Here is a 114,475-nt window from a genome sequence, read left to right as displayed (position 1 = left end):
CCGCAGCAGCCACTGGTGCGGAGCCCGGCTGCCCGGCTCGCCCGCCGACTCGAACTGCTCGGGGACGACCGGGCCGCCCCGGTCCGCGCCGACCACCGCGCCCACCGGGTACCGGTAGCCCAGCGCCACCGCCAGCACCCCGGCCTGCCGGCCGGCGCCCGGCACCACCGCGTAGCCCGGGTGGCTGTGCTCGGCGGAGCGGGCCGACGCCCGCTCACCCGTCACCCGGGCGACCGGGCGGCGCTCCTGCCCGTACGACTCCAACAGCCGCGGCCCGGCCCAGCCGCACAGCACGGCGGCGATCTTCCAGGCCAGGTTGTGGGCGTCCTGGATCCCGGTGTTGGAACCGAACGCGCCGGTCGGGGACATCTCGTGGGCGGAGTCCCCGGCGAGGAAGACCCGCCCGGCGCCGTACCGGTCCGCCACCCGCTCGGCGGCGTGCCAGGGCGCCCGGCCGGTGACCTCGACGTCCAGCTCCGGCAGCCCGACGGCGGTACGGATGTGCCGCTCGCAGCGCTCGTCGGTGAAGGCCTCCAGCGGCTCGCCGTGCTCGGGGTGCCAGGGCGCGTGGAAGACCCACTCCTCCTGGTTGTCCACCGGCAGCAGCGCGCCGTCCGCCTCCGGGTTGGTCAGGTAGCAGGCGATGAAGTGCCGGTCGCCGACCACCTCGGCCAGCCGTTTGGCCCGGAAGGTGATGCTGACGTTGTGGAACAGCTCGCCCTTGCCGGACTGGCCGATGCCCAGCCGCTCCCGGACCGGGCTGCGCGGGCCGTCCGCGGCGATCAGGAACTCCGAGCGCACCACCCGCTCCTCGCCGCTCTCCCGGCTGCGCAGCACCGAGGTGACGCCGTCCGCGTCCTGCTCGAAGGAGACCAGCTCGGTGCTGAACCGCAGGTCGCCACCGAGCTCGCGGGCCGCGCGCCGCAGCACCGGCTCCAGGTCGTTCTGGCTGCACAGGCACCAGGAGCTGGGGCTGAACCGGGCCAGCCGGCCGCCCGGGTCGATCTCCCGGAACAGCCACTCCTGCTCGGCGCCGGTCAGCGACGGCGCCTGGAGGATGCCGTGGTTGGGGGCGAGGACCGAGGCCGCCTCGCGGATCGCCGGCTCGATCCCGGCCACCCGGTACAGCTCCATGGTGCGGATGTTGTTGCCGCGCCCCCGCGGATGGTGCGAGGTGTCGGCGTGCTTCTCGACCAGCAGGTGTCCAACCCCGAGCCGGCCGAGGAAGAGTGAGGCGGACAGCCCCACCAGCGAGCCGCCCACGATCAGGACCGGCACCCGGTCGTCAACCTTCGGATTCATCAATTGCTCCGCCCTGTCAGGGGATTCCGCGGCCCGGCGGTTGGGCTCGGCGCCGCCCACGACGGGCCCGCTCAGCCGGGGGCCCCGCTCTTCCATCCCCCGCCGGAGCGGGCCCGTGGCGCCCCTTCGCCCGGATGGCCCGCAAATCTCGCGCCGCGCCCGGTGCGCCGCCCACGATCGACCTCAGGCCTGGCGCCGACGCGCCCGGCCGAACCGCCGTCGCACCGCACTCCCAGGCCGGGGAGCACCCGCCGGACCCGACCGACACGGCCCGCAGCGTGCGGCCCAGAGCAGAAAGTGGATCATGACGACTCTGTCAGAACCCCAGCCGAAGCAGCAGGACGAGGCCGACACCCGGCTGCGGGTGGTGCTGATGCTGGAGATCCAGGACGGCGCCCAACAGCGCTTCCTCGACGTGTACGAGCAGCTGCGCCACCAGGTGGCCTCGGTCCCCGGCCACGTCAGCGACCAGCTGTGCCAGTCGATCAACGACCCGCGCCAGTGGCTGATCACCAGCGAGTGGAAGGACCAGGAGACCTTCCTGGAGTGGGTGGACAGCCCGGCCCACCGGGAGATGGTCAAGCCGATGCACGGCTGCGTCAGCGACAACTTCCGCTCGCTGCGCTACGCCGTGCTGCGCGAGACCTCGGCGGCCGGCACGACCGGCACCCGGGCCCCGATGGAGGTGCCGCCCGGGCTGCCGCCCACCACGCACGCCGGGCACGTCGGCCCGCCCAAGGCCGAACCGGGCCCGGACGGCATCGTCCGCCACGCGCTGACGTTCACCGTCAAGCCCGGCAGCGAGCCCGAGGTGGCCCGCATCCTCTCCGGCTACTCCTCCCCCCGGGCCGAGGTGGACCAGCACACCCGGCTGCGCCGCACCTCGCTGTTCATGCTCGGCAACCGGGTCGTGCGCGCCGTCGAGGTGATCGGCAACCTCGGCGACGCGCTGCGCCACGTGGCGATGCAGCCCGAGGTACGGGCCGTCGAGGAGGCGCTCAACCCGCACCTGGAGGAGGCCCGCCAGCTGGGCGACCCGCAGGCCGCCCGGGCGTTCTTCGCCAGGGCCGCGCTGCCCGCCCGGCACCAGGCGATCGCCAGCTCCCCCGCCTCCGCGCGGCTGCACCGGCACGCCGTGCTCTACCCCGTCCGCCCGGGCCGCGGGCGAGCCGTGGCCGAGCTGCTGGCCGAGCACGACAACCTGGCCACCGCCGACCCGACCGGGCCGGTCGCGGCGGCCACCGTCTTCCACCGCGAGGACGTGGTGGTGCGCCTGGTCGACCTGCGGGTGCCGGCCGAGGCCGACCCGGCGGCCGCCCTCGGTGTCGCCGACGACGAGCAGGCCGCCGTGCTCGCCGGGCTGCTCGACCTCGGCCCGCAGGGCGACCTGCGCACCGTGGCCGGACTCGGCGCGTTCCTCGCCGCCCGCGCCATGAACCCGGTCACCGACCGCACCTCCCCCGACCCGATCAACAACTGACGCTCCGACACCTTCACGGGAGATCTCCATGACCACGCAGTCCCCACGGATCGTCAGCGTCCACGAGGCACCGGAAAACCGCCGTCACGGCGCCGAACTGCGCACCATGCTCACCCCGACCACCTGTGGCGCCACCAGCGGCTTCATGGGCCTGGCGATCGTCAGGCCCGGCGAGCGGATCGGCGAGCACTACCACCCGTACTCCGAGGAGTTCGTGTTCGTCGTCTGCGGCGAGCTGGAGGTGGACCTCGACGGGAAGCCCCACCCGCTCAAGCCGGACCAGGGCCTGATGATCCCGATCAACATGCGCCACCGCTTCCGCAACGTCGGCGACACCGAGGCCCGGATGGTCTTCCACCTCGGCCCGCTCGCCCCACGCCCCGATCTCGGCCACGTGAGCACCGAGGGGACCGCGGCGTCCGGCCCGCCGGAACACGCCAAGGTGGTCTCGTGACCCGGCGCGTCGCCGTCACCGGGATCGGCGTGGTCGCACCCGGCGGGGTCGGCGTCCCGGCGTTCTGGGACCTCCTGACGGCCGGCCGCACCGCGACCCGGGGCATCACGCTCTTCGACCCCACCGGGTTCCGCTCCCGGATCGCCGCCGAGGTCGACTTCGACCCGGCGGCCCACGGGCTGGGCCCGGAGGACGTCCAACGGGCCGACCGCTACGTGCAGTTCGCGATGGTCGCGGCCGACGAGGCGATCGCCGACGCCGGCCTGGACCTGGCCGCCGAAAACCCGTGGCGGATCGCCGTCTCGCTCGGCACCGCCGTCGGCGGCACCACCCGGCTGGAGCACGACTACGCCCTGGTGAGCGCGTCCGGCGCCCGCTGGGACGTGGACCACCGGCAGGCCGAGCCGCAGCTGCACCGGGCCTTCGCGCCCAGCACGCTGGCCTCCGCGGTGGCCGAGCGGACCGGCGCGCACGGCCCGGTGCAGACCGTCTCCACCGGCTGCACCTCCGGGCTGGACGCGATCGGCTACGGCTTCCAGACGGTCGAGGAGGGTCGCGCCGACATCTGCGTCGCCGGCGCCTCCGACTCCCCGATCTCGCCGATCACCGTCGCCTGCTTCGACGCCATCAAGGCCACCAGCGAGCGCAACGACGACCCGCAGCACGCCTCCCGCCCCTTCGACGCCGACCGGGACGGCTTCGTGCTCGGCGAGGGCGGCGCCGTCCTGGTCCTGGAGGAGCTGGAACACGCCCGCCGCCGCGGCGCCCGGATCTACGGCGAGATCGGCGGCTTCGCCACCTTCGGCAACGCCTACCACATGACCGGCCTCACCAAGGAGGGGCTGGAGATGTCCCGGGCGATCGACCACGCGCTCGCCCACGCCCGGGTGGACCGCACCGAGGTGGACTACGTCAACGCGCACGGCTCGGGCACCAAGCAGAACGACCGGCACGAGACCGCCGCGGTCAAACGCTCACTGGGCGGGCACGCCTTCGGGACCCCGATGAGCTCGATCAAGTCGATGGTCGGGCACTCGCTCGGCGCGATCGGTGCCATCGAGGTGGTCGCCTGCACCCTGGCGCTCGCCCACGGCGTCGTGCCGCCGACCGCCAACTACGAGACTCCGGACCCGGAGTGCGACCTCGACTACGTGCCGCGCACCGCGCGTGAGCTGCCGCTGAGCCACATCCTCTCGGTCGGCAGCGGATTCGGCGGATTCCAGTCCGCCGTCGTGCTCAACAGAACGGGGTGAGTTCCATGACGTCACGTCAAAAGGGCCGCCGGGCGGTGGTCACCGGCCTCGGCGTGGTGGCGCCGAACGGCGTCGGGGCCGACGCCTTCTGGAAGGCCACCAGGCAGGGCGTGAGCGTCCTGGACCGGATATCCCGCGAGGGTTGCACCGATCTGCCGCTGCGGATCGCGGGCCAGGTGAACGGGTTCGATCCGCAGTCGGCGATCGACAACCGCTTCCTGGTGCAGACCGACCGCTTCACGCACTACGCGATGGCCGCCGCCGACCTGGCGGTGTCGGACGCCGGGTTCCGGCCCGACCCGGAACAGCCCTTCGCCGTCGGTGTGGTGACCGCCGCCGGCTCCGGCGGCGGCGAGTTCGGCCAGCGCGAGCTCCAGCAACTCTGGGGCCAGGGGCCGAAGTTCGTCGGACCGTACCAGTCCATCGCCTGGTTCTACGCGGCCAGCACCGGGCAGATCTCGATCCGCGGCGGCTACAAGGGCCCCTGCGGGGTCGTCGCCAGCGACGAGGCCGGCGGACTGGACGCCGTCGCGCACGCCGCCCGCGCGATCGAACGCGGCACCGACGCGGTGGTGGTCGGCGCCGCCGAGGCCCCGCTGGCGCCGTACTCGATGGTCTGCCAGCTCGGCTACCCCGAGCTCAGCCTGGCCGAGCGGGCCGATCGGGCGTACCTGCCGTTCACCGCGCAGGCCTGCGGCTTCTCCCCCGCCGAGGGCGGCGCGATGCTGCTGCTGGAGGACGAGCAGTCGGCCCGCCTGCGCGGCGCCCGCGTCCGGGCGCAACTGGCCGGCCACGGCGCCACCTTCACCGGGGCCTCCCGCTGGACGGAGTCCCGGGAGGGACTGGCGGCCGCCATCCGGATCGCGCTGGACGACGCCCGCATCGCGCCCGAGGAGATCGACGTGGTCTTCGCGGACGCCCTGGGGCTGCCCGCCGCCGACCGGGCCGAGGCTCTGGCACTGGTCGACGCGCTCGGCCCGGCCGCCGAACAGGTCCCGGTCACCGCGCCCAAGGCCGGTACGGGGCGCGCCTACTGCGGCGCGCCGATGCTCGACGTGACCGCCGCCGTGCTGGCCATGGAGGACGGCGTGCTGCCGCCCACCCCCAACGTCACCGAGGTCTGCCACGACCTCGCCCTGGTGACCGGCCGCGCCCGCCCGGCCGAACTGAACACCGCGCTGGTGCTCAGCCGCGGGCTGATGGGCTCCAACTCCGCGCTGGTGCTCCGGCGCGCGCGGCCCTGAACCACTCCGTCACACCTTCGAAGGGACACCCCGTGAGCAACACCCTCAGCTATCCGGAACTCGCCGAGCTGCTCCAGGCCCGGGCCGGCGTCACCGTCGACCCGGGCGACCTGGCGCAGCCGGGCGCGGAGTTCGACACGTTCGGCATCGACTCGCTCGGCCTGCTCGGCGTCGTCGGCGATCTGGAGAACCGGCATGGCCTCAAGGTCACGTCGGGCGCCGAGTCGGCCAAGACCCCGGCCGAGTTCCTGGAGCTGGTCAACTCCTCCCTCGCCGCGAAGGCTGGTGCCTGAGATGCCCGGACACACCGACAACGAGATCGTCATCGCCGCTCCGCTCGACCTGGTCTGGGAGATGACCAACGACCTGGAGAACTGGCCGCAGCTGTTCAGCGAGTACGCCTCGGTGGAGGTGCTGGACCGGCAGGGCGCCCGGGTCCGGTTCCGGCTCACCATGCACCCGGACGAGAACGGCCAGGTGTGGAGCTGGGTCTCCGAGCGGGAGACCGACCGGGACGCGCTCTCGGTGCGCGCCCGCCGGGTCGAGCCCGGACCGTTCGAGTTCATGGAGATCCGCTGGGAGTACGCGGAGGTGCCGGCCGGCACCAGGATGCGCTGGATCCAGGACTTCGCGATGAAGCCGACCGCCCCCGTCGACGACGAGGGCATGACCGGCCACATCAACCGCAACTCCAAGATCCAGATGCAGCTGATCCGGGAAAAGGTCGAGAAGCGGGCGGCGGAGCTGTGACCGGCGTGCACCGGGCGCTGATCGTCGCCCGGATGAAGCCCGAGGCCGCGCCGGACATCGCCGAGGTGTTCGCCGAGTCCGACCAGGGCGAGCTGCCGCACCTGATCGGCGTCACCGGCCGCAGCCTCTTCCAGTTCGGCGACGTCTACCTGCACCTGATCGAGGCCGACCGCCCGCCGGGCCCGGCCGTCGCCAAGGTCGTCGGGCACCCGGAGTTCCGGACCGTCAGCGACCGCCTGACCGCCTTCGTGCAGGCGTACGACCCCGCCACCTGGCGGGAACCCAAGGACGCGATGGCGCGGGAGTTCTACCGCTGGGACCGCTGACCCCGCGCCCCCGCTGATCCGCGGCTCCCTGATGGGCCCGCCCCCGGCCGTGTGCCGGGGGCGGGCCCACGCGCGTCCGGCGGCCGGGCGGATTCACCCGGATCGACCGGCCAACCGGGTGAACACTCCCGGGACTCCACCCGAAGGGCGCACGCTGCGCACCGGCGCTGCCACGCTCCGGTGGCAGGCGGCCGCACGGTGGATGACGGTGGATCAGGCGCACCCACCGCGAGTCCCCTTGTCCGACACCGTGTCGGACAGTCGCGGCCTGCGCGCCGGAAGGATCATCCTCATGCGTTCTGCACGCACGCTGCTCGCCGGGGCGGCCGTCGCCGCCGCGCTCACCGTCGGCACCCCCATCGCGTTCGCCGACGGAGCCGCCGAGCAGGGCAAGAACCTCACCTGGCAGGAGAAGCAGGACAAGTCCGAGAGGGCCTCCGACAACGAGCGAAGCTCCGACAACTCCAAGGGCAACGACGACAGGAAGGGCGGTGGCTCCGAGGAGCACAAGGGTTCCGACGATCGCAGGGGCGAGGAGCACAAGGGTTCCGACGATCGCAGGGGCGAGGAGCACAAGGGTTCCGACGATCGCAGGGACGAGGACCACAAGAGCCCGCACGGCGGCGTGCACACCGGTGGCGGCGGCCTGGCGCTGTCCGGTGGTGGGCTCGCCTCCGGCGCGATGCTGCTGCTCGGCGGGCTCGGGGCGGGCGCGTTCGCCCTGCGCCGCCGCCGTTCCTCCGGCGCGGTCGCCTGACCCCCGGCAGCCTGCTTCCGCCGCCTCCGGGCGCCCGGCCCGCACGCGGCGGGGCGCGCCGGGGGCGGCGGGCCGTTGCGGAACCGGTCGATCGGAGAACAGGAATGACGGGCGCTCCCGCCTCTGGAATGCCCCGGCTGCTGCGCGCGGGAATGGGCGCGGCGGCGGTCGGACTGCTGCTGATCTACAACTCGGTGGACACCAGGTCGAACGTCGGCGCGCAGGACGGCCGGCCCGCTCCCCCGGCGCTCGGCGCGCCGGCCGTCCCCGGGGCTTCCGGAGCCGCTTCCCCGGCCCCGGCCCCGGCCCCGGCGTCGCAGGCCCCGGCGCTCAACCGCGCCAAGCCGACCCGACTGCGGATCCCGCAGATCGCCGTGGACGCGCCCTTCACCGAACTGGCCCTCAACCCGGCCGGCCAGCTGGACGCGCCGCCGCCGAACGACAAGAACCTGGTCGGCTGGTACCGGGACGGCGCCAGCCCGGGCGAGCGCGGCAGCGCGGTCGTCGCCGGGCACGTGGACACCTCCAAGGGCCCGGCGGTGTTCCTGCTGCTGAGCTTCCTGCTGCCGGGCAACAAGATCGAGGTGAGCCGCGCGGACGGGACGGTCGCGGTGTTCTCGGTGGACTCCGTGGAGACCTTCGCCAAGAACGCCTTCCCCGACGCCAAGGTGTACGGCAAGACCCCCGACGCCCAGCTCCGGCTGATCACCTGCGGCGGCATGTACGACAAGAAGAAGCGGGACTACCTGGACAACGTCGTGGTCTTCGCCCACCTGGAGTCCTCGCACCCGGGGTGACCCGGCCGGCCGCGCGGGCACGACCGCCGGCCCCCTGCCCCCTGGAATCCCAGGGGGCAGGGGGCCGGCGGTCGTGTGGTCGTACGCGCGTGGGGGCGTACGGGCCGGGGCGGCGGTTCAGCCGTTCACGACGGCCTCGAAGGCGTGCAGGTAGGGGTTGACCGGGCAGACCCCGGTGACCGTCAGTCCGGCCTCGGCCATCAGCCCGACCATGCTCTCCTCGGAGTGCTTGGCACCGCCCACGTTGAGCATCAGCATCAGGTCCATGGCGGTGGTGAAGCGCATCGACGGGCTGTTGTCGACCAGGTTCTCCACGACCACGACGCGGGCACCGGAGGCGGCCGCCTTCACCACGTTGGAGAGGGTGCGGCGGGTGCTGTCGTCGTCCCACTCCAGGATGTTCTTGATGATGTAGAGGTCGGCGCGGACCGGGATCTCCACCCGGCAGTCGCCGGGGACCAGCCGGGCCCGGGCGGAGAAGGCGCCGCCGTCCTGGAGCCGGGGATCGGCGCCCGCCACCACCTTGGGCAGGTCGAGCAGGGTGCCGTGCAGCGCCGGGTGCCTCTCCAGCAGGCTGGCCAGCACGTGGCCCTGGCCGCCGCCGATGTCCGCCACCGAGTCGATGCCGGTGAGGTCCAGGTACTCGGCGAAGTCCTCGGCGGACTGCCGGCTGGAGGTGGTCATCGCCTTGTCGAAGACCTTCGCCGAGTCGCCCGCGTCGCTGTGCAGGTACTCGAAGAACTCCTTGCCGAACAGGTCGGGGAAGACGTTGCGGCCGGAGCGGACCGCCTCGTCCAGCTTCGGCCAGGCCTCCCACGTCCACGGCTCGGTGCACCAGAGGGAGATGTAGCGCAGCGAGTTGGGGGCGTCCTCGCGCAGCAGCCGGGACATCTCGGTGTGCTCGAAGCGGTCGTCGCCGCTCTCCGCGAAGATGCCGTAGCAGGCGAGCGCGCGCATCAGACGGCGCAGCTGGCGGGGCTCGGTGTCGAGGGCGACGCCGAGGTCGGTGACGCTGGTCGGGGTGTCGCCGAGCACGTCGGCGACACCGAGCCGGGCGGCCGCGCGGACGGCCGCGGCGCAGGCGGCACCGAAGACGAGCTCGCGCAGGCGCATCGCGGCCTGGGTGGTGGTGTGGGCGGGTGCGGTGGTCATGGCTGGGTTTCCTCGGGTCCTTGGGAGTTCCTGGGCGGCGGGCGGCGAGGGGGTGCCGGGGCTCAGCAGCGGCCGGTCGGCTCGGAGCGCTCACAGGTGTTGTGGGCGAAGGTGTTGTCCGCACCGGAGTCGCGGTCGGCGAGGTCGGCCGGGCCGTTCCCGCTCAGGGTGTTGCCGGTGATCACGGCGCGGGCGTTGGAGACGCCGACGACGCTCCTGAAGAGGACGATGCCGCCGGAGAAGTCCGAGGTGCCCGTGTTGTCGCGGACCTCGTTGTCGGTCACCCGGACGTCCTCGGTGCCGGTGAGCACGATGCCGGCGCCCTGGATGGCGCCCAGGCGCGGGTTGGCCGGGCAGAACTTGTTGTTGGCGACGACCGTGTTACGCCGGATGTCGAGGTCGCCGGCGCGGGGCACACCCTCGTCGCCGACCACGAAGACGCCGGCGCAGTTGCCGCTGATCCCGTTGTCCTGGACGGCCAGCCCGCGCAGCCGGCGGACGGTGACGCCGACCCGGTTGCCGGTCAGCTCGTTGCCCTCGACCACGGTGCCGCCGGTGTCGGGCGAGCCGCCCTCGCGGTAGGCGTAGTTGGCGAGGAAGACGCCGGACTGGCCGTTGTCCGTCGAGCGGTTGTCGCGGATGGCGGCCCGGGTGGACATCTCCTGGCTGATGCCCTGCTGGGCGTTGTCGTGGACGTAGGTGCGGCTGACGGTCAGACCGGTGGTGCCGCTGGCGTCGATGCCGTTCTTGCGGAAGCCGGTGACGGCGAGGCTGTCGATGGTGACGTCGGACAGCGGCTGCTCCTCGGTGCCGACCACGCAGATGCCGTGCCCGGCGGTGGCGCAGGCGTTCTCGGTGCCGTCCCCGGGGGTGATCACGGTGTCGGCGCCGGAGCCGAGCAGGGTGAGGCCGGGGGTGGTGATGCGGACGCTGCCGTGGAAGGTGCCGGGGAGCACCTTGACGGTGTCGCCGGGGCGGGCGGCGTCGACGGCCTGCTGAATCGATTCTCCGGGGCGGACGAAGTGCATCGGGAATCCGCTGTCGGCGTGGGCCGTGGGGGCGGCGGCCAAGGTGGCGAGGGCGGTGGTGAGGACGGTGGTCAGTGCGGTGGCGGCGGCGGTGGCCGCGGCGAGGTGGTGGACCCGTCGCGTGGGCATGAGTGGTGACCTGGTTTCTGTCGGCGCGTTTCTTTCGGCGCGCGCGGTGTTCGTGCGGGTGTGTCGTGGTCTCCCGCACGGTCCGGCGGTGTGGGCTGACGCGCTGTGCGCGGGCGGGGACGACCGGTGGGTGCGGCCGTGTCGACGGTATGGGCGGCCGGGTGGGCCCGCCACCAGGGTGGGCTGCGGGGCTGACGGGGCGTCGACCGGAGGTGGGACGGCCCGGCGTGGCGCGCGGGCGGGCGCCTCGGGCGTGGCGTGCGACGGAGGGTGGGTGACGGGAGGCGCCTTGAGTGGGCGTCGGGTGGGCCTTGGGTGGGGGCGGATGTGGCGACGCGCCCGACCGCGGGAAGCGGTGGGGCGCGTCGGGTGTGTCGCGTGTGGCGGGAAGCGGTGGGGCGCGTCGGGAATGTCGCGTGTGTCAGGTCGCGGCCCGCGGCCCGAGGCGGACGGGCAGCGCGGCGAGGTGCCAGGCGGCCGGGTTCGGTCCGCGCTCGACGGCGTCCGGCCCGACGGCGAGCGCCAGCTCCGGGTACGTCCGCAGCAGCGTGCCGAAGGCGACCACCGCCTCCTGGTGCGCCAGCACCGCGCCCAGGCAGCGGTGGGTGCCGTGGCCGAAACCCAGGTGCGCCTCGTGGTGCCCGGCGCGGTCCGGCGTGCCCGCCCGGCAGACGTCCAGGCGCTCCGGCTCGGCATAGGCCCGCGGGTCGTGGTTGGCCCCCGCCAGGATCGGCATCACCGCCTCGCCCTTGCGCACCAGGGTGCCCGCCAGGGTGAGGTCCTGCGTCGCGTAGCGCGGCACCCCGCCGATCGTCGGGCCGCACCAGCGCATCAGCTCGTCGACGGCGGCGGGCAGCAGGCCCGGGTCGGCCCGGACCAGCTCCAGCTGTTCCGGGTGGGCGAGCAGCGCGGCCGTACCGTTGCCGATCAGGGTGGCGGTGGTCTCGTGGCCGGCCACGATCAGGTTGAGGATCAGCGACACGGTCTCCACCGGGGCGAGGGTGTCGCCCTCGGCGGCGGCCAGCCGGGAGACCAGGCCGTCGGCCGGCTCGGCCCGGCAGCGCTCGACCAGCTCGCGGGCGGCGGCCACCATGGCGCGCAGCGCCTCGTCCAGTCCGGGCCCGGCGCCCCGGCCGAGGTAGGAGCTCCAGCGGCGCCACTGCGGGCGGTCCGCCTCGGGGATGCCGAGCAGCTCGCAGATCACCGTGACGGGCAGCGGGTAGGCGAAGTGCGCGACCAGGTCGACCACGCCGTCCGGGCCGGCGTGCTCGGGCAGCGCCCGCGCGTACTCCTCGGCGAGCCGTTCGATCCCGGGCCGCAGCCGCTCCACGGCGCCGGCCGTGAAGGCGGGGTGCACCAGGCCGCGCATCCGGCGGTGCCGGGCGCCGTCGGCACCGAAGACTCCGGCGCGCAGGTACTGCGCGCACTCGGGCGGCATGCCGCGGGCGCGCCAGACCTGTTCGGTGCGGTGCGCGCGGACGGGTGCGACGGCGGCGTCGGGCAGCAGGCCGTCGGGGGCGGGCCTGTCGGGCAGCAGGTCGTCGGGGGCGAGGCCGTCGACGGCGTTCACGTCGTTGACGAAGCGCGGGTCGGACAGCACGGTGCGGACGTCCTGGTAGCGGACGGCGATCCAGAACGGCTCCACGCCGGGGATGGTGGCGCGGGCCAGCGGGGCGCGCTCGCGCAGGTCGGCGAAGGCGGCGAAGGGGTCGCGGATCAGGTGGTCGGCACGCAGGTCGACGGTCTCGGCCGGCTCGGCGGTGGTCACGGCTGCCTCCTCAGGAGTCGTGAGGTCCATCTGGTCACGGATCGTGACGGAGCCGGGAGACGCGGTTCCCGGTTTCCAGGCCGGATTCACTCGATCGGGGACAGCGGATCGTTTCTCCGGTCGCCGGGAGCCCGGCCGCCGGGCCCCTGACCTGGCCCACCCGACGACCGCGTCCGGGCGCGTGACATGCTCGGGGCCATGACCACCGTGCCCGTGCCGCCCGTACCCTCCGTCGCCGCCCTCCGCAACCCGATCGGCGCCCACGTCCCGGTGGCCGGTCGCGGGCTGGCGGGCACCGGCCTGGCGTACGCGGACCGGGTCGGCGCGGAGACGGTGCAGGTGTTCGTGGCCAACCCGCGCGGCTGGGCCACTCCCCCGGGCAACCCGGCCCAGGACGAGGAGTTCCGCACCACCTGCGCCGAACAGGGCGTCCCGGCCTGGGTGCACGCCCCCTACCTGATCAACTTCGGCTCGGACAACCCGGCCACCCGGGAGCGCTCGGCCGACTCCCTGCGGCACTCGCTGCGCCGCGGCCACGCCATCGGCGCGCTCGGCGTCGTCCTGCACACCGGCTCGGCGGTCGGCACCGCGCCCGGCGGCGGCTCGCGCCGGGCCGAGGCGATGGCACAGGTCCGGGCGGACGTCCGGCCGCTGCTGGAGGAGCTGGACGGGCTCGGCGAGGACGCGCCCTGGCTGCTGCTGGAGCCGACGGCGGGCCAGGGCAGCTCGCTCTGCTCGCGGCTGGAGGAGCTGGCCGAGTACGTGGAGGCGCTGGACCACCACCCGAAGGTGGGAGTTTGCCTGGACACCTGCCACGCCTTCGCCGCCGGGCACGACCTGGCGGAGCCGGGCGGGGTGACGGCCGCGCTGGACGCCCTGGCCGCCGCGGCCGGGCCGGGCCGACTGCGGCTGATCCACGCCAACGACTCCGAGGACGTCGTCGGCGCCCGCAAGGACCGGCACGCCAACATCGGGGCCGGGATGATCGGCGCCGAGCCGTTCCGCGAGCTGTTCGAGCACCCGGAGACGGCCGGGGTCCCGCTGGTGGTGGAGACCCCGGACCGCAAGCACGGCGGGGACGGCACCGGGCACGCGATGGACATCGCGGTGCTGAAGGAGCTGCGGGACCGGGCGGCGGTCCGCGTCTGAGACCGCCGGCCGGGCGGCGGCAGCGGGCCGGCGGAGGCCGCGAGGCCGGGGCCGACGGGGCCGGGGCCGACGGGGCCGAGCGCCCGGCGGGGCCGGGGCCGACGGGGCCGGACAGCCGTGAGCCCGGGGGCCGACGGACGGCCTCCGGGCTCGGGGGGCTGCGGAGATCAGCAGGCGCAGTCGCTCTCGCCGTGCTCGGCGAAGTTGAACCAGGTGGCGTGCGGGCCGAACAGGCCGACGCCCGCGGTGCCGGACTCCAGGCTCTGCCCCTCCGACTGCGTCGGAGCGACGCCCCCCGCCATGGCCGAGGTCGGGACCGCCACGACGGCACCGGCCACGGCAACGATCACGGCGAGCTTGCGGATCTTCCCACGAAGCGACATCTGATGTCCTTTTGGTTCGTCTCTGGTCCTCGGACCCGTGCCCCCGACCGGCCGGACCGGCCGCCCGACGGGCCGGGCGACGCCCCACCGGGGAGGCGCCGGGCCCACGGTTGCACACGAACCCGCACCTCAGGGCGCGCGCCGCAACCGGGCTGAGGCATTCGGGTGAGGCAACTCCCCCGGCCGGGCGAATCCGGGCGTACATCCGTGAATCCGGTCGAACAGCCTGCCGGAGGGCGCCGGACGAGTGCCCGTCCGGGCACCCCGCGACCGCAAGTCTTGCGGTGACAGACCGGGTGAACCGAACAAATCCCGTCGATTTGGTACATGGTCCGACCTCATCCGAGCATGAAAAGTCGCTCCATGGCGCTCCACCGGAGCGAGCAGGACCACGAAAGGCGCACCACCCTCATGCAGACCAGTCCCGCCGCACCCCCGCAGGCGGCCCGACCGAGCGCTCCGGAGACCCCGGGCCCGGTCGGCTCCGCGCCCCCGGGCCCGACGCCCCCGAAGAACAGCCGCCGCTTCGGGCTGACGACCGCCACCGCCCTGGTGATGGGCAACATCATCGGTGGCGGCATCTTCATGATCCCGGCCGCCGTGGCCCCGTTCGGGACGGTCAGCCTGCTCGCCTTCGCGGTGCTCACCGTCGGCGCGATCGCGCTGGCGCTGGTCTTCGGGCAGCTGGCCCGCCGCAGTCCGCGCACCGGCGGGCCGTACGTCTACGCCCGCGAGGCCTTCGGGGACTTCGCCGGCTTCCTGTCCGCCTGGTCGTACTGGATCACCACCTGGGTCAGCAACGCCGCGCTGGCCGTGGCCGCCGTCGGGTACCTGGACGTGCTGCTGCCGCTCCACCACTCCATCCCGCTGGAGATCACCGCCGCGCTGGCCTTCCAGTGGCTGCCCGCGCTGGCCAACCTGGCCGGCACCCGTTACGTCGGGGCGGTCCAACTCGTCTCCACCGTGCTGAAGTTCATCCCGCTGGTGCTGGTCTCGATCGGCGGCCTGTTCTTCTTCGACCCGAAGAACCTCGGCCCCTTCGACGCCACCGGCCACGGCTGGGCGGGCGGCATGTCCGCCGCCGCGGCGATCCTGCTCTTCAGCTACCTGGGCGTGGAGTCGGCCGCGATGAGCGCCGGCCAGGTCCGTGACCCGGAGCGCAACGTCGGCCGGGCCAGCGTGCTCGGCACCACCGGTGCGGCGGTGGTGTACCTGCTCGGCACGGTCGCGGTGTTCGGCACCGTCGCGCACGAGCAACTCGTCCACTCCAGCGCGCCGTTCTCGGACGCCGTGGACGCCATGTTCGGCGGCACCTGGGGCGGCACGGTGATCGCGATCGCCGCGCTGGTCTCGATGGCCGGCGCCCTGAACGGCTGGACCCTGCTCTCCGCCCAGGCCCCGTACGCGGCCGCCAAGGACGGCCTGTTCCCCGCCGCCTTCGGCAAGGAGCGGCGCGGGGTGCCGACCTTCGGCGTGGTGGTCGGCGTCTCCCTGGCCTCGGTGCTGACCGTGATCAACTTCGCCAGCGGCGCGAAGGGCGCCTTCGAGATCCTGGTGCTGGTCACCACCTTCACCGCCACCGTGCCGTACCTGCTCTCCACCGCCGCCCAGCTGTACTGGCTGGTGCGCGGGGCCGGCGAGCGGGTCGACCGCGGACGGCTGGTGCGGGACGCCGTCCTCGGCCTGGGCGCCTTCGGCTTCTCGCTCTGGCTCGTCGCCGGAGCCGGCTACGCCGCCGTCTACCAGGGCGTCCTGTTCCTGTTCGCGGGCGTCCTGGTCTACGTCTGGATGGCGGGCCGCCGCCGCGACTGAACGCCCGGCCGAGCCTTGGCGGCGGCCGGAAAATCGGACACATCCATAGGAACCACCATGACGCGCACCGGACTTGTCCGGTGCGCGTCCAATATGCACGAGGATTTCACTTCCCCGGTCTACCCGCGTAGGTGACGGGATCGCCACACTGGCGCACGCAATTCAGCAGTTCATCCGATCTGATGATGGAGCGTCCGCCATGGCCCCCGCCGCACCCGCGCGCCGGTTCCTGTCCGTCATACCGGCTGCCGCCGCCCTCGCCGCCGTGACCGTGGTCACGGCCGGCACCCCCGCCCAGGCAGCCCTGCCGACCCCGGTCTCCGCCGCCACCGCCCGCGGCTATCTCGCCGCGATGCCCGCCACCGCGGAGACCCACGGGAACACCTACGACCGCACGCTGTTCCCGACCTGGATCACCATCAGCGGCACCTGCGACACCCGCGAGTGGGTCGTCAAGCGGGACGGCAGCAACGTCGCCACCGACACCTCCTGCAAGTCCACCAGCGGCAACTGGTCCTCGCCGTACGACGGCGCGACCACCACCAACGCCTCCTCCTTCGACGTCGACCACCTGGTGCCGCTCTCCGAGGCCTGGGCCTCCGGCGCCTGGGCCTGGAGCACCGCTCAGCGCCAGGCCTTCGCCAACGACGTCACCCGCCCCCAGCTGCTGCTGGTCTCCGCCGGCAGCAACCGCTCCAAGGGCGACCGCGACCCGGCCGAGTGGCTCCCCCAGGCCTCCTACCGCTGCACCTACGCCCGTGCCTGGGTGCAGGTGAAGCAGTACTACGGCCTGAGCGTGGACAGCGCCGAGAAGACCGCGCTCACCGGCATCCTCGACAACTGCTGAACCCGGCAGCCACGGCGGCCCGGCGCTCACCCCGCGCCGGGCCGCCGTGACATGCGCATCGGGCCGCGGTGCCGTGCGCGCCGGGCCGACCGGTCGATTCGGGGGTGGCCGGCCTCGGGCCGGTCGACCGGTTCGCGGGGCAGCCGACCTCGGGCCGGCCGACCGCCGGGTCGGTCAGTCGGTCGAGTCCGGCGGGAAGGCGACCGGGTAGGCCTCGGCGAAGTCGGCCGAGCGGGCCACCTCGCGCCACCTGGTGTCCTCCGCCAGGAGCCGCCGGTCCATGGCGATCGAGCCCTCGGCCGCGTTGACCCCGAGCGGCAGGTGGTGCGGGATGTCGCGGCGCTTGGCCACCCGCACCAGGATCTCGGCGGCGCGCGCCGGGTCACCCGCCGCGCCGGCGCCGCCCTGCCGCATCCGCCGGTTCATGGCGCCGACCCCCGGCTGGCCCACGCCGTCATCGAGGTCGAACCCCGGCTCGCCCGCATCCTCACCGCCACCATCACCGGGCTGGCCACCGGACGAAGCTGACCGCGGCCCGCCCCGTCCACCTGCCCCGTCCACCCGGCCCGGCACCCGTCCCGGGCCGTCGCCGCGTGCACTCGGATGGATCATCTGACGTGCCGCGCAAGGGATTTGACCCTACGGTGCGGTGGAGGGGGGGCATCCGAGCGGAAGGCTGTTTCTGAACATGGCTGGCAAATTCGAGCTGTTCGTGGACGAGGGCGGCATGCACCGGTTCCGACTCAAGGCGAGCAACGGGGCGATCGTGGTGACCGGCGACCCGCAGGAGAGCAAGGACGACTGCCTCAAGAGCATCGAGTCGATCCGCAAGCTCGCGCCGTACGCGGAGCTCAAGGAGACCGCCGGATCGGTGTGACGGGCCGGACTTCCGAGGACGCGGGTCGGTGGTGCAAATCGCCGACCCGCGTTCGCCTCCACGACAGATCCCTTTGGCCGGGCGCACGCCGGACGCGGACAGAACATCGGCATGCGCGTCGTCATCGTCACCGAATCCTTCCCGCCCGAGGTCAACGGAGTCGCCCACAGCGTGCTGCGGACGGCCGAGCACCTGGTCCGCCGGGGCCACCGGCCCCTCGTCGTCACCCCCGCCCCGGCACGGGGCGCCGAGTGCCCGCCGGAGACCTTCGGCGGGCACTCGGCGGGGGAGATTCCCGTGGTGCGCATCCCGTCGGTGCCGCTGCCGGGGTACCCGCAGGTGCGGATCGCGCTGCCCAGCCGGCAGCTGGCGGCCGCGATCGCCGGACACCGGCCCGACGTCGTCCACCTGGCCAGCCCGTTCGTGCTCGGCGCGCGCGGGATGCAGGTCGCGGCACGGCTCGGGGTGCCCGCCGTGGCCGTCTACCAGACCGACCTGGCCGGGTACGCCCACGCCTACCGCGCCGGGCGGGGGCTCGGCGAGGCCGCCGCCTGGCGGCGGATCCGGGCCGTGCACCGCGCCGCGGCCCGCACCCTGGCACCCTCCACCCCCGCCGCCCAGGACCTCACCGCGCACGGGGTGCCGCGGGTGCGGCTGTGGCCGCGCGGGGTGGACTCGGCGCGGTTCCACCCCCGGCACCGGGACGAGGCGCTGCACCGGGCCTTGGCGCCGGGCGGCGAGGTGCTCGTCGGGTACGTCGGACGGCTGGCGCCGGAGAAGCGGGTCGACCTGCTGGCCGCCGCCTCGGCGCTACCAGGCGTCCGGGTGGCGATCGTCGGGGACGGCCCCTCGACGCCCGGCCTGAAGGCCTCGATGCCGGGTGCCGTGTTCCTCGGCCGCCGCACCGGTGACGAACTGGCGCGCTGCTTCGCGACCCTCGACGTCTTCGTGCACACCGGCCCGCTGGAGACCTTCTGCCAGACCATCCAGGAGGCGATGGCCAGCGGCGTGCCGGTGATCGGCCCCGCGGCGGGCGGCCCGCTGGACCTCGTCGCCCACCACCGCACCGGCCTGCTGGTACCGCCCCGGGACGGCGCGGCGGTGGCCCGGGCGGTCGCCGAACTGGCCGCCGACCCGGCGCGGCGGGCCGCGTACGGGCAGGCCGGGCGGGCCGAGGTGACCGCCCGCACCTGGGAGGCGGTCGGGGACCTGCTGCTGCGGCACTACGCCGAGGTGCTGGCGGAGCACCGCGGGCTGCCGCTACCGGCGGCCGCCACCGCGCCGGCCGAGCCGGCGGCGCCCGTCCTGCCGGAGGAGCTGCCGGCATGACCTCCGCATCCGACGACAGGGCCCCGGCCGGTCCCGACGGCGAGGCGTCGGTGGCCGGCGCGGCGCCGAGGGCGGGTGAGGCCCTGACGATCGTCCGGCTCGCCAACTTCGTCACCCCCGTCTCCGGCGGCCTGCGCACCGCGCTGCGCCACCTGGGTGCCGGCTACCGGGCAGCCGGGCACCGCCCGGTACTGATCGTCCCCGGGGAGCGGCGCTCCGAGGAGGAGACCGAGCAGGGCCTGGTGGTCACCCTGCCCGGCCCGGTGCTGCCGGCCAGCGGCGGCTACCGGCTGCTCACCGACCGGCGGGCGGTGGCCGCCGAGCTGACCAGACTCTCCCCCGACCGGCTGGAGGTGTCGGACCGCACCACGCTGCGCTGGACCGGCGCCTGGGCGCGGCGGCACGGGGTGCGCTCGGTGATGGTCTCGCACGAGAGCGCCGCCGGGGTGCTGCGCACCCGGGGCCTGCCCGGCCCGCTGGCGGACACGGCGGCCGACCGGCTCAACGCGGCCACCGCCCGCTCCTACGACTCGGTGCTCTGCACCACCGACTGGGCGGCGGCGGAGTTCCGGCGCATAGGCGCCCCGAACCTGGTCCGGGCCCCGCTGGGAGTGGACCTGGACGCGCTGCGACCGCCGCCACCGGCCGCACGGGCGGCCGAGCGGGCACGGTACGCCGCGCCCGACGAGACCCTGCTGGTGCTCTGCTCACGGCTCTCGGCGGAGAAGCGGCCCGAACGGGCGATCGATGCCCTGGCCGCCCTGCGGGCCGGGCGGCGGCCCGCCGTCCTGGTGGTGGCCGGCACCGGCCCGCTACGGGAGCGCTTGGCGGACCGGGCCGCCCGGCTGCGGCTGCCGGTGCGCTTCCTCGGACACCTCGGCGGACGCGCGGAGCTGGCCCGGCTGCTGGGCTGCGCGGACGTGGTGCTCGCCCCCGGGCCGGTGGAGACCTTCGGGCTGGCCGCGATGGAGGCGCTGGCCTGCGGGACCCCGGTGGCGGTCAGCCGCTCCTCCGCGCTCCCCGGCCTGGTCGGGCTCGCCGGGGTGGCGGCTGTCGACACCGGTAGTGGATTCGCCTCCGCGGTACGGCAGTTGCTGGACCGACCGGAGGAACTGCGGCGGGCCGCAGCCCGGACGCAGGCCGAACGGTACGGCTGGCCGGCGGCGGTGGCGGCGTTCCTTGCGGCGCACGGCGCACGCGGCGACGAAGCGGTGGACGGGGGTCGGGACGAGCATGCTGGAAGCCGGGCGTGACCGGGCGGCGCGGGAGCGCCCCGCGGCGGGCGAGCTGCTGCGCTTCGTCGCACTCGGGGACTCGCTCACGGAGGGGGTCGGCGACCAGGTCGGCGAGGGCTGGCGCGGCTGGGCCGCCGTCCTGGCCGAGTCGCTGGCACCCGAGGGGCGGAGCGTCGAGTTCACCAACCTGGCGTACAGCGGGGCGCTCACCACGGAATTGACGACCCGTCAGCTACCGGGGGCGATCGCGCGACGGCCCCAGCTCGCGGCGGTGGTGGTCGGCGGCAACGACACCCTGCGCACGGGCTTCGACATCCGGCGCGCCACCCTGGAACTGGACGCCACGATGGGTGAACTCTCCGGCCACGGCGCCAGGTTGCTGACCGCCTGCCTCCCCGACCCGGGCAGCCTGCTCCGGCTCCCCGCGCCGCTCGCCCGTCCACTGGCACGGCGGATGAGGGCGGTCAACACCGTGGTGCACGCCCTCGCCGAACGCCACCGGGCGGTGCACCTGCACATCGCCGACCTGCCCTGGCTCGCGGAACGACGGCTGCTGAGCGTGGACCGACTGCACCCCAGCGCCGAGGGCCACCACCTGATCGCCCGACGGTTCCACGACCTGCTCACCGAGTCCGGCCACCCCCTCGGCCCACCCCCGGTCGCCGCACCCGCCGAACCCCCACCGACCCTGGCCGCCGACCTCTGGTGGATGGCCACCCGGGGCACCCGCTGGCTCGCCGCCCGCAGCACCGACCTCCTGCCGGGCCTCCTCGCCCTCGCGGCCGCCGAAGGCACCGCCCGCCTGCGCGGCGGAAGCGGGCGGCACGACGAGCGGATGGCCCGGGCGGCGGCACAGGCGCTGGCCTCCCTGGGATGAGGGGCGCGGCCGGGGCGGGAACTCACCGGCGCCACGGCCCCCACCACTTCGGCGGCAGCGGGTCCGCCGGCGCCGACGTCGGCTGGTCGGGGTGCAGCCCGAGCCGCCGAAGCGCGTCGGCACGGAAGCGAACCGCGACCGTGCCGTGCCAGTGCCCGTCCGGGCCCACACCGCACATCAGGTCGCACCTGACCTCGTCGTCGGCGAACGGGTACCAGTCGGTCCCCCGGTCCCGCAGTCAAACGGCCGTCAGCCGGCCCGGCCGCGGGGAGCCCGCGACGTTCTGGTAGCAGAAGAGAGTCACCCATTCGGAAGCCTGATCGCCCATGCCGGCATGATGCCCCGTCTCGGCAGCCCGCAACTCGGGTTTTCGCGCAGCCGGGGCCCTCGCGACCGATGCGGGTGGCCGGTCCGCCGGGGCCCTCCGGGGAGCCCGGCGGACCGGCAAGCCGGCCGGAGCTGCCGGGCGTTGGACCGACGACTCCGCCGGGACGGCGCCGGTCGCGAAGTCGACGAGTCACCAGGGCCCCGGGCCCGCCGGGTTGACCCAGGGACGGTCACGCCGGGGAGGCCGGCTTCTGCGCCGTTGCCCGGGCCATCCGCTCGCCGCGCCGCCCGCCTCCGCCGAGCGGCCGGGGGTGCCCCGGCTGTGAACCCCGGGTCGCCCGATCGTGGTGGTCGGGGGTGCCGCCGGGTGGGAACCATCGGGGTGGCCCGGGTTGTCGTGTCCGGGGAGGGTGCGGCGGAGGGAGTCAGGGTGGAGAGCGCGGGCGCGGGCGGCCGGGAGGTCATGGCGGCGGCGGGGGTACTGTTCCCGGACGGGGCGGGGCGGGTGCTGGTGGTGCGGCTGCCGTACGACCGGAAGCATCCGGTGGCGATCCCGGGCGGCGGGTGGGAGCCGACCGACCGGTCGCCCCGGGAGACCGCGCTGCGGGAGATCCGCGAGGAGTTGGGTTTCACACCCCGGCTGGGGCCGCTGGCGGGCGTGGACTGGGCGCTGCTGCGGGACGGCGACCGACCGATCGTGGTGTACCTGTACTGGGCCGAGCCGCTGACGTCCGAACAGGTCGCGGCGTTCCGGCCGGACGCGGCGGAGGTCGGCGGCTGGACCTGGCTGACGACGGAGCAGGCCGGGCGCGCGCTGCCGCCGCGGCTGTCGCGCCGGATGACGGCCTGTCTGCGGGCGCCGCGCGAGGCCGGGCCGCTGGAGCTGGAGGACAGCCGGCCGGTCGGGCACACCCTCGGCTGGCTGCCCGCCGACGGGCCGGTGCCCGCGTACGCCGGACTGGCCGCCGCGCCCGGGCTGGCCGCCGCGCCCGGGCTGACGCCGTCGACCGAGGAGCGGCCGGAGCCGCCGATGGACCGGGACACCTACTACGCCACCCGGCCGCGCATCCGGGCGAAGGCGCGGGCGCTGTTCACCGACGACGCCGGCCGGGTGCTGCTGGTGCGGCTGCGGCCGTGGGACGGACCGCGCGGGCGGGTCCCGTACTGGACGCTGCCGGGCGGCGGGGTCGAGGCGGACCGGGAGATGCCCAGGGCGGCGGCCCGGCGGGAGATCCGCGAGGAGCTCGGCTGGGAGGTCGAGCCGGGGCCGCTGCTGGCGCTGGACTGGCAGCCGGGTGCGGCGGCCGACCCGGAGGCGGACCCGGCGACCGGCCGGGACACCGCCGTCCTGGTGTACGTGTTCGACGGGGGCCCGGTGACGGAGCGGATGCTCGGTTCGATCACGCTGCCGGAGGCCGAGCTGGTGGAGTGGCGGCTCTGCGATCCGGCCGAGGCGCGGACCCTGCTGACCGGCCCCTCCTGGGACCGCACGGCCGCCGCGCTGGCCAGCCGGGAGCGGCCGGGCGGGCCGGTGGAACTGGTGCGCGGACGGGCCGTGGAGGCGGACCCGCCCCGGGGGTGAGGCCTGGCGGCAGGAGCCCCGGCGGGGCCTGGGCCGCCGCCGGGGCCAGGGCCTGTCTCCCTGTCTCCTGGATCTTCGCGGACCCGGCAAGGATCCAAGGACAGGCCCTCGTCCGGTCTGGAGGCCGGACCCGCCGGGAGCGGTGCGTCAGACCTCCAGGTCGGCCTCGATCCGGCTCAGCTGGTGGCGGGCCATCGCGAGGTTGGCGCGCGCCTTGTCCAGGGCGAGGTAGAGGAACAGGCCCTTGCCGGTGCGGCCGGTGAGCGGGCGGATCAGGTGGTACTGGCTGGTCAGGGTGATCAGGATGTCCTCGATCCCGTCCTGGAGGCCGAGCATGTCCATGGTGCGCATCTTGGCGCGGACCACGTCGGTGTTCCCGGCGGCGGCGACGTTGAGGTCCAGGCCGCCGGGGCCGTCGAGGGTGGCCAGCGCCATGCCGCTGTTGTAGTCCACCAGGGCCGCGCCGATGGCGCCCTCGATGGTGGTCATGGCCTGCTTGAGCGCGCCGGCTGCGTCGGTCATCTGGGTAACTCCCGTTCAGTGGTGGGTGGTTCGGGTAGGTGATGGCGCGGTGTTCGGCCCCGGTCAGCCCGCTTCGCGCGGATCCTTGGGCACGAGGGCGTCGTTGAGCAGCCCCGCGATGCGCTGCGCGCTGCGGCGGGCCTCCAGGTGCAGCCGGCCGACGTTGACGTCGGGGTGCGCCAGCAGGGTCAGCACGCAGCTGCCGCCGGCCGCGTAGGTGGCGACGTAGCCGTTCTCGCCGCGCACCAGCGACTCGCGGAACTCGCCCTGGCCGGTGGTGTCGGCGAGCCGCTGGGCCAGCGAGAGCGAGGCCGCCGTCATCGCGGCCAGTCCTGAGGGTTCGGTGCCGTGGGTGTCGTGCGCGATCAACAGGCCGTCGACGCTGGCGACCAGCCCACCCGCGAGGTGCGGGACGCGGTGTTTGACGGCGCGCAGTTCGGCGAGCAACTCGGTCTCCAAGGCGATCAGTTGTCTCCTTCCGACACGCTGTTTGAGCGCCCGCCTCATGGCCGGAACGACGGGGTCGCGGGCGGGGAGTGGGTCAAAGTCGGGCCTCCAGAAGGTTTCGGACCCGGGTCAGCAGCGCGATGTCCGGGTCGGGGACGGCCAGCGGGTGGGCCGCTGCCGCGGTGGGCGGGCGTTCGGAGCGTGTGGGGGTGTCGGGTCCGGCGTGGCTCCCGGCGTCGGGCCCGGCTGGGTTCCCGGTGTGGGGCCCCGCTGGGCCCCCGGCGTGGGGTGCGGCGGGTGCGGGCGCGAAGACGGGTGCGGCCGTGACCGGGGCGCCGGGGAGTCCGGCCCCGCGCAGGCTGGCGCCGGGGACCCTTCGGTGCAGCCCTCCGGCCGGTCTGCTCGTGACCGGCGGGCCGACTTCGGCCGCGGGTACGGCTGTCCGCGGCCGCTCGGGCACCGGGGCCGTCTCCGGCACGGCGGCCGGGCGCGCGGCGCCCGCTGGGCACGAGGAACCCGGCGGACGCTGGGCGTCGGACGGCCGCGGCGCGTCCAGCAGTCCGGCGGCGGCCAGTCGGCGGACGTCGGCCGTCACGCCGAACCCGGAGCGGCCGAGCAGCCGGGCCAGGTCCGCCGGGGTCCTGCGGCCGTCGGCGTGGTCCAGCAGCTCGCGGCGCCGGCGGCCGGAGGGGCGGTGGGAGGGTCGGCGGCCGTGCCCGGCCGGCCGGACGGGCGCGGTGTCGAGCTGCCCCCAGGGCCAGATCCCGTCGAGGAGCCGGCGTCGGCGCTCGACCTCACGGCGGATCCGGCCCGGGGCGACCCGGGCGACCGGTCCGAGCCAGTGCCTGGCGTCGGCCTCGAACCGCCAGACGCCGCCGCCCGGGTCGGCGAGGACGAAGAAGGCGGCGTCGAACAGCGTTCCCAGGTGGCCGAGTTCGAGCTCTCCCCGGGTGAGCAGCCGCCGTTCGACGAGCGCGTCGCCGACCGTGGCACGCGGGCCGTGGGCCCGGAGCAGCTCCGTCCAGTCCTCGGGGGTGATCCGGCCGCAGCCGGTGAGCAGGTCGGCCAGGCCGGGTGCCCGGGGGGATTCGGCGGCGGTGACCTGGCCGTCGACCAGGTGGAGGCTCCCGAGCGGCCCGTGGAGGGCGCCGGTGGCGTGGCGGTCGGCGAGCAGGGTGAGCGCCTCGCCCGGGGTCCTCGGGGTGGCGGTTTCCAGCGGGAGCGGCGGCACGGTGCCGGTTGCGGCGGTCACGCGCTCACCCCAGCACCAGTTCCTCGGTGAGTGCCTGGAGCCGGAAGCGGGCGACGGCGAGGTTGCCCTCCGCCCGGTCCAGCCAGAGGTGCAGGACGAGCCTGCTGTCGAAGACGGTGTCGATGAAGCGGATCAGGTGGTAACTGCGGCCGGCGGTGACGATGATGTCCTCCAGCGGGGCCCGAGCGTCCTCCGTGACGGTGAACGTCTGGCTCTCAACGGCCGCCCGTACCAGGTCGGTTGCCTCGGCGGCGGAGGTCTCGTGCTCTCCGGCCGGGCTGTCGCCGAGGCTCCCGAGGGCGAGCCCGCTGCTCCAGTCGACCAGGCTCGCGGCGCGGGCCCCGGGGATCGCCATCGCTCCGGAGAGGCATTCGTCGATACCGGGCACACCGGCTCCTTCGCGGGGTCTGGGCGGCCGGGCGCGGCGCCGACCGATTCACCACCAGCAGTGGCTAGTTCGACACGGAAGGCTACTGCCGGATTCCGTACGACGAACATTCCAATGGCATATTCACATCAGTAGAGACCAGTTCCAGCCAAGAACTGACGTGGCATCAGGACGGGCCGGATGGCCGCGCCACTGGTGGACCGGGACCGTTGGGGCACCGTTCATCGGCCACCTGGCACGGCACCTTGGCCGACATCGAGCCCCGAGGGAGGGTTTCGAGGCTGAAAGTGCGATAAGAGGACACGGCCTTGGCGTGCGGACACGACGAAGGGGCCCGTTCCGCTGGACGGAACGAGCCCCTTCGATGGGAGCGCCAGGCCCGGATCGCACGGACTCTCCCTACTGAAAGTAGGGCGTGCTCTGGTAGCACCGCTGACGCCTGTTCGAGATCCGTTTCCCGGAAGGTCACTTCCTCTCGACGGGAAGAACACTAGCAGGCCGTCACGCCTGGTCAGAAATCCCGGCCGGGGCGCCCGGGCCAGCCGGAAGCGGTCGACCCAGCAGCGCCCGGTAGCCCTCGACCAGTGCGGTGAGCCCGAGCTCGAAGGCCCGGTCGGCGCGCTCGCGCCCGGCGGGGACGGCGTCCAGGGCCCCGGCCAGCCGCGGGGAGGCGGCGCGGTCGACGGCGTCGACCATGACGTCCGGGGCGACGAGGTCCAGCGCCGAGCCCAGGACGAAGCTCTCCAGGGCGGTGATCAGGCCCATCACGTCCCGGGCGGCGAAGCCCGCGTCCTCCAGGGTGGCGACGGCCCGCTCGTACAGCTCGTGCATGAACGGTTCGGCAAGCGGCGCCGTGGCCAGCAGCCGGACGATCCCGGGGTGTTCGGCGAAGGCGTCCCGGTAGGCGTGCGCCCAGGTGCGCAGCGCGGCGTCCCAGGACTGGTCCCACATCGACTGCTCGCCGATCGTGCGCACCAGCTCGGCGCGCATCAGGGCGACGATCTCGGCCCGGCCGGCCACGTGGTGGTAGAGCGCGGACGGGCTTACCTTGAGCGCACCGGCCAGCGCGGGGATGGTGAGGTCCCCCGCCTCGTCGACCAGCCGGAGCGCGGCGTCCACGATGCGCTGCCGGTCCAGCAGGGGTGTGCGCGGCCTGGGCATGCCCGGTTCCTCACCTTCGGGGCCGCCGAGCCGCCCGTCGGCCCCGGCAGACCAAGATCGTCGTTATCCAAGCGTTACTGAACGGCTTTCAGTAAAACCCTTCCGCACCCGCCGGTGCCGCGCCTACGGTAACCGAACCCCATTCGGTTAGGCAGGCCGCGCACCCGTCGGCCCGCCCTGCCCCGGAGAGGACGCACACCCCCGTATGCGTGCCGAAACGATCTTCACCGGCGGCCGGATCCACACCGGAGACCCCGCCCTCCCCCGCACCCACGCCCTCGCCGTCAGCGCGGGGCGGATCGCCGCCCTCGGCGACGCCGCCCTCGCGCTGCGCGACGAAGGCACCGAGACCGTCGACCTCGGCGGCGGCGCCCTGCTGCCCTCCTTCGGCGACGGCCACGTCCACCCGCTGCTCGGCGGCATCGGCCTGCGCGGCGCGCCGGTCCGCGACTGCACCAGCCTGGAGCAGGTCGTGGCGGCCGTCCGCGACTGGGCCCAGCGCCACCCCGAGGCCGAGTGGATCACCGGCGACGCCGTGGACCCGTGGCTGGCCGAGGGCGGGCTGTTCGACGCCCGGCTGCTCGACGCCGCCGTCCCGGACCGGCCGGTGCTGCTGCGCACCATGGACCACCACACCGGCTGGGCCAACAGCGAGGCGCTGCGCCGGGCCGGGTACGGACCGGACACGCCCGAGCCGGTGGGCGGCGAGATCGTCCGCCGGCCGGACGGCAGCCCGCTCGGCACCCTGCGCGAGTTCGGCGCGCTCAACCCCGTCCTCGCGCTCGTCCCGCCACCGCCGTTGGCCGAGCAGGTCACCGCGCTGCGGGAGACCACCGCCGCGCTCGCCGCCGCCGGACTCACCTGGCTCCAGGACGCCTGGGTCGAGCCCGCGCAGGTGGACACCTGGCTGGCGGCCGTCGCCGGGGAGGGCCTGCCGGTCCGGGCCGGGCTCGCCCTGCTGCTCGAACCGGACGGCTGGCGCGAGCGGCTCCCCCGCCTGGCCGCCGACCGGGACCGGGTCGAGGCCGCCGGGCGCGGGCAACTCACCGCGCGGGCGGTCAAGTTCTTCGCCGACGGCGTCATCGAGTCCGGGACGGCCGCGCTGCTGGAGCCGTACAGCGACTGCCCGCACTCCCACGGCGTCGCCAACTGGACCGGCGCCGAGCTGGCGGACGCCGTCACCGCCGTGGACGCGCTGGGCTTCCAGCCGCACATCCACGCGATCGGCGACCGCGGTGTGCGGATCGCGCTGGACGCCGTCGAGGCCGCCGTCCGCCGCAACGGGACGCGCGCCCGCCGGCCGGTGATCGCCCACGTCCAGCTGGTCCACCCCGACGACCTGCCGCGCTTCGCCGAACTCGGCGTGATCGCCAACTTCGAGCCACTGTGGGCACAGACCGACCCGCTGATGACCGAGCTGACCCTGCCCCGGATCGGCCCGGAGCGCGGCTCCCGGCAGTACCGGATCGCCGCCCTGCTGCGCGACGGCGCCCGGGTCTCCTTCGGCAGCGACTGGCCGGTCACCCGCTACGAGCCACTGGCCGGGCTGGCCACCGCCGTCACCCGACAGACCCCGGACGGCCTGCCCGACGGCGGCTGGCTGCCCGAGGAGCGGATCGGGCTCCCCGAGGCGCTGGCGGCGTACTCGACCGGCGTGGCGCACCAGGCCTTCGAGGAGACCGAGTGGGGTGTGCTGCGGCCGGGCATGCGGGCCGACCTGGTGCACCTGGCCACCGACCCGTACGCGGTGCCGGCCGGTGAGCTGGCCTCGATCGAGGTGGCCGGCACCTGGCTCGGCGGGCGGCGCACCCACGGTGGGCCGCCCGGTGACGACCGCGACCGCGACCGCTCGGCGGGCTCCACTCGCTCCACGCGCTCCACACGCTCCACACGCTGAAGCCGCTGAGGCTTCCCGGTCGCCCGGCCACCCGGCCCCCGGGCGCGCGCCCGCTCCGACGGGCTCGCGACCGGTTCCGGCTGGTTCCGGCTGGTTCCGGCCGTCCCCCACGGCGGCCATGACTCGTTCCCCGGTCGGCGGCCGACGCCCCGTCCGCCGCCGACCGCCCCACCCCCCGTTCGTACGACCCCAGGAGAGCTCCCCCATGACCCCGCCCTCCGACGCGGCCTCCTCCGCCGCACTCCGTCCGCCCGGCTCCGCTGCTCCCGACGCCTCATCCGCCGCCACCGCTCCGGCCCCGGCGGGATCGGCCGGCTCCCCCGGATCCCCCGGCGGGCTGGGGCGCGGGGTGCTCGGCACCGGCGACATCGTCTTCTTCGTCGTGGCCGCCGCCGCGCCGCTGACCGTGATGGCCGGCGTGGCGCCGTTCGCGATCTCCTTCGGCGGCATCGGCGCACCGGTCGCCTACCTGGCCACCGGGGTGGTGCTGGCGCTCTTCGCGGTCGGGTTCACCGCCATGACCGCGCACATCCGCAACGCGGGCGCCTTCTACGCCTACGTCACCCGCGGCCTCGGCCGGGCGGCCGGACTGGGCGCGGCACTGCTCGCGGTGCTCTCGTACAACGCGATCCAGATCGGCATGTTCGGCGCCTTCGGGTTCTTCGCCCACACCACGGCCGCCGACCTGCTCGGGCTGGACCTGCCCTGGCCGGTCTGGGCGCTGCTCGGGGTCGTGGTGGTCTGGTTCCTCGGCTTCCGCTCGATAGACCTCGGGGCCAAGGTGCTCGGGGCGCTGCTGATCGCCGAGACCGGCATCCTGCTGGTGCTCGCGGTGGCGGTGCTGGTCAAGGGCGGGGCGCACGGGCTGAGCCTGTCCTCGTTCGCCCCGGAGCACGTGTTCTCCGGCGGGATGGGCGGGGTGCTCGGGCTCTCCTTCGCCGCCTTCATCGGCTTCGAGGCCACCGCGATCTACCGCGAGGAGGCCCGGCAGCCGCACCGGACCGTGCCGCGCGCGACCTACGCCGCGATCGCCTTCCTCGGCCTCTTCTACACCTTCGTCACCTGGATGATCGTGCAGGCCTTCGGCGACACCGAGGCCGTCGCGACCGCCACCGCCGACCCGGCCGGGATGTTCTTCACCGCGATGACCGACTACGTCGGCGGCTGGGCGACGGACGTGCAGCGGGTGCTGATCGTCACCAGCCTGCTCGCGGCGTTGCTCGCCTTCCACAACACCATCACCCGGTACGGCTACGCGCTGGCCGCCGAGGGGGCCGCCCCGGCCGCGCTCGGCCGGATCCACCCGCGCCACGGCTCGCCGTGGATCGGCGGCATCGCCCAGTCGGTGCTGGCGGCGGTGGCCGTCGGGGTGGCGGCGCTGGTCGGCGCGGACCCGTACAACCAGTTCTTCCTCTGGGTGAACTCCCCCGGGGTGGTCGGCATCCTGGTGCTCCAGGCACTCGCCGGCCTCGCGGTGTTCGCCTTCTTCCGCCGCGACCGGGCGGCCGCCGCGAGCACCGGGGCGTTCCGTACCGTCGTGGCGCCGCTGGCCGCCACGGTGCTGCTGTGCGGGGCCACGGGGCTGGTGGTGTGGCGGCTCGACCTGTTCACCGGCGCCGGGCCGGAGGTCAACTGGCCGCTGGTCGCGATCGTGCCGGTGGTGTTCCTGACCGGCGTCGGGATCGCCTTGCGGCTGCGGGCCCGCCGGCCTGAGGTGTACGCGCGGCTCGGCACGACCGAGGTCGACGCGGGCTGAGCCGCGGGCCGAGCGAAGGTCGGCGGCCGGAGGCCAGGCCTGAGCGGGGCCCGGTTCGTCCCGGGCCCCGCTCAGGCCTGGCCGACGGCTTCGGCGAGGAGCCGGTAGGAGTCGAGCAGCGCGGTGCGGTCATAGGTGCTGGTGGTGACCAGGAACTCGTCCGCCCCGCTGCGTTCGACCAGCGCCGCCAGCTCGGCGGCGGCCTGCTCCGGGGTGCCCGCGATGTGGCCCTTCAACGACTGCTCGAACGCGGCCCGCTCCCGGGCCGTCATCTCCCGGGCGAGGATCCCGGCGGCGGGGGCCAGCGGCGGGAACTCCCCGTGGGTGCGGGAGTACGCCCCCGACCAGGCCTCCGGGACGAGCAGCTCGCGCGCCCGCTCGGCCGTCTCGGCGACGGCCACCGTGCCCGAGACCACCACGTACGGCTCGGCGGCCTGCGCGGAGGGACGGAATCGGCTGCGGTAGCGGTCGATCGCCGCGAGCATCCGCTCCTTCCCGCGCGGGGCGGCGACCACCAGCGGCAGCCCGGCGTCGGCGGCCAGGTCGGCGCCCTCGCCGGTGGCCAGGACGAAGGCCGGGACGTGCAGGCCCTCGGCGGGCCGGGCGTGGACTCCGCGGTGTGCCTGCTGCGAGCCGTCGAAGTAGCCGAGCAGCTCGGCCAGCTGGGCACCGAAGCCGTCGGCGGCGTCCTTCTCCCGCCCCAGCGCCCGCCGGACACCGTCGGTGAAGCCCACCGAGCGCCCGAGCCCCATGTCGATCCGCCCCGGGAACAGCGCGGCCAGCACCCCGAACTGCTCGGCCACCACCAGCGGCTGATGGTTGGGCAGCATCACCCCGCCGGTGCCGACCCTGATCCGTGTGGTGGCCGCCGCCACCGCCGCGGCGAGCACGGTGGGCGCCGATCCGGCCGCCCCCGGCACCCCGTGGTGCTCGGAGACCCAGAACCGGTGGTAGCCGAGCTGCTCCGCCTCCCGGGCGAAGGCCACCGTGTCCCGCAGTGCCTGGGCCGGCTCCTGGCCCTGTCTGGTCCGGGAGCGGTCGAGCACGGAGAGCCTGATCGTGGGCGCGGCACTTGTCACTCGACGGACAACGCCCGCCCGCCGCACGGGCATTCCCGACCAGCCGGGCCAGGGCCGAGACCGACGGCCGGCGCCGGCGCCGGAGCCGGAGCCGGAGCCGAGGCCGAGACCGAAGGTCGGCCGGTCAGGCGCCCGCCCCGGGTATTCGGCCCGGCCTGGGGTGCCCGGGCTCGGCGCCGGCACCGGCCCCGGCACCGGCCCGGGCCGTGGCCTTGCGGCGGCCCCACGGCTTGTACACCGAGAGGACCACGTTGACCAGGTAGAGCGTCAGCGCCACCGCCGGAACGATCACCGTGTTGTAGCGGACGAAGCCGAGGTCCGCCATCGTGATCGGGCCGGTGGGATGCGCGTCCGCCACCCGCACCGCGTCGTGCAGCCGGTCGGGGAGGGCGAGGACGGAGGCCGTCATCGCCCCGAGCGTCAGCCAGAACTTGGTGCTCACCCAGTGGTACCGGAACAGCCCCCAGGACGTGCCGAGCCCGAGCACCACCCCGCTCAGGAAAGTGAGCAGGCTCAACGGCAGGATCAGCGCGTCGCCGAGCAGGCCCATCGCCCGGTAAGCGGTGCGCAGCCGGTCGGCGTCCCCGGTCGTCAGCGCCGTCACCGCCAGGGTGAGCAGGCAGAGCATCAGTGCCGGCCAGCTCACCGACGCGACGACGTGCAGGACGACCAGTGGTTTGCGCGCCGCCGGCGGCAGACGGCGGCCCGCGGACGCGGACACGGGTGCCGCCTGTGGTGTCGGCTCGGACGCCGAGACGGCGCCGGTGGGCGAGCGCACGGGTACCTCCTTCGAGTCGGGGTCACGAGGACGGCCCCAGGCTCTCCCGTCCGCGCCTCATCCGGCATCTGACGGTGGAAGTAACCTCGCCTACTCCCGGGCGAGTACGCGCCCCCGGCGACAGCGGCGCCGTGCCTCCCCCGGAAGCAGCACCGGTCTCAGTCGACCACCGTGAACCCCTGTGCCGCGCCGAGCCGGCTCAGCGAGGCCTGTCCGGGAATCCCGTCCGCCGCCCCCGCCTCGTACCCGCACCGCCGCTGCCAGGCCGCGTACGCGGAGACCGTCCGGCTGCCGAACGAGCCGTCCACCCACCGCTGGTCGAGCAGCCCCTCGTCGACGAGCGCCTGCTCCACGATCGCCGCCTCGGACCCGTACGTCAGGTGCCCCTGCTCGGCTCCCGGGTCGGTGCGGGCGGCCGCGATCACGTGGGACACCGAGACCGTCCGCGGGCCGGGCAGGTAGCCGAGCAGCCGGCGCAGCGAGCCCGCGCCCGGGACGCCGTCCGCCGCCTGCCCGGAGTAGCCCAGACTCCCCTGGTAGTCCGCGTAGTTGTCGGTGTCCGCGTCCGTCCAGTCCGGGCCGGGGCCGGAGCGGTAGTGGCCGCCGAAGCCGTGCGAGACCAGCGCCCGCCCGACCACCGTCACCTGGTAGCCCCGGGCGCCGTAGCCGTACGGCAGGCCGTTGATGCTGACCTGGTAGCGGGCGGGCGTGGCCGGGGGCACCGGGTGCTGCTGCGAGGGCGGGTCGTCCGGGAAGCCGGGCCCGGCGGTGAAGTCGGGCCAGGAGCCGGGGTCGGTGTGGTCGTTGTAGGGCACGTGGGCGTGCGCGTACCAGCCGCCGAAGGCCTCCCACGCCCGCTCGTCGCGGTGGCCGGAGAAGTCGGTCGGCCGGCCCATCGGCCAGATGTCGGGCACGCCCCAGGAGGAGATCCAGGCGTGGATCCGGTTCCAGCCCGCGCAGGGGGTGTCGACCAGCCGCGGGTAGACACGGCCCTGGTAGCGGCAGTAGGGGAAGAACACCGCCTCGATCTGGACCACCACCCGCCCGGCCCGGTTGGTGCGGGTCGGGCTCTGGGCGGGGCTGAGCAGGCTCTTCGAGCGGGAGTCGGCCGGGAACAGCTGCGCCGTGCGGCCGCTGAACGGGTCCCAGACCAGGTGCGGCGCGTCACCGGCGCCGCTGCCGGTGAAGTAGCCGACCAGGTCCTCGTAGGAGCACCAGTCCTGCGGCGCCGCGGCGGTCGCGTTGCGGTCCCAGGTGATGTGGGCGATGGCCTTCGGCGGGTACTGCTGATCGGTCGGCGCGTGGTCACCGAGGTCGTGGATCTCGGCTCCGGGCAGCCACAGGTCGGGCATGACGGGCTCCTCCGAACGGCGTAAGGGCATCACCTCGGGTATCGGCAGGTGGGGGTCGCCGATTGACCCCGACGGCGCGACGCCCGGCGGTGAACCCCCCGCGCCCGTGCGGCCGTTCGACTCGACAGGGGGCATTCGCCCCCACGTGCGATTCGAGCGCCCGTGCGGGGGCGCCCGGTCGCCCGGAAGGGGGCGCATCCCACCCCCGGCGGGGCCTCGCTGTCAATCGTTGACAGCAAAAGTGGTCTAGTCCACGATTGTCCGGCGGACCGGCCCGAGCTTGCGCACGGGGTCCTCACGTGCGCCCGACTTGCCTTTGCCGCAAGGAATCTGACGAACCGACGGAGATGCCCGCACCATGCAGAGAGTCTGCCTCGCCCTGCCCACCATGCGCCCCTGCCCCGAGACCATCACGGCCCTCGCCGAGGAGGCGGCCTACGCCGTCGCCACCTTCGGGGTCGAGGTGCACCTCCTCGTCCTCGACACCACCGACGCCGCCGACTTCGCGCGGAACGCGGGCGCCGTGGCCGCGCTGCCCCCCACCCCCGGCGTGGTCGTCCACCACCTGGGCGAGGCGCGGCAGCGGGAGTTCCTGCGCCGGGTGGCCGAGCGCTCCGGCGCCGCCGACCCCGAGCTGCTGCTCGACCTGATGCTCCCGCGGGCCGTCGCGTACGGCTCCTGCGTCAACCGGCTCTTCCTGGGCGCGGCCGCCCTGGGCTGCACCTCGGCGCACCTGCGCAACGACGACTTCGACTACCAGGTCGTCGACGGTCGGAAGATGTTCCCGATCCACCACGAGCTGCTCTCGATCGGCCGGCCGGCCGGCGAGGCGGTGTCCGGCGTCACCCGCTCCGAGCTGGACCCGGCCGACGCGGACAGGCCGGTGATGCTGGTCAGCGGCTCCTTCATCGGCGAACTCAACGTGGACATCGGCGAGATCCTGGAGCTGGACCCGGCCGTCTACCGCGAGGTGGTGCGCCTGTGGACCCCGCCGGTGTGGTCGCAGGAGGAACAGGACGCGATGGTGGACGTCTCCTTCAAGGGCGCCGGCTCCGAACCGTTCGACACCGACGAGTCCGTCCTCGGCGTGCCCGACATCTGGGACGTCTACATGTGCAACATCGCCCTGGACCACCGGGCCTACGAGGTGCTGCCGCTCCTGCCCTCGATCGAGACCATCGGCAGCGACTACGCCCTGCTGCACGCCATGGTCCACTCCGGCATGCCCGGCGTCGTCCACAACCGCCACATCGTCAACTACTACACGCCCGAGCGCCGCACCGGCGCCGGCTTCGTCTCCTACCAGCTGCGGTTCGTCAAGTTCCTGCTCTCGATGCTGTACCTGTACCCGGTCTACGGCGGGATGATCGACCTCGGCCGCGGGCTGCTGGACGAGCGGCACGGGCTGAGGGTCGAGCCGGTGCTCGACCTGGTGCGGGGCAGCGTCGACTGGGACCGGGCCGGGAACGAGCACTGCCTGGACGTCCTGGACCGCTCCTACCGCAAGCTGGGCGGCAAGTACGCCGAGCTCGCGGACGTGGTGGCCGGGCGGCGCCGGCAGCTCCTGGACGAGGCGCGGGCGGACGCCGAGCGCTGGGCGGTGCTGGTGGAGGCCTGGGCGGCGCTGGTGGCCGCCTCCCGCGCGGAGGGGCTCGGCGCCGCCCCGGAGGGTCCGGCCCGGTGAGCGAGGACCTCCGGATCCGGCTCCTGGCCGAGGGCGACTGGGACGCCGTGGTCGCGCTGGAGCACGACGCCTACGCGGCCGACGGCCTGTCGGAGGGCCGGGAGGCGCTGCGGTCCCGGGCCCTCAGCTCGCCCGGCACCTGCTTCGTGCTGGAGCGGCGGGGCACGGTGTGCGGCTACCTGCTGAGCCTGCCGTACCCGCCGCTGCACTGCCCGGACCTCGACCGGCCGGAGGCGGCGGCGTACGAGTCGCGCAACCTGCACGTGCACGACCTGGTGATCGCCGAGGAGCTGCGCGGCCGGGAGGTCGCGCTGGGGTTCATCCGGCACTTCCGGTCGCACGCGGAGGAGCTGGGCTTCGAGCGGATCTCGATGGTCGCGGTGCGCGGCGCCGACATCCTGCTGCGACTGCTCGGCTACCGGGCGCACCGGGAGGTGGCGGTCCCGGCGTCCTACGGGCGGCGCGCGGTGTACATGTCGATGCCGGTGCGCTGACCTGCGGGGACGCGCGAACGAGCGATCACTCCTTCGGCCTAGCTAGGACGGCGGGGATCACCCCGTCGGGTGAAGCTGGTGGCGGCTGTGCTCCCCGCGCAGCCGCCGGCAGTACCCGCCCGCACGCCCGAGGAGCCGGCGCATGAAGGGAGCCAGCACATGAAGGGAGCCAGCGCATGAAGGCCGCCGTCGTCCGTGAGTTCACCGCACCGCTGGTCGTCGAGGACCGTCCGGTACCCGAGCCGGCCGCGCACCAGGTCCGGGTCCGGATCGAGGCCTCCGGCCTGTGCCACACGGACATCCACGCCGCCCGCGGCGACTGGCCGGTCCAGCCCAGCCCGCCGTTCGTCCCCGGACACGAGGGCGTCGGCATCGTCGAGGCCGCCGGCGAGCTGGTCCGCCACGTCCGGGTCGGCGAACGGGTCGCCATCCCCTGGCTCGCGGACGCCTGCGGACACTGCGACCAGTGCGTGACCGGCTGGGAGACCCTCTGCCTCCACCAGCACAACAGCGGCTACTCCGTCGACGGCGCCTACACCGAGTACGCCCTCGCCCACGGCGACTACGTCGTCCCCGTCCCCGACGGCATCGACCCCCTCGACGCCGCCCCGCTGTCCTGCGCCGGCGTCACCACCTACAAGGCCCTCAAGGTCTCCGGCGCCCGCCCCGGCACCCGCGTCCTGGTCTCCGGCATCGGCGGCCTGGGCCACCTCGCCCTCCAGTACGCCCGGCTCTGCGGCGCCGAGACCATCGCCGTCGACGTCACCGACGACAAACTCGCCCTCGCCCGCGACCTCGGCGCCGACCACGTCATCGACGCCCGCACCCAGGACGTCGCCGCCGAGGTCCAGGCCCTCGGCGGCGCCCACGCCGCGATCGCCCTCGCCGTCAGCAACGCCTCCTTCCAGGCCGCCTACGGCGCCCTGCGCCGCGGCGGCACCCTCGTCCTGGTCGCCCTCCCCGCCGGCGGCAAACTCGAACTCCCCGTCTTCGAAACGGTGTTGAACGGCACCAAGGTCATCGGCTCGATCGTCGGCACCCGCGAGGACCTCGCCGAGGTCTTCCGCCTGCACGCCCTCGGCCGCACCCGGGTCATCCGCGAGACCCGCCGACTCGAAGACGTCAACACCTGCTTCGACGAAGTCCTCAGCGGCAAGGTCTCCGCCCGCCTGGTCTTCGACCTGCGCTGACCGACCCCACCGGCCGGGCCGCACCCCGAAAACCGCTGGCGGGCCCGGCCGGCCCGCGGGCACGATGCCCGGATGCCGCCGCTGCTGTACGCCGTCGCCCGCAACCCCGCCCTGCCACCGGACCTCCTGCGGCTGCTGCTCGACACCGCCGACGCCGACGAGGAACTCGCCCACGCCCTCGCGGGGCGGACGGACCTCGACCCGGCACAGGTCCGGCGGCTCGCCGGGCGCCATGAGGAGGCCGCCGTCCGACTCGCCGCCGGCGGGCTGCTGCCCGCGGCAGAGGTCGATCCGCTCGCCCGGCCGGGCGTCGCGATCGCCCTGCTGGAGGACGGACGCGGGGCCCCGACCTGGGCCCTTGCGCTGTCCGGCGTCGCGGACCGGTACCTCCGGATCCGGCTGGCCTCCTGCCCGGGGCTTCCGGACGAAGCCGCCGAAACCCTCGCGGCCGACCAGGACACCGACGTGGTGGCCGAACTCGGCCTCCACACCCGCCGGCCGGACCTGCTGGCCCGCCTCGCCCGACACCCCGGGAACGACGTGCGGCGCTGGGTCGCGGCGAACGAGGCGGCCCCGCCCGAACTGCTCACCGCGTTGCTCGCCGACGAGGACGTCCACGTCCGCGGCCACGCGGCCGGCAACCCCGCGACCCCGGCGACGGCCGCCGCCCGGGCCCTCACCGACGACCCGCTGGTCCGGCGGAAGCTCGCCGAGCACCCCGGGCTGCCGGCCGGGCTCTACCACCGGCTCGCCGAGGACGACACCCCCTGGATCCGGGACAACCTCGCCCGGAACCCCGGGATCGACCCGCCACTGCTGCGCCGCCTCGCCACCGACCCGGACCGCGACGTGCGACACCGGCTCGCCCACCACCCGTACGTCCCACTCGACGTCCTCGGCCGACTCGCCGTCACCGTCCGGCTCGGCCCCGCCCTGCTCCCCCGGATCGCCGACGCCTCCCCGGACGAACTCGCCGCTCTCGCAGGCGACTCGGAGCCTCGCGTGCGGATGCTCGTCGCCCAGCACCGCGACCTGCCCGCGCCGGTGCGCGACCGGCTGGCCGAGGACCCGGACGCGAGCGTGGCGAACGCCGTCGCCCCGCACCCCGGCCTCCCGCCCGCCCGGCTCGTCGGCCTGCTCGACCGGTTCGGCTCCAAGGTGGCCACCGCGCTGGCCGCCAACCCCGACGCCCCGGCCGCCCTGCTCGACCGCATCGCCACCACCACACCCGTCCCCGCCAAGGCCCTGCGGGCCATCGCCGCCCACCGCCACGCCACCCCCGACGCCCTCGCCCGCTGCCTCACCTCCCCGGACCCCCGCACGGCCGAGGCCGCCGCGGCCAACCCCGCACTGCCCCCGAACGCCCAACGGGCCCTGATCGGTTAGGGCCTGTCCGTCGACCGGCTCGGACCGGGGCGGCGCGGTGGCGGGGTGCCTGCACCGCGAAGCGAAGGCGGGAGCGCCTCCGGGCCGAAGGCGGGGCGCGGAGCCACCACGGCGGGGAGCGCCTCCCCGGCCGGAGGCTGGGCGCGGCTCAGCGCGCCCACGCCGCAAAGCGGAGGCGGGGCCGCCTCCCGGCCGGAGGCTGGGGGCCATCGGCGGCGGGCGACGACGCCGGGGCGGCCGCCGGCGTGGCGGGGAACCGCGGGACGCGCCTGTACCGGCGGCGTCCGGGTGGCGTCGCGGTTGCGTCTCCGTTCCGGTCGGCGTGGGTACGAACCGGGCCGCGGTCCGGGATGGTGAGGGCAACCACTCGTACGGCAAGGGGAGTTGCCATGGGGGACGGCCTGGATCCGGCATCGGACGCGGTGGCGGCACTGCTCGGGGGCGGGCCGCATCAGGCGGTGGCGGACGTCCTGCGGGCACGGTTGCGGATGGTGCTGGAGGGGGCCCGGGCGCTCGCGGCGACGGAGGCGAGCCCGGGGGACGCGCAGGCACGGGCGCTGCTGACCGCCGCCGTCGCGCACCTGCTGGCCTCGGACCCGGCGTTCGCGCACTACCTGGCCACCACCGGGCTCGGGAAGCCCACCGATCCACCGACCGTCCAGCTGCGCGGCGAGCCCGGCACCGTGCAGCTGCGGTTCGACCCGCCGTCCGCGCCGCCCCCGAAGGGCCCGACCACCGTCCGTCTGCGGACCGGCCCCGCGGACGCCCGCGCCCGGGCGCTCGCCGCCCGCAGGAGCAGCACCGGGATCGCGGTGGCGCTCGCCCTGGTGCTGGTCGCCGCGCTGGCCGCACTCGGTGTCCACCTCGCCTCGCGCCCGCTGCTGAAGCCGGGCGGGCCCGATCTGGCGCACGCCGCACGGCCGCTGAACGATCCGAGGCTGGTGGTGCGGGTGCTGCCCGACGAGGGGACGATGACGGACGGCTGGCGGCTGCGGCTGGGGCCGACGGCGGGGGCCGGCATCGGCAGCGAACTGCCGTGCCTGTTGCCGGACGCCTGTGACGAGCAACTCGCCCACGGCGTCGTGACGTACGGTACGGACTCGGCGCGGACCGCGGAGTTCGACGTGGCCACCTTCGCCTCCCCGGAGGCCGCCACCCGCGCCTTCCGCACCGCGCTCGACCGGGCCGGTGACCCGAAACCGTCGATGGCCGTCCCCCTGATCGGCGATCAGGGCGCCGTCCGCGTCCAGGACGGCCGGTCGGCGGTGGCCGTGATCCGGGTGGGCAGCGTGCTGCTGCTCGTACGCGTCGAGGCTCCGGGCACCGACCTCAGCATGCCCGGGTTCCTCGCCCTCGCCCGGCTGGCCGCCGAGCGTGCCCGGCAGGTGCAGGAGGGGAACCTGCCCGATTCCTCCTGGCCGACGGCGGTCCGACGGGACTGACCGTAGCCACGGCGGGCCCGGGCCCGCCGACCACCGGCCCTGCCGACCGCCGCGGCGGCGGTCCGTCGCCCGAATGCATGTACCGGTCTCTTGACTGGCGTCACCGACGCGCGATACTGGGCTCACTCCCCGCTCGCACAACGAGGTGCCGCCCATGGAGCTCTCACCCTCGGCGCACGTGGACACGTTCTGTCGAGACCACCTCCCGCCCTTCGAGCAGTGGCCCGAACTCCTTTTCGAACTCCCGGAGTTGGCCTATCCCGACCGCCTGAACTGCGCCGCCGCCCTGCTCGACGACACCATCGAACGCCTCGGCCCCGACCGCCCCTGCCTGCTCACCCCCACCGGGCGGTGGAGCTACGGCGAACTGCGCGACCACGCCGACCGGATCGCCCGGCTGCTGACCGAGGACCTCGGCCTCGTCCCCGGCAATCGCGTTCTGCTGCGTGGCCCCAACACCCCCTGGCTGGCCGCCTGTTGGCTCGGCGTGCTGAAGGCCGGCGCAGTGGCCGTCACCACCGTTCCGCTGCTGCGCGCCGCCGAGCTGACCGAGCTGCACGACATCGCCGGGCCCGTCCTCGCCCTGTGCGACCACCGCTTCCTGGACGAGCTGCACCGGGCGCGGACCCCCGGCCTGCGCGTCCTCGGCTACGGCGGCCCCGGCCCCGAGGACCTCACCGCCCGCTGCGCCGCCAAGCCCGCCGGATTCCCCGCCGTCCCCACCGCCGCCGACGACGTCGCGCTGATCGCCTTCACCTCCGGCACCACCGGCCGCCCCAAGGCCACCCTGCACTTCCACCGCGACGTGCTCGCCATCGCCGACACCTTCTCCCGCCACCTGCTCCGCCCCACCCCCGAGGACCTCTTCACCGGCACCCCGCCGCTCGGCTTCACCTTCGGCCTGGGCGGCCTGCTGGTGTTCCCGCTGCGGGCGGGGGCCGCCAGCCTGCTGCTGGAGCAGGCCACCCCCGAGCAGCTCGCCGAGCAGGTCCGGCGCCACGGGGTGAGCGTGCTGTTCACCGCGCCGACCGCCTACCGGGCGATCCTCGCCGCCGGGCTGGCCGACCGGCTGACCGGGGTGCGGCGCTGCGTCTCGGCGGGCGAGCCGCTGTCCGCCGCCGTCTGGCAGGCCTTCCACGCGGCCACCGGGCAGCGGCTGATCGACGGCATCGGCGCCACCGAGCTGCTGCACGTGTTCGTCTCGGCCGCCGACCAGGACCTCCGCCCCGGCTCCACCGGCCGGCCCGTCCCCGGGTTCCGGGCCGCGGTCCTGGACGGACAGGGCCGCCCGGTGCCGGACGGCGAGCCCGGGCTGCTCGCCGTGAAGGGCCCGACCGGCTGCCGCTACCTGGACGACGAGCGCCAGCTGGACTACGTCCGCGGCGGCTGGAACCTCACCGGCGACACCTACGTCCGGGACCACGACGGCTACTTCTGGTTCCGGGCTCGCAGCGACGACATGATCGTCTCGGCCGGCTACAACATCGCCGGGCCCGAGGTGGAACAGGCGCTCGCCGCCCACCCCGACGTGGCCGACTGCGCGGTGGTCGGCGCGCCGGACGAGCGGCGCGGCGCGGTGGTCAAGGCGTACGTGGTGCTGCGTGCGGGCGTGCCGGCCGGGACCGAGACCGCGCGCGGGCTCCAGGAGCACGTCAAACGCACCATCGCGCCGTACAAGTACCCGCGGGCGGTCGAGTTCGTACCCGAGCTGCCGCGCACCGCGACCGGCAAGCTGCACCGCGCCGAGCTGCGCCGACGGGCCGCGCGGACTCCCGCCAGTGTCAGCATCGAGCGCCGGGTGGAGTGGTTCGACACCGACGCCGCCGGGCACTACCACTTCTCCGCCGTGCAGCGCTGGGCCGAGGCGGCGGAGGCGGCCCTGCTGCGCCGGCTGGGGCTGGCCGACCTGTTCGGGCGGATCCCCCGGGTGCACTTCGAGGCCGACTACCGGGAACGGCTCTGGTTCGGCGACCTCGTCCGCACCGAGCTGCGGGTGGACCGGGTCGGCGGATCCTCGCTGCACTACGCCTTCGAGGTGCACGGTCCGCACGGGCTGGCCGCGAGCGGGCGGATGTCGGTGGTGCACTCCGCGCCGCACGACGGGGGCGCCCAGCCGTGGCCCGCGCAGGTCCGCCGGACGCTGGCGGAGGCCGGGCCGCAGCGGCCGGAGGTGGTCGCATGAGCCCCCGGGCAGCCGCGCGCCAGGAACCGGCCACGAACCTGGAACCAGCCGCGAGCCAGGAACCGGCCACCACGCCCGAGACGGCCACGAGCCAGGAGACCGACGCATGAGCGCGGCCCGCGACCGCGCCCGGATCGCGGTGGTCGGCGCCGGTCCCGGCGGTCTCTACTTCGCCGCCCTGGCCAAGCAGTTGGCGCCCGACCGGGAGATCACCGTCTTCGAACGGAACGCCCGGGACAACGAGTCCGGCTTCGGCGTCGTCTTCTCCGACGAGACCCTGGACGGCATCGCCCGGGCCGACCCGCGCGTCTTCGCCGCGATCAGCGCCGAGTTCGCCCGCTGGAGCGACATCGACATCCGCTACGCGGGCGAGGTCCGCACCAGCGGCGGCCACGGCTTCGCCGCCCTGGACCGCAACCGGCTGCGCGCCATCCTGCAACAGCGCTGCGCGGAGCTGGCGGTGGACGTGCGCTACCGCACCCCCGCCCCGCCGGTGGACCGGCTCTCCGCCGAGCACGACCTGGTGGTGGCCGCCGACGGCATCCGCTCCGGCACCAGGGCCGCGCACCCGGAGAGCTTCCGCCCCGAACTGGACGAGCGCCACTGCCGCTACATGTGGCTCGCCACCGACAAGGTCTTCGAGGCCTTCACCTTCATCGTCGAGCGGTTCGACTTCGGCGTCCTCCAGGTGCACGCCTACCCGTACAGTGCCACCCGCTCGACCTTCGTCGTCGAGGCGGCCGCGGACTCCTGGCGCCGCGCGGGCTTCGAGGTGCTCGCCGCACGGGAGCCGGCGCGCGGCGAGAGCGACCTGGCGAGCGTGCGGCGCTGCGCGGAGCTGTTCGCCGGGCACCTGGACGGCCACCGGCTGATTCCCAACGCCTCCCGCTGGATCCGCTTCACCACGGTGCGGAACGCGGGTTGGCGCCACCGCAACGTGGTCCTGCTCGGAGACGCCGCGCACTCCGCGCACTTCTCGATCGGCTCGGGCACCAAGCTCGCCCTGGAGGACGCCCTCGCCCTGGCCGCCGCGCTGGGTGAACAACCCACCCTGGACGAGGCCCTGGCCGCCTACGAGGCCGAGCGGCGCCCGGTGGTGGAGTCCACCCAGCGTGCCGCGCAGGCCAGTCTGGAGTGGTTCGAGACCATCGGGCGGCGCACCGGCCAGGGCCCCGACCGGTTCGCCTTCAACCTGCTCACCCGCAGCCGACGGGTCACCTACGGCAACCTGCGGGCCCGCGACCCCGCCTTCGTGGACGCCGTGGACGCCGCCGTCGGCGGCTCGCCCGGGGTGCCGCCGATGTTCCGGCCGCTGAAACTGGGCGCGTTGGAGCTGCGCAACCGCATCGTGGTGCCCCCGCTCGCCACCTACACCTCCCCCGACACGCTGCCCAGCGACTTCGACCGCGCCCAGCTGACCGGCCACGCGCTCGGCGGCGCGGGGCTGGTGCTCGCCGGAATGACGGCGGTCGGCCCCGAGGGCCGGGCCACCGACCGCAGTCCGGGCCTGTGGACCGACCGCCAGGAGGGCGCCTGGCGTCAACTCGTGAACGCGGTACGGGCGGTGAGCGACACCCCGCTCGGCATCCAGCTGACCCACGCCGGGCGCCGGGGCGCGACCGCCACCCCCGGGCCGGACGGCGTCGGGCGCCCGCTCGCCGACGGCTGGCCGCTGATCGCCCCCTCGGCCCTCCCCTGGGACCCGGACAGCCCGGTGCCGCACGAGGCGAACGACATCCAACTGGCGGCTGTCACCGCGGACTTCGCGGCCGCCGCCGAGCGGGCCGCACGGGCCGGCTTCGACGTGCTGGAGCTCCAGTTCGGCCACGGCCACCTGCTCTCCTCCTTCCTCTCCCCGCTCACCAACCGCCGCACCGACCACTACGGCGGCCCGCTCGCCCACCGGCTGCGGCTGCCGCTGGAGGTGCTGACGGCGGTGCGCGCCGTCTGGCCCGCCGGCCGGCCGCTGCTGGTGCGGATCTCGGCGAGCGACTGGGCGCCCGGCGGCACCACCGAGGAGGAGGCCGTGGCGATCTGCCGCGCGCTCGGCGGGGCCGGGGCCGACGCGCTGGACGTCTCCACCGGCGAGGTGGTGGCGCACCAGCGGCCGCCGTACGGGCGCGGCTACCAGACGCCCTTCGCCGAGCTGGTCCGCGCCGCCACCGGAGTGCCGACCATCGCGGTCGGCGCGATCTCCGGCTTCGACGACGCCGACTCCGTGCTGCTGGCCGGACGGGCCGACCTGGTCGCGGTCGGCCGCGCGCAGCTGTACGACCCGCTCTGGACGCTGCACGCCGCCGCCGAGCAGGGCTACACCGGACCGGGCGCCCGCTGGCCGGAGCCCTGGCGGGCGGGCAGCCGCAAGCCGCCGGGCCCGAACGCCGACCGGGTCGCCCCGCGCCTGCGACTGCTGCGCGAGCCGCCCCCGCCCGTCCACCGCCGCTGGTCACCGCCCCGTCCCGACGCCCCCGAGGAGTGACGAGGAACCATGCCGCAGCTGCCCCGCTTCACCGCCGCCGCCGTCCAGGCCGCCCCGGTCTACCTGGACCCGGCCGCCACCGTCGACAAGGCCGTCGCGCTGATCCACGAGGCGGCCGGGCACGGCGCCGAACTGGTGGTCTTCCCCGAGGTCTTCGTGCCCGGCTACCCGTACTGGAACTGGACGATGAACCCGGTGCAGGGCTCGCCCTGGTTCGAGCGCCTGTACCGGGCCGCCGTGGACGTCCCCGGCCCGTACGTCGACACCCTGCGGGCCGCCGCCCGGCAGGCCGGCGTGGTGCTGGTGATCGGGGTCAACGAACGCGGCGGGCCCGGCCTCGGGCTGCTGTACAACACCCTGCTGATCATCGACGCGGACGGCGAACTGCTCGGCGCGCACCGCAAACTGGTGCCGACCTGGGCCGAGAAGCTGACCTGGGGGCAGGGCGACGGCAGCACCCTCACGGTGCACCCCACCGCCGTCGGCCCGCTCGGCGCGCTGGCCTGCGGCGAGAACACCAACCCGCTGGCCCGCTTCGCCCTGCTGGCGCAGGGCGAACTGGTCCACGTCGCCTGCTACATCGCGCTGCCGGTGGGCCCCGAGGACTACGACATGGCGGACTCGATCGCGCTGCGCACCGCCGCGCACTGCTTCGAGGGCAAGGTGTTCTCCGTGGTCTCCTGCTCCACCGTCTCGCCCGAGATCGTGGACCTGATCGCCGGCGACGACCCGCGGGTCCGCAAGCAGCTCGCCCGGCCGCACAGCGCCCTGTCCGGGATCTTCGGCCCGGACGGCCGCCCGGTCACCGAGCCGCTGGTGGACGAGGAGGGCGTCGTCTACGCCGAGATCGACCTCGGCCGCTGCGTCCAGCCCAAGCAGATGCACGACATCGTCGGCCACTACAACCGCTTCGACGTCTTCCGGCTGCACGTGGACAACCGTCCGCTGCGGCCGCTGGTGTTCCCCGAGGAGGAAGCATGACCAGCAGCGAACGCGCCCCCGAACCCTTCACCGAACGCGCCCCCGAGCGTCTCACCGAACGCGCCCCCACCCGTGACGACGTCCACGACGACGACCGGATCGGCCGGGCCCGGGTCACCGACAGCCCCGAACTGCTGGCCTACTACGATGAGTTGGCCGAGCACGAGGCCGGCGCCCTGTGGACGGTCGCCAACGAGATCGAGCCCTGGTACCCCCAGCCGAAGTCCGTCCCTGTGCTCTGGCGCTACGCCGACCTCCGCCCGCTGGTGCGCAAGGCGCTGCCGCTGGTGAAGGCCGACGACGCCGGGCGCCGGGTGGTGATGCTGGTGAACCCCGGCCGACGCGAACTGAGCGCCGCTGTCGGCCTGTTGTACACCGGACTGCAGATCATGGGCCCCGGCGAGGCGATGACCGCGCACCGCCACCAGGCCGCCGCCCTGCGCTTCGTCCACGAGGGCACCGGCGCCTGGACCGTCGTGGACGGGCAGAAGCTCAGGGTCGGCCCGCGCGACTTCGCGATCACCCCGAACAACACCTGGCACGAGCACGGCAACGAGGCCGACGACGCCCCGGTGATCTGGCAGGACGGCCTGGACATCCCGCTGGTCAACACCCTCGACGCCAACTTCTACGAGGTCCACCCGGAGCTGTACCAGCGGCCCGGACCGGTCGTCAACTCCTCGCTGCTCAGCCACGGCGGCAACCTGCTGCCGTACGGCGTCGAGAAGTGGACCCGGCCCTACTCGCCGCTGCTCGGCTGGCCCTGGGAGCCCAGCTATGAGGCGCTGTGCCGGCTCGCCCGCGCCACGGAGGGATCGCCCTACGACGGCGTGATCATGGAGTACACCAACCCCGTCACCGGTGGCCCGGTCATGCCGACCATGTCCGCCCACCTGCAGCTGCTGCGCCCGGGCCAGGCCACCCGCGCCCACCGGCACACCGGGTCGGTGGTGTACACCGCGGCCAAGGGGCGCGGCGTCTCGGTGATCGCCGGACGGCGCTTCGAGTGGCAGCAGGGGGACGTCTTCGTCGTCCCGTCCTGGGCCTGGCACGAACACGCGAACCTCGGCCAGGGCGAGGACGCCTGCCTGTTCTCCTTCAACGACTTCCCGGTGATGCGCTCGCTCGGCCTGCACCGCGAGGAGGCCCACCCGGACGGGCAGCAGCCCACCACCACCGCCTGACCAGGAGCCCCGCCACCATGCACCTGCTGACCTTCCGCACCGACGGCACCGACCGCACCGACCGCACCGGCGGCACCGACCGCACCGGCGGCCACGGCACCCCCCGCCTCGGCGTCCGGATCGACGGCGACCGGGTCGCCGACCTGACCGCCCTCGCCACCGCCGCCGGGGCCCAACTTCCCCCTGACCTCCTCGGGTTGATCCGCGCCGGGGAGCCGGCCCTGGCCACCGCCCGCCGGCTGCTCGCCGGGTCCCCCGCCACCAGGCCGCTCGCCGAGGTCTCACTGTGCGCGCCGCTGCGCCCCGGCAAGATCGTCGGCGTCGGCCTCAACTACGTGGAGCACGTGGCGGAGTCGCACCGCACCCTGGACACCGACCGCGAACTGCCCGACCGCCCGGTGCTGTTCGGCAAGCCCTCGACCGCCGTCACCGGCCCGGGCGGGCCCATCCCGCACAACGCCGCCCTCACCAAGCAGCTCGACTGGGAGTGCGAACTCGCCGTGGTGATCGGCACACCGGCCTTCCGGGTCACCGAGGAGGACGCGCTGCGGCACGTCTTCGGCTACAGCATCGTCAACGACATCAGCGCCCGCGACCAGCGCCGCTCCGGCCAGTGGTTCTTCTCCAAGGGCCAGGACGGCTACGCCCCCTTCGGCCCGGTCGTGGTGACCGCCGACGAGATCCCCGACCCGCAGCGGCTCGACCTCTCGCTGAAGGTCAACGGCGAACTGCGGCAGGACTCCAACACCCGCCACATGCTGTTCGGCGTCGCCCGCCTGATCGCCGACATCTCCTCCGGCGTCACCCTGGAACCGGGCGACGTGATCGCCACCGGCTCCCCCTCGGGCGTCGGCGCCGGGATGGTGCCCCCGCAGTTCCTCCAGCCCGGAGACCTGGTCGAGGCCACCATCGAGCGGATCGGCACGCTCGCCAACCCGGTGATCGACGCCCGCTGACCCGCCCCGGACCGGAAGGAGCACCACCCGATGACCACCTACCGGATCGGCCAGATTGTCCCGAGCTCCAACGTCACCATGGAGACCGAGGTCCCCGCCCTGCTGCGGGCCCGCGAGGCGGTCGCGCCCGAGCGGTTCACCTTCCACTCCAGCCGGATGCGGATGACCAGGGTCACCCCCGAGCAACTGCGGGCCATGGACGGCGAGTCCGACCGCTGCGCCGCCGAGCTGTCGGACGCCCGGGTGGACGTGATCGGCTACGCCTGCCTGGTCGCCGTGATGGCCACCGGCCCCGGCTACCACCGCCGGGCCGAGCGGAGGCTGCACCTGCGCACCGTCCAGAACGGAGCCCCCGCGCCCGTGGTCACCAGCGCCGGCGCGCTCGTCGCCGGGCTGCACGAACTCGGGGCCGCGAAGGTCGCGATGGTCACCCCGTACCTGCGCCCGCTGGCCCGCACGGTGGTCGAGTACCTCGCCGCGGAGGGCATCGAGGTGCTCGACCACGCGGCCCTGGAGATCGCCGACAACCTCGACGTGGCCGCCCACGACCCGGCCCGGCTCCCCGCGATCGCCCGCGCGCTCGCGTACACCGAGGCGGACGCGGTGGTGCTCTCGGCCTGCGTGCAGATGCCGTCCCTGTCCGCCGTCGAGGAGGCCGAGCAGCAGCTGGGCAAGCCGGTGGTCTCGGCCGCCGTCTGCACCGCCCACCAGCTCCTGCGGGCCCTCGGCCTGCCCGCCTTCGCGCCCGGAGCCGGGCACCTGCTCTCCGGCGCCTACCCGTAGCAGAGGGCGTGTCCGGCGATTCCCGCCGAGCGCGCGATTCCCGCCGTGCGCGCGACGCCGCCGAGCGCACGGCGCCCGCCGGGAGCGCGGCGGGCGCCGTCGGACTCGCCTTAGCAGACCGTCCCCGCCGTTCCCGCCCGATCGGCGGAGACGGCAAAGATCGGCAAGACGCCGCCCAGGACCCGCACCCTCGTTATGATCGCCACCAGTCGCCGGGGAGGAGGGCCCGCGCATGTCCGAGCACACACCCCGGCCGAGCTCCCTGATCCACACCGTCTACGGCGAGTTCGTCCGCCGCCTCGGCGGCTGGATATCCATCGCCGACCTGATCGCCCTGCTGGCCGAACTGGACGTCGACGGCCCGGCCGTCCGCTCGGCGACCTCCCGGCTGAAGAAGGCCGGCATCCTGCTCCAGGAGCGCCGCGCCGCAACGGGTTACCGGCTCGCCGGTGCGATGGAGCCGGTCTTCGAGGAGGGCGACCGGCGGATCTTCCACAGCCTGGAGCCCGCCGCGCTCGCCGACGGCTGGGTGGTGGCGGTCTTCTCGGTGCCCGAGTCCGCCCGCGCCCACCGCCACCAGCTGCGCTCGCGGCTGAGCTGGCTCGGCTTCGGCAACGCCGCCCCCGGGGTCTGGCTGGCGCCCGCCCGGCTGCTGCCGGACGCCCGTCGGCTGCTGGACCGGCTCGGGCTGAGCGCCTACGTCCACCTGTTCCTCTCCGCCGAGTACGCCGGCTTCGCCGATCTCCGTACCGCGGTGGCGGGTTGGTGGGACCTCCCGGCGATCGAGGCGCAGTACGCGGCCTTCTCCGGCGCCTGGCGCCCGGCCGCCGAGGAACTGCGCGGACGGGCCTCGGTCGACCCGGCCGAGGCGTTCCGCGACTTCGTGCCGATGCTCACCCGGTGGCGCCGGCTGCCGTACCTCGACCCGGGGCTGCCGGCGCAGCTGCTGCCCGCCGACTGGAACGCGGTGCCGGCCCGCGCGGTGTTCACCGAGTTGCACGGACTGCTCGCCGAGCCCAGCCTTCGGTACGTGGAGAAGGTCACCGGGCTGTCCCGTTCCCAGGAGCCGCGATGACCGACCCCGCCGACCTGCTGATCCGCGCCGCCGCCGTGCACACCCTGGTGCCCGGCGAGCCGCCCCGCCGGGCGGTCGCCGTCACCGGCGGCCGGATCACCGCCCTCTCCCCCGCGCCCGACGGGCTGGACGCCCTGATCGGCCCGGGCACCGAGGTGGTGGACGCCCCTGGCTCGACCGTGCTGCCGGCCTTCGACGACACCCACACCCATCTGATCCTGGCCGGGCACAGCGTCCACGGCGTGCCGGTGCACCGGGCCCGCGATCTCGCCGGGTTCCTCGGCCTGATCCGGGAGCGCGCCGCCCGTACCCCCGCCGGGGAGTGGATCCACACCACGGTCAACTGGCAGGAGATCCTGCTGGCCGAGCAACGGATGCCCACCACCGGGGAGTTGGACACGGCCACCGCCGACCACCCGGTGCTGGTGCGCCGCGGCGCGTACAACATGGTGCTGAACTCGGCGGCGCTGCGGCTGGCCGGGATCACCGAGGCCACCGAGGCGCCGCCGGGCGGTGTGATCGAACGCGACGAGCACGGCCGGCTCACCGGGCGGCTGATCAACCGGGCGGTCGAGCTGGTCGAGCGGGTGCTGCCGCGTCCCTCCCTCGCGGACCGGATCGAGGGCCTGCGCGCCGCCTCCGCCGAGTTCGCCGCCACCGGGATCGGCACCGTCCGGGACTGCCTGGTGCCGGCCGAGGACCTCGACGTGCTGGACGCCGCCCGGGCCGAGGGCGCGCTGGCCGTCCGGGTCCGGGTGCTGGTCTCCGGTTTCGCCGCCCGGACGCCGGAGCAGGTGGACGCGCTGCTGGACCGGATGGACGACTGGCAGGCCGCGGGCCGGGACGACGACCGACTGCGGCTCTGGGGCGTCAAGTTCGGCATCGACGGCGGTTTCGAGGCGGCGGCAGTGGAGGAGCCGTACCGGGGGCAGCCGTGCTACCACGGCCGGCTGCTCTGGGAGCCGGCCGAGCTGCTCGCGGCGGTGGAACGGGTGGTCGGGCGGGGCCGGCGGGTCGGTGTGCACGCCTGGGGTGACCGCGGACTGCGCGTCCTGCTGGACGTCTTCGAGCAGGTGGTCGCCCGCCACCCCGGCCTGCCGCCCGGCACGCTGGTGGTCGAGCACGGCGGTCTGGCCCGGCCGGAGCTGCGGGCCCGGGCGATCGCCCTCGGCATCCCGGTGACGGTCCAGCACCCGCTGCTGCACGACGGCGCGCTCACCCAGCAGCGGGCCTGGGGCGAGGAGCGCACCGCCGCTGTCTTCCCGCTGCGCGAGTGGCTGGACGAGGGCGCGCTGATCACCGGCGGCTCGGACTTCCCGGTCGGCCCGTACGGCGCGATGGTGTCGGTGTGGGGCATGACCACCCGGGGCACCACGGCCGGCGTGGTCGGCCCGGAGCACGCGATCGGCCGCTCCGAGGCGGTCGCGCTGCACACCGTGAACGCGGCCCGGCTGACCGGCGAGAGCGCGGTGCGCGGCAGCCTGCGGCCGGGGGCGTTCGCCGACCTCACGGTGTGGCCGGTCGATCCGCTGGACTGCCCGGTGGACGCGCTGCGCGAGCTGCGGCCCACCCGGACGATCGTCGACGGGCTTACCACCCACCGGAGTTGACGACCTGTCAGGCCGTCGCGAGCTCCCGCAGGTCGATGCCGCGGTGCAGCGCGCGCAGGTCCTCGTGCAGCGTGGACGGCGGGACGGTGAGCACCCCGCAGCGGGCCCGGCTCAGGCAGCGCCGGGTGACCGAGCGGCGCACCATCCTGCGCAGCCCGACCCGCAGGCCGCCCTGCTCGCCGGTACTGACCACCAGCAGGTCGCCCGGACGGTCGGCGAGCCCGGTCAGCACCGTCGCCGCCTCGCCGCACACGACCAGCGGCCGCACCGGCACGCCGATCGGCAGGCCGCCGAAGGCCTGCTCCAGCACGCCCGCCATCCGCGCCTCGGCCAGTTCCTGCCAGGCGCGCAGCAGCGGCGGGCAGGGCCGGGCGCGGTAGCTGCGCTCGCCGCCGACCGGCGTCCAGGCGAGCACCGGCACCAGGACGGCCTGCCGGGCCCGGGCCTCCTCGGCCGCCCGGTGCAGGGCCGTCAGGCTGTGCAGTGAACCGCTGACTCCGACGATGACGCGGGCGCCGTCCGACATGATCCTTCACTTTCCGATGTCAAAGCTCTTCAATGTCTGCGATTAGGCTGCCACACTCCTTGTTTAGCCTGCAAATCGAAGGTATTCACTGAATATCACCTTGCATCGCCCGGCATATCCATGCCCTGGCCCGACCCACCCCGGCCCGACCCGCCCGGACCCCGGTCGTCCAACGGGCGGACCTCCTGGAGCAGCCCCCAGGTGAAGTCGGCCTCGCACGGGCACGGCCGCCCGTCGGCGTCCGGCACCACGAAGTCCAGCCGGAACCTGGTCGGCGCACTCCCCTCACGCGGCACGGCCTGCGGGAACGCGGCCCCGACGTCACCCACCACGCAACTCCACGGCGCGAGGTCGGCCAGGGTGCGCAGCACGGGGGCCGGTGCGTCCGCCGCCCGCACCAGCCACTCATTGAGCAGCGGCCCGCCGATCTCCGCCGGGCCGAGCAGGATCTCGAAGCGCAGCTCGGGCCAGAGCGGCAGCGTCCACTGCCGGGCGACGCAGACGAGGTCCCCGATCCGGCGCGGGGCGCTCGCCTCGGCCGGCCCGAGCACGGCGGCGTAGCGGGCGGCGCCGCGCGGGAACCGCGGGGCGCGGACCATCGCCTGCCAGCGCTTGTTGGCCTCGCGCATCGACGTCCTGGTGGCGCCGAGCCGCCGCACCGCCTCCTCGACCAGCCCGGGCCGGAAGTCGGCCATCCTGCGCAGCAGCACCAGCTGGAACTCGGTGACCCCGAAGCCGTTGATCGCCATACCCGCAGCCTAGAACCCGCATATTCGAGCATGTGTTCGAATAAAGGCGTACCCTGGCCCCATGCACGGCACCGTCCACCTCCAGCCCTCGCTGTTCGACGACACGGAGCGCGGCGGCGTCCGCCTCGGCCCGCTCGACGGCCTGCGACGGCAGCCGCTCGGCGACGGCGCCTGGCTGGACCTGCTCCCCGGCTGGCTGCACGGGGCGGACGAGCTGTTCGAACAGCTGGCCACCACCGTGCCCTGGCGGGCCGAACGCCGCGAGATGTACGAGCGGACGGTCGACGTCCCGCGCCTGCTGGCCTCCTACCCGGCGCACGCCGAAGCGCCCCACCCGGTACTCGGCCTGGCCCGGGCGGAGCTGAGCCGGCACTACGCCCAGGAGCTGGGCGAGCCCTTCCGCACCCTCGGGCTCTGCTACTACCGGGACGGCCGGGACAGCGTGGCCTGGCACGGCGACCGGATCGGGCGCGGCGCCCGCGAGGACACCATGGTGGCGATCCTCTCCGTCGGCGAGCCGCGCACCCTGGCGCTGCGGCCCCGCACCGGCGGCCCGGCACTCGTCCGCCACCCGCTCGGCCACGGGGACCTGGTGGTGATGGGCGGCTCCTGCCAGCGCACCTGGGAGCACGCGATCCCCAAGACGGCCCGCCCGGTGGGCCCGCGGATCAGCATCCAGTTCCGGCCGCACGGGGTGTCCTAGGGTCACGCACGGGGAGTCCTAGGGTCCCGCACGGGGTGTCCTGAGACATACCCTGCGGGCACCCCGCTTGCCACCCACCCGCCGGGCGCGGAGGCTGGCGGGTGGGGCCGGTGGCGCTCGGCGCTCGCCGGGTACCGAACGCCGGGCCCGCCAGGAGGGCCGCATGCCGAAGCCGGGCAGCTACCACGCCGGGGTCCCGTGCTGGGTCGCGCTCACCACACCGGACCCGGCCCGGGCGCAGGCCTTCTACGGCGCCCTGTTCGACTGGGAGTTCGTCCCGACCACCCCCACCGAGACGGTGGCCACCCGGTACGGCGCCCAGGTCGCGGCCGTCGAACGGGCCCTGCCGGCCGAACCGGCCGCCTGGACCACCTTCCTCGCCTGCCCGGACCCGCTGCGCACCGCCGCCGCCGTCCGGGCCGCCGGCGGGCGCCTCGCCCGCGAGCCGTACGAGGTGCCCGAGCAGGGCCGCGCCGCGCTCGCCGTCGACCCGCTCGGCGCCCGCTTCGGGCTCTGGCGGGCCGGCACCATCGACGGCGCGGGCCTGGTCGACGAGCCGGGCGCGCTCGCCTGGAACGAGCACCTCTCTCCCGACCCCGACGCCGCCCGGGCGTTCTACCGCCGGGTCTTCGGCTACACCTACGACCGGCCGCGGGCGGGCCACGCCCTCGCCCGGGTGGGCGGCCTGCCCGCGTGCAGCATCGGCCCCTCCCGCCCGGGCCAGGGCGCGGGCGCGCGCTGGCTGGTCCACTTCGCGACCGAGGACACCGACCGCACCGTCGACCGGCTGCGCGCCCTCGGCGGCACCGTCGTCTCCGGGCCGGCCCCGGCACCGTACGGCCGCACCGCGCTGGTCCGGGACGACGCCGGCGCGCGGTTCGTGCTCGTCGCCGTCCCGTCCCGCGGTTCCGCGGCGGTGGCCTGAGCCCGGGCCGCCGTCGCCTGCGCCCCCCGGCCCCGGAACCGGCTCCGCTCCTTCCGATCAGTCAACTTGCCTCTGTGGCAAGAACGTTCGACGTGCCCATCGGCGCCCGGGACGATCGGCCCCGCCCGGCCCGCTGTCCGTTGCGACCGCTACCGTGCTGGCATGAGTTCCTTCCTGCGCGCGTACCTGGTCGACCCGGCGGAGCTCCGCGCCCGCGTCGGCAGCGGCAACGACGGGGCGGTCGACGAGGCCCTCGCGTACTTCGGCCCGTCCCTGGACAGGTCCGACGAGTACTTCGCCGACGAGATCGCCCAGGGCGCTCCGACCGCCCGGGAGGCACTGCGCGCCGTGGTGCACGGCGGGCCCTTCTCCGAGGACGAGGACCACGCCTTCCAGTACGGCTACGCCTACCGGCGGCTGTGCTGGCTGGTCGGGCAGCCCCTGGAGGTCGACTCCTTCGGCCCGTTCCGGGGCGACTGGCTGGAGGTCGTGGACGGGGGCCTGAAGGCGTACGGGATCACCGCCGTCTCGGTCGAGGAGTTCCGGTACGGCGGCCTGCCCGACGGACTGCCCCACTGCGACGTGCCCTCCTGCAGCACCTGGTCGGCCGAGGAGTGCCGGACGGCGCTGGACCAGTTCGAGCGGGCCGAGCGCGAAGGCCGCTCCCCCCTGCCGGAACGCGAGGTGGCCGAGGCCGTCGCGGAGGTCGTCGGCTGGCTCCGGCTGGCGCAGCGCTGGAAGGGCGGTCAGATCGTCGGCTTCGTCTCCTGAGGCCGAACGGCCCGGGCCGTCGGCGTGGGCCCCGGACCGCCACGGGAACCGGACCGCCACGGTCCCCCGACGGCTGCGGGAGTCCCGGCCGATGGCGGGGACTCCCGGGTGCGCGGCCCTCGGCCGGCGTCAGTCCTTCACCGCGCCGGCCAGCCCGGAGACCAGCTTGCGCTGTACCGCGATGAAGAAGATCAGCACCGGCACGGTCATCAGCGTGGACGCCGCCATGATGCCGCCCCAGTCGTTCTCGTCCGGCTTGAAGAAGACCAGCAGCGCCGAGGGCAGCGTCTGGTTCTGGGTGGCGCTGATGATGAAGGTCTTGGCGAAGACGAAGTCGTTCCAGGCCGCGATGAAGGAGAACACGCTGGTCGCGGCGAGGCCCGGCGCCACCAGCGGCAGCAGGATCCGCCACAGGATGCGGGTCCGGCTGGCCCCGTCGATCTGCGCCGCCTCCTCGATCGAGACCGGGACGGCCGCGACGAAACCGCGCATCATCCAGATCCCGAACGGCAGCGAGAACGCCAGCTGCACCAGGACCAGCGAGGCCAGGGTGTTCAGCCCGACGCCCGGGGCGAACCGGCCGGCGTCGCGGAACATGAAGAACAGCGGGATGGTCAGCGCCTCGACCGGGATCATCTGGGCGATCAGGAACATCACCATGATGGTGGTGCGGAACCTGAACCGGAACCTGGTCACGGCCACCGCCGCGAGGAAGACCACGATCGCCGACAGCACCACCACCGACAGCGCCACCACCAGGCTGTTCGCGAAGTAGCGGCCGAAGCCGTCCACGCTGAGCACCTGACGGAAGCTGTCCAGCGTGGGGTGGGCGGTCCACGGCCTGGGGTCGAGCGACTGGATCTCGCCCTTGGGCTTGAAGGCCGAGAGCACCATCCAGAAGATCGGGAAGGCGGTGACCACGGCCAGCACGATCGCGCCGGTGTTGGCGGCCAGCCGCCACCGGCCCCGGGTGTTCCGGCGGCCACGGATGGGCCTGGCCGACGCCGGCGCCGCGGCGGCGGCGGCGGGAAGGGAGTTCGCCGGGCTCACAGTTCGTTCCCCGTCCGTCGCAGCGTGCGGATGTACAGGACCGTCGGGATCACCAGGATCAGCAGCATGATCACGCCGATCGCCGCGCCCAGCCCGTACTGCGAGGAGGCGAACGCCTTCTGGTACGCGTACACGTTGAGCACCAGGTTCTGGCCGGCGACGCCGCCGCCCTCGGTCATCACGTAGATCTGGGTGTAGACCTTGAAGTCCCAGATCACCGACTGGATCACCACGACCGTCAGGATCGGCCGCAGCATCGGCGCGGTGATCCGGCGGAAGGTGGTCCAGGTGCCGGCCCCGTCCAGGGCGGCCGCCTCCAGGATCTCCTCCGGGATGGCCCGGATGCCCGCGTAGAGGGTGACCATCACGAACGGGTAGGAGTGCCACACCACCACGGCCCCGACGATCAGGAACGCCGTCCACTTGTCGTAGAACCAGTTGAACTCGTGGAAGCCGGAGAGCCCGAGCCCCTCCAGGGTGTGGTTGACCAGGCCGAGGTTGGTGTCGAAGAGGAAGCTCCACACCGTCGAACCGGTCATCGCCGGCGCCGCCCAGGCGGCCATCGCCGCGGTGGTCAGCACCAGCCGCGGCCACCGGCCGACCCTGGTGAGCAGCACCGCGAGGGTGGCGCCGACGGCCAGGGTGGCGACCACGCAGAACGCGGCGAAGCCGATGGTCTGGACGAGCACCGTCCAGAACTGCTTGTCCTCCAGGATCCTCGTGTAGTTGCCGAAGCCGACGAAGGAGGTCGGGGCGCCGCCGGAGGCCTGGGCCTGCCCGAAGTCCAGGACGGACAGCAGGCCGAGCTGGTAGATCGGGTAGGCGACCAGCGGGATCAGGACGACCGCGGCCGGCAGGAGCAGCAGCAGCGGGGGCCGCCGGCGCCGGCCGCCCGGGGGTGCGGCCGGCGTCCTGCCCCCACGGCGCCGTTGCGGGGAAGGCGGCGCCGGGGCGGTCGGGGTGGATACGGACACGTGCGGGACCTGCTCTCTGAGGCGAACCGGGAGGGGGCCGTCAGTGCGCGGCGAAGGCCGAGGAGATCTGCGCGGCGGCGTCGGCCGAGGCCTTGGCCACGTCCGCCTTGCCGGTGACGACCTGCTGGAGCATCGTCGGGATCACCGCCTGGGCGTCGATCTGCGCCCACGCCTGGTCGAGCGGGACGAACTTCGTGCCGGCCGCGATCGTGTCGGTGAAGGGCTTCAGGAACGTGTCCTTCGCCGCGACCCTGCCGTTGACGGACTTGAGCGTCGGCAGGTTGCCCATCGCGTCGTACATCTGCTCCTGGTACCCGGGGCTCGCCAGCAGCTGCGCGAACTCGACCGCCAGCGTGCGGTGCTTGGCCGCCTTCATCACGCCCAGGTTGTTGCCGCCGGCGAAGGCCGGGGCGATCGAGCCGGGCTTCTCGCCGGGCAGCGGCACCACGCCGTACTTGCCCTTGACCGCGCCCGCGTCCACCTTGCTGCGGGCGGAGTTGGGCATCAGCGCCATCGCGGACTTGCCGGCCGCGAACAGGTCGATGATCTTGCCGCCGGTCAGGTCCGCGCACTGCTGGGCGGGGCAGCCGTCCGCGCCGAACAGGTCGGTGTAGCGCTTGATCCCGGCCTGCGAGGCGGGCGAGTCGATCGCGGCCTTGAACGTGGAGCCGTCCTTGGTGGCGATGTCGCCGCCCGCGTCCCAGACGAAGGGCAGCGCGCCGAAGGTGTACTTGCCGCCGACGGCGATGCCGAAGGTGTCCGGGTGCGCGGCGTGGACCTTCCGGTTGGCGGCGACCAACTCGGCGTACGAGGTCGGCGGGGTGAGGCCGGCCTCGGTGAACAGGTCGGTGCGGTAGTACAGCGCGCGCACGCCGACCCACCAGGGCAGGCCGTACGTCTTGCCGTCGACGACGGCGGTCCTGGCGATCGCCGGGTCGAGGTCTCCCTTGTCCTGCCACCTGTCCAGGTCGGCGGAGATGTCGGCGAGGCCGCCGGCGGCGACGTAGCCGGGCAGGTCGGTGTTGCCGAACTCGACCAGGTCGGGGGCGCTGTTCGGGTCGTTGAACGCGCCCTTCATCTTGGCCGCACGGGCCGAGGCGTCGGTGTCGATGTAGCTGACGTTGACGGTGACGCCCTGGTGGGAGGCCTGGAACTCGGTCACGGCCTTGGCGATCACGGCCTCCTTGGCCGCGTTGCCCGCCTCGCTGTACAGCCAGACCTGCAAGGTGCCGGTCCGGTCGTCGGCGGCCTTGCCGCCCACCGACGAGGCGGTGCCGGGGGCACAGGCGGTGGCGGCCAGGCAGCCGGCGGCGAGCACGACGGCTGCGGCGGTCCGTCCGATGAGTCGCATGGTGGAGACCTCCCCTCCCGACAGCTGCCGCCGAGACGTCCGCCGCCGGGGACGGGCACGTCGAAGCAGGCCCTGACCGGGGCCGATGGTGGGTGAAGTGGTGGGGGTACGGCAGGGCGCAGCGCTCGGGTGGGGCGACGTCGCCTGCTCGATGGCAGGGACGTTAGGCGGGGGCGATCGGCGCCAACAAGGGGGAGTTGGTGAAAGTTTTGCACTGCACAACGTTGTGTCGAGGATGCGGCGATCAGGCCGTGAACGGGTACGTTCTGACAACCGCCGCCGACCAGCGGGGGAACACCGCCGGAACAACACCAGGGAACGGACCCATGACGGAGACGGCGCCCAAGAAATCCGCGACCGAACGCAACCAGTCCTCCTCGCTGCGCCGCGCGCTCGCCGTCCTCGGCTACGTCCGCGACCACGGCGACGGGCGCGGCGTCCCGCTCGCCCAGCTCGCCGACGGACTCGGCCTCAACAAGAGCACCGTGCTGCGGCTGGCGGGCCCCCTGCTGGACGAGCACCTCCTCGACCGGGACCGCGAGACCGGCTGGTTCCGGCTCGGCCACGGCTCGCTGCGGCTCGGTCAGGCCTACCTGACCACCCTCGACCTGCGCAGCGTCGCCGCCGAGCACCTGCGCCGGCTCCAGCGCGAGGCGGGCGAGACCGTCCACCTGACCGTCTGGCAGGCCCCCGGCATCGTCTACCTGGACAAGGTCGAGGACGAGACCAACGTCCGGATGGCGTCCCGGGTCGGCAGCCGGGCCCCCGCCTACTGCACCGCCACCGGGAAGGCGATCCTCGCCTGGCTGCCCGAGGAGGCCGTCGCCGAGGTGGTCGCGGCCGGCCTGCGCCCGGTGACGGCCTGGACCATCGCCGACGAGCCCCGGCTGCGCGCCGACCTGGCCCGGATCCGCGCCCGCGGCTACTCGATCGACGACCGGGAGAACGAGCCCGAGGTCCGCTGCGTCGCCGCCCCGATCTTCGACCACACCGGCGAGGTCACCGCCGCCCTGTCCGTCTCCGGCCTCACCTCACGGATGACCGCCGCCCGGGTCCGCGCCCTCGGGCCGGTCGTCGCCCAGGTCGGCCTGCGGATCTCCCGGGAGCTGGGCTCCGACCGCCAGCCGTCCTGATTCCGCTTCCTCCCGGAAACGCGGACGGGGCCCGGCGCCGATTCCTCGGCACCGGACCCCGTCCGTTCTGGAGCGCCAGGCCCGGATCGCACGGACTCTCCCTACTGAAAGTAGGGCGTGCTCTGGTAGCACCACTGACGCCTGACGAGGAATCACTCCCTCGCGACGAGAAGTACAGTAGCAGCCCCGTGATCATTCACCGAATCGGAGGGGAATCCCGGATGACGAGCACTCGGCTCCAGGTGGTTCCGTACGCCGCCGGGCGGCTGATGGACGTCCACGTTCCGGCCGCCGGCACCACCGGGGCGGCCCCCTCGGTACTGCTCTGGCACGGCCGCGGCCCGAACGAGCGTGACGTGCTGCGGCCGTTGGCCCGGGAGGCCGCCGGGCTGGGGCTGCTGGTGTTCGTTCCGGACTGGGACGCCGGGCAGCCGGACGGCGGCCGTGCCGAACTGCTCGCCTCCCTGGCCGGGGCCCGCCGGGCCGCCGCCGGGCACGGCGGGGATCCGGCGCGCTTCGTGCTGGCCGGCTGGTCGCTGGGCGGCCGCGAGGCGATCGCCGTGGCCACCCACCCCGACACCCCCGCCGGGCTGCGCCCAGGCGCCGCCGTCGGCATCGCCTCGCACTACTCGGCCGCGGCCGTCACCACCGGCGACGCCCCGCTCGACCACCTGTCGGCCGCCCGCTCCCCCGTCCCGCTCCGGTTGGTCCACGGCACGGCGGACGAGATCGTCGACGTGGAGCACACCCGGCGGTTGAGCGCTGCCCTGACAAAGCAGATGTCGGCGGCACGGACCCTCGAACTCCCCACGGACCACGCCGGCGTCGTGATGACCGCCTACTCCCCCGAGGCCCGCCGCTGCCTCCCGGCCACGGACGCCGCCACCCTGGCCGCCGGCCGCCGGACCGCCGCCGTCCTCGCCGAGGCGGCCGGGCTGCCCTAGGGATTGCCGAAGACACCCCGGCCGCCGTCCCCCGCCGCCAACTCCCGCAGCCCGTGGCCGCGTTGGAGGGCCTCCAGATCCCGCTGCAACGGCGGCTGCGGGACGGCCAGGACGGGGCAGGTGGCGTGCCGGACGCAGTAGGCGGCGACCGAGGGGTGCACCAGTCGGGCGAGACGGCCGCGCTCCCGTCCGGCGCCGAGGACGAGCAGGTCCCCGGGCCGGTCGGCGCACCGCACCAGGGTGTGGCCGGTGTCGCCGCGGACGGCCTGGCAGCGCAGCCGGACGCCCGCGTGGCGGCCGGCGAAGGCCTCGTCGAGGGCCTGCCGCAGCCGGGCCACGGCGGCGTCGCGGCCGGCGTCGACCACCGGCGGGCACGGGGTGCGGCGGTAGCCGAGTTCGTCGCCGGGCGGGGTCCAGCAGAGCACCGCGAGCACCTCGGTGTCCGTCCGGCGGGCTTCGGTCACCGCGTGGTGCAGCGCGGCGAGGCTGCCGAGCGAGCCGCTGACACCGACCACGATCCGGCCGTCGTCCGCACCGCTGTCCCTCATGGCCCCGCTCCCGCCTCTCCGTCCGCCCGCGCGTCCGGGTGCCCGTGCACCGGACCGCGCCGAACCGGACCGCGCCGGTTCCACCCCAGCAAAGCGGCCCGCGCCCCCGCGGCTCCGGCCCGTTGACGCGGCTCTGACGCGGCGGTGGCGCTTCCGTACGCGTCCCTGATGCCTGTGCGCGCTCTGGTGCCGCGGGTGCTCAGGCCTGCGGCGGCTCCGCCTCCCAGAGGTCCGCGAACATCCGGTCCAGGTGCTCCTCGCCGATCGGCGGGACCGGCAGCGGGTGGCCGGCCTCGGCGCGGAAGCCGTCGAGCAGGAGCGCGAGGTAGCGGCGCCAGAGGTCGGGGCGCAGCTCGGTGGCGGCGGGCAGGGCGCGGCAGAGCGGGCCGAGGAGGAAGAGCAGGTCCATGGTGACCACGTCGCGGCGCATGGTGCCCTGGTCCTGGGCGCGGGCGATCAGGGCGCCGACGGTGGCGGCGTGCCGACGGCTGATCTCGGTCATTCCGGGGATGGTCGGGATGGCCTGGGTGACCAGGTCGTTGATGCCCCGGTCGGCGGCGACCAGCTCGAAGATCCACCCGAAGTACCGTTCGAGGCCGCTCCAGGCGTCCTCGGCGGCGAGCGCCTCCTCGCCCGCGGCGGCCAGTCCGCCCCCGGCGTCCGCGAACACCTCGCCCACCAGCGCCTCGCGGGTGGGGAAGTGCCGGTACAGGGTGGCGTTGCCCACCCCGGCCTCCTTGGCGATCTGGTCCAACGGCACGTCCAGGCCGTGTCGGGAGAACATGTCGCGGGCGGCGGCGAGCAGCAGGTCCCGGTTGCGCTGCGCGTCCCGCCGGAGCCGCCCCGGGGGGTTCGCGCTGCTCGGTGGTGCCATGCCCCCGACCCTAGGGCGTGTCTGACGACTCGCGCCAGGCGGGGCCGCCCACCACGCTCGCGGGTACCGCCCGCCCCGCCGGCCGGGGCCCTCAACTACCCTCTGGGATCGGCACGATCCACGGAACGCGGACGGCAAGGGGGCGGCAGGACGATGGCCACGGTGACGGAGCTGCGGTACTACCCGGTGAAGGGGTGCGCCGCGGTGGCGGCCGCGCAGGCGGAGCTCACCCCGGCGGGGCTGGCCCACGACCGGGCGTTCATGGTGGTGGACGAGGAGGGCGTGTTCCGCTCCCAGCGCCTGGATCCGGCGCTGGCCACCGTCCGACCGACGGTGGCGGAGGACGGCCGTACGCTGACGCTGGCCGCCACGGGGGTGGAGCCGGTGTCGTTCGCGGTGGACGCCGAGGGTCCGCGCCGCGCGGTGCGGCTGTTCAAGCTGCCGCTCCTCGGCATCGACCAGGGCGAGGAGGCCGCCGGCTGGCTCTCCGAGGTGCTGGGTGCGCGCAGCCGGCTGGTCCGGGTGCCGCCGGAGCACGACCGGGTGACCGACGGGCTGGTCCCGGGCACCTCGGGCTACGCGGACAGCTGCGCGGTGCACATGCTGTCGCGCGCCTCGCTGGAGCGCTTCGACGAGCTCTCCGGTGTCCGGCCGATGCCGGTGGACCGGTTCCGCCCGAACGTGGTGGTGGACGGCTGGAGCGAGCCGCACACCGAGGACCTGGTCCGCCGGGTCGAGGTGGGCGGGGCCGAACTGGCTTATGCGAAGCTCGCGATCCGCTGCGCGGTGACGCTGGTGGACCAGGACCGGGGCACCAAGGCGGGCCCGGAGCCGCTGCGCACGCTGGCCCGGTACCGCCGGGCGGCGGCCGGCGGGGTGGCATTCGGCAGCAAGTTCGCGGTGCTGCGGCCCGGCACGCTGCGGGTGGGGGACGAGCTGACGGTGGGGGCCTGGGGGCCGTCCGAGCTCTGAATCCGGCCGCGGCTGCCACGCTGCCGCGGCGGCCGCGGCCGGGCGGCGGGAACTCAGCAGGTCTGGTCGATCAGGCGGAACGTGGCGTAGTGGTCGCCGGTGTAGTAGTCCTCCTGGTAGGCCTGACCGGTCACGATCCGGCGGGCGCCGCGGGTCGGGGAGCCCGGGGTGATGACGGTGTACTCGTGGTAGTAGCCGTAGGACTCACTGGGCAGGACGCCCTCCCGGTTCTGGAAGACGACGCCGTCCTGGGAGTAGGGGAACGGCCCGTCGGAGGCGATCAGGTCGAGGGTGTCGGTGGCCTGCGGCGGGAGGGCGGAGAGGCAGACCGAGCCGCTCACGTCGGCGTGCGCGTCGGTGGCGACGGCGACCGGGGCGAGGGTCATCAGGGCGACGGCGGTGACGGCGGCGGCGCGGGACTTCCACGCGCGTAGAGTGCGAGTCATGTCCACCAGTGTGGCGAGACACCGTCAACTCCGGAAGCCTTCAGGGAAACTATTAACCAGCGAGTAACTACCCTTTACCCAAGGGGACTTGAGCTGTACGCAAGCTGCCTGCGGCCACCCCTCGAACCGACCGCGGAACGCCCACGAACCGACCGCCCGGCGCAGGGGTCGACCGCCGTCGAACTTGCGCCGCGGCCGTCCCACGCGCCGGTCCGGGCCTCGCCGCGCCCGGACCGCACCGCATAGAGTGACGGATCACGGCGGGCCGGACGATCTCTGACGGGGTGGACATGGGTACGGGCTCGGGCACGGCACTGACGGCCCACCAGTTGATCGGACTACTGGTCGACCCGGGCGGCTTCCGCGGCTGGGACGAGCCGCCGGCCGTCGACCGGGCCGACCCCGGCTACCGGGCCTCGCTCGACCGCGCCCGCGAGCGCACCGGCCTGGACGAGGCGGTCCTCACCGGCGTCGGCCTGATCGACGGCCGGCCGGTCGCCCTGGTCGCCTCCGAGTTCGGCTTCCTCGGCGGCTCGATCGGCGTCGCCACCGCCGAGCGGATCACCCGCGCCGTCGAACGCGCCACCGCCGAACGGCTGCCGCTGCTCGCCCTGCCGGTCTCCGGCGGGACGCGGATGCAGGAGGGCTCCGCGGCCTTCCTCTGCATGCTGCGGATCACCGCCGCCGTCCAGGCCCACCGCGCCGCCGGCCTCCCCTACCTCACCTATCTGCGCAACCCCACCATGGGCGGGGTCTTCGCCTCCTGGGGAACGCTCGGGCAACTGGTCCTCGCCGAGCCGGGCGCCCGGCTCGGGTTCCTCGGCCCGCGCGTGTACGAGGAACTGCGCGGCGTGGAGCTGCCGCCGGACGTCCAGCGGGCCGAGACGCTCGCCGGTCAGGGGCTGGTGGACGCCGTCGTACCGCCGCAGGAGCTGCGCGAGCTGCTCCGCCGTACGCTCGCCGTCCTCGCCGCCACGCCGCCCTCCCCTCCTACGGCACCGGCGTCTCCCACGGCGCCGGCGTCCCCTCCTACGGCAGCGGCGTCCCCTCCTACGGAGCCCGCGCGCACGCCGGGAGACCCCGACGCCTGGGACTCGGTCCGCCGCACCCGCCGCCCGGACCGCCCGGGCACCCGCGAGCTGCTGCGGCACACCACCGAGGAGCTCGTCCTGCTGGACGCCCCCGGCGGCCGTGACGGCGCGCTGGTCCGGGCGCTGGCCGTGCTCGGCGGGCGGCCCGTCCTGGTCGTCGGCCAGCAGCGGCAGACCCCGGACCACGATCGCCCCTTCACCGCCGCCGACCTGCGGGCCGTACGGCGCACCGCCCACCTGGCCGAGCAGCTCGGGCTGCCGCTGGTCACCGTGGTGGACACGGCGGGCGCCGAGCTGTCCGCCGAGGCCGAGCTGGAGGGCATCGCGGTGGAGATCGCCCACTGCCTGACCACCCTGCTCGCGCTGCGCACGCCCGTCCTGGCCGTGCTGCTCGGCCAGGGCTCGGGCGGCGGGGCGCTCGCCCTGCTCCCGGCGGACCGGGTGATCGCCGCCGAGCACGCCTGGCTGGCGCCGCTGCCGCCGGAGGGCGCCTCGGCGATCGTCCACCGGGACGGCGCGCACGCCGCCGAGCTGGCCCGCTCCCAGGGGATCGGGGCGCGTCACCTGGCCGAGGTCGGGCTGGTCGACGAGGTGGTCCCGGAGCTGCCGGACGCCGCCGAGGAGCCGGAGGCCTTCTGCACCCGGCTCGGGCAGGCCGTCGGTGCGGCGCTGGGCACCCTGGCGGCGGCCACCGAAGCGGACCGGCTCGCGGCTCGCGCCCACCGGCACCGGCGGCTGGGCGACCTGCGCTGAGGAGAGCCTCCTGACCACCGCGGTGTGGCCCCGGTCTCGGGGTGACGGTGTGGCGCCGGTCTCAGCGCCGGGTTGATCGTCTGTACCCACCGTGCCGCGCCCGGGCCGGCGCGTGACGCCCGCCGGGCCCCGCACGGTGAGTGCGCTCACACGTGATCAACCACCACGACGGGCGGTAGTAGACGGCTCCGGAGCGCCCGCGCCTCCCCCGTGCCCGTGCGTTCGCGCAGCTCAGCGCCGATCGGAGCGCCGCGCGCGAGCGCGCTTTCGAATCCACGGCGGGCCGTTCCGTACGACCGTGAGTCGTACCGAGGGGGTCTTGGCGACGGCCCGCCCGGTCTGCCAACAATGGCTCCGTCGTCAGCCGCACCGGCTCCTGTCCCGCCGGTGAACGGCGTGCTGCCGAAATCGCTCCCCGTGACCTTCCGGCCCCTGTCCGGCCGTGGTCCTGGGCGGGGAGCGATCCGGCCCAACCCGATTGAGGTCCTGTTCTTCATGCCCGCTTTCAAGTTCCGTAAGCGCACCTCCGCCGCGATTCTCGCCGGCGCCGCCGGTCTGACCGCCCTGGGCGCGGGTGTCATGCCCGCCACCGCGAACGCCGCCACCGCCTCCCCGCAGGCGATCGCCGCCCAGATCGTGCCGGCCAACCAGCTGGCGTCGTTCAGCCAGATCATCTCCCACGAGTCGAGCTGGAACGTGACCGCGACCAACCCGAGCTCGGGCGCGTACGGCCTGGCGCAGGCGCTGCCGGGCTCCAAGATGGCCTCGCACGGCTCGGACTGGAAGACCAACCCGACCACCCAGATCAAGTGGGCGCTGGACTACATGAACACCCGCTACGGCAGCCCGAACGCCGCCTGGAACTTCTGGCAGTCCCACCACTGGTACTAAGCCGACCCATCGGCTCACCGAACCCCGCCCGTGACCTGACCACTCCCCCACACCCCGGGGGTCGGACAGGGGCCACCGGGGTGCCCGAGAGGGCCCGGACCCGCGCGACCCGCGTGGTCCGGGCCCTCTCGTGGTTCCCGGGCGGCCCGGGTGTGTCTCCCCGGGCGGCCCGGGTGTGGCTCTCCGGGCGGCCCGGATGGTCCGTACGTGCCCGGATGGTCCGTACGTGGACTACAGCTCGCCGGTGAGCCCGAGCAGCTCGCGCATCCGCGCGTACTTGGCGGTCAGCCGCTCGGCGGTCGCCGGGTCCAGCGTGGCGAGGCGGGCCGGATCGGAGTTGTGCGCCAGGTCCGCGCGCTTGACCAGCAGCGCGCCCGGCGTGCCCAGGATGCGCGCGGTGTACTCCTCGACCGGCTCGTCCGGGCGCCGGGTGAGCGCGTCCACGATCGCCTTGGTCTCCCGCGGCAGCGCGGCGCCGGCCAGCCACTCCCGGCTCAGCCGGTCGTCCTCGACGGTGTCGTGCAGCCAGCCCGCCGCGATCTGCGCGTCGCTGCCGCCGCGCACCGCGGTCCCGCGGGCGACCGCCGCGATGTGCTCGCCGTACGGGTGGCCGTTCTTGTCCACCTGCCCCTGGTGGGCCCGGCGTGCGATCGCCTCCACCTCGGACAGGCTCAGGTACTGGTCCTCCATCGGCTCATCGTAGGCCCGGGCGGCCGGCCTGACCCGGGGGGCCTGGCCCCGGTACGGCTCCGGCCCGGCTCCGTACCACCGGCCCGGCTCCGTACGGCCGGCCCGGCTCCGTACGGCCGGCCCCGGCCTCCCCGGCCCGCTCCGGGCCGGGCCCGTCGACCACCCCGCCGGCGGCCACTGGTTTACTGCCCCGGGGGTTCATGGGCTTCGGGGGGTCACCGCGCTCGGGAGTCGCGCCCCCGACGGGAGATCCCCGTCGCACCCGGCAGACCCGTCCGAGCGATCCGAGGAACCATGCCAGCCCTGCACCCCCTGCTGTCCGCCTTCGCGCCGATCTGGGCACTCACCGGCGTCGGCTACGTGGTCGGCCGTACCGGGCTGCTCGGGCCGCAGGCCGAGACGGTGCTCAACCGGTTCGTCTTCCACGTGGCGATGCCGGCCGCGCTGTTCCTGATGATCTCCCGCACCCCGCTGGACCGTTTCGCCAACGCCTCGATGCTCGCCTTCACGGCGGGCACCGTGGTGGCGACAGGCCTCGGGCTGCTCGCCGGGCGGCTGCTGTTCCACCGCGAGCCCGGCGAACTGGCGGTCGGCGCGATGGCCTCCGGCTACGTCAACTCGGCCAACCTCGGCATCCCGGTGACCATGCAGGTCCTCGGCGACGCCTCCTTCGTCGCGCCCGTCGTGCTGTTCCAGATCCTGGTGGTCACCCCCGCCGTCCTGGCCGTCCTGGACGGCGGCGCGGCCGGCCGGCGGGCCCTGCTCACCCTGCCCGTCCGCAACCCGATCCTGCTGGCCACCGCACTGGGCGCGCTCGCCTCGGCGACCGGCGCACACCTGCCCGCCGAGCTGAATCGTTCCTGCGAACTGCTCGGCGGCGCGGGCGTTCCGACCGCCCTGGTCACCCTCGGCATCTCGCTGCACAACCGCCCGCCGGTCGACAGCCGTCCGCGCCGCACCGAGGTCGGACTGACGGTCGTGCTCAAGACCCTGGTCCAGCCGCTGGTCGCCCTCGCCGTGGCCGGCCCGATCCTCCACCTGCCGGCCCACCAACTCCTCACCGTGGTGCTGTTCTCCGCGCTGCCCACCGCGCAGAACGTGTACACCTACGCCCGCGAGTACCAACAGGGCACGGCCCTCGCCCGGGACGCGGTGCTCTGGTCGACGCTGCTGTCGATGGCGACCCTGTCGGTGATCAGCTGGACCCTCGGTCCCGCGTAGCCGCGGCCGTTCACTTCTCCCGGGCGGCCGCCACCACCTCGGCCACGGCCGTCAGGAAGCGCCGGGCCGTGTCCAGCTCCCCCGGCCCGAACTGCCGCATCGCCGCGACCAGATCGCCGATCAGCCCGCCGAAGAAGCCCTCCCCGAGCTCCATCGCCCGCTCCTCCACCAGCAGCCGCACCCGGCGCCGGTCCTGCGGGTCGCGCTCGCGCCGGATCAGCCCGAGCCGCTCCAGGCGGTCCACCAGCCCGGTGGTGCCCGCCGAGTTCAGACCCAGCGCCTCGCCGAGCCGGCCGGGGGTGACCACCTCCCCGGCCCTGGCCGCGTCCAGCAGATGGATCAGCGCCCGCAGATCGGTCGGGTGCAGACCGTTGCGGGCCGCGAACTCGGCGCCGAACAGGTCGAGTTCGACGGTCAGACCGCGCAGCAGATGGACCAGCCGCATCGGCTCGGCAACCTCGGACACCCTGTCGTCCTTCCTCGGGCAGGCATGTGCCACTATTCTCTCGCTCAGCGAGATACTTGCTCAGCGTGACACTTGTTGGGCGAGTGGTCCAGCCACTCGGCCGTCATCACACCACACCAGCGGAGGCCCGGATGTCCGCCCGCACCGCCCCCTCCCTCACCCCCTTCCTCGCCGCCTACGACGCCCTGCTCGCCCGCTGGCCCGCCCCGGTCGAGGCGCTCACCGTGCGCACCGCCCACGGCACCACCCGGATCAACGCCTGCGGACCCGCCGACGGCCGCCCGCTCGTCCTGCTCCACGGCGGCGGCGCCACCTCCACCATGTGGTTCGCCAACGCCGGCGCCTGGGCCCGGGCCGGACACCGCGTCCTCGCCGTCGACCTCATCGGCGACCCCGGCCGCAGCGTCCACGACGGCGCCGCCCTCGACGGCGTCCCCGGGCTGCTCGGCTGGCTGGACGCCGTCCTCGACGAACTCGGCGTCCCCCGGGCCGACTTCTGCGGCCACTCCTACGGCGGCTGGATCGCCCTGGAGTACGCCCTGCACGCCCCCGCCAGGGTCCGCCGGCTCGCCCTGCTCGATCCCAGCCTGTGCCTCACGGGCTACCGCCCCGGCTACCTGCTGCGCGCCCTCCCCCTGTTCCTCCCGGGCCGCACCCCGGCCCGCGCGCGCTCCTACCTCGACTGGGAGACCGGCGGCACCCCCGCCCTCGACCCCGCCTGGCGCGAGCTGTACGCCCTCGGCTACGCCGACTTCCCCGCCTCCCGCGTCGTCACCGGCCCCCGCCCCTCCGCCGAGCGCCTCCGCACCCTCACCGCCCCCGTCCTCACCCTCCTCGCCGCCCACAGCCGCGCCCACGACCCCCACCACGCCGCCCGGACCGCCCGGACCCTCCCCCACGCGGAAGTCGCCGTCCTCCCCGACACCTCCCACCACAACCTCCCCATGGCCGCCGCCCCGACCCTCAACCCCCTCCTCACCACCTTCCTCTCCCCCACCCACCACCCCTGACCACCGACAGAGCACCTGCCACCCTCCTGGCCCCGGGTACGAGGCGCCCCCGGCCTCCCCACCGACACCGCCCCACCACGGGCGGCCTGCGCCCACCGCCTCCCCCGACAATGACCTTCGTCGGCGGAGCGGCGGGGGGAACCATGGGCGATCGACCCGACGGGCGGCGCTACTTCAAGGCGCCGATCCGGTTCCCGGCGGACGGGCCGCAGGACCCTGGCACCGGCTGGACGGCCCTAGGACAGCAGCTGCGCGGGAACGTCGGTGGCCCGGGTGAACACCGAGAGCGGGAGCTGGGTGTCGCAGTACTTGTTGCCGGTGGAGACCACGCCGATCACCACGCCGCCGACGACCAGCGGCCCGCCCGAGTCCCCCTTGCAGACGCTGTCGGTCGTACCGGCCCGCGGCAGACCGCAGACCTTGAGCAGCGGCGAGTCGCCGGGCAAGGTGTACGGGTCGCAGGAGGCCGGCGGAGCCAGCGTCAGCTGCGCCTGCTTGAGGTGCGTGCCGGGCCCGTCCGAGCCGGTGCGCCCGAAGCCCAGCAGCGTGGCCGTGCGGCCGTACCGGTACAGCGCCGCGTCCCCCTCGCGGGCCACCCGGGCCGGCGTCTGCGGCAGCGGACGGTCCAGGGTGAGGACGGCGGAGTCGTGGTCCAGGGCGGCGGTGTAGCGCGGGTCCACCCGGTAGTCCTTCACCCGGCGGACCTGGCCGCCGGAGCCGGTCAGGTCGGTCCGCCCGGCGATCACCCGCAGTGAGCGCGGGTCCTGTGCCTCGGCGACGCAGTGGCCCGCGGTGAGCACCTTGGTCGGTGCGATCAGCGCGCCGGTGCACCACTGCTCGCCCGTGGCGGTCTCCAGGGCCACGACGAACGGGTGGGACTTGGTCGTGGTGTCCGATCCGCCGTGGACGGCGGCGGCCGGGGTGGCCCCGGCGGCCAGCAGTCCGACGGCGGCCAGGAGGGTGGCGGTCAGGCGTCGGTTCGAGGTGCGCATGGCGGGGATTCCTTCTGGGTCGGTGGTGCGTGATGCGGCGTTCGGTGCCGTGGCCGCGTTCGGCGGCGGGCGGACGGCGTCGGCCACCCGCCCCTCGGGCTCGGTGCCGATCGCCGCCGGACCACAGACTGTCCCGGGATCCGTCCCGCCCGCCAGCCGTGCCCGGCGGTTCGGGACGATGGAACGGTGACACCCCCCGTGACCTGCGCTTTCGTCGTTTCCTGGAACGCCGTGGCGGGACGGGGAGAGGCCCTGGAACGGGCGGCGCGGGAGCAGCCGGCGCGGGAGCGGCGGCATGCGGGTGACGGCGCGGCGGGCCGGGCGTGGATTCGGCTGACATGCGGTCATTCCGGTGGCGGAGCGTGGTCGGCCTCGGCTTGCGGGTCGGGGCGGCGCCGGTTCGCCTGACCTCACGTCACCGGCATGTCCACCAGCGGACGGCCACCCCAGGAGTCGTCGTGCGTCTGCGAATCCCATCCGTCGCGGCCGCGTCCGTCGCCCTGGTCCTGGTCCAGCCGGGCCTCGCCGGCGCGGCGTCCGACCCCAGCACCACGGTCACGTTCGTCGTCACGTCGGGCGCTCTGTCGATGTCGGTGCCGGTCAGCGCCGACCTCGGCTCGGGAGCGCCCGGCACCCAGGTCGGCGCGCCGATCGGCGCCGTGACCGTCACCGACGACCGCGCCCTCCTCTCGGCCTCCTGGTCGGTGGCCGCGTCGTCGACGGACTTCACCAACGGTTCGTCGACGATCGCCGCCACCAGGGCCACCTACACGGTCGGGGCGGTGACGACGACCGGCACCATCACCGCCACTCCGACGAACATCACGCTGAGCAACTCCCCGCAGGTGGTGGTCACCGGGAGCGCGGGCGTCGGGGACAACACCGCGAGCCGGGATCCGGCGATCTCCGTCGACCTGCCCGCCGGCGCCGTCGGCGGGTCCTACTCCGGAACGCTGACCCACTCCGTTGCCTGAGCGGATGACGCGTGCGTACCGCCGCTGGGTCCTGCTGACGGCGCCGGCCGTCGTCCAGGCGCTCGGGGTGACGCCGGTGACGGCGGACGGGATGCCGCCCAGGCCCGGGGCACCGGGGGCCTCCGGGCCGCTCCGGCCGCTCCGGCCGCTCCGGCCGCTCCGGCGACGGGGCGACGGGCACGGCGGGCACGACGGGCACGACGGGCACGACGGGCCGGTCGTGCCCGTCATCGGAGCACGGGCCGCCGCCGGGCGGTCAGCGCAGGACGGCGAGTTCGGCGACCACGGCGCGGTGGTCGCTGCGCGGCAGGGCGTGCTCGGTGACGTCGACGGCGGTCAGCGCGGGCCCGTGCAGGACGTGGTCGATCTGGATCACGGCCGGGACGCGGTAGTCCGGGTGGTCCTGCGGCCAGGTCGGGAAGAGGCCCGCGCCGAGTTCCTCGTGGGTGTCGGTGAGGCCGGTGCCGATCAGGTCGCGCATCGGCCTGTGGTCGAGGGTGGCGTTGAAGTCGCCCAGCAGGACCGCGTTGTGGGTGCGTCCGGGCGCGGCGGCGCGCAGGTCGTGCAGCCCCTCGGCCCAGCGGCGGGCGTCGCCGAGCGGGTAGTAGGTGTGCACGGCGACCAGCTGCACCGGGCGGCCGCCGACGTCGACGGTCAGGTTGGTGGTCGGCCAGGCCGGGTCGGCGCCGGAGCTGACGGGCAGCCGGGTGTAGAGCGCGGTGTCGGTGCCGGCCGGCCGCTCGCGGTGCGGCAGCAGGGCGCGGATGCCCGCCGCGTCCAGCGCGTCGGCGGCGGAGTCGCTCTGCTCCTCGACCGCGAGCACGTCGATCCGCTGCTCGCGCACCAGGTCGACCAGGGACTTCGGGGAGACCTGCCCCATGAAGTTGTTGCTGGTCGCCACCCGCAGCCGGGGCGCGTCGGCGGGCGCGTCGGCCCCGTCCGGGACGAGCCGGGGCACCAGCCACCACAGCTGCAGCCCCACCAGCACGGCCGCGGCCCCGGCCAGCCACCGTCCGCGCAGCACCGTCACCACCGCCAGCAGCAGCACGCTGAGCAGCGCCGCGTACGGCAGCCCGGCCATCGGCAGGGCCCACACCGTGCCGTCGTCCCACCCGCACAGCCGCACCACCGCGAGCACGGCCGGGCCCAGCAGCAGCACCCCGCACCCGATCAGCGCGGCGCGACGCCAACGGCCTCGGCCGGCGGGCGACGCGCTCTTCGACCTACCGTCCGTCACGGTGCTCCTTCCAGGGGCGGCGGCCGACAGCCGTGATCATCGGCCGCCGTCGTGAAGGACGGACGCGCGCGCCCGGGGCCCGGTTCCGCGCCTCCGGTCGAGGCCCGGGCCCTCAGGCTCTCGGGCCCTCGGGTCTTTCGGGCCCTCGGGTCTTTCGGGCCTTCAGGCCTTCAGGCCTTCAGGCCGTAGAAGCGGATCGGCGAGTTCGGCTCGAACCCGATGCGCGGGTAGACGGGCGCCCCGGCGACGGTCGCGTGGAGGGTGGCGCGGGTCAGCCCGGTGGCGCGGGCGCCCTCGTGGAGGGCCTTGCGCGTGACCGCCTCGCCGTAGCCCCGGCGCTGCCACTGCGGGTCGGTGGCGACCAGGACGACGAAGAGGCGGCCGTCCGTCTCCACGGTGGCGGCGCAGGCGACCGGGACGCCGTCGCGCAGGGCCAGGTAGGCGTGGACGTCCTTCTTCCACAGGACGGATCCGAGCAGGCCGTCGCGGCCGTCCTCCAGGGGGAAGCCGTAGCCGCGGGAGTTGATGTCCGCATAGGCCCGCAGGTGTTCGTCGGTCGCCACCCGGACGAAGGTCAGCTCGGGGTGGGCCGGCTCCGGGACGGGCAGGAGGTCGCCCGCCATGCCCGTCCCCGGGAAGGCGTACCGGAGGCCCGCCTCGTCGGCCGCCGTCGCCAGCGCCGCCCTGGCCTCGTCGGTGAGCAGGTCCTCGAACAGCCAGAGGAAGCCGGGGTGTTCCTTGGCGCGCATGATGTCCGCGGCCTGCCGCAGCCGTTCCCCGACGAGGTCCGCGCCCGCGCCCACGTCGGTCAGCGTGACGCAGTTCCAGAACGCGAACCGGCAGTCGGCCCAGCGCACGGCTATGCCGGGGAGGTCCCGCACGTCGGCGTCGGCGTCACGGTCGAGCACCATGGCCCGCCAGCCCACGGCGAGTTGCCGGACCGATTCGATGGAGTCCGAGAGGTCTGTCACCGTGCCCCCACGCGTCAAGAAGGTTGCCGAACAAGGAACTTGCCAAGATCGGTACGTACCCTACCCGGCGGACGCCGCGCGGTGGCCGGCCGTGCGAAGGGTCCGCCCCGCGACCGGGGACGGACCCTACTCCCTTGGTGGGAAACGGACTTCGAGACGAGGGGCGAAGCGCCGGCTCCCCCGGGGATCTCCCGCTCAGTGCAGGACGTCGAGGACGTTGTCGGCGTTGTTGACGAAGTAGACGGCGTCGCGGTCGAGGTCCAGTGCGAGGCCGAAGAGCGCGCCCGCGCCGGGCGGGGTGCCCTCGTTGTTGATCTGCTTGACCGCCACCTGCCGGCCGGCCGGGGTGGTCTCGACGATGTTGCCGTCCCCGCCGTTGACCGTCAGGACGTCACCGCGGGGTGTGAGGGCCATCCCCAGCGGGCCGTTGAGGGCGCCGCCCGAGGTGACGACCCGCCCGATCCCGGCGCTGTCCTGCCGGTCCAGCGCGTGCGGGATCGCGGTGATCCGGCTGAGCACCGTGTCGGCGACGAACAGCGTGCCGTCGTGGCCGAGGCCGACGCCGGTCGGACCGACCACCAGGGCCGCCGGGTCCGTCCGTTCGGGGAAGCCCGACCCGATCTCGGTGGTGGCCACCCGCTGCGGCAGGCCGCCCTCCTCGGTGCACAGGGTGATCCGCAGGACGGTCCCCCGGTCGACCTGGGCACCGCCGGCGGCGACCGTCCCGTTGAGGACGTTGGTCACGAACAGCTCGCTCCGCTCGCCGAAGCTGACGGCGGTCATGTCCCACGGCCCGTTGATGCCGCCCCCGGCGATGGTCTCGCGGACCGTGCCGTGCTTGTCGAGCACCAGCAGACAGCCGGCCTGGGCGGTGTCGGACGTGCCGTCGGCGGTGGGGAGGCTGCCGACCACGACCCAGCCGCCGGGCAGGACCGTCAGCGCCGTGGTGAGCCCGACCCCGCCGGGGCAGGGGCCCGGCAGGTTGTTCGGGTCGATGGTGGCGAACGTGGTCCGGGTCCCGTCCGGGGTGATCTGGACCAGCGTCGTGCCCCGGCCCTGCTCCCCCGCGGGCGGGTTCGCCGCGTTGTTGAAGTTGCTGACCAGGACGTTGCCCCGGTGCAGGTTTCCGGTGCTCTCCTGGATCGTGAACACGCCGTACGGGTTGACGTCGCCGTTCTCGGGGACGGTGGACGCGACGGTGGACACGGTGTCGAGCCGGTTCAGGAACGGCTGGCCGGCGCCCCCGGACGGGGCCGCGGCGGCGGTCAGCGCGAGGGTGAGCGCGCCGGTCACCAGCGCGCTCGAGCATGCCCGAAGCTTCATGTGTACTGCCTTCTGGAAGGCGGACGGGACCGGTCGTCCCGACCCGCGGAAGTGCTCCGTGTGGCCCCCGGGTCGCCACGCTGGACATCCGCCGCCTCCGCCGCCCGGCGGCATCGGCCGAATGCCGATCACGCCGGGTGGCTGCGAGGGCCTCGACGCGCGCGGGTCGGTGCGCGGGCCCGGAGGCCGCGTCGGCTCACCGGCGGCCTTCGGTGCGGGCCCGGGTCCAGGCCGCCTCGCGCAGCAGGCGCAGGCCGTTGAGGCCGACGATGACGGTGGAGCCCTCGTGGCCGAGGACGCCGAGCGGCAGCGGGAGGGTGGCGACCAGGTCCCAGACCACCAGGCCGGTGATGAACACCGAGGCGATCACCAGGTTCTGCACGACGAGGGCGCGGGCTCGGCGGGAGAGGGCGACGACGGCGGGGACGGTGGCGAGTTCGTCGCGCACGATGACGGCGTCGGCCGTCTCCAGGGCGAGGTCGGAACCGGCCCGGCCCATGGCGATGCCGGTGTGGGCGGCGGCCAGGGCGGGGGCGTCGTTGACGCCGTCGCCGATCACCATCACCTTCCGTCCGGCCGTCTCCTGCTCCCTGACGGCGGCGACCTTGTCCTGGGGCAGCAGCCCGGCCCGCACGTCGGTGATGCCGACCTCGGCGGCCAGGCGGGCGCCGGCGCGCGGGTTGTCGCCGGTGACCAGCATCGGCGCCGTACCCGTCAGGGCGGTCAGCGCGGTGACGGTGGCGGCGGCGTCCGGGCGCAGCCGGTCGGCGAGGCCGAACACGCCGACCGGGACACCGTCGGCCTCGACCAGGACCGCGGTGCGGCCGCCGTCCTCCAGTTCGGCGACGAGGGCGCCGACGGCGCCGTCGGCGCTGTTGCCGAGCCGGGCCGGGGCGCCGACCGCGACGGCGCGGCCGGCCACGGTGGCGGTGACGCCGATGCCGGGGGCGGAGGCGAAGTCCTCGGCCGGCGCCAGGGCCAGGCCGCGGGTGCGGGCGGCGTCGACGACGGCGCGGGCGAGCGGGTGCTCGCTGGGGTGCTCGGCGGCCGCCGCCAGTGCCAGCAGCTCCTCCTCCGCCAGTCCGGCGTCGGCCAGCGGGCGGATGTCGGTGACGCGGGGCGTGCCCTCGGTGAGGGTGCCGGTCTTGTCCAGGGCGACGGCGTCGACCTCGCCGAGCCGCTCCATGACGACGGCGGACTTGACCAGCACGCCGTGCCGGCCGGCGTTGGCGATCGCGGACAGCAGCGGCGGCATGGTGGCCAGGACCACCGCGCACGGGGAGGCGACGATCATGAAGGTCATCGCCCGGAGCAGCGAGCCGGTGAACGCGGCGCCGAAGGCGAGCGGGACCGCGAAGACGGCGAGGGTGGCGAGGACCATGCCGATCGAGTAGCGCTGCTCGACCTTCTCGATGAACAGCTGGGTGGGCGCCTTGGTCTCGGAGGCCTCCTCGACCATCTTCACGATCCGGGCGATCACCGAGTCGGAGGCGTCCCGCTCGACCCTGATCCGCAGCACGCCGGTGCCGTTCAGGGTGCCGGCGAACACCTCGTCGCCCGTCTCCTTGGCGACCGGCAGCGGCTCGCCGGTGATGGTGGCCTGGTCGACCTCGCTCGCGCCGTCCAGGACCCGCCCGTCGGCGCCGATCCGTTCACCGGGCCGCACCAGCACGGTGTCGCCCACGGCCAGCTGCCCGGTCGGGACGCTCTCCTCGGTGCGGTCGTCCAGCAGCCGGGTCGCCGTCGTCGGGGCGAGGTCGAGCAGGCCGCGCACCGAGTCGGCGGTGCGGGCGGTGGCGACGGCCTCCAGCGCGCCGGAGGTGGCGAAGATGACGACCAGCAGGGCGCCGTCCATCACCTGGCCGACGGCGGCGGCGCCCAGCGCGGCCACGATCATCAGCAGGTCGACGTCGAGCGTCTTCTCGCGCAGCGCCTGAAGGCCGGCCCAGGCGGGCTCCCAGCCGCCGGTGGCGTAGGCGAGCGCGTAGAGCGGGCCCCAGGCCCAGGCCGGGGCGCCGGTCAGCTGCAGCGGCAGCGCGATCAGGAACAGCACCGTCGCGGCGAGGGCCCACCGGGCCTCGGGCAGCGAGAGGATCCGCGTCCGCCGACGGGGGGCGGTGCCGGACGCGGCGGCCACCTCGGGGGCGGAGCGCTCGATCAGGGTGGAGGACATGGCAGGCAGGACCCTTCGCACAGGCCACGGGCAGGAGTGACGACCCGATCCACGATACAGGAATACATGAACACATCTTCATGTGTCATCTGTAGTATTGGCGCATGGGTCATGGAGCCGCTCCCGCGAACAACGCCGTCCCGCGCACCCGCCTGGACGCGGACAACGCCGTGCGGGTGGCCACCACCCTGCAAGCCCTGGCCACCCCGTCCCGGCTGCTGATCCTCGCCCGGCTGCGCGAAGGGCCCTGCGCGGCCACCGAACTCGCCCACGCCGTCGGCATGGAGCAGTCCGCCTGCTCCCACCAGCTGCGGCTGCTGCGCAACCTCGGCCTGGTCGTCGGCACCCGGCAGGGCCGCTCGGTGGTGTACGCCCTGTACGACAACCATGTCGCCGAACTCCTCGACCAGGCCGTCTACCACACCGAGCACCTGCGCCTCGGGCTCAGCGACGCCGCCGGCGCCGAGGACGCGGACCTCGTGGACGACACGGTGGCCCGGCCCGCGCCCTGACCGGCCCCCGCTCACCCGCCTCACCGTGCACGGACGCCGCTGCCCGGCCCGCTCGTACGGAGCGGGCCGGGCAGCGGCGGTCGGGGAGGGTGCGGCCGGTCAGCCGTCCGTCTCGTCGTAGCGGCCGTGGCCGAGGCGGCGCAGGTCGAAGGACCAGATGCCACGGCCGAAGGTGGCGGCGTAGAGCTTGCCGTCGGGGCCGGTCTTCAGCTGCTGCACCGCGGTGGTGGGCAGGTTTCGGCCGAGGACCCGCCAGTCGGTGGTGCCCGGTGCGCGGTAGAAGGCGGCGAGGTCGCTGCCGAGGGCGAGGCCGCCGTTGGGCAGGATCCTGACCGAGGTGGCGGGGACGTCGGGCAGGTTGGCCGAGACGTCGGTCCAGTGGGCGCCGCCGTCGCGGGTCTCGAAGAGGTGGCCGACACCGGCGCCGGGGCCCTCGGTCCAGGTCCGCGAGAAACCGTTGAAGGCGACGAAGACGTGCCGGGCGTCGTTCTCGTCCACCGCGAAGGAGGAGATGTAACGGTTGGGCAGGGCGCCGTCGACCGGCAGGTCGAGCTGGTGCCAGCCGGTGCCGTCGGTCTTGCCCACCGCGATGCCGCGGCTGAAGCCGACGTTGTTGCACGGGCCGCACCAGCCCGCGTACACCGTCCCGTTCACGGTCGCCACCGCGGTGGCGACGTGGCCGGCACCCAGGTCGTACGCGCTGGTCCACTCGCTGCCGCTGCGGATCGCGTAGCCCTTGTGCTGCACCCAGACGTGCCGGCCGCCGGCGATCCAGGTGTCGACGTCCTTCGGGTCGGCGGTGATCGGCGCGATGAAGCGGGCGGTGCCGGCGTCCTTGTCCGGCGGGGCGACCTCGTACGAGGTGGCCTTGGCCGGGTCGGTCTTCCAACTGCCGTCGTTGACTGCGCAGTTCTGGGTGACCCAGATGTCGAGGTAGACGTACTCCTCGGCGATGTTGCAGCCGTTGTTCGGGTCGACGATGGTGTCGGCGCCGTCGCCGCCGAAGTTGGAGCCCATCACCTTGTCGTGGGCGCGCAGGATCGACTCGCCGTTGTCCTGCATGCCGCCGCTGACGATCACGCCCCGCCCGGAGCGGTCCGCCGGGTCCTTGCCGACGCCGACCGAGTAGTACTGCAGGGTGTCCATGGTGCCGTCGGCCAGGGACTTCCAGTCCGTGGCGTGGCCGGAGGCGTCGGCCGCGCCGTTGACCGGGCGGCTGTAGATGCCGCCGTCGTTGCCGACGTACACGCTGGACTTGCCCTTGTACCCGCCGAAGGCGACGGCGTGCTGGTCGGAGTGGGTGGTCTGCGGGCAGTCACCGCTCTGCTTGGCCGGGTCGATGCTCCAGCACGGGAAGCCGAAGTTCCAGTACGGGCCCGGGACGGTCCAGGTGGAGCCGCCGTTCTTCGTCTCCAGGACCTCCTCCAGGCCCGCGTAGACGTGGTCCGGGTCGGCCGGGTCGACCTGCAGGGACTGGTTGTACCAGGCCTGGATGCCGGGCTGGTAGCCCTCGTCCTGCAGCGCGGAGCCGGAGTTCCTGAGCTTCTCCTTGTCCGCGATCTGGGTCCACGGCCCGAACGGGGAGCCGGACTTGGAGACGTAGATGCCCTTGAGACCGGTGTCGGGGTCGGTCGCCGCGACCTCGGGCGACTGGTCGATGGCGTAGTAGCGGGAGCCGTCCGCGGAGGCGGCGAAGGTCACGTTGCCGACGTTCGCGGCGTCGGTCGGCAGGTCGCCGAGCGAGCCGACGCGCTGCCAGCTCCCGTCCGCGGCCTTGCTGTAGAAGCCGTTGTAGGTGTCGCCGCCGCGCCAGCCGACCGCCAGCACGACCTTGCCCGGGTCCCTGGGGTCGATCGCGATGTCGTTGGCGATGTTCTTGTACGGCGCGGCCGGGTCGCCGGCCTTCGAACCACCGGGCAGGTACTCGGGGTTGGGGGCGAACTCCAGCACCCACGGGCCCGAGAGGTCCGTCGTGGAGTGGCTCCACACACCCCGGCTGGTCGCCGCCCACACCTTGCCGCCACCGAAGCGCAGCGCGTGGATGACGGTGGACTCCAGCTCGGCGCCGCCGACCCGCATGCCGGGCTGGAACTCGCCGCGCTTCGGGTCCGCGAGCACGTACACGCCGGTGCCGACGTACGAGGTCGCGCCGGTGTTGGACTCACCGGTGGCGTACCAGAGCCGGCCACCGCGGTCCAGGTTCAGGGTGCCCGTCGAGAGGGACGGGAGCCTGTCCGAGATGGACTGCCACTGGCCGCCGCCGGTGCGGGAGCGGAACACGCCGCCGTTGGCGCCGCCCGCGTACACGTAGCCGTCGGCGTCGGCCGCGATCCCGGTGATCCGGCCGGTCACGTACCCGGATCCGCCGCTGGAGTTGGAGTTGACGTCCCGGTAGCGCGGGTCGTCGGAGTCGTACGGCTTGTCGGTGACGTGGTCCCAGTTGCCGCCGGTGTGCGGCATCGACTGCAGCTGCGCCCAGGCCGCGCCGTAGGCGCCCGGCGCGACCACGCCGGGGGCGGTGCGGGCCTCGGTGTACTGCGCGGTGCCCTCGGCGGCGTTCTCCGCCTCGTCGCCCCCGTCCTCCCCGGGGGCCTCGGCCTTGGCGCTGAACGACGGGCCGGCGGCGGCCGCCTGCTCCCGGACCTTCTTCGCGTGCTTCTGCCCGATCTCGGCCTGGTGCCGGGCCTGGTGCGGACGCGGCCCGGGGTCGACGGAGGGTGCGGCGAGGGCCTGGGTGGTGGTCAGCCCGAGCACGGTCAGGGTGACGGCGGGCAGCAGCAGCCGTCGGTGTTGCCTCTTGGGCACGATGGTGGGTCCTCCCCGTACGGCGCCGGGCGCGGTCGCGCGTTCCGGCGGAAACAGAGCGAAGCCTTGCGGGTCTGCCGTCGCTGAGGAAGGTCGGCGACCATAACGACTTATTAAAAGCTTTACTGTTGAAAGCTGTTGCATTCACCCAATGGCAGGGTGACGAACGGGACCCGCTCCTCCGTCACCCCTGCCGGGGCGTTGCCCGCATCCGGAGGTCCCCCGGTCCGAACGACGCTCCCGGGACGGGGCGGAGCTTCCCCTGACCGGGCAGGTGCTCCGGGCTCCAGCGGGCGGTGATCGTGGCGAGGGCGACGGTGGCCTCGGGGCCGACGTCTGAACCGGGGTCCCGTCGGCCTGCCCGGGTCCTCTCACCAGCACCTTGTCCGGATCCCGAAGACTTGGGAGAGTTGGGCCATGCCCAAGAAGTGCCACCGTACCGCCACCCTGGCCGAGATCACGGCCGCTCTGCCGCCGGTCGAGCACTGGTACGGCGAGGGCATCCCGTCCCCGGCCGGCCGTGCGGAGTTCACCGACGACGACGGCCGGCTGTGGCGGAAGGTCCGCGGTCCGCTCCACCGCAACCTCGCCAGGCGTCTGGCGACCCAGGCGGACGAGCTGATCGTGGGAGAGGGCGCCGGCGGCCACTTCCGCCACGTCCCGCCGGACGACCGGCTCGCGGCCTGGCACGAGATCAAGGACAGGCTGCACGCGGACGAAGCACCGAGCTACCACCCCTACGAGTTCGCCTCCGCGGACGGCCTCCTGACCCTCCTCTACATCGAGGAGAGCTGCTGAGGCCTCCGGTGGGCGGGAGGGGTTGGAGCCGGTGCCGGTGCCGGCGCCGGCGCCGGGTCGGGTTCGGTTCCCGACCCGGTGCCGGCTCCGGTTCCAGCTCCGGTGGCCGTCAGCCGTCAGCCCCGGTGCTACCGCTCGGTCAACGCCCGCGCCCGGACCGCGCGGCGCAGCGTGTCCAGCTGGTCCACCAGTCCGCGCCGGGTCGCCGCCGTGAGGTCCGGGTCGGCCAGGCAGACCTCGGCCGCCCGCACCGTCTGCTCGGTGGCGGCGAAGGCCGGGAACCCCACCGTGGCGAGCACCCGGGCCAGCGCGGGGCCTCGGCGGCCGGCGGCCGGCCCCAGCTCCTTGAAGTAGCGCGCGGTCAGCTCCTCCAGCAGTTCGGCCTGCTCCGACTGCCACAGGCCCCGGGCGGTGGCGATGGCCAGGTAGTTGGAGAGCTCGCCGTGGAACAGCGCCTGCCAGGCGGCCTCCTTGGCCGCGGGGTCGGGCAGCGCGGCGCGGCAGCGGGCGGCGCCCTCCTGGCTGGTGCTGCTGGGGTCGGCGGCGAGTTCGGCGGCGATCTCCGGCTCGCCAGCGGCGCCGAGCACGCACAGCCGCAGCAGCAGCTGCCAGCGCAGGTCCGGGTCGAGCGCCGGCCCGCCGGGTACCGTGCCGGCCGTCAGCCAGTCGCGCAGTTCGGCGGCCTGCTCCTCGCCGTCGGCGGTGGCGATCACGCCGCGCACGGCCACCAGGCGCAGCCCGGTGCCGCCCGGATCGCCCTCGGTGCGCCGCAGCAGGGTTCGGCAGACCTGCGCCAGGCCGGCCAGTGCCTCCGGGCGCCCGGACGGCGGCACCGCGCAATCCACCACGAACTCGCGGGCGAACGAGAGCACCGCGTCCACCAGGTGCACCGAGGTCTCGCCGGGCAGGTGGTCGGCGACCAGCCGCAGGTACTCGCCGGGCGCCAGCTCCCCGTCGCGCACCTGGTCCCGGGCGGCGCTCCAGAGCACCGCGCGGGCCAGTTCCTCGGGCACGGCGCCGAGCGAGGAGCGCACGGCCTGCCAGGAGCCGGGGTCCAGGCGGATCTTGGCGAAGGTGAGGTCGGTGTCGTTGAGCAGGGTCAGCTCGGCATCCGCGGGCCGCGTGACGGCCGGCTGCGCGGCGGTGGCGTCGGCCGCGACGTCGACCGGCACGCGGTCGGCCTGCTCCAACGCTCCCTCGGCGGTGCGCCGGTAGTGAGCCACGGTCAGCTGGTGCGGGCGCAGCGTGCCGTCGGCCGAGCTCTGCTCGATCCGGCCGTCGGTCAGCCGCAGGGTGTCCACGCCGGTGGTGCGCAGCCAGCGGTCGGCCCAGCCGTGGACGTCGCGGCCGCTCGTCACCGCGAGGGCCCGGAGCAGGTCGTCGAGGGTGGCGTTGCCGAAGGCGTGCTCGTCGAAGTAGTCGTTGACGCCGGCCAGGAAGGCCTCCTCGCCGAGCCAGGCGACGAGTTGGCGCAGTGCGGCGGCGCCCTTGGCGTAGGAGATCCCGTCGAAGTTCTGCAGCGCCCGGGCGGTGTCGTCCACCGTGCCGGGTGCCACCGGGTGGGTGGAGGGGCGCTGGTCGGCGTCGTAGCCCCAGGTCTTGCGGTTGGCGGCGAAGCCGGTCCAGGCGCTGGTGAAGCGGGTGGAGGAGGCGGTGACGCTGTAGGCCATGTACTCGGCGAAGGACTCGTTCAGCCACAGGTCGTCCCACCACTTCATGGTGACCAGGTCGCCGAACCACATGTGCGCCATCTCGTGGATGACCACCATGGCGCGGTCCTCGCGCTTGGTGTCGGGCACGGCGGACCGGAAGACGAACTCGTCGCGCAGGGTGACGCAGCCCGGGTTCTCCATCGCGCCGGCGTTGAACTCCGGTACGAAGCACTGGTCGTAGCTGTCGAAGGGGTACCGGTGCCGGAAGACCCGGTGGTAGTGGTCGAAGCCCTGCCGGGTGATCTCCAGCAGCTCGTCGACGTCGGCGTCCAGGTGGGCGGCGAGCGAGCGGCGGCAGTGCAGGCCGAGCGGGATCCCGTCGTGCTCGGCGCGCACCGAGTGCAGCGGGCCGGCCACCACGGAGACCAGGTAGCTGCTGATCGCCGGGGTGGGCGCGAACTCCCAGCGGCCGGGCGAGACCTGGCGGCCCAGGCCGTTGCCGACCACGGTCCACTGCCGCGGCGCGGTGACGGACACCGTGTACCGCGCCTTGAGGTCGGGCTGGTCGAAGGACGCGAACACCCGCGGGCCGTCGTCGAGGAAGGACTGGGTGTAGACGTAGTCCTCGCCGTCGGCGGGGTCGGTGTAGCGGTGCATGCCCTCGCCGGTGTGCGAGTAGGCCATGTCGGCCTCGACGGAGAGCTCGTTGTCGGCCGCCAGGTCGGTCAGCGGGAAGCGCCCGGCCCGCAGGGCGGCGACGTCCAGTTCGCGGCCGTTCAGCACCACCCGGTGCAGGACGGCCGGCTTGACGTCCAGGAACGTCCCGGCGCCCGGGGTGGCGCAGCCGAAGCGGATCACCGTGGTGGAGCCGAACAGCTCCTGCCCGCGGGTCAGGTCGAGGTCGACGTGGACGGTGTGGACGCCGAGCAGCCGGTGGCGCTCGACGGCCTCGGCGCGAGTGAGTACTGAGGTATCGGACACAGGGGCCATGCTGCTCCATCCAGGGGGCGAACGGTACGGGCTTTTCGGCTCCGGGCGCGGGGGCTTCGTGACATCCGGCCACGGCGCCCGCGCGGGAACCGTTCGGCGCATCGCGGTGACGACTGCTACTTTGCCGGAGGCCTCGCGAGAGAACGAGGAGGTGGTACCCGTGAACGCAGTAACGACACGGGTGCCCCCTCCGGGGTCACGGTCGGGCGACAGGTCGTCGTCCGGGAGCGCCGTCTCCGAGCACCCCGAAAGGCACGACCCTGCACCTCACCTCCGAGCAGCGCCCCGGCGACAACGTCCTCGAACGCGAATTCACCCTCGCCTCACCCTCGGCGAGATCCCCGGCACCCTGTGGTCGCCTCCTGGGTCCACCTCCGCACCGGCCCCGCTGATCCTGCCGGCCCACAACAACGGCCTGCCCAGGCGGGAACCCCGCCTGGTGGCCCGGGCCCGGCACTGCGCGGCGCAGGGCTACCCGGCGGCCCCCATCGCCGCCGCCGGGTGCGGTGCCCGGCCCCGTTCCGCCGCCGCCAGCTTCTTCGCCGGGGGCTACGTGCCCCACGCCCAGCGCGAGGAGACCCGTCAGGTCACCATCCCCCTACTGTTCCTGCAGCCGTGGGACGACGAGGGCAACCCCCGCCAGCGGGCCCTCGACCTGTTCGACGCCTTCGGCAGCCAGTAGAAGACCCTGCACGCCGGCCGGAGATGCACGTGGTCCACGAGACCGTCTACCAGGCGCTCTACGTCCAAGGCCGTGGCCAGTTGCGGCGTGAGCTGGCCGGCGCCCTGCGCAGTGGCCGGGCCCGCCGCAGGCCCCAGCGGCAGGCCAACTGCCGCCAGCCGCGCTTCGCCGACCCGATGGTCATGATCAGCGAACGCCCGGCCGAGGCCGAGGACCGGGCCGTCCCCGGCCACTGGGAGGGCGACCGTGCGACACGAAGTTGCACGAATTTGAGTGGGCTGACCGAATGGAGAGGCGGCTGATGGTGGGGCCGTAGGTGCAGTCACGGGTCCGTGTCCGTATGACCCGTCCCCGCCCTTGGCGTGCGATGCCGGTAACGGCGTGGTGCGAAGCCCGAGGGGAAGCCCAAGGACTCCCGTTCCATCCGGGAGTTACCGGCAAGGGGAAGACCGGACGGGTGAACCCAAGTGAACTCCCGATGATGCCTCGTGAACCCAAGCCCCGCCGATGGAAAGCACCAGCGGGGTGCATGGCTGGCCGCTGAGAAGCGGCAGGCGCTGGCCGGTAGAGGTCGTTCCGGCCAGGTGGACACCGCCGCCTCGGGGTAAAGGGAGCACCCACCCCGGTCGCATCTCATTCGTGTGGAACGTGGAAACCCCGTTGGGGTCCGGGCCGTCGCGGCCCGGTCGGCCGACCGTGAGGAAGGCTCAACTCCCCAGCGGGAAAAGGACGGCCCAAGAAGCCAATGTCGGAAGCCGAAAGGAAACGGGAACCCGGGGCAGCATGACCGGCCTCTCCGCCGGTCGCCCCGCATAACCGTCCGGATACAGGCGGCTGCCTGGACCCGAAAGGGTGCTGACGTGGGCCGGGTGAGTCTGTGCGGACTCACTGGACAAGGACGACGGAACCGAGGGACAAGTTGGACACCATGACGGACGCGGACGGAGCGGTCTCGACCGTCCCGGCCGCCGCCGCGACGGTGAACGGACCCGAGGGCGAAGACCTGGACTGGGCGTCGATCGACTGGCGCCGGGCCGAGGAGGACGTACGGCGTTTGCGGCGGAGAATCTTCACGGCATCGCAGGCAGGGGACCTCAAGAAGGTCCGCAATTTGCAGAAGCTGATGCTCCGGTCCCGTTCGAACACGCTCCTGAGCGTGCGGCGGGTCACGGAGATCAACGCGGGACGCGCGACGGCGGGAGTCGACGGTCAGGTGGTGCTGCTTGCCCAGTCCAAGGCCGCGTTGGCCCACTGGGTCCAGCACCAGGCCCGACCCTGGACTCCCAAGCCCGTCAAGCGGGTGTTCATCCCCAAACCGGGGACCCCGAAGAAGCGCGGACTCGGGATTCCCGTGATCGTCGACCGGTGCCTGCAAGCCGTGGCACTGGGCGCACTGGAACCCGAGTGGGAAGCGCGGTTCGAGCCGAAGTCGTACGGCTTTCGGCCCGGCCGCGGCTGTCACGACGCGATCGGGGCCATCTACTCCACGCTGAACGGGAAGAACCCGCAGCGTGTGTGGGTGCTCGACGCGGACCTGACGGCGGCGTTCGACCGTATCGACCACGACCGGCTGCTGGCCACGCTCGGCACCTTCCCCGCCCGGGGACTGGTCCGGCAGTGGCTGAAGGCCGGGGTCGTGGACAAGGGTCGGTTCGCCCCGACCGAGGAGGGAACTCCGCAGGGCGGGGTGATCAGCCCGTTGCTCTTCAACGTGGCCCTGCACGGGATAGAGGAAGCCGCAGGGGTCCGCTACTACACCGCCGGCCGAGACGCCGGGAGTGCACAGAGCGGAAGTCCCGTGCTGGTTCGGTACGCAGACGATTTTGTCGCGATGTGCACCAGCCGTGAGCAGGCCGAACGGGTCAGGGCGCGGCTGGCGGCATGGCTGACGCCCAGGGGGCTCGCCTTCCACGAGGACAAGACACGCATCGTCCACGCGGAGAGCGGGATCGACTTCCTGGGGTTCAACGTCCGCCGGTATCACGGCAAACTGCTGGTCAAGCCGAGCACTGCGGCACAACGACGGATCCGGGAACGGCTGCACGCCGAGATACTGGCCCTGCGAGGGGCCAACGCTGCGGCCGTGCTCAAGAAGATCAACCCCATCGTGAGGGGCTGGTCGGCCTACTACCGGACGGTGGTGTCCAGCGAGATCTTCAGCGCGCTGGACAGCTACATGTGGCAGCTCGCCTGCAAGTGGGCCAAGCACAGCCACCCGAACAAGCCGAAGCACTGGATCTCCAGCAATTACTTCGGCCGGTTCAACAAGGCCAGGAAGGACCGCTGGGTGTTCGGCGACCGCGACAGCGGCGCCTACCTGCTCAAGTTCTCCTGGACGAAGATCGTCCGGCACCAGTTGGTCAAGGGCAGGGCGTCTCCGGACGACCCGGCTCTGGAGTCGTACTGGGCCGAGCGACGTCGCAAGGGACCACCTCCGCCGGTCGACGGCATGACCATGCGCCTGCTCCAGGCTCAGCACGGTCGCTGCCCGGTCTGCGGAGGGCTCCTGCTGCACGCCGATCACCCGCCGCGAAGTCCCCAGGAATGGGAGACATGGCGGGCCGTCATCCGGAATGCGATCTCCAAGCAGTACGTCGCATTCCTGGGCGGAAGCACGCCGGGCGATCAACGAATCCGTCTCCTCCACACCCAATGTCAACGGCGGAACGGAGCCGCCGAGCTGACGAGTCCAGCACCTTCGCCTGCCCGCGAGCCCTCGGGGCTTGCTTGAGCCGTGTGCGGTGAACAGCTGCTTGCACGGTTCTGAGGGGGCGGGGACGCAGCAATGCGTCCCCGCTACCCGACTGATCACCGGCAAGGTCGGCGCCTCAACGATCGGCACCGTGGTCGAACGCGCCACCCGCTACGTGATGCTGCTTCACCTGGCGAACGACTGCACCGCTGAACTCGTGCGCGACGCCCTCGTGGAGACCGTGCGGACCCTGCCCGGCCACCTGGTGCGCTCGCTGACCTGGGACCAGGGCGCCGAGATGGCCGCACGGGCGGGCGGCCCCGCCGGGCCGGAGCGCGCGGCCCGCGACGGCGGGCCTCCTTGACCCAGCAAAGAAACTCTGAACAGCTCACCCTCCGACTCCCGTTCCAGCACGACGCCATTGGCGCCTCAGCGCCGCCCTCGCCGGCCAGACAGGACGCGAGGCGGCCAGGATCGACGATGATGAAATCGCCACCCCTGCGCTGGTCTCGCTCGCCGAGTTGCCGTCAGCTCCTGCCGCCAGACGGCCCAGAAGCCCCGCCAGAATAGATCTGGCGGGGCTTCGATTTGCCTCAGCTAATACCCGTATTTATTTCCTTCTATCCCATCTCGACTTCATAGCGAGCTCGGAGCTCTGCCGCCAGACCAGATGCCTCCTCGGTATCGGCGTCGACTTCTACCGTCCACCAAGTGCTATCACTCGCAGTTAGAACCAGGGGACATGCTCCGAAATCATCCGCAGCGAATCGTTCCGGATCAACCAAGCGAGGGCATCTCTCCGCCACAAGCAGCAGATCAAAGCACTGGCGGACACCGGTCGCGAATTCCTGAACCTGAGGCCACGACATGACGTACCCCTCAGGCGAGGAGTTCACCTTATCTCGAACTTCTGCATATCCCAGGCCGAACTCTCCTCGCACAATCCCGTCGAATTCGAGCACGGACCACACCCAGTTGTTGTCCGGGACCAGGGCAAGCAAGCTGTCGAGACCGACTATTCTTCCGTCAGCGTCGTGCATCCGAAATTCCACTATTTCACTCATCGTTACCCGAAATCCAACGGCTCCGCGCCACCACGACTACGGGTGCCACCGGTCGCGTTTTCATTCCAGGGGTGCTGGTGCGGATTGTCATGGTTCTGCGGCCTTCCATGATCAGTGAAGTCGACGTCCCTGACGGGCTTGCCATCCGCATCGAACTCTCGGGCCTGAGCGTACGGGGGATTCCGCTTGCTGTTTTTCACCCCGAGTTGCGTGTGCGGATACCCCTCAGCCGCCGGGTCAGGAGCCGGCTCTCCGGTCCGGGGGTCCCGCGGGAGCTCCCGGTCCGGATATCCCCGAGGCGTATCCCGACCTGTAATGCAATTGTGGACGAGTACCGGCGTGGTGTCTGCGAGCACATAGTACGTGTGGAGCTGGGCGACGGTGAGGTTGCGGGCTTCCTGGGGGGCGGTCTCGTAGTTGTGGACGGTCTGGACGGTGAGGAGGGTGCCGTTGGCTGCGCGGAGCTGGTCGCCTGAGTGGAGGTCAGCGGCTTCGGTCCAGCGCTGGGTGGTTTCGTTCCAGTAGGGGTGGTGCTGGGTGGAGGTGCTGGTGACGAGCGGGGCCCGGGAGCCGGCGTCGGAGGTGAGGGTGAGGTCGGTGAACTCGTGGTCGTCGGGGGTGATGATGACGTCGGTGACGGGTTCGGCCGCGGTTTCGCCGGTCTGGGGATCGGTGGCGAGGACGGAGTCGCCCGCCTGAACGTCGCCGATGGGTTTACTGCTGCCGTCGGCTAGTAGGACCAGTGTTCCTGGTGTGAAACTGTGTTTCACACCATTGATCGGGCAACTGCCCACGACCTGTTCGGCCTCGCGGGCGAGCTTGGACTCCTTGCGCCAGGCCTGGAAGCCGTCCCAGAGTTCACTGGCGAGCCGCTTGATGGTCTTGACCAGTTCCCAGGCCTTGTCCCAGTGGAACGCGTACTTCTTGGCGAGCTTGGCAAGCGGGCCGCCACCGATGAGGCTGGTGACGACGTTGAGGGCGGTCTCGCCGCAGGCTCCGAGGTCGCCCTTGGTGACACAGTCGAAGGCATCGGTGATACCGAGCTCGTCGGCGGCGATCTTCGCCAGCTGCTTGCCGGCGTTCATCACCTTCTGCTTCGTTTCGTCGGCCCTCTTCTTCGACGCCTCCGCCTTCTCCACAGCAAAGACCTGCTGCACGATCTCGGGGTGCTCGGTCGCTAGGGTCACAGCCGTCTGCACACCAGCCGCAACCACATTTGCGGCATTGCTGATCATGTTGGCGATGATGTCGAACGAGAACAACCCGCTCGGGTCGGACCTGTTGACCGGATCGTTGTTGCTGTAGGCGTAGGCGTTCCACTGCTGCGGGTCGGCGCTGCTGAGGATCGGGTCCGGGTTGAGGAAGCGCCCCGTGGTTGGTTGGTACTGACGGGCGCCGAGGTTGGTGAGGCCGGTGACGTCGTCCTTGGTACCGCCGACGAAGCCGCGGTCGCCGGCCCAGGCCGAGGGCTGGGTGCCTCGGGGGTTGCCGAACGGGTCGGTCGGCCGGCGGGATTCAGTGAGGGTGGCGGCGTCGAGCGCCAGGCCGCCGGTGCCGTGGTGGTCGGCGATCTGGTAGGTGAGCCGGCCTCCGCCCTGGCGGACGAGGGTGGTGCCGCCGGGAATGCTGTAGTAGCGGGTGCCGACGGTGGCCTTGGTGTTGGTGTCGTAGACGAGTTCGTCGTCGCCGATGGTGATGGTGGTCCTGCCGGGGTTCCGGCGGATCAGCTGGTTGCCTTCGGGGTCGTACAGGTACGTCGTGGTGCCCGCGCTGGTCTTGGCGAGCGATTCGAGCTTGCCCTCGCTGTTCCAGGTGAGCGTCGCCGTGCCGGCGGTGTCGGTGATGGCGGTCGTGTTGCCGACCTGGTCGTACTGCGTGGTGCTGGTGGTCGGCGCGTTGTTGCCGGTGCGGCTGCTGGAGGTGAGCAGGGCGTGCGGGCCTCCGGTGCCGCCGCCGGTGTTGGGCGCGGTGGTGGGGGTGTTGCGGGTGCCGCTGGACGGGAAGGTCTGGGTGACCGTGGTGTCCTTGGTGGTGTCACCGCCCGGGTCGTGGGCGACGAACTGCGTGCGGTTGCCCGTCAGGTCGTACTGGTAGGTGTGCCAGTACGGGACGCTCCCACCGACGGTGGTCCGAGCGGGTGCCTGGACCCCGCTCGTGGGGCTGTTGTTGGCGCAGGCGCCCTGTCCTCCGACGCTGGGACCGGGCACCTGGTTGAGCCGGCCCGTGTCCGTCCAGGCGGTGGTCAGGCGTCCGAGGTAGTCGTAACCGAAGCACTGGAGGTCCGTGGCGTTCGGGTCGCTGTTCGGGATGGAGCGGATCGCCGTGATGCGTCCGGACTGGTCGTAGGCGTAGGTGGTGTTCTGGACGACGCCGGTGGTCGAGGTCTGCGTGTCGACGAACTGGGTGAGCAGACGTCCGGTCGACTCGTCGTACGTGTTGGTGGTGACGACCTGGGTGCCCCAGGGGTTCATGGTGGAGCGGATGTTGCGGCCGAAGGCGTCGTAGTCCGACTGGAGGTCGTACGTCTGGCCGGCGACCGCGCCGAACCTCAGAAGCGGTCCGTAGTGCTCGTAGCCGTATTCGATGGTCTCGGCGAAGACGTCGCCGACGGTGGGTCGGGTCTCTTGGTTCAGTGCGCCGGTGATGGGGTCGTACTTCGCCTTGCTGGTGAAGGTGACGTTGCCGGTCTTGCCGATCTCGCTGCCGGGGATGGTCAGCGTGGTCTTGGTCGGACGGTAGGCGATGTCGACGCTGAGGACTGCCTTCGTGTAGGCGGCGCCGTTGGCGTAGCGGGTGGAAGTGTCGAGCTGCCCCTTGGCGACGGTGTCGTAGGCGAAGCCGGTCAGCTGGCTGGCCGGGGAGATGGTGCCGTCGTACGTCCCGGTCTTGCGGCCCAGGAGGTCATAGGTGGTCGCGATGGTCTTGCCGCGGCCATCGGTCGTGGAGGTGACCCGCCCGGCATTGTCGTAGACGGTGGTGCTGTTGCCCGTGTCGGGGTCGCTGGCGCTGGTCTGGCGGCCACGCTGGTCGTAGCTGTAACTCCAGGTGTTACCGGCGGCGTCCGTACGCGACGTCTCTTTCCCCGCGGGGCTGTAGGTGTACGTCGTGACGTCCGCGTCGCCCGCGTTGCCGGTGGCGGTGGGCGTGCGGTACTGCCAGAACTGGGTCGTGCGGCCGCGCGAGTCGGTGACCTTGCTGCCCGGGGTCGCTCCTGCCGGAGGCGTGACGTCGGTACGGTCGACGCCCGGGAAGGCGGTCGTGATGGTGGACTGGGTGGTTCCGAAGGCGCGGGTCTGCGTGCTGACGGCCCGGCCCATGCCGTCGAAGACGGTGTAGGTCTGGTTGGGGACGGTCGCGTCGTCGGGTTCGAAGCGAGTGGTGCTCGGACCCACAAGGTCCTTGTAGTAGGTGTTGTTGACGCGCGGAGTGCGGCCCTGGGAGTCGTAGTACGTGTCGGTGATCAACCGGCCGGTGTACGCGGAGATCGCCGGGTCGGTCTGGGTCTGGATGACCCGGGCCAGCCCGTCCAGGATCTGGATGGATGTCGCGTAGCTGCTGCCGTCAGCCCGCAGGGTCCGGCTGGTGATGGTACTGGGCTTCGCCGAGCCGTTGAGGTCGTAGGTGAAGACCTGGCTGGCGGGGTCGGCGGTGGTGCGGCCGGCCTGCCACGCGGAGGTCAGCCGGCCGAGGCCGTCGTAAGCCTCGGTGATGGAACGGCCGTTGGCGTCCGTGCTCACCAGGGGCAGGGAGCGGGCCGGGTCGAGGGTGACGGTCGAGACGCGGCCGGTGTCCGCGTCGGGGGCGCCCGCGGGCGCCGGGGCGGTGATCGTCGTCTGGTTGGGCAGTTCACCGGGGTTGGCGGAGCTGCGTGTGGTGGTGGTGGACGCACCGGAGGGGTGCTTGGCGTCGGTGACCGTCGGATCCGTGACGGTGACCGTACGGCCGTAGGCGTCGTAGGTGGTCAGCCCGGTGGTGATCCAGCGGGCGTTGCCGTTGGCGTCGTAGCCGTCGAGGGCCTGGATGCCGCTGACGAGGCCCTTGGAACCGGCGGAGCCGTAGGGCTGGCTGTCGAACAGCGTGCGGGCGCCGCTGATGGTGTTGGCCGCAGTGGCGGCGGTGGTGCAGGCGTTCGCCCCGGAGACGGAGATCGTCTCGGCCACCATGCCGGACATGACCGGGTCGTTGTTGGCGGCGTAGGAGGTGCGGGCGCAGACATCCGGGGTGCCGTCGGCTGCGCTGAGGACGGTCTTGGGACGGTTGGAGTGGTCGGGGTCGTTGGTGGTGGTCTCCGTCGTGGTGCGCCAGGTGCCGTCGCTCTTCAGGGCTCCCGCGGTGGTGACGGACGTGGTGGCCGAGTACCGGGCGATCAGTGGTGGCAGGGTTCCGCGCGCGTGTCTGGCGGTCTCCACCTCCCCGGCGCGGGTGTTGATGCTGTAGGCGAGCGGCGCAGCGGCGTCGGCGTCGGCGAAGGTGTCGCTTTCGAGGACCTCCCCCGACAGCCAGTCGGAGTCCTGGACCGCTGCGCTGACCGGGCCCTTCACCTTCACCGAGCGGGTGCCCGTGGTGGTGATGTCGCCGTCCATGCCCTGGTAGTAGGTCCGGGAGGTCTTGCCCTTGACGCCGTCCTTGCCGTTGCCGGTGACGGCGGTGACGGAGGCGAACCCTCTGAACTCGTCCCAGGTGCGGTCCTTGTCCTCGATGAACGGGGAGTCGTTCCGGTGCCAGGCCGCGTCGCCGTACGTGTACGTGGTCGTCTGCGGGAGGGCTCCCTTGACCAGGTCGGATCGCGGGTCGACCGTGACGGACTTGACCGGGTAGCGCAGGAACCAGTCGTCGACCGGCGGGTCGGTGGGCTTGGAGTTGGTCTGGTACCACTTGACGTTGTAGCAGGCCAGCTTGTTGTTGTCCGCGGAGGTCGGCATGACGCCCGCCGTCCGGGAGCAGGAGGCGGAGTAGTAGTCGACGCCGATGGTGCCACCGGTCTCGGTGGTGACGAACGCCATGCGCGGCCGGTTGTACTCGGGACGCGCGGGGCCCGCGCCGTCGACACGGTTGGGCAGCAGCATGTTGGCGAATGTGACCAGCGGGACCTTGACCTCGGCCTGGCCGTTGGCAGTGTCCTTGCCCGTGCGCCGGATCGACGCGAGCCACGGGACGGCGGTGTTCTCCGTGGGGTTCTCGACCTGCTTGAAGACGTGGGTCAGCTCGTAGTGGTCGACATCACGGTAGCCACCGCCCGAGCGGATCTGGGTGGTGACGGTGTTGAGCCACTTGGTCGTCCAGTAGCTCGGTCCGCTGTTGGAGCAGGGGTCGTTCTGCTGGCACTGCTTGTCGAGCGGTACGTCGGGCCAGTTGACCGCGTTGGCGGCGGTGCGCTGTCCCGGGTCGCATGCGGTGGGGCTGGTGAGGCAGCGCTCGCCGCTGTCGAGGACGATCCTCGATGCGCCCTGGTAGTTGCCGTTCGCTGCGATCTGGTCGCTGAGCAGCTGACCGTAGGCGATGGTCCGGACGACACCGCCGCGGGTGTAGGCGCTGTTGACGCCGTTGCCGCGGTTCTGGCCGGCACCCCGTGCGTAGTAGTTGGTTTCCGGGGCGTAGGTGTAGGTGGTGAGGTTGCCGTGGACGTCGACCACGTAGTCGAGGTTCCAGCGCCAGGCCATCTGACACCACGATGCCTGCCCCTGGCCGGCGTTGTAGCAGGGATCGCCGGCGTTGGGAGAGTAGACGGGGACGGTCCAGGCGGAGTTGGAGTCCGGCCCGGCGGCCGTTGCGCCACCGCCGACGGACGGCAGGTGGTTGAGGCCGAAGTAGTAGGCGGTGCCCGCCGCGTCGGTGAGCTTGATGTAGGAGCCGCTCCAGGTGCCGTTGGCGGCGCCGGTCAGGAACTCGATGCGGCTGCCGTCATCGCTCTTGAGGCGCCAGGTGCACTTGGACTGCTCGTCCGTGGAGGTCCCGGTGGCACACGAGCCGTCCTTCGGGACCAGTTCACCGGAATGACCTGCGAGCGAGAGCGTCAGGTTGGCCCCGCCCCAGCACTGGTCGCCGGATCCCGCGATGCCCGCCTTGGAGCACGGCTTGTAGACCCGCTCGACGAACCCGGTTCCGAGGTCCCAGCCGTCACCGAGCCATGAGGCCTGCGAGTTGGTGGACGACGTACGGCCGTCCACCGAGGCCGAGCTGTACCCGAGGGCGAGTTGGGGAGCGGTGCCGCCGAGGGTCGGCGGAGACTGGATCGGATAGGTGTAGTTGAACGAACCGGACGCGTCACCTGCGGTCCAGGCCTGGCTCGGGGCGAGGCTGGTTGCGCTGAAGGTTCCACCGCCTCCGGCGTCGGTCGGTGCGTCCAGGGTGAGGACCATCGGTGCGAGCGCCGTGACCGACTTGGCGGAGACACCACCCTGGGCCGGTGCCGCCGCCGTCGACGGCAGGTCCACTTCTGCGACCAGCCGCTTGGTGGCGGCGTCGTAGTGCGACGCGACGGGCGTGCGCTCCTGGCAGCCTCCCGCCTGGGGAGTGGTCAGTGAGCAGGCCGGCAGGGCATAGAGGCCGGCCCGTTGGGCCCACCCGGCACCGATGCCGCCGCTGATCACGTCAGGGTCCAAGGCCACCTGGACCTTGCCGCCGGCACCGGACGTCGGCGTGAGGGTGACGAGGCCGCCGTGGGATCCCACGGCCTCGGCCGCCTTCGCGTCGGTCACCTCTACTCGGAGAACGGGGCCCGCAGTGGCAGGGCCGCTCTTCGCGGCGACCTCGGCGCCGGTCGTTGCAGCGTGCTGTCCTGTTGCCGCTGCCACCGGGGCGAGCCAGACCGGCAACGTCCCGGCCCGCTGCGACGCGCCTGCGGGCGCCTGAACGGGCACCGCCGCATCCGAGCCTCCGGATGCCGCCCGGGCCTCGGTGGCCTGGCGTGCGGACAGGTCCACAGTGGCGCTGCCACGCTGCGCAGCGGCCGGCGACTTCGGCGGCACCCAGTCCGGAGTGCCCGTGGGCGGAGCCACCGGGTTCGGAGGAGCCGCATCCTTGCCGGAGACCGAGGCAGTCCTCGGCAACGGCGTGGTCGGCGGGGACCAGACCTTGCCCTTGTCGACCGTGGCGCCGAACGCGGGCCCGGCGACCGGGGTCAGTAACGCCGCGACCACTGTCAAGGTGCTCAACAGTGCGACCCGTGAACGGCCAGTCGCGATGACAGCGTGTCTACGCACAGAGCGGACACGAGGAAGTAACACCCAACCCCCCCAGATGAGTCCCGATGTCAGTTCGCAGACACAGGGACGGCCATGAAAACGTCGGCGACTCTACGGACTTGTCGACATGTCAGTCGAGATGAAGATTCGATTAAAATGAAGTGATCTAGATCACCTCGCTTGGCAAAGGCCGCCGACATCAGCAAACCGGGCATTCGCGCCGATTGTCAGTTGACGGATCACTTGATGATCAGTCAGGTTGTGCGTGTCCTGTGTGTATCCGCCCGATACCCGGCGGTGACCGCACCCTCGTCACTTCCGGGAGCGCTTCGGCATGCCCAAAACTCCATCTGCTCCACCACTCAGACGCGGAGGCCACCCGCAGAGTCGGCTCCGCTTGCTGTCAGCCCTCGCCGCCACGGTGCTCACCGTCGGGGTCACGTCGCCTGTGGCCTTTGCCGGCCAGAGCACCGGTGGCATACCGAACACCGACGTGATGGACGCGGCTGATGCCGCTCATCGCAAGGAGCGCCCCCAGCTTCCGGACGACAGCGCGTTCACCCAGGCCAAGGCCACCGGCAAGGACGTCCCGATCGAACGATTGACGACGGAGTTCACCGAGACGCTCGCCACTCCGGAAGGGCATCTCCGGCAGGTCCGACACCCCGACCAGCAACGGCTCAAGGCCGACGGGACCTGGCGGACACTGGACGCCACCCTGTCCGCGCACGCGGACGGCACGTACTCCCCCAAGGCCGTCCCGTCGGGTGTCACGCTCTCCGCCGGCGGGAACGGCCCCCTGGCCACCATGACCAGCCCGGATGGCAAGAGGCTCTCCCTGAGCGCGCCGTTCGACCTGCCCGCACCGCGCGTCGAGGGCAACTCCCTGCTCTACCCCGGCGTGATCGGACCCGACACGGATCTCAGGGTCAGCGTCGGCAAGAACGGCAGTGTGCGCACGGTAGTCGTCGTCAAGACCGCCCAGGCGGCCGCCAACCCGGCGCTGAAGAACCTCCACTTCGGCACGAGCACCGACGGCGTCTCCCTCACGTCGGACGCCGACCACAACGTCACCGCGACCGGTGCCGACGGCGTACCGCGCTGGAGCGCCCCGGCGCCCCGCATGTGGGACAGCACCCCCGCGGCACCCGTCAACACCCCGCCCGTACCGACTCCGGCTCCCACGACGGCCGTCAAGGCCCTGGCACAGGCGGCGCAGCCGACGCCCACGTCCGGTACGCCCGCACCCGCGCCGACGGCCTCCGCCGACGCCTCCGGCAAACCCGCAGCTCCCGCCTCCAGCAGCCCCGACGGCCCCGGCGCCGGAGCCAAGGTCTCGACCATGCCGGTCAGCGTCTCCAGCACCGGCATCGATCTGGCGACCGATCAAGAGGTCCTCTCCACCGGCACGGCGCCGTACTTCATCGACCCGGACTGGATTCCGTGGTCGCGCGGAAGCAACGGCTCGACCTACGTCCAGTCGAAGTACCCGAACACACCCCACTACAACGTCAACGGATCCAACGACAGCGACCACCTGGGCGTCGGCAGGTGCGGCGTGTATCCCAGTGCGCCCAGCTGCAACCCCTCCGACCTCATGCGCTCGTACTTCCAGTTCGACACCAGCGACCTGCGCGGAGCCATCATCAAGAACGTCCGCCTGGACTTCTGGGAGTACAACTCCGCCGACTGGGACTGCAACAAGACCTACGGTGTCGACGTCTACCTCGTCGACCGCCAGATCAACTCCGGCACCGTGTGGAACAACAAGCCGGAGCCGGTCGGCGGACGACTCGACTCGACCCAGGTCGCTGGGTCCGGGCGCAACCCCTGCCATGACAACGTCGATGTCCCCTACTGGAACCTCGACGGCCTCAAGCAGTACATCCCGGCCAACAACGTCCTGACCGTCGGATTGCAGGCCTCGGACGAGAACAACATCTACGCGTTCAAGCGCTTCGACTACGGCGCGAGCCTCAGCGTCACCTACGACCGCACCCCCGACACCCCCACCAACCAGTACGTCTACCCGGATCCGAAGACGATGGACCCGAGTCAGGTCACCCAGGGGTGCGCGGGCGCCCCATGGGGCTGGCTGAACTCAAGCGCCCTGGCGCAGGGGGCTGTCACCCTCAACGCCACCGTCTCGAGCCCGGTGCAGGGCCAGCTGTACTCCTGGTCGCACATCTGGGACTACAACCTCCCTGGATCTCCCAACGTCGCGGAAGGCTTCTCCGACCTCGTCACCAACGGCAGCAACGCGGCGTTCGTCGTACCGAGCAACGTCATCCAGGACGGTCACGCGTACGGCTACAGCATCATGGCCGGCGACATGCTCGTAGGCCTCTCCGCTTCCACGCCCGACTGCCGGTTCGCGGTGGACGCCACTCCGCCGCGGCTGAGCCTCCCCACACTCAACGACCAGCTTCCCGACAACGCTCTCGCCGAGCAGTTCCCGCCGGCCGGCAACGGGCAGACGAGCAAGAAGCGCCTCGGCGACTCGGGCGTCGTCCCGTTCAGCGCGGTCGACCCGGCGCCCAACGGTGGATCGCCGTCGGGGGTCGCCTGTGCACGATGGGGCTGGGATCCTCAACTGGCGGGCAGCACCTGGCAGTGCGGAGCGTCCCTGCCGCAGGGCGGCGTCTCCGTACGACCCGGCAGCTGGGGCACCAACATCCTCTTCATGCAGGTCATGGACAACGCCGGGAACCAGTCGCCGATCCAGTCCTACGCCTTCCACGTTCCGTGGAACCCGGCCGGCCCGCCCCCGGTGTTCGGGGACATCACCGGCGACGGCGCCCCCGACATCCTCACAGCCGACCAGGCCGGCAACCTCCAGGCCTACAGCGTGCCCGGCAACCCGCTGGCCAAGAGCCCGGCCGTTTCGGTCGCCGCGTTGAAGTCCTACTCCCCTGTGAAAGACGGAGACTGGAAGACCGACATCCAGTTCACCCACCGCGGCGCGCTCACCGGTGGCAAGAACGTCGACGACCTGATCGTCCACGCCAAGGGCGACACGAAGCTCTGGTACTACGGCAACCCGGGCAACACCCACTACACCGGCCGCTTCGACACCAAGCAACTCCTCAACAAACCCGCCTGCGAAACCCCGGCGAGCGACTCCCACTACTGCGACGGCTACAGCACCAACTGGTCGACCGTCGTTCGCCTCGCCTCAGTCGGCGACCCGATCCATTCCGACCTCGACTACAAGCTCCAGTTCCGCAACGAAGCGGGACTGCTCACCACCGAGACGACCGCGAACGGTGCCGACGCCGCACTCTGGTACTACCCGACCCGAGACACGGGCTTCGGCGCACCGGTGCGCCTCAGTGCGACCGGTTGGAAGAACATGGAACTGCTCAGCCCCGGGGACTGGGCCAACCAGGGGCACCCCGGCTTGTGGTCACGCAACATGACCACCGGCGAGCTCAGGGGCTACACGTTCACCACAGGGGTCTACGCACCGACCGTCGACGGCGAGCCCGTTCTGGACCCGGTCACCGGCCAGCCCATCAGCGTTCCCACGCTCGTCGGCATCGACACCAACTCCTACCTGGGCTTCGTCCAACCGAACGACTTTCCCGTCCTCGGCTCCGACGGGGACCTCACCGGCAACGGTGCGCCCGCCCTGTGGGGGCGCAGTGCCAACGGCCAGATCCAGATCTGGTGGGGCCACCGCACCGGCACCCCCTCCGCGCCCGGGATCGATTGGGAGGCCGGCCCGGTCACCGTCGCCGACACCAAGGTCAGCCCGGTCTGGTACGCCCTCGACAACAAGCCCGCCAACACCACTGTCGACAGCTCCGCTTCCAATCCCCTCGTGACGACCGGGAGCCCGACAGCGGTCGCGGACCACAACGGCGTCCCGAACGGTGCCATCGCCCTGAACGGCGGCTACTACCGGACCTCGCAGAGCCCGAACATCGACACCCGGCAGAGTTACAGCATTGCCGCCTGGGTCAAGATCAACAACACGAACGGCTACCAGACCGTCGCGACCCTCGTGGGCAACCAGCACAGTCCCTTCTACCTCCAGTACTCCAAGGCCTACGGCCGCTGGGCCTTCGTCGCGCCCGGCGAGGACAACGCCAACACCAACGCCTACTACGCCGCCTGGGACTCGACCAGCGCACCACAGGTCGGTGTCTGGACACACCTGATCGGTGTCTACAGCTCCGGCGACAAGACCATGACCCTCTACGTCAACGGCCAAGCCGTCGGCAGCACCGTCAACCCCAGCACCTGGACCACGTCCGGCCCCCTCTCCATCGGCGCCCAGATCACCAATTCCTCCCCCGCGAGTCCCGCCTTCGACGGGTCGGTCAGCGACGTACGGATGTACCCGTATCCGCTCACCGAGCAACAGGCCAACAACCTCGCCACCAGCAACTCCAGCGTCCAGATCCACAGCCTGCAGCGCACGGCGACCTGCCTGAACAACTGGGGAGGTGGCGGAGAGATCGCGGTTCAGGACTGTGGGAACGATGCCAACCAGCACTTCACCTTCAACGACGACCGCACCATCACCAGCGCCGGCAAGTGCCTCGGCACCAAGGACAACGCCGGCACGAGCGGCACGCCTGTCGTCCTTCGCCCGTGCGACGCCACGAGCGGCAGTGCCTCCAAGGACGGCGAAGGTCAGCAGTGGATCCGCAGTTATGACGGGACCATCCGGAACGTCCAGTCCGGCCTCTGCATCGACATTCCCCACGGCATCACGACCAACGGCACCCGCGTGATCGTTTGGACCTGCTCGGCCGACGGCAACCAGAAGTGGTTCGCGCGTGCGCACCTGAACGGCTGATCCACACCCGGTGCGAGGAACGGGGTCCGAGGGCAAGCCCTCGGACCCCGTTCCTCGTTTGCCACCCATCGACACCACCTTCCAAGTGTTCGGCAGGCACCCGAGGAAGGGCCGTCCGCAGCCGTCGACGAGACCCGACCGAGCACCGGCGGGAACGCATCAGTTTCCGTGCCCGGCGCCGTCGTTGTCAGTCCGTATGGTTCCGGGTTCCGTGCGTCGCGGCGGGTGGCTACCGTCCGAACCGTCGGACATCCGGCGGTCCGGACGGGCCGCCGTCACGCGCGCCTTCTGGAGGTCACGGTGACCGCGAACCACCCCACCCGCAGGAACGTCCTGAAGGCCGCCGGCGGGCTCGGCGCCGCGCTGGCGCTCGGCGGCGCGAGCGTCCTCGCGACGGCCTCGGCGGCGCGTGCGGCCGACGACGGCTTCGGGCTGCACATCACCGACCGCAACGAGGGCGACGCCCGGATGTGGTACTACCGCTTCCACACCGCCGAGATCGGCTGGGACCCGGCCGTCAACGTGCTGCTCCCCGACGACTATCACACCAGCGGCCGCACCTACCCCGTGCTCTACCTGCTGCACGGCGGCCTCCAGGACTTCATCGAGTTCGACCACCAGGGCGTCCGCGACTGGACCGTCGGCAAGCCGCTGATCGTCGTGATGCCCGACGGCGGGCAGGCCGGCTGGTACTCCAACCCGGTCAGCACCAACGTCGGCCCCCGCAACTGGGAGTCCTTCCACATCAACCAGCTGATCCCCTGGGTCGACGCCAACTTCCGTACCTACGCCGAGTACGACGGCCGCGCCGTGGCCGGCTTCTCCATGGGCGGCTTCGGCGCCCTGAAGTACGCCGCCAAGTACTGGGGCCACTTCGCCTCGGTCAGCGCCCACTCCGGCCCGGCCAGCCTGCGCCGCGACAACGGCGCGGTCGTGCACTGGGCCAACGTGTCCGCCGCCGTCAAGGACCTGGCCGGCGGCACCATCTACGGCGCGCCGCTGTGGGACCAGGCGAGGGTCACCGCCGACAACCCGGTCGAGCGCCTGGAGAGCTACCGCAACAAGCGGATCTTCCTGGTGGCCGGGACCAGCCCCGACCCGACCAACCCCTTCGACACCTTCAACGAGACCGCGGTGCTGGCCGGCCAGCGGGAGTTCCGCGCCCTGCTGGACGGCGCGGGCATCCCGTACGAGGCCCACGAGGAGCCGGGCGGACACTTCATCCGCGACTACATGTTCCGGCGCGACATCGACGGCATCATCGACCGGCTCCGCAAGGCGTGAGGGGCGCTCCGATGATCTCCCGCTTCTCGCGGCCTGCCCTGGTCGCGGTCGCCGCCCTGTTGCTGCCGGTCACCGCGCCGGCAGCCTCCGCCGCGCCGACAGCCTCCGCCGTGGCGGCTCCCGCCGTGTCCGCCCCGCCACGGCCGCTGTCGCCCGGGCCGCCACGGCCGCCGGGTTCGCGGCGGCCTGCCCGGCCCGTGGTCAGGTCTCCCAGCACTACTCCGCGGGGCACAACGGCATCGACATCGCCAACGACTACGGCACCCCGATCTACGCGGTCGGCGACGGCCAGGTGCTGATCTCCGGTACGGCCCAGGGCTACGGCCAGTGGATCCGGATCCTGCACCCGGACGGGACCATCACCGAGTACGGGCACATGTACGAGCGGGACGTGGCCGCCGGCGACCACGTGACGGCCGGCCAGCAGATCGCGCTGATGGGCAGCGAGGGCGAGGCCACCGGCCCGCACCTGCACCTGCGGGTCTGGGCCGACCCGGACGCGTCCGTGCGCACCGACCCCGAGCCGTACCTCACGGAGCGCGGTGTCACCGTGCCCTGCGTTCCCGGAAGCGGCCCGAGCCCCGCCCCGCTGGTGTATCCGGCGGAGTCCGGGCGGGTGGTCTCGGCGCGGTCGGCGGACGGACGCCTCGAAGTCTTCGCGGCCGGGGCGAACGGCGTCTCCCACGCCTGGCAGACCGCGATCAACGGCGGCTGGTCCGAGTGGGAGAACCTCGGCGGACCGGGCGGCGCGGAGCTGGCGGTCGGATCCGACGCGGACGGCAGGTTGGAGGTGTTCGCCATCAACGGCAGCACCCTGCAGCACCGTTACCAGCTCCAGCCCTCCGGTGCCTGGTCCGGCTGGGAGGACTTCGGCACCGGCGGCCACGACATCGCCGTCGGCTCCAACCAGGACGGACGCCTCGAAGTCTTCGCCTCCGGGCCCGCCGGCGTCTACCACAAGTACCAGACGGCACCCAACGGCGGCTGGTCCGGCTGGGACCCCACCGGCGGTGGCCCCGCCGGCGCAGGCCCCGCCAACAGCGGGATCGAACTCGGCAAGGCCCCCGACGGCCGCCTCGAAGTCTTCGCCCTCAACGGCACCACCTTCCAGCACCAGTGGCAGACCAGCGTCAACGGCGCCTGGTCCTCCTGGGAGGACTTCGGCACCGGCGGCCACGACCTCACCGTCAGCCACAACCAGGACGGACGCCTCGAAGTCCTCGCCTCAGGACCCGCCGGCGTCTACCACAAGTACCAGACCAACCCCACCGGTTGGTCCGGCTGGGACCCCACCGGCGGCCCCGCCGACTCCCGGCTCACCAGCCGACAGACCGCGGACGGCCGAGTCGAGGTGTTCGCCATCAACGGCAGTACGGCGCAGCACATCTGGCAGACCGGCCTCAACGCCCCGTACGGCCAGTGGGACACCTTCGGCACCGGCGGCACCGAGATCGCCGCCGCCACCAACGCCGACGGCCGGATCGAGGTCTTCGCCTCCAACACCGACGGCGTCCACCACAAGTGGCAGACCGGCTTCTCCACCTGGTCCGACTGGGCCTGGCTGAACACCACCCCCGGACCCGCCGTCAGTCGAGGAGTCACCCGGTGACCAGAGCGCACCTCCCCCTGCTGTCCGCGCTCACCTCGCTGGGCGTGGCAGCAGGCCTGATGGTCGGCGCCACGCCCGCGCCCGCCGCCACCGGCATCGACCTGTGCGCCGAGGTCGGCTACACCGCGGGCTTCCGCGGCGACGCCCTGGTGACCGCGATCGCCGTCGGCATGGCCGAGTCGAGCTGCAACCCGCTGGCGTCCAACGTCCAGGGCAACAGCCCGCAGTCCACCGACCGCGGTCTGTGGGAGATCAACGACTACTGGCACAGCGAGGTCACGGACGCCTGCGCCTACGACGCCCAGTGCAACGCCAATGCGGCCTACCGCATCTCCAACCAGGGCATCGACTGGCACCAGTGGTCGACCTACGCCGCGGGCGCGCACCAGCGGTACATGGACGCGGCGCGGGCGGCCGTGGACCGGCTCGGCCACCACGAACCCGGTCCGGCGCCCGTGGTGTATCCGGCGGAGTCCGGACGAGTGGTCTCGGCGCGGTCGGCGGACGGACGCCTCGAAGTCTTCGCGGCCGGGGCGAACGGCGTCTCCCACGCCTGGCAGACCGCGATCAACGGCGGCTGGTCCGAGTGGGAGAACCTCGGCGGACCGGGCGGCGCGGAGCTGGCGGTCGGGTCCGACGCGGACGGCAGGTTGGAGGTGTTCGCCATCAACGGCAGCACCCTGCAGCACCGTTACCAACTCCAGCCCTCCGGCGCCTGGTCCGGCTGGGAGGACTTCGGCACCGGAGGCCACGACATCGCCGTCGGCTCCAACCAGGACGGACGCCTCGAAGTCTTCGCCTCCGGGCCCGCCGGCGTCTACCACAAGTACCAGACGGCACCCAACGGCGGCTGGTCCGGCTGGGACCCCACGGGTGGAGGCCCCGCCAACAGCGAGATCGAACTCGGCAAGGCGCCCGACGGACGCCTCGAAGTCTTCGCCCTCAACGGCACCACCTTCCAGCACCAGTGGCAGACCAGCGTCAACGGCGCCTGGTCCCCCTGGGAGGACTTCGGCACCGGCGGCCACGACCTCACCGTCAGCCACAACCAGGACGGACGCCTCGAAGTCTTCGCCTCAGGCCCCGCCGGCGTCTACCACAAGTACCAGACCAACCCGACCAGTTGGTCCGGCTGGGACCCCACCGGCGGCCCCGCCGACTCCCAGCTGACCAGTGAGCGTTCGCCGGACGGCAGGGTGGAGGTCTTCGCGATCAACGGCAGTACGGCGCAGCACATCTGGCAGACCGGCGTCAACGCGCCGTACGGCCAGTGGGACACCTTCGGCACCGGCGGCACCGAGATCGCCGCGGCGGGCAACGCGGACGGCCGGATCGAGGTGTTCGGGTCCAACACCGACGGGGTCCACCACCGCTGGCAGACCGGGTTCTCCACCTGGTCCGACTGGGCCTGGCTGAACACCACCCCCGGACCCGCCGTCCCCTGACGACGCCCTGGAGCACAGCGATGCACCCGACCAGCAGGCGCGGCCTGCTGCGGGCGGCCGGAGCGGGAGCACTCGTGCTCCCGCTCGCGGGCCGTTCCGCCCGCCAGTGGCATCCGCCGAGTCCGGGGCGCCGATGCCCTGACCGCGGGGGCGCCGATGGCCTGACCGCAGGGGCGCCGATGGCCTGACCACCGGGATGCCGATGCCCTGACCTCCGGCGCGCCGATGCCCTGACCGAACACCCGTGCACTCCGCTGCCACCTTGTCAAGTAGCGTGCGGCTCCGGTTTATTGTCGTACGCGAAGAGGTACCGTTCGTCCGTCCGGCCTGAGCCGGCGCGGCACGGGCAGCGGTGCGCGGGGACGGAGGCGCGGTGCGCGGGACGGGGCAGCGGTGAGCGGGATTGTCGTCCACCTGCCGGCGGGGAACGGCGACGCCCCGGTGACCCTACGGCTCGGCCCGGGAGAGCGGGCGCGCTTCGGCCGCGGCTCCGCCCACACCCCGGTGGAGCTGCGGCTCGGTGACGAGTCGGTCTCCCGGCTGGCCGGTGAGATCCACGCCACCGACGACCACTGGCAGTTGAGCAATCTCAGCAACACCCACGCCTACCTGGTGGAGAACCCGGAGGGCGCCGGCGAGTACCTGCGGGTGCCGCCCCGGCGGGTCGGCGCGCCGATCCCCTTCGAGTTCTCCCGCGTGGTGCTGCCCTCCCGGCGGGACACCCCGCTGTCCTTCCAGGTGTTCGCACCCGACCACGTCTATCTGGACCCGGACACCCGCGGCGGCTCCCGGGAGAGCCGCACCATGACGGCGTACTCGCTGGACGAGACCGCCACCTACTTCCTGGTCCTGGTCGCGCTCTGCGAGCCGTGGCTGCGCGACCACTCCCCCGCCGCCGTTCCCACCACCCCGCAGGTGGTCGCACGGCTGCACGGCCACCCCGCCTGCGCCCGGCTCACCGCCCGCGCGGTCAGCTCGCACCTCGACTACCTCGCCGACGAGAAGCTCCGCATCGACCTGCCGGACGGCGACCGCGCGGACCGCCGCGGTGGCAAGCGTGAGGCCGTCGTGGGGATCGCCCTGAAGTTCGGCATCGTCCGCGAGGAACACCTCGCGCTCCTGCCGGGCCCTGGTCCCGGCCCCGGACCCGGACCCGGCCGGCCCGGACGGTAGGGAGGGCGGCGATGCTGCAGGACCCGGCCTTCCCCGTGGACAGCGAGGAACTGCTGCCGGCCGGCCACCGGGTCGGCGAGTGGACCGTCACCGGGCCGATCGGCGAGGGCGCCTGGGCCACGGTGTACGCCGCCCACCGGACCGACCGCGGGGACGACGGAGCGAACGACAAGCCCGATGACACCGTCGCCCTCAAGGTGCTGCCGACCGCCGGACTCGCCCCCCGCCAGGCCCGCCAGGTCGCCGAAGCCGCCCGGCGCGAAACCGAGTTGGCCCGCACCGCCCCGCACCCCCGGCTGGTACGGCTGCTCGACACCCTCGTCCTGGCCGCCCCCGATCAGCCCTCGCTCGACGGCGCGATCGTCCTGGTCATGGAACGCGCCCGGTGCACCCTGCGCGACCTGCTCGCCACCGGCGTCGACGAGGCCGAGGGCGCCCGGATCGTCACCGGCATCTGCGAGGGCCTGGCCCACCTGCACCGCTCCGGCTGGGTCCACACCGACCTGAAACCGGAGAACGTCCTCATCGGCTCCGACGGCGAGGTCCGGCTCTCCGACTTCGGCCTCGCCATCGAACTCACCGGCACCCACGGCCACGGCGCCCCGATGGGCACCCCCGACTACCTCCCGCCGGAGCGCTGGCGGGAGCCGCTCGGCGAACACGGCGTCAAGGTCCGTACCACCGCCGACATCTGGGCGCTCGGCATCGTGATCCACGAGGTCTTCGCCGCCGGCGGCCGACCGTTCCCCGGCACCACCCCCACCGCCCGCTGCGCCGCCGCCCAGCAGTACGCGGAAGGCCGCGCCGCCCTGCGGCTGGCCGCGGCCGTCCCCCCGTTCTGGCGCGACCTGGCCGCCGACTGCCTCGCCCCCACCCACGCCGACCGGGCCCCGCACACCGCGGAGAGCCTCCTCGGCCGCATCCGCGCCCACCGCCCCGACCGGCGCCCGCGCCGCCCCCGCCGCCCGTACCCGCGTCCCCGACCGCGCACCGCCCTGCTGGCCCTGGTCTCCTGTGCCACGGTCGCCGCCACCGTCACCGCCCTGTGGCCGCACCCGGGGCCGTCCGGACAACCCGCCCACGTGCGGGTCTTCAACGCCGAACGCGGCTGCCAGGACCGCACCGACCGCGACCCCCAGTGCAGCCTCGGCCTCGCCGTCGACCCCCTGCGCCCCTACACCGCCGACAACGTCGTCCCCGTGCGGGTCTGGCACGACGACACCCTCGACGCCGACTGCCAACTGCCCACCGGCCTCCCCGTCATCAACGAGGAGGACCTCACGTCCACGCTCTGGTACCGCATCCGTCTGCCGGGCTCCTCCGCCACCGCCTGGCTCCCCGCCGTCCGCACCAGGGACCGCCCTGCCCTGCTCCGCTGCCCGTGAGCGCCGCCGTCCGGCCCGCCAGCCCGTCGGCCGGCCGGCGTTGGGGGCGCCCCGCTGCGTGGGGGCGCCCCGGTGCTCGGGCTCGACTGCGCCGCCGTCACCGAGCGATGAACCTCCCTCTCCGGTGGACGGGGTCAGGGGGTAGGTGACCGCCTGCCGGATGCTCCGGCGGCGCGTTGGCAGAGCTCGACGAGGGAGCCGAGGAACTGGCCGCCGTAGACGCGGGCGGCGGCGCAGGGATCCGTTTCGGCAGTGGTGGCCTGGCCGGGCGGCCGACCGGCGGAGGGGGCGGGCCGCGGTCGGTGGTGAGCACCCGGGAAGTGCGGTCGCTGCCCCGGCCGGGCGCCGTCTTCGCCCGGCTCGGCGGCCGGGGTCTCCTGCTCGTCGGTGGGCGCGGCGTCCGGCGTGGGGACGGGCTCCGCGGCCGTCGGCTCCGGCGGGGGCGGCGCGGGGACCGGCGCCGGGGAGGCCGACGGCGCGGAGTGCTTCAGGGCCCCCACGACGGCGGGGGCGACCGGCTGGTCGTCGACTGCCGGTCGCGGGCCCGTTCCGAGGTAGGCCCGCGGGCCGGCGTCCGCCGCCCCCGAGAGCAGTGCCGTCGCCAGCACGACAGCGACGACGGCGCCACGCCCGAACGCCCGGGCCGGGGACGGGCAGAGGGGCGGGCGCCCGGCGCCCGCCGAGGGCTCGGACTCCAGCAGTTCCACCCGGCGCCGGCAGACATCCGCGTTGCGCGAGGCCGCCCACTGCTCGGACGCCCCCTGGTCGGCCCACGCGGTGGCGGTCCCGGTGAACAGGTCGGCCGCCAGGCCCGGGTCCCCGCCGACCGCCGCGACGTACGCCCTCACCTCCTGCGCGCGCAGCGCCTCCGGGTGGGTGGCGCCGCGCTCCAGGGCGACGTGCTGGTGAAGCTCCTCGGCCAGGCGGGCGGCGAGAACCGTTTCCCCCACCTCCATGGCGCCCCGGATCAGGGCCACCCTGGGGGCGTAGGCGGCGGGCGGCGTCTCGGCTGCCGTCCTTGACGACGTGTCGGTCGGATCGGTCATGGGCCCCTCGCAGGTGGTCTCCGAACGATGGATCACGTCACCTATACCGGTCGGAGCCACCCGGCGGCCGGTCCGCGGTCGTCCCTTCGGGTGAAACCGTCAACGAGCGATCGGGCGCCGTCCGGGGTTCGGGCCGCCCCGATCGGCCTCCGGTCGGCCTGCGGTTGGCCGCCGGAAGGCCTGCAACCGGCCTGCGATCAGCCTCCGCTCGGACTCCGGTCGGACTCCGGTCGGCTTCTTGTCCGCCCGGCGGCCGACCGGCGCGCCCGTAACGGCTCCGCGCCGGAATCGCCGCTTCGAGTGACAAGCCGTCAGCAGAGGCACACGTCCGACCAGCGGTGCGGTCAAGATACCCGTCAGAGGACCGTCGGGTTGGACGGCCGCGCGGAGTCGGGGCCGGGCGAGCGCGACCGACACCTCCCACCAGCTGTTCTCCGCCGCGCGAAGAGGCGATCGTCTGACTAGAGTGGGCACATAGGCCACGTGTGTGAGTACCGGTCAACGCGGCTGGTGGCAGGTGGAAAAAAACCGGCCAGTCGTTCCCGCAGTGGTGACATGCCGCTGTTCAACGGTGAAAAGTTCAACGCTCCTCCGATGAAAGTTCAACACCCCTCCGATGCTCGAAGGAGGCGGAGTCATGGAAAGAATCCTCAAACGCCGCGGTGCCGCAGCCCTCGCAACTGCCCTACTGGCCGCGGGAACCATCGCCGGCCCGACCGCGGCGGTAGCGGCATCCGTACCCAGTAGTCCGACCATCCTGCCGACGCAGGTCGTCATCAACCACAACGTGACCTTCAGTGGAGGTGTCCCGGTCGGCGGCTGGTACTCACTGAGCGTCTTCCCCGGCGGGTCGTTCAACTACTCCGGCCACATGCACGACTCGGGCGCGCCGAGCTACAACCTCGCCGGTGTCTGCGTCGTGCGCTTCAACAACGGCACGGCCTTCGTGTTCCAGACGGCCGGCCGTATGCACGGGACCTTCGAATCGGGGTCCCGGGACTACAATTGGAACAGCAACGGCACCAACCAGTCCATCCGTGACGCTTGGCAGGCCTCGGGCGGTGGCTGGAACGCGAGCTGCAACAGCAAGGTGAACGCCGACATCGGCGCTCTGGTCAACTCGACGGTCCAGGCGGTCGGATACGTCGCGCAGGTCATCGCGGTCGTCGGGTGACCCGGTCGGCACCGTCGACGTGGCACCACGGGAACCACACGAACTGGTTCTGGCTCAACTCCCGTGGAATCCGGGCCAGAACCACTTCATGAAAGCGGACGAAACCACAACGGGGGCTTCCGCCGGCCTCGACGGACCAGGGAAATCCGCTGGCGCGAGGCTCGCCGGGCCTTGATCCTGATCACCGTGTCAGAACCCGAGCAGCAGATCCGCGCCCTCCACACGGCGTCCACGGTGACCGTCTACCAGGCGTACAGGCCGGACATCGGCCTGCCCGCCGCGCGGGACGGTCGATTCCCGGCGGCGTGGAAGAGGGACCGGATGACATGGATCAAGCCGTCGTTCCTCTGGATGATGTACCGCTGCGGGGTGGGCGCGGAAGGAGGGACAGGAGACCGTCCTCGCGATCGAGATCACCCGCGAGGGCTTCGAATGGGCCCTGGAGAACAGCTGCCTGTCCCACTACGCACACGGGCTGCACTCCGACCGGACTTCCTGGAAGCGCGAGTTGAAGCGGTCCCCGGCGCGGGTGCAGTGGGATCCCGAACGGGACCTGCACCTCCAGCCGCTGGCCTACCGGTCGCTCCAGCTCGGCCTCGCCGGCGAGGCGGCTGGGCGGTACGCGGACGAGTGGATCGTCGCGATCGACGACGTCACCGCGCTCGCGCACACGATCCACGCCCATGTGCGGGACGGGGATCTGGACGCCGCGCGGAGCCTGCTTCCCGACGAACGGCCGTATCCGGCGGGCAGCACGCTACTGACCCACCTGGGCGGCTGAGCCGGTACGGTACCGAGAACGCGACGGGCGGCACCCGGAGTTGTTGGATCGGTGGCTCCGAGCCGGCCGTGGAGCCGAGAAGGGGCAGCGAACCCGTGGCCCCGCCGGATGCGTCCGGCGGGGCCTCGGGGCTGTTCGGGGGCGCCGTGCGAGGATGAGTCGTCCCAAGGCGGTCGCAGGCCCAAGGCGACCTGGGGCGTCAGTTCCCGCTCGGGAAATCGCCCGCCTGGATCGCGGCGATGAAGGAGCCCCAGGCGGCGACTGGGAAGACGAGCGCCGGGCCGTGGGGATCCTTGGAGTCACGCACCGGGACGACGTCCGGGAGGAAGCCAAGGGCCGCCTCGATGCACTCGAGTCCGTCGCCCCCGCTGTAGCTGCTCTTGCGCCAGGCGGCGTTCCTCAGGTCGCTGTTCGGCAAAACGGTACTCCTCCATCGCATCGGCGATCAGGGAACGCGAGTCCCCCGGGGAGAGTACACCGGTACGCGCCAGGTCAAAGTCACGCCTGGACGCCTCGACAACCGACGGGGCGTCACTGAAGTGCCCACGGTTCAGGCTCTCGGAGTAAACCCACTCCGTCCCGTCCGGCATCAACATCAGCAGCATGGATGTCGATGGAGTTACCGCCTGCGGGCGGCCGAAGGGGGCCACCTCGATGACGATGTTCGACTGCTCGGTCACCGCAAGCAGGTGCTCCATCTGGCGCCGCATCACAGCAGGGCCACCGATGACCGTGCGGATGGCGCTCTCATCCAGCACAACCATGAGTGTCGGCCCATCGGCGACCAGATAGCGAGCCTGTCGCTTCAATCGGGCCTCGACCAACTCGGCGTAGCGCTTCGGGTTGTTGCGTGCATTGCCGGTCTTGATCATCGCCCGAACGTACTCTTCGCACTGCAAGAGGCCGTTGATCCGATTGAACTGAAGCACCCGAATCGCCAACGCCTCTCTTTCCAGCTCCGTGAACAGCTCGAACCAGTTCGGACTTTCGATGTCCGCCTGCCAGTCCACCCTGTCCCACAGCCGAACCAGCATGCCCCCCATGGCCAAGAGCTCGTCGAGCTTCTCCACGGTCTCCCGGTCCACCGACTTTCGGCCGCCTTCGAACCGGGTGATCACCGTGCGGTCGAGGTGCAGCAGCTTGCCCAGCTCCTCCTGCGTGTAGCCGGCCCGCTCACGCGCGAAGCGGAGCGCTTCGCCGAACATCTCCGCCGGACTCGCCGTAGGCCCGACCCCAAGGCGCCGATGTGCCATGCGTTTCCCCCTCAGGTGTCACAGATCCCAACACATCGTTTTGGTCGCCACCGTAACTCCGACACCTCGATGATTGTCACCGGAACGCGGTCTTCTGCATGCATAGCGTCACAAGTCGCGCCCCCTGTGCACGCCCCTCCGCCCCCTTCGAGGTGCCCCCATGCTCACTTCCCGCCACCCCCGTGCGTTCGTCGCGCGTCTCGATTCCCGCGTCGAATCCACGCCCCTGGCCCGGTACATGCTTCGGGCCTACCTCTCCGGGCTGCCCTCGGGCGAGCGCTACGGCGACACCGCCGAGCTGCTGCTGGGCGAGTTGTTCGCCAACGCCGTGCAGCACTCGGACGTGCCCGACGACCGGCACATCGAGGTCCGCTTCTCGCTCGTCAGCTCCCGCCTCCGACTCGAAGTCCACGACGCCGGCTCCGGGTACCCCGCCCTCCACGTGCCGTCCCCGGACGACGAACACGGGCGCGGACTGTTCCTCGTCAACAGGCTCGCCGAACGCTGGGGCAGCACCACCCGGCCGGACGGGATCGGCAAGTTCGTCTGGGCCCTCATCGCTCCTGCCATCACCGTCTGAAAGCCCGAGCCCCCATGAACCTCGCCACCCTCGCCCGTCACACCCTCTCCCGTGGCGCCACCCCCGCCGCCACCTACGCCCTCCTCGCCCGCCTCGGCCACCAGCCCCTGCCCGTCGCGCGGGCCGTGTGCCTGGCCCTCGACATCCCCCACGCCGAGACCACCCGCCGCCTCGCCGACTGCCACGACGCCCTCCTCGCCGACCCCCGTCCCAACACCGAGAACGACACCGGCGAACTCCTCGAAGCCCTCGGCGTCTTCGACATCCCCGTCGCCCTCGACGCCACCGGCCGCGCCGTCGTCGACCTCTTCCTCACCGCGATCGACGCCATGGGCGGCATCCGCCCCGGCCACCAACACGGCCTCCAGCGCTGGTTCACCACCGGCAACCTCACCGCCGCCTACCTCTCCCTCACCGCCACCCACCCCCTGCCCCGCACCGGCGACCCCACCACCTACTGGACCACCCTCACCACCGCCGGCGAACTCCTCACCACCACCCCCAACCCCGACCCCCGCATCCGCTACGCCCTCACCCACTGCCGCACCCAAGCCACCAAGCGGCGGTCGCCCCAGGCAGGATGACCACGGCGGCACATGCCGCCACGGCATCAGGGAGACCCGCATGGCCAAGCACTACCCGTACCGCATCGTCACCCGGCGCAGCGACCTGACGCTGATCTGGCGCCCCGGAGAGGGCGATGCCCCCGACGAGTTCGTCGTCGACGAGCTCGGCAGCCTCCTCGCCTTCCCCGGGCTCGGGCCGCTGCAGGAATGCTGTGACCGCAACGGCTGGGAGCTCGTTCCGGAGGGCGAGGGCACGCTCGATCTGGCCGTCGTGCGGCGGTGGGTCGAGCATCCCGGCCTTCCCGGCCCGGCCCCGGCGGTCGAGTTGCTGGATGCGTGGAACTTCTTCGAGGACCTCTCCCGCAGCCTGAAGGCCGGCCCGCCCCTTCCCACCCAAGGGCCGGTCCACGACAGCGCCTACGAGAAGCTCTTCGGCGGCGAGGCCCTCGACCCGTCCGCCGGCGAGGAAGCCTGGACGGGCGAGGAGACCACGGCCGTGCGCGAACTCCTGCGCGCCGGCCTCGACCTCTGGGAACAGGCCGTGCACGGGTCCGCTGCCGGCTGATCGGCCACTACGCCCACTACGCCCACTACGGCCAGATGACGACGCCGTTCCGCACGACCAGCGGCACCAGTCGGTGTTCTTCGTAGAACCGGGTGTATCCCAGGAGGATGCTCCCGTCCAGTTTCCGGTGCCCCATGCCGGCCTTGGCCGCGAGCCAGCAGAGCAGTTCACCGGTGATGTCGAACTGGTCGGGGTGGATCTCCTGCCTGCTGGTCAGCCCCCACGCGCCGCCCCGGGTGCGTTCCCGGCGGAGGAGGATCGAGACGAGCGCACCGTCGATCTTCCAGGGCTCGCCGTGGCCGCCCAGGAGGGGCTGGGGACGGTCCTCGATGACGAGCTCGCCGTCGTCGTCGATGTACCCGAGCGGGAACTCGGGCACGATGCGGAGCACCTCCGGCTTGTGGCCGAGCCCGAGGTGCCAGCGGAGCTCGGCGAGCTCCTCACAAGCCAGCGGCAAGTATTCGGTCGTGATCAAGCGGCAGCTCTGGTGAGGTCCCTGATCCGGATCATCGCGCCGCGAAGGTGGAGGCCGGCCCGCGAAAATCGCTGTCGCGTCTCCGCCGCACGGTGATAGAAAACCCGGGTGACCAAGATCTTGAACTTCCCTGAGCTGCTGCACCTGATCGACGAGCGGTCGGCCGCCTTCCGGGCCGCGATCGCCTCCGCGCCCAGCCTCGACGTGCAGGTGCCGACCTGCCCCGAGTGGACGCTGCTCGACCTGGTGCACCACCTGGGCGAGGGGCGTCGCGCCTGGGCCGCCACGGTCGCGGCCGGGCCGGACGCCTCGGGCAAGTCGGCGGGAGAGGGCCTGGTCGCACCGCAGGAGCGCGAGGCCCTGCTCGCCTGGCTGGCCGAGTCGACGCAGCAGATGCTGGACGCGTTGCGGGAGGCCGGCCCGGAGCGCGGTTGCTGGACGTGGTGGGGCGCGTCGCAGTCGCCGCGGACCTGCGGCGCCGTCGCCCGGCACCAGCTCCAGGAGATCGCGATGCACACCTATGACGCCCAGCTCACCGTGGGCGCCCCGGAGCCGCTGCCGGAGGAGGTGGCGCTTGACGGTATCGAGGACTTCCTGTTCACCTGCTGCACCACGACGGTCGCCTGGCCGCACAAGCCCGCCGTCGTCGACTATCACGTCACCGGGGGCGGCTCCTGGCGCCAGGCGCTCTCCGCCGACGGTTCGCGGGCCTTCCGTCTGCCCGAATCCGGCCCCGCCGCCGGCGAGGACTCGGAGTCGGTCGACGTCTCCGTCCGGGGTACGGCGAGCGACCTGGTCCTGTCCTTCTACGGTCGCATCCCGCTGGACTCCCTGAAGCTCGAAGGCGACCGGCACCTCTTCGACCTGCTGGAGGGGTGGGACATGCAGTAGGACTGCCTGGAGTGGGACCGCGCACCCAGGGTGCGTATGTGGTTGTGATCATTCCGGGACGTCGCTCTCGCGGCGCGGCCTGATCCGGTAGACCGAGGGTCAGGCCGCCGACAGCCCGCGGTCGACAAGCTGAAGGCCTGGCGAGGCATAGCTACACGCTATGACAAGACCCCGACGAGTCACCTCGCCGGCCTCCACCTTCGCGGCGCGATGATCCGGATCAAGGACCTCAGCAGGGCTGCCGCTTGAGCACGACCGAATACGCGCCCTAGTTGTTCTGACCCGTGAGGTTGGGGACGCGGCTGGCGGGTGGCTTGCCTGCGAGTGCGGTGTGTCCGCGGTGGTGATTGTAGGTGTGGAGCCAGGCG

At 73.2% G+C, this 114,475-nt stretch carries 93 protein-coding genes and 6 pseudogenes (1 of these 99 cut by a window edge); 62 read left to right on the top strand and 37 right to left on the bottom strand.

Features of this window, described 5'->3' with window-relative positions; genetic code table 11:
- Positions 1-1,398, bottom strand: partial view of an FAD-dependent oxidoreductase gene (locus ACIQ87_RS07545; protein WP_402402976.1) — the 5' portion only. Its footprint begins 324 nt before the window's first position; only the first 1,398 of its 1,722 coding nucleotides appear in the window; the start codon lies at positions 1,396-1,398; its stop codon lies beyond the left edge, outside the window.
- A gap of 208 nt (positions 1,399-1,606) precedes the next feature.
- On the opposite strand from ACIQ87_RS07545, the gene ACIQ87_RS07540 reads away from it, so the two are divergent.
- From ACIQ87_RS07540 to ACIQ87_RS07500, 9 genes are all read left to right on the top strand, one after another.
- Positions 1,607-2,782, top strand: coding sequence for a SchA/CurD-like domain-containing protein (locus tag ACIQ87_RS07540; RefSeq protein WP_402402973.1), 1,176 nt, complete (start codon positions 1,607-1,609; stop codon positions 2,780-2,782).
- Positions 2,783-2,810: 28 nt separating this feature from the next.
- On the top strand, positions 2,811-3,236 hold the full coding sequence (locus tag ACIQ87_RS07535) for a cupin domain-containing protein (RefSeq protein WP_402402970.1): 426 nt from the start codon (positions 2,811-2,813) through the stop codon (positions 3,234-3,236).
- On the top strand, positions 3,233-4,489 hold the full coding sequence (locus ACIQ87_RS07530) for a beta-ketoacyl-[acyl-carrier-protein] synthase family protein (RefSeq protein ID WP_402402968.1): 1,257 nt from the start codon (positions 3,233-3,235) through the stop codon (positions 4,487-4,489). Before ACIQ87_RS07535 ends, ACIQ87_RS07530 begins: the two co-directional genes overlap by 4 nt.
- A 5-nt stretch (positions 4,490-4,494) precedes the next feature.
- A complete protein-coding gene (locus ACIQ87_RS07525; RefSeq protein ID WP_402402966.1) occupies positions 4,495-5,733 on the top strand; it encodes a ketosynthase chain-length factor in 1,239 nt (412 codons plus the stop codon).
- A 32-nt stretch (positions 5,734-5,765) separates the two neighbouring features.
- Positions 5,766-6,026 carry a phosphopantetheine-binding protein gene (locus tag ACIQ87_RS07520; RefSeq protein ID WP_402402963.1) on the top strand — a complete coding sequence of 87 codons (261 nt, stop codon included), beginning with the start codon at positions 5,766-5,768 and terminating at the stop codon, positions 6,024-6,026.
- Between the two features lies 1 nt (position 6,027).
- Positions 6,028-6,483 carry an SRPBCC family protein gene (locus ACIQ87_RS07515; protein WP_402402960.1) on the top strand — a complete coding sequence of 152 codons (456 nt, stop codon included), beginning with the start codon at positions 6,028-6,030 and terminating at the stop codon, positions 6,481-6,483.
- Between the two features lie 5 nt (positions 6,484-6,488).
- Positions 6,489-6,809 (top strand): TcmI family type II polyketide cyclase, encoded by a 321-nt coding sequence (locus ACIQ87_RS07510; RefSeq protein WP_097235013.1) that lies wholly within the window; start codon positions 6,489-6,491, stop codon positions 6,807-6,809.
- A 292-nt stretch (positions 6,810-7,101) separates the two neighbouring features.
- Positions 7,102-7,566: a hypothetical protein gene (locus tag ACIQ87_RS07505; RefSeq protein ID WP_402402958.1), complete on the top strand. Its 465-nt coding sequence runs from the start codon at positions 7,102-7,104 to the stop codon at positions 7,564-7,566.
- A gap of 104 nt (positions 7,567-7,670) precedes the next feature.
- Positions 7,671-8,363, top strand: coding sequence for a class F sortase (locus tag ACIQ87_RS07500; RefSeq protein WP_402402955.1), 693 nt, complete (start codon positions 7,671-7,673; stop codon positions 8,361-8,363).
- Positions 8,364-8,480: 117 nt separating this feature from the next.
- On the opposite strand, the gene ACIQ87_RS07495 is transcribed toward ACIQ87_RS07500, so the two are convergent.
- The 3 genes from ACIQ87_RS07495 to ACIQ87_RS07485 form a co-directional block, all read right to left on the bottom strand.
- A complete protein-coding gene (locus ACIQ87_RS07495; RefSeq protein WP_402402952.1) occupies positions 8,481-9,515 on the bottom strand; it encodes a methyltransferase in 1,035 nt (344 codons plus the stop codon).
- Between the two features lie 62 nt (positions 9,516-9,577).
- The gene (locus ACIQ87_RS07490) at positions 9,578-10,672 is read right to left on the bottom strand and encodes a nitrous oxide reductase family maturation protein NosD (protein ID WP_402402949.1); all 1,095 of its coding nucleotides are present in this window, start codon (positions 10,670-10,672) and stop codon (positions 9,578-9,580) included.
- A gap of 421 nt (positions 10,673-11,093) precedes the next feature.
- Positions 11,094-12,440, bottom strand: coding sequence for a cytochrome P450 (locus ACIQ87_RS07485; protein ID WP_402402946.1), 1,347 nt, complete (start codon positions 12,438-12,440; stop codon positions 11,094-11,096).
- A 198-nt stretch (positions 12,441-12,638) separates the two neighbouring features.
- Here ACIQ87_RS07485 and ACIQ87_RS07480 point away from each other — a divergent pair, with 198 nt between their 5' ends.
- A complete protein-coding gene (locus ACIQ87_RS07480; protein ID WP_402402943.1) occupies positions 12,639-13,589 on the top strand; it encodes a deoxyribonuclease IV in 951 nt (316 codons plus the stop codon).
- A gap of 167 nt (positions 13,590-13,756) precedes the next feature.
- Here ACIQ87_RS07480 and ACIQ87_RS07475 read toward each other — a convergent pair whose 3' ends face one another.
- Positions 13,757-13,972 carry a hypothetical protein gene (locus ACIQ87_RS07475; protein WP_402402941.1) on the bottom strand — a complete coding sequence of 72 codons (216 nt, stop codon included), beginning with the start codon at positions 13,970-13,972 and terminating at the stop codon, positions 13,757-13,759.
- 555 nt (positions 13,973-14,527) lie between these two features.
- Here ACIQ87_RS07475 and ACIQ87_RS07470 point away from each other — a divergent pair.
- Positions 14,528-15,784 carry an amino acid permease gene (locus ACIQ87_RS07470; RefSeq protein WP_402403361.1) on the top strand — a complete coding sequence of 419 codons (1,257 nt, stop codon included), beginning with the start codon at positions 14,528-14,530 and terminating at the stop codon, positions 15,782-15,784.
- Positions 15,785-15,983: 199 nt separating this feature from the next.
- Entirely contained in the window at positions 15,984-16,631 is a 648-nt protein-coding gene (locus tag ACIQ87_RS07465) for an HNH endonuclease family protein (RefSeq protein WP_402402939.1), read from the top strand.
- 174 nt (positions 16,632-16,805) lie between these two features.
- Here ACIQ87_RS07465 and ACIQ87_RS07460 read toward each other — a convergent pair whose 3' ends face one another.
- Complete coding sequence (locus tag ACIQ87_RS07460; RefSeq protein ID WP_402402937.1) at positions 16,806-17,081, bottom strand: hypothetical protein; 276 nt, start codon at positions 17,079-17,081, stop codon at positions 16,806-16,808.
- 238 nt (positions 17,082-17,319) lie between these two features.
- Here ACIQ87_RS07460 and ACIQ87_RS07455 point away from each other — a divergent pair, with 238 nt between their 5' ends.
- The 5 genes from ACIQ87_RS07455 to ACIQ87_RS07435 all read left to right on the top strand — a co-directional run bounded on the left by ACIQ87_RS07455 (position 17,320) and on the right by ACIQ87_RS07435 (position 22,858).
- The gene (locus tag ACIQ87_RS07455; RefSeq protein ID WP_392876255.1) at positions 17,320-17,508 is read left to right on the top strand and encodes a YegP family protein; all 189 of its coding nucleotides are present in this window, start codon (positions 17,320-17,322) and stop codon (positions 17,506-17,508) included.
- Between the two features lie 111 nt (positions 17,509-17,619).
- Positions 17,620-18,837: a glycosyltransferase family 4 protein gene (locus tag ACIQ87_RS07450; RefSeq protein WP_402402934.1), complete on the top strand. Its 1,218-nt coding sequence runs from the start codon at positions 17,620-17,622 to the stop codon at positions 18,835-18,837.
- Positions 18,834-20,090: a glycosyltransferase gene (locus ACIQ87_RS07445; RefSeq protein WP_402402931.1), complete on the top strand. Its 1,257-nt coding sequence runs from the start codon at positions 18,834-18,836 to the stop codon at positions 20,088-20,090. The genes ACIQ87_RS07450 and ACIQ87_RS07445 overlap by 4 nt, the downstream gene beginning before the upstream one ends.
- Positions 20,071-20,949 carry an SGNH/GDSL hydrolase family protein gene (locus tag ACIQ87_RS07440; protein ID WP_402402929.1) on the top strand — a complete coding sequence of 293 codons (879 nt, stop codon included), beginning with the start codon at positions 20,071-20,073 and terminating at the stop codon, positions 20,947-20,949. The genes ACIQ87_RS07445 and ACIQ87_RS07440 overlap by 20 nt, the downstream gene beginning before the upstream one ends.
- A gap of 757 nt (positions 20,950-21,706) precedes the next feature.
- Positions 21,707-22,858, top strand: a complete 1,152-nt coding sequence (locus ACIQ87_RS07435; protein WP_402402927.1) for an NUDIX domain-containing protein — start codon at positions 21,707-21,709, stop codon at positions 22,856-22,858.
- Between the two features lie 147 nt (positions 22,859-23,005).
- Here the strand turns inward: ACIQ87_RS07435 and ACIQ87_RS07430 are convergent, their stop codons facing one another.
- From ACIQ87_RS07430 to ACIQ87_RS07410, 5 genes are all read right to left on the bottom strand, one after another.
- On the bottom strand, positions 23,006-23,380 hold the full coding sequence (locus ACIQ87_RS07430; protein ID WP_402402924.1) for a hypothetical protein: 375 nt from the start codon (positions 23,378-23,380) through the stop codon (positions 23,006-23,008).
- A 63-nt stretch (positions 23,381-23,443) separates the two neighbouring features.
- Positions 23,444-23,839 (bottom strand): roadblock/LC7 domain-containing protein, encoded by a 396-nt coding sequence (locus tag ACIQ87_RS07425; RefSeq protein ID WP_360356458.1) that lies wholly within the window; start codon positions 23,837-23,839, stop codon positions 23,444-23,446.
- Between the two features lie 82 nt (positions 23,840-23,921).
- Positions 23,922-25,079, bottom strand: a complete 1,158-nt coding sequence (locus ACIQ87_RS07420) for a hypothetical protein (protein WP_402402920.1) — start codon at positions 25,077-25,079, stop codon at positions 23,922-23,924.
- Between the two features lie 4 nt (positions 25,080-25,083).
- Complete coding sequence (locus ACIQ87_RS07415) at positions 25,084-25,467, bottom strand: hypothetical protein (protein WP_402402918.1); 384 nt, start codon at positions 25,465-25,467, stop codon at positions 25,084-25,086.
- Positions 25,468-25,968: 501 nt separating this feature from the next.
- Positions 25,969-26,628: a TetR/AcrR family transcriptional regulator C-terminal domain-containing protein gene (locus tag ACIQ87_RS07410; RefSeq protein ID WP_402402915.1), complete on the bottom strand. Its 660-nt coding sequence runs from the start codon at positions 26,626-26,628 to the stop codon at positions 25,969-25,971.
- A 205-nt stretch (positions 26,629-26,833) separates the two neighbouring features.
- Here ACIQ87_RS07410 and ACIQ87_RS07405 point away from each other — a divergent pair, with 205 nt between their 5' ends.
- Together ACIQ87_RS07405 and ACIQ87_RS07400 are read left to right on the top strand one after the other, a co-directional pair.
- Positions 26,834-28,525, top strand: coding sequence for an amidohydrolase (locus ACIQ87_RS07405; protein ID WP_402402913.1), 1,692 nt, complete (start codon positions 26,834-26,836; stop codon positions 28,523-28,525).
- Positions 28,526-28,730: 205 nt separating this feature from the next.
- A complete protein-coding gene (locus tag ACIQ87_RS07400; protein ID WP_402402910.1) occupies positions 28,731-30,281 on the top strand; it encodes an APC family permease in 1,551 nt (516 codons plus the stop codon).
- Between the two features lie 71 nt (positions 30,282-30,352).
- Here ACIQ87_RS07400 and ACIQ87_RS07395 read toward each other — a convergent pair whose 3' ends face one another.
- From ACIQ87_RS07395 to ACIQ87_RS07385, 3 genes are all read right to left on the bottom strand, one after another.
- Complete coding sequence (locus tag ACIQ87_RS07395; RefSeq protein ID WP_402402908.1) at positions 30,353-31,360, bottom strand: LLM class flavin-dependent oxidoreductase; 1,008 nt, start codon at positions 31,358-31,360, stop codon at positions 30,353-30,355.
- A 124-nt stretch (positions 31,361-31,484) separates the two neighbouring features.
- Entirely contained in the window at positions 31,485-32,138 is a 654-nt protein-coding gene (locus ACIQ87_RS07390) for a DUF2269 domain-containing protein (protein WP_402402905.1), read from the bottom strand.
- Positions 32,139-32,296: 158 nt separating this feature from the next.
- Entirely contained in the window at positions 32,297-33,490 is a 1,194-nt protein-coding gene (locus ACIQ87_RS07385; protein WP_402402902.1) for a peptidoglycan-binding protein, read from the bottom strand.
- 358 nt (positions 33,491-33,848) lie between these two features.
- Here ACIQ87_RS07385 and ACIQ87_RS07380 point away from each other — a divergent pair, with 358 nt between their 5' ends.
- From ACIQ87_RS07380 to ACIQ87_RS07315, 14 genes and pseudogenes are all read left to right on the top strand, one after another.
- Positions 33,849-35,174, top strand: coding sequence for a DUF6271 family protein (locus ACIQ87_RS07380; RefSeq protein WP_402402899.1), 1,326 nt, complete (start codon positions 33,849-33,851; stop codon positions 35,172-35,174).
- The gene (locus tag ACIQ87_RS07375) at positions 35,171-35,668 is read left to right on the top strand and encodes a GNAT family N-acetyltransferase (RefSeq protein ID WP_402402896.1); all 498 of its coding nucleotides are present in this window, start codon (positions 35,171-35,173) and stop codon (positions 35,666-35,668) included. Before ACIQ87_RS07380 ends, ACIQ87_RS07375 begins: the two co-directional genes overlap by 4 nt.
- A gap of 176 nt (positions 35,669-35,844) precedes the next feature.
- A complete protein-coding gene (gene adhP, locus ACIQ87_RS07370; RefSeq protein WP_402402893.1) occupies positions 35,845-36,858 on the top strand; it encodes an alcohol dehydrogenase AdhP in 1,014 nt (337 codons plus the stop codon).
- 72 nt (positions 36,859-36,930) lie between these two features.
- Positions 36,931-38,244: a hypothetical protein gene (locus tag ACIQ87_RS07365; RefSeq protein WP_402402891.1), complete on the top strand. Its 1,314-nt coding sequence runs from the start codon at positions 36,931-36,933 to the stop codon at positions 38,242-38,244.
- Between the two features lie 389 nt (positions 38,245-38,633).
- Entirely contained in the window at positions 38,634-39,686 is a 1,053-nt protein-coding gene (locus tag ACIQ87_RS07360) for a hypothetical protein (protein WP_402402889.1), read from the top strand.
- Between the two features lie 154 nt (positions 39,687-39,840).
- Positions 39,841-41,439, top strand: a pseudogene (locus tag ACIQ87_RS07355) (AMP-binding protein); the annotation flags it as partial.
- 45 nt (positions 41,440-41,484) lie between these two features.
- The gene (locus tag ACIQ87_RS07350; protein ID WP_392915487.1) at positions 41,485-41,868 is read left to right on the top strand and encodes an acyl-CoA thioesterase; all 384 of its coding nucleotides are present in this window, start codon (positions 41,485-41,487) and stop codon (positions 41,866-41,868) included.
- Between the two features lie 106 nt (positions 41,869-41,974).
- Positions 41,975-44,347: an FAD-dependent monooxygenase gene (locus ACIQ87_RS07345; RefSeq protein ID WP_402402886.1), complete on the top strand. Its 2,373-nt coding sequence runs from the start codon at positions 41,975-41,977 to the stop codon at positions 44,345-44,347.
- 9 nt (positions 44,348-44,356) lie between these two features.
- Positions 44,357-45,328: a carbon-nitrogen hydrolase family protein gene (locus ACIQ87_RS07340; protein ID WP_402402883.1), complete on the top strand. Its 972-nt coding sequence runs from the start codon at positions 44,357-44,359 to the stop codon at positions 45,326-45,328.
- The gene (locus ACIQ87_RS07335; protein ID WP_402402880.1) at positions 45,325-46,512 is read left to right on the top strand and encodes a cupin domain-containing protein; all 1,188 of its coding nucleotides are present in this window, start codon (positions 45,325-45,327) and stop codon (positions 46,510-46,512) included. Before ACIQ87_RS07340 ends, ACIQ87_RS07335 begins: the two co-directional genes overlap by 4 nt.
- Before the next feature lie 17 nt (positions 46,513-46,529).
- Positions 46,530-47,468 carry a fumarylacetoacetate hydrolase family protein gene (locus ACIQ87_RS07330; protein ID WP_402402877.1) on the top strand — a complete coding sequence of 313 codons (939 nt, stop codon included), beginning with the start codon at positions 46,530-46,532 and terminating at the stop codon, positions 47,466-47,468.
- A gap of 30 nt (positions 47,469-47,498) precedes the next feature.
- Positions 47,499-48,251: an Asp/Glu racemase gene (locus tag ACIQ87_RS07325; protein WP_402402875.1), complete on the top strand. Its 753-nt coding sequence runs from the start codon at positions 47,499-47,501 to the stop codon at positions 48,249-48,251.
- Between the two features lie 232 nt (positions 48,252-48,483).
- On the top strand, positions 48,484-49,326 hold the full coding sequence (locus ACIQ87_RS07320; protein ID WP_402402872.1) for a PaaX family transcriptional regulator C-terminal domain-containing protein: 843 nt from the start codon (positions 48,484-48,486) through the stop codon (positions 49,324-49,326).
- Complete coding sequence (locus ACIQ87_RS07315) at positions 49,323-50,936, top strand: amidohydrolase (protein WP_402402869.1); 1,614 nt, start codon at positions 49,323-49,325, stop codon at positions 50,934-50,936. The genes ACIQ87_RS07320 and ACIQ87_RS07315 overlap by 4 nt, the downstream gene beginning before the upstream one ends.
- A gap of 7 nt (positions 50,937-50,943) precedes the next feature.
- Here ACIQ87_RS07315 and ACIQ87_RS07310 read toward each other — a convergent pair whose 3' ends face one another.
- Both ACIQ87_RS07310 and ACIQ87_RS07305 read right to left on the bottom strand, forming a co-directional pair.
- Positions 50,944-51,462: a universal stress protein gene (locus tag ACIQ87_RS07310; protein ID WP_402402867.1), complete on the bottom strand. Its 519-nt coding sequence runs from the start codon at positions 51,460-51,462 to the stop codon at positions 50,944-50,946.
- A 95-nt stretch (positions 51,463-51,557) separates the two neighbouring features.
- Positions 51,558-52,211, bottom strand: coding sequence for a hypothetical protein (locus ACIQ87_RS07305; protein ID WP_402402864.1), 654 nt, complete (start codon positions 52,209-52,211; stop codon positions 51,558-51,560).
- 61 nt (positions 52,212-52,272) lie between these two features.
- Here ACIQ87_RS07305 and ACIQ87_RS07300 point away from each other — a divergent pair, with 61 nt between their 5' ends.
- From ACIQ87_RS07300 to ACIQ87_RS07290, 3 genes are all read left to right on the top strand, one after another.
- Positions 52,273-52,914, top strand: a complete 642-nt coding sequence (locus ACIQ87_RS07300; protein ID WP_402402862.1) for an alpha-ketoglutarate-dependent dioxygenase AlkB — start codon at positions 52,273-52,275, stop codon at positions 52,912-52,914.
- A 163-nt stretch (positions 52,915-53,077) separates the two neighbouring features.
- Positions 53,078-53,839, top strand: coding sequence for a VOC family protein (locus ACIQ87_RS07295; protein ID WP_402402859.1), 762 nt, complete (start codon positions 53,078-53,080; stop codon positions 53,837-53,839).
- 162 nt (positions 53,840-54,001) lie between these two features.
- Complete coding sequence (locus tag ACIQ87_RS07290) at positions 54,002-54,610, top strand: hypothetical protein (RefSeq protein WP_402402856.1); 609 nt, start codon at positions 54,002-54,004, stop codon at positions 54,608-54,610.
- 129 nt (positions 54,611-54,739) lie between these two features.
- On the opposite strand, the gene ACIQ87_RS07285 is transcribed toward ACIQ87_RS07290, so the two are convergent.
- The 3 genes from ACIQ87_RS07285 to ACIQ87_RS07275 are packed head-to-tail and all read right to left on the bottom strand — an operon-like array spanning position 54,740 to position 57,985.
- Positions 54,740-55,600, bottom strand: coding sequence for a carbohydrate ABC transporter permease (locus ACIQ87_RS07285; protein WP_402403357.1), 861 nt, complete (start codon positions 55,598-55,600; stop codon positions 54,740-54,742).
- A gap of 56 nt (positions 55,601-55,656) precedes the next feature.
- Positions 55,657-56,634 carry a carbohydrate ABC transporter permease gene (locus tag ACIQ87_RS07280; RefSeq protein WP_402402853.1) on the bottom strand — a complete coding sequence of 326 codons (978 nt, stop codon included), beginning with the start codon at positions 56,632-56,634 and terminating at the stop codon, positions 55,657-55,659.
- A gap of 40 nt (positions 56,635-56,674) precedes the next feature.
- Entirely contained in the window at positions 56,675-57,985 is a 1,311-nt protein-coding gene (locus tag ACIQ87_RS07275; RefSeq protein ID WP_402402850.1) for an extracellular solute-binding protein, read from the bottom strand.
- A gap of 326 nt (positions 57,986-58,311) precedes the next feature.
- Here ACIQ87_RS07275 and ACIQ87_RS07270 point away from each other — a divergent pair, with 326 nt between their 5' ends.
- Together ACIQ87_RS07270 and ACIQ87_RS07265 are read left to right on the top strand one after the other, a co-directional pair.
- Positions 58,312-59,118, top strand: coding sequence for an IclR family transcriptional regulator (locus ACIQ87_RS07270; RefSeq protein ID WP_392876345.1), 807 nt, complete (start codon positions 58,312-58,314; stop codon positions 59,116-59,118).
- A 221-nt stretch (positions 59,119-59,339) separates the two neighbouring features.
- A complete protein-coding gene (locus ACIQ87_RS07265) occupies positions 59,340-60,062 on the top strand; it encodes an alpha/beta hydrolase family protein (RefSeq protein ID WP_402402847.1) in 723 nt (240 codons plus the stop codon).
- Here ACIQ87_RS07265 and ACIQ87_RS07260 read toward each other — a convergent pair.
- Positions 60,059-60,610, bottom strand: coding sequence for a universal stress protein (locus ACIQ87_RS07260; RefSeq protein ID WP_402402844.1), 552 nt, complete (start codon positions 60,608-60,610; stop codon positions 60,059-60,061). The two genes, ACIQ87_RS07265 and ACIQ87_RS07260, sit on opposite strands and share 4 nt — an antisense overlap.
- A gap of 199 nt (positions 60,611-60,809) precedes the next feature.
- Positions 60,810-61,484: a TetR/AcrR family transcriptional regulator gene (locus ACIQ87_RS07255; RefSeq protein WP_402402842.1), complete on the bottom strand. Its 675-nt coding sequence runs from the start codon at positions 61,482-61,484 to the stop codon at positions 60,810-60,812.
- Between the two features lie 153 nt (positions 61,485-61,637).
- Between ACIQ87_RS07255 and ACIQ87_RS07250 the strand changes: the two genes are divergently transcribed.
- Positions 61,638-62,456 carry an MOSC domain-containing protein gene (locus tag ACIQ87_RS07250; RefSeq protein WP_402402839.1) on the top strand — a complete coding sequence of 273 codons (819 nt, stop codon included), beginning with the start codon at positions 61,638-61,640 and terminating at the stop codon, positions 62,454-62,456.
- Between the two features lie 53 nt (positions 62,457-62,509).
- Here ACIQ87_RS07250 and ACIQ87_RS07245 read toward each other — a convergent pair whose 3' ends face one another.
- Positions 62,510-62,902: a ribonuclease gene (locus ACIQ87_RS07245; RefSeq protein ID WP_402402837.1), complete on the bottom strand. Its 393-nt coding sequence runs from the start codon at positions 62,900-62,902 to the stop codon at positions 62,510-62,512.
- Between the two features lie 290 nt (positions 62,903-63,192).
- Here ACIQ87_RS07245 and ACIQ87_RS07240 point away from each other — a divergent pair, with 290 nt between their 5' ends.
- Together ACIQ87_RS07240 and ACIQ87_RS07235 are read left to right on the top strand one after the other, a co-directional pair.
- The gene (locus tag ACIQ87_RS07240; RefSeq protein ID WP_402403354.1) at positions 63,193-64,746 is read left to right on the top strand and encodes a carboxyl transferase domain-containing protein; all 1,554 of its coding nucleotides are present in this window, start codon (positions 63,193-63,195) and stop codon (positions 64,744-64,746) included.
- A 495-nt stretch (positions 64,747-65,241) separates the two neighbouring features.
- Positions 65,242-65,637 carry a transglycosylase SLT domain-containing protein gene (locus ACIQ87_RS07235; protein ID WP_402402834.1) on the top strand — a complete coding sequence of 132 codons (396 nt, stop codon included), beginning with the start codon at positions 65,242-65,244 and terminating at the stop codon, positions 65,635-65,637.
- A gap of 231 nt (positions 65,638-65,868) precedes the next feature.
- Here ACIQ87_RS07235 and ACIQ87_RS07230 read toward each other — a convergent pair whose 3' ends face one another.
- Positions 65,869-66,327: an HD domain-containing protein gene (locus ACIQ87_RS07230; protein WP_402402832.1), complete on the bottom strand. Its 459-nt coding sequence runs from the start codon at positions 66,325-66,327 to the stop codon at positions 65,869-65,871.
- 294 nt (positions 66,328-66,621) lie between these two features.
- Here ACIQ87_RS07230 and ACIQ87_RS07225 point away from each other — a divergent pair, with 294 nt between their 5' ends.
- Positions 66,622-67,548 carry an AEC family transporter gene (locus tag ACIQ87_RS07225; RefSeq protein WP_402402829.1) on the top strand — a complete coding sequence of 309 codons (927 nt, stop codon included), beginning with the start codon at positions 66,622-66,624 and terminating at the stop codon, positions 67,546-67,548.
- Positions 67,549-67,558: 10 nt separating this feature from the next.
- On the opposite strand, the gene ACIQ87_RS07220 is transcribed toward ACIQ87_RS07225, so the two are convergent.
- Positions 67,559-67,993, bottom strand: coding sequence for a MarR family winged helix-turn-helix transcriptional regulator (locus ACIQ87_RS07220; protein ID WP_402403351.1), 435 nt, complete (start codon positions 67,991-67,993; stop codon positions 67,559-67,561).
- A gap of 152 nt (positions 67,994-68,145) precedes the next feature.
- On the opposite strand from ACIQ87_RS07220, the gene ACIQ87_RS07215 reads away from it, so the two are divergent.
- Entirely contained in the window at positions 68,146-69,024 is an 879-nt protein-coding gene (locus tag ACIQ87_RS07215; protein ID WP_402402826.1) for an alpha/beta fold hydrolase, read from the top strand.
- Positions 69,025-69,260: 236 nt separating this feature from the next.
- On the opposite strand, the gene ACIQ87_RS07210 is transcribed toward ACIQ87_RS07215, so the two are convergent.
- The gene (locus ACIQ87_RS07210; protein WP_402402823.1) at positions 69,261-70,016 is read right to left on the bottom strand and encodes a S1 family peptidase; all 756 of its coding nucleotides are present in this window, start codon (positions 70,014-70,016) and stop codon (positions 69,261-69,263) included.
- A 458-nt stretch (positions 70,017-70,474) separates the two neighbouring features.
- Here ACIQ87_RS07210 and ACIQ87_RS07205 point away from each other — a divergent pair, with 458 nt between their 5' ends.
- Positions 70,475-70,990: a hypothetical protein gene (locus ACIQ87_RS07205; protein WP_402402821.1), complete on the top strand. Its 516-nt coding sequence runs from the start codon at positions 70,475-70,477 to the stop codon at positions 70,988-70,990.
- Positions 70,991-71,246: 256 nt separating this feature from the next.
- Here the strand turns inward: ACIQ87_RS07205 and ACIQ87_RS07200 are convergent, their stop codons facing one another.
- From ACIQ87_RS07200 to ACIQ87_RS07185, 4 genes are all read right to left on the bottom strand, one after another.
- Positions 71,247-72,227, bottom strand: a complete 981-nt coding sequence (locus ACIQ87_RS07200; RefSeq protein ID WP_402402818.1) for an endonuclease/exonuclease/phosphatase family protein — start codon at positions 72,225-72,227, stop codon at positions 71,247-71,249.
- A 170-nt stretch (positions 72,228-72,397) separates the two neighbouring features.
- Entirely contained in the window at positions 72,398-73,198 is an 801-nt protein-coding gene (locus ACIQ87_RS07195) for a GNAT family N-acetyltransferase (RefSeq protein ID WP_402402815.1), read from the bottom strand.
- 195 nt (positions 73,199-73,393) lie between these two features.
- Positions 73,394-74,521: a hypothetical protein gene (locus ACIQ87_RS07190; protein WP_402402812.1), complete on the bottom strand. Its 1,128-nt coding sequence runs from the start codon at positions 74,519-74,521 to the stop codon at positions 73,394-73,396.
- A gap of 196 nt (positions 74,522-74,717) precedes the next feature.
- Positions 74,718-76,694 carry a heavy metal translocating P-type ATPase gene (locus ACIQ87_RS07185; RefSeq protein WP_402402810.1) on the bottom strand — a complete coding sequence of 659 codons (1,977 nt, stop codon included), beginning with the start codon at positions 76,692-76,694 and terminating at the stop codon, positions 74,718-74,720.
- Between the two features lie 104 nt (positions 76,695-76,798).
- On the opposite strand from ACIQ87_RS07185, the gene ACIQ87_RS07180 reads away from it, so the two are divergent.
- Complete coding sequence (locus tag ACIQ87_RS07180; RefSeq protein ID WP_402402808.1) at positions 76,799-77,206, top strand: ArsR/SmtB family transcription factor; 408 nt, start codon at positions 76,799-76,801, stop codon at positions 77,204-77,206.
- 99 nt (positions 77,207-77,305) lie between these two features.
- Here the strand turns inward: ACIQ87_RS07180 and ACIQ87_RS07175 are convergent, their stop codons facing one another.
- Positions 77,306-80,011 (bottom strand): glycosyl hydrolase, encoded by a 2,706-nt coding sequence (locus ACIQ87_RS07175; RefSeq protein ID WP_402402805.1) that lies wholly within the window; start codon positions 80,009-80,011, stop codon positions 77,306-77,308.
- A 417-nt stretch (positions 80,012-80,428) separates the two neighbouring features.
- Between ACIQ87_RS07175 and ACIQ87_RS07170 the strand changes: the two genes are divergently transcribed.
- Entirely contained in the window at positions 80,429-80,809 is a 381-nt protein-coding gene (locus tag ACIQ87_RS07170) for a hypothetical protein (protein WP_402402802.1), read from the top strand.
- 128 nt (positions 80,810-80,937) lie between these two features.
- On the opposite strand, the gene pepN is transcribed toward ACIQ87_RS07170, so the two are convergent.
- Entirely contained in the window at positions 80,938-83,442 is a 2,505-nt protein-coding gene (gene pepN, locus ACIQ87_RS07165; protein WP_402402799.1) for an aminopeptidase N, read from the bottom strand.
- A 269-nt stretch (positions 83,443-83,711) separates the two neighbouring features.
- Between pepN and ACIQ87_RS07160 the strand changes: the two are divergent.
- The 4 genes and pseudogenes from ACIQ87_RS07160 to ACIQ87_RS07145 form a co-directional block, all read left to right on the top strand.
- Positions 83,712-84,130 (top strand): annotated as a pseudogene (locus tag ACIQ87_RS07160) (hypothetical protein); the annotation flags it as partial.
- Between the two features lie 26 nt (positions 84,131-84,156).
- Positions 84,157-84,378: pseudogene (locus ACIQ87_RS07155) on the top strand (IS30 family transposase); the annotation flags it as partial.
- A gap of 683 nt (positions 84,379-85,061) precedes the next feature.
- Entirely contained in the window at positions 85,062-86,864 is a 1,803-nt protein-coding gene (gene ltrA / locus ACIQ87_RS07150; RefSeq protein WP_402402796.1) for a group II intron reverse transcriptase/maturase, read from the top strand.
- 73 nt (positions 86,865-86,937) lie between these two features.
- Positions 86,938-87,132 (top strand): annotated as a pseudogene (locus ACIQ87_RS07145) (IS30 family transposase); the annotation flags it as partial.
- Between the two features lie 313 nt (positions 87,133-87,445).
- Here the strand turns inward: ACIQ87_RS07145 and ACIQ87_RS07140 are convergent.
- Both ACIQ87_RS07140 and ACIQ87_RS07135 read right to left on the bottom strand, forming a co-directional pair.
- Entirely contained in the window at positions 87,446-87,865 is a 420-nt protein-coding gene (locus ACIQ87_RS07140; RefSeq protein ID WP_402402793.1) for a hypothetical protein, read from the bottom strand.
- A 26-nt stretch (positions 87,866-87,891) separates the two neighbouring features.
- Positions 87,892-94,587: a polymorphic toxin-type HINT domain-containing protein gene (locus tag ACIQ87_RS07135; protein ID WP_402402790.1), complete on the bottom strand. Its 6,696-nt coding sequence runs from the start codon at positions 94,585-94,587 to the stop codon at positions 87,892-87,894.
- Positions 94,588-95,569: 982 nt separating this feature from the next.
- On the opposite strand from ACIQ87_RS07135, the gene ACIQ87_RS07130 reads away from it, so the two are divergent.
- The 6 genes and pseudogenes from ACIQ87_RS07130 (at position 95,570) to ACIQ87_RS07105 (ending at position 106,776) form a co-directional block, all read left to right on the top strand.
- On the top strand, positions 95,570-99,880 hold the full coding sequence (locus tag ACIQ87_RS07130; RefSeq protein WP_402402787.1) for a LamG-like jellyroll fold domain-containing protein: 4,311 nt from the start codon (positions 95,570-95,572) through the stop codon (positions 99,878-99,880).
- A 300-nt stretch (positions 99,881-100,180) separates the two neighbouring features.
- Positions 100,181-101,164: an alpha/beta hydrolase gene (locus tag ACIQ87_RS07125; protein ID WP_402402784.1), complete on the top strand. Its 984-nt coding sequence runs from the start codon at positions 100,181-100,183 to the stop codon at positions 101,162-101,164.
- A 178-nt stretch (positions 101,165-101,342) separates the two neighbouring features.
- Positions 101,343-102,773: pseudogene (locus ACIQ87_RS07120) on the top strand (peptidoglycan DD-metalloendopeptidase family protein); the annotation flags it as partial.
- Positions 102,774-102,832: 59 nt separating this feature from the next.
- Complete coding sequence (locus ACIQ87_RS07115) at positions 102,833-104,218, top strand: hypothetical protein (RefSeq protein ID WP_402403348.1); 1,386 nt, start codon at positions 102,833-102,835, stop codon at positions 104,216-104,218.
- A 393-nt stretch (positions 104,219-104,611) separates the two neighbouring features.
- Positions 104,612-105,391, top strand: coding sequence for a serine/threonine protein kinase (locus tag ACIQ87_RS07110; protein ID WP_402402782.1), 780 nt, complete (start codon positions 104,612-104,614; stop codon positions 105,389-105,391).
- 11 nt (positions 105,392-105,402) lie between these two features.
- Entirely contained in the window at positions 105,403-106,776 is a 1,374-nt protein-coding gene (locus ACIQ87_RS07105) for a serine/threonine-protein kinase (protein ID WP_402402780.1), read from the top strand.
- Between the two features lie 134 nt (positions 106,777-106,910).
- On the opposite strand, the gene ACIQ87_RS07100 is transcribed toward ACIQ87_RS07105, so the two are convergent.
- On the bottom strand, positions 106,911-107,822 hold the full coding sequence (locus ACIQ87_RS07100; RefSeq protein WP_402402777.1) for a hypothetical protein: 912 nt from the start codon (positions 107,820-107,822) through the stop codon (positions 106,911-106,913).
- Positions 107,823-108,459: 637 nt separating this feature from the next.
- Between ACIQ87_RS07100 and ACIQ87_RS07095 the strand changes: the two genes are divergently transcribed.
- Both ACIQ87_RS07095 and ACIQ87_RS07090 read left to right on the top strand, forming a co-directional pair.
- Complete coding sequence (locus tag ACIQ87_RS07095) at positions 108,460-108,996, top strand: hypothetical protein (RefSeq protein WP_402402774.1); 537 nt, start codon at positions 108,460-108,462, stop codon at positions 108,994-108,996.
- Between the two features lie 186 nt (positions 108,997-109,182).
- Positions 109,183-109,777 (top strand): annotated as a pseudogene (locus ACIQ87_RS07090) (DUF4291 domain-containing protein).
- A gap of 199 nt (positions 109,778-109,976) precedes the next feature.
- Here the strand turns inward: ACIQ87_RS07090 and ACIQ87_RS07085 are convergent.
- Together ACIQ87_RS07085 and ACIQ87_RS07080 are read right to left on the bottom strand one after the other, a co-directional pair.
- On the bottom strand, positions 109,977-110,123 hold the full coding sequence (locus ACIQ87_RS07085; protein ID WP_402403345.1) for a DUF397 domain-containing protein: 147 nt from the start codon (positions 110,121-110,123) through the stop codon (positions 109,977-109,979).
- Complete coding sequence (locus tag ACIQ87_RS07080) at positions 110,077-110,982, bottom strand: Scr1 family TA system antitoxin-like transcriptional regulator (protein ID WP_402402772.1); 906 nt, start codon at positions 110,980-110,982, stop codon at positions 110,077-110,079. The genes ACIQ87_RS07085 and ACIQ87_RS07080 overlap by 47 nt, the downstream gene beginning before the upstream one ends.
- 208 nt (positions 110,983-111,190) lie before the next feature.
- On the opposite strand from ACIQ87_RS07080, the gene ACIQ87_RS07075 reads away from it, so the two are divergent.
- The 3 genes from ACIQ87_RS07075 to ACIQ87_RS07065 are packed head-to-tail and all read left to right on the top strand — an operon-like array spanning position 111,191 to position 112,741.
- Positions 111,191-111,610, top strand: coding sequence for an ATP-binding protein (locus tag ACIQ87_RS07075; RefSeq protein WP_402402769.1), 420 nt, complete (start codon positions 111,191-111,193; stop codon positions 111,608-111,610).
- 14 nt (positions 111,611-111,624) lie between these two features.
- A complete protein-coding gene (locus ACIQ87_RS07070; protein ID WP_402402766.1) occupies positions 111,625-112,194 on the top strand; it encodes a hypothetical protein in 570 nt (189 codons plus the stop codon).
- A gap of 40 nt (positions 112,195-112,234) precedes the next feature.
- Positions 112,235-112,741 (top strand): hypothetical protein, encoded by a 507-nt coding sequence (locus ACIQ87_RS07065; protein WP_402402763.1) that lies wholly within the window; start codon positions 112,235-112,237, stop codon positions 112,739-112,741.
- Between the two features lie 25 nt (positions 112,742-112,766).
- Here the strand turns inward: ACIQ87_RS07065 and ACIQ87_RS07060 are convergent, their stop codons facing one another.
- Complete coding sequence (locus tag ACIQ87_RS07060) at positions 112,767-113,216, bottom strand: hypothetical protein (protein WP_402402761.1); 450 nt, start codon at positions 113,214-113,216, stop codon at positions 112,767-112,769.
- Positions 113,217-113,324: 108 nt separating this feature from the next.
- Here ACIQ87_RS07060 and ACIQ87_RS07055 point away from each other — a divergent pair, with 108 nt between their 5' ends.
- Positions 113,325-114,107: a maleylpyruvate isomerase N-terminal domain-containing protein gene (locus ACIQ87_RS07055; RefSeq protein WP_402402758.1), complete on the top strand. Its 783-nt coding sequence runs from the start codon at positions 113,325-113,327 to the stop codon at positions 114,105-114,107.
- The last annotated feature ends 368 nt before the right edge of the window (positions 114,108-114,475 follow it).

The organism is Kitasatospora sp. NPDC096204, assembly GCF_044763205.1.
In the GTDB taxonomy this organism is placed as follows: Bacteria; Actinomycetota; Actinomycetes; order Streptomycetales; family Streptomycetaceae; genus Kitasatospora.
The sequence above is the reverse complement of the archived record's forward strand: the minus strand, read 5'-3'. Positions and strand labels throughout refer to the sequence as shown.

Excerpts from the sequence above, each read along its gene's own strand:
- ACIQ87_RS07210 (WP_402402823.1), bottom strand. The coding sequence starts at position 70,016 with ATGCGCACCTCGAACCGACGCCTGACCGCCACCCTCCTGGCCGCCGTC.
- ACIQ87_RS07065 (WP_402402763.1), top strand. The coding sequence starts at position 112,235 with ATGGCCAAGCACTACCCGTACCGCATCGTCACCCGGCGCAGCGACCTG.
- ACIQ87_RS07260 (WP_402402844.1), bottom strand. The coding sequence starts at position 60,610 with ATGAGGGACAGCGGTGCGGACGACGGCCGGATCGTGGTCGGTGTCAGC.
- ACIQ87_RS07225 (WP_402402829.1), top strand. The coding sequence starts at position 66,622 with ATGCCAGCCCTGCACCCCCTGCTGTCCGCCTTCGCGCCGATCTGGGCA.
- ACIQ87_RS07080 (WP_402402772.1), bottom strand. The coding sequence starts at position 110,982 with ATGTTCGGCGAAGCGCTCCGCTTCGCGCGTGAGCGGGCCGGCTACACG.
- ACIQ87_RS07315 (WP_402402869.1), top strand. The coding sequence starts at position 49,323 with ATGACCGACCCCGCCGACCTGCTGATCCGCGCCGCCGCCGTGCACACC.
- ACIQ87_RS07540 (WP_402402973.1), top strand. The coding sequence starts at position 1,607 with ATGACGACTCTGTCAGAACCCCAGCCGAAGCAGCAGGACGAGGCCGAC.
- ACIQ87_RS07190 (WP_402402812.1), bottom strand. The coding sequence starts at position 74,521 with ATGAAGCTTCGGGCATGCTCGAGCGCGCTGGTGACCGGCGCGCTCACC.
- ACIQ87_RS07070 (WP_402402766.1), top strand. The coding sequence starts at position 111,625 with ATGAACCTCGCCACCCTCGCCCGTCACACCCTCTCCCGTGGCGCCACC.
- ACIQ87_RS07330 (WP_402402877.1), top strand. The coding sequence starts at position 46,530 with ATGCACCTGCTGACCTTCCGCACCGACGGCACCGACCGCACCGACCGC.
- ACIQ87_RS07250 (WP_402402839.1), top strand. The coding sequence starts at position 61,638 with ATGGCCACGGTGACGGAGCTGCGGTACTACCCGGTGAAGGGGTGCGCC.
- ACIQ87_RS07180 (WP_402402808.1), top strand. The coding sequence starts at position 76,799 with ATGGGTCATGGAGCCGCTCCCGCGAACAACGCCGTCCCGCGCACCCGC.
- ACIQ87_RS07075 (WP_402402769.1), top strand. The coding sequence starts at position 111,191 with ATGCTCACTTCCCGCCACCCCCGTGCGTTCGTCGCGCGTCTCGATTCC.
- ACIQ87_RS07515 (WP_402402960.1), top strand. The coding sequence starts at position 6,028 with ATGCCCGGACACACCGACAACGAGATCGTCATCGCCGCTCCGCTCGAC.
- ACIQ87_RS07115 (WP_402403348.1), top strand. The coding sequence starts at position 102,833 with ATGGTCGGCGCCACGCCCGCGCCCGCCGCCACCGGCATCGACCTGTGC.
- ACIQ87_RS07365 (WP_402402891.1), top strand. The coding sequence starts at position 36,931 with ATGCCGCCGCTGCTGTACGCCGTCGCCCGCAACCCCGCCCTGCCACCG.
- ACIQ87_RS07400 (WP_402402910.1), top strand. The coding sequence starts at position 28,731 with ATGACCCCGCCCTCCGACGCGGCCTCCTCCGCCGCACTCCGTCCGCCC.
- ACIQ87_RS07300 (WP_402402862.1), top strand. The coding sequence starts at position 52,273 with ATGCACGGCACCGTCCACCTCCAGCCCTCGCTGTTCGACGACACGGAG.
- ACIQ87_RS07095 (WP_402402774.1), top strand. The coding sequence starts at position 108,460 with ATGGAAAGAATCCTCAAACGCCGCGGTGCCGCAGCCCTCGCAACTGCC.
- ACIQ87_RS07220 (WP_402403351.1), bottom strand. The coding sequence starts at position 67,993 with ATGCGGCTGGTCCATCTGCTGCGCGGTCTGACCGTCGAACTCGACCTG.
- ltrA (WP_402402796.1), top strand. The coding sequence starts at position 85,062 with ATGACGGACGCGGACGGAGCGGTCTCGACCGTCCCGGCCGCCGCCGCG.
- ACIQ87_RS07240 (WP_402403354.1), top strand. The coding sequence starts at position 63,193 with ATGGGTACGGGCTCGGGCACGGCACTGACGGCCCACCAGTTGATCGGA.
- ACIQ87_RS07430 (WP_402402924.1), bottom strand. The coding sequence starts at position 23,380 with ATGACCGACGCAGCCGGCGCGCTCAAGCAGGCCATGACCACCATCGAG.
- ACIQ87_RS07230 (WP_402402832.1), bottom strand. The coding sequence starts at position 66,327 with ATGGAGGACCAGTACCTGAGCCTGTCCGAGGTGGAGGCGATCGCACGC.
- ACIQ87_RS07345 (WP_402402886.1), top strand. The coding sequence starts at position 41,975 with ATGAGCGCGGCCCGCGACCGCGCCCGGATCGCGGTGGTCGGCGCCGGT.
- ACIQ87_RS07490 (WP_402402949.1), bottom strand. The coding sequence starts at position 10,672 with ATGCCCACGCGACGGGTCCACCACCTCGCCGCGGCCACCGCCGCCGCC.
- ACIQ87_RS07265 (WP_402402847.1), top strand. The coding sequence starts at position 59,340 with ATGACGAGCACTCGGCTCCAGGTGGTTCCGTACGCCGCCGGGCGGCTG.
- ACIQ87_RS07500 (WP_402402955.1), top strand. The coding sequence starts at position 7,671 with ATGACGGGCGCTCCCGCCTCTGGAATGCCCCGGCTGCTGCGCGCGGGA.
- ACIQ87_RS07535 (WP_402402970.1), top strand. The coding sequence starts at position 2,811 with ATGACCACGCAGTCCCCACGGATCGTCAGCGTCCACGAGGCACCGGAA.
- ACIQ87_RS07170 (WP_402402802.1), top strand. The coding sequence starts at position 80,429 with ATGCCCAAGAAGTGCCACCGTACCGCCACCCTGGCCGAGATCACGGCC.
- ACIQ87_RS07305 (WP_402402864.1), bottom strand. The coding sequence starts at position 52,211 with ATGGCGATCAACGGCTTCGGGGTCACCGAGTTCCAGCTGGTGCTGCTG.
- ACIQ87_RS07410 (WP_402402915.1), bottom strand. The coding sequence starts at position 26,628 with ATGCCCAGGCCGCGCACACCCCTGCTGGACCGGCAGCGCATCGTGGAC.
- ACIQ87_RS07105 (WP_402402780.1), top strand. The coding sequence starts at position 105,403 with ATGCTGCAGGACCCGGCCTTCCCCGTGGACAGCGAGGAACTGCTGCCG.
- ACIQ87_RS07495 (WP_402402952.1), bottom strand. The coding sequence starts at position 9,515 with ATGACCACCGCACCCGCCCACACCACCACCCAGGCCGCGATGCGCCTG.
- ACIQ87_RS07320 (WP_402402872.1), top strand. The coding sequence starts at position 48,484 with ATGTCCGAGCACACACCCCGGCCGAGCTCCCTGATCCACACCGTCTAC.
- ACIQ87_RS07470 (WP_402403361.1), top strand. The coding sequence starts at position 14,528 with ATGGGCAACATCATCGGTGGCGGCATCTTCATGATCCCGGCCGCCGTG.
- ACIQ87_RS07450 (WP_402402934.1), top strand. The coding sequence starts at position 17,620 with ATGCGCGTCGTCATCGTCACCGAATCCTTCCCGCCCGAGGTCAACGGA.
- ACIQ87_RS07340 (WP_402402883.1), top strand. The coding sequence starts at position 44,357 with ATGCCGCAGCTGCCCCGCTTCACCGCCGCCGCCGTCCAGGCCGCCCCG.
- ACIQ87_RS07100 (WP_402402777.1), bottom strand. The coding sequence starts at position 107,822 with ATGACCGATCCGACCGACACGTCGTCAAGGACGGCAGCCGAGACGCCG.
- adhP (WP_402402893.1), top strand. The coding sequence starts at position 35,845 with ATGAAGGCCGCCGTCGTCCGTGAGTTCACCGCACCGCTGGTCGTCGAG.
- ACIQ87_RS07360 (WP_402402889.1), top strand. The coding sequence starts at position 38,634 with ATGGGGGACGGCCTGGATCCGGCATCGGACGCGGTGGCGGCACTGCTC.
- ACIQ87_RS07335 (WP_402402880.1), top strand. The coding sequence starts at position 45,325 with ATGACCAGCAGCGAACGCGCCCCCGAACCCTTCACCGAACGCGCCCCC.
- ACIQ87_RS07505 (WP_402402958.1), top strand. The coding sequence starts at position 7,102 with ATGCGTTCTGCACGCACGCTGCTCGCCGGGGCGGCCGTCGCCGCCGCG.
- ACIQ87_RS07245 (WP_402402837.1), bottom strand. The coding sequence starts at position 62,902 with ATGACTCGCACTCTACGCGCGTGGAAGTCCCGCGCCGCCGCCGTCACC.
- ACIQ87_RS07455 (WP_392876255.1), top strand. The coding sequence starts at position 17,320 with ATGGCTGGCAAATTCGAGCTGTTCGTGGACGAGGGCGGCATGCACCGG.
- ACIQ87_RS07215 (WP_402402826.1), top strand. The coding sequence starts at position 68,146 with ATGTCCGCCCGCACCGCCCCCTCCCTCACCCCCTTCCTCGCCGCCTAC.
- ACIQ87_RS07290 (WP_402402856.1), top strand. The coding sequence starts at position 54,002 with ATGAGTTCCTTCCTGCGCGCGTACCTGGTCGACCCGGCGGAGCTCCGC.
- ACIQ87_RS07130 (WP_402402787.1), top strand. The coding sequence starts at position 95,570 with ATGGACGCGGCTGATGCCGCTCATCGCAAGGAGCGCCCCCAGCTTCCG.
- ACIQ87_RS07440 (WP_402402929.1), top strand. The coding sequence starts at position 20,071 with ATGCTGGAAGCCGGGCGTGACCGGGCGGCGCGGGAGCGCCCCGCGGCG.
- ACIQ87_RS07325 (WP_402402875.1), top strand. The coding sequence starts at position 47,499 with ATGACCACCTACCGGATCGGCCAGATTGTCCCGAGCTCCAACGTCACC.
- ACIQ87_RS07445 (WP_402402931.1), top strand. The coding sequence starts at position 18,834 with ATGACCTCCGCATCCGACGACAGGGCCCCGGCCGGTCCCGACGGCGAG.
- ACIQ87_RS07405 (WP_402402913.1), top strand. The coding sequence starts at position 26,834 with ATGCGTGCCGAAACGATCTTCACCGGCGGCCGGATCCACACCGGAGAC.
- ACIQ87_RS07385 (WP_402402902.1), bottom strand. The coding sequence starts at position 33,490 with ATGCCCGACCTGTGGCTGCCCGGAGCCGAGATCCACGACCTCGGTGAC.
- ACIQ87_RS07475 (WP_402402941.1), bottom strand. The coding sequence starts at position 13,972 with ATGTCGCTTCGTGGGAAGATCCGCAAGCTCGCCGTGATCGTTGCCGTG.
- ACIQ87_RS07270 (WP_392876345.1), top strand. The coding sequence starts at position 58,312 with ATGACGGAGACGGCGCCCAAGAAATCCGCGACCGAACGCAACCAGTCC.
- ACIQ87_RS07295 (WP_402402859.1), top strand. The coding sequence starts at position 53,078 with ATGCCGAAGCCGGGCAGCTACCACGCCGGGGTCCCGTGCTGGGTCGCG.
- ACIQ87_RS07380 (WP_402402899.1), top strand. The coding sequence starts at position 33,849 with ATGCAGAGAGTCTGCCTCGCCCTGCCCACCATGCGCCCCTGCCCCGAG.
- ACIQ87_RS07185 (WP_402402810.1), bottom strand. The coding sequence starts at position 76,694 with ATGTCCTCCACCCTGATCGAGCGCTCCGCCCCCGAGGTGGCCGCCGCG.
- ACIQ87_RS07140 (WP_402402793.1), bottom strand. The coding sequence starts at position 87,865 with ATGCACGACGCTGACGGAAGAATAGTCGGTCTCGACAGCTTGCTTGCC.
- ACIQ87_RS07465 (WP_402402939.1), top strand. The coding sequence starts at position 15,984 with ATGGCCCCCGCCGCACCCGCGCGCCGGTTCCTGTCCGTCATACCGGCT.
- ACIQ87_RS07525 (WP_402402966.1), top strand. The coding sequence starts at position 4,495 with ATGACGTCACGTCAAAAGGGCCGCCGGGCGGTGGTCACCGGCCTCGGC.
- ACIQ87_RS07275 (WP_402402850.1), bottom strand. The coding sequence starts at position 57,985 with ATGCGACTCATCGGACGGACCGCCGCAGCCGTCGTGCTCGCCGCCGGC.
- ACIQ87_RS07310 (WP_402402867.1), bottom strand. The coding sequence starts at position 51,462 with ATGTCGGACGGCGCCCGCGTCATCGTCGGAGTCAGCGGTTCACTGCAC.
- ACIQ87_RS07255 (WP_402402842.1), bottom strand. The coding sequence starts at position 61,484 with ATGGCACCACCGAGCAGCGCGAACCCCCCGGGGCGGCTCCGGCGGGAC.
- ACIQ87_RS07480 (WP_402402943.1), top strand. The coding sequence starts at position 12,639 with ATGACCACCGTGCCCGTGCCGCCCGTACCCTCCGTCGCCGCCCTCCGC.
- ACIQ87_RS07235 (WP_402402834.1), top strand. The coding sequence starts at position 65,242 with ATGCCCGCTTTCAAGTTCCGTAAGCGCACCTCCGCCGCGATTCTCGCC.